Origin of the sequence: Pseudarcicella hirudinis, assembly GCF_900115665.1 — a bacterium.
GTDB lineage: Bacteria > Bacteroidota > Bacteroidia > Cytophagales > Spirosomataceae > Pseudarcicella > Pseudarcicella hirudinis.
Genome location: NZ_FOXH01000002.1, coordinates 376,683 through 492,025 on the forward strand (window position 1 = coordinate 376,683; position 115,343 = coordinate 492,025).

The 115,343-nt window shown below is 38.9% G+C and carries 87 protein-coding genes and 1 tRNA gene (2 of these 88 cut by a window edge); 48 read left to right on the forward strand and 40 right to left on the reverse strand.

Annotated features, from left to right (window positions below; translation table 11 throughout):
- The 5 genes from BM179_RS04685 to BM179_RS04710 all read left to right on the forward strand — a co-directional run.
- Positions 1–191 carry the 3' portion of a hypothetical protein gene (locus BM179_RS04685; protein ID WP_092012953.1) on the forward strand. Its footprint begins 241 nt before the window's first position, so the window shows 191 of its 432 coding nt (coding positions 242–432); the start codon falls outside the window, past its left edge; its stop codon occupies positions 189–191.
- Positions 192–340: 149 nt separating this feature from the next.
- A complete protein-coding gene (locus BM179_RS04690; RefSeq protein ID WP_092012956.1) occupies positions 341–2,032 on the forward strand; it encodes a DNA polymerase/3'-5' exonuclease PolX in 1,692 nt (563 codons plus the stop codon).
- Between the two features lie 864 nt (positions 2,033–2,896).
- Entirely contained in the window at positions 2,897–3,436 is a 540-nt protein-coding gene (locus BM179_RS04700) for a phage tail protein (RefSeq protein ID WP_092012961.1), read from the forward strand.
- Positions 3,437–3,451: 15 nt separating this feature from the next.
- Entirely contained in the window at positions 3,452–3,991 is a 540-nt protein-coding gene (locus BM179_RS04705) for a phage tail protein (protein WP_218159163.1), read from the forward strand.
- A 142-nt stretch (positions 3,992–4,133) separates the two neighbouring features.
- Positions 4,134–14,723, forward strand: a complete 10,590-nt coding sequence (locus BM179_RS04710) for an Ig-like domain-containing protein (RefSeq protein ID WP_092012967.1) — start codon at positions 4,134–4,136, stop codon at positions 14,721–14,723.
- An 80-nt stretch (positions 14,724–14,803) separates the two neighbouring features.
- Here the strand turns inward: BM179_RS04710 and BM179_RS04715 are convergent, their stop codons facing one another.
- The 3 genes from BM179_RS04715 to BM179_RS04725 form a co-directional block, all read right to left on the reverse strand.
- A complete protein-coding gene (locus BM179_RS04715; RefSeq protein ID WP_092012970.1) occupies positions 14,804–15,883 on the reverse strand; it encodes a family 10 glycosylhydrolase in 1,080 nt (359 codons plus the stop codon).
- Positions 15,880–16,971 carry a carbohydrate-binding family 9-like protein gene (locus BM179_RS04720; protein ID WP_092012973.1) on the reverse strand — a complete coding sequence of 364 codons (1,092 nt, stop codon included), beginning with the start codon at positions 16,969–16,971 and terminating at the stop codon, positions 15,880–15,882. Before BM179_RS04720 ends, BM179_RS04715 begins: the two co-directional genes overlap by 4 nt.
- A gap of 107 nt (positions 16,972–17,078) precedes the next feature.
- Positions 17,079–18,080, reverse strand: coding sequence for a LacI family DNA-binding transcriptional regulator (locus tag BM179_RS04725; protein ID WP_092012976.1), 1,002 nt, complete (start codon positions 18,078–18,080; stop codon positions 17,079–17,081).
- Positions 18,081–18,431: 351 nt separating this feature from the next.
- Between BM179_RS04725 and BM179_RS04730 the strand changes: the two genes are divergently transcribed.
- From BM179_RS04730 to BM179_RS04780, 11 genes are all read left to right on the forward strand, one after another.
- On the forward strand, positions 18,432–19,511 hold the full coding sequence (locus BM179_RS04730) for a GHMP family kinase ATP-binding protein (RefSeq protein ID WP_092012979.1): 1,080 nt from the start codon (positions 18,432–18,434) through the stop codon (positions 19,509–19,511).
- Positions 19,512–19,559: 48 nt separating this feature from the next.
- Positions 19,560–20,429 carry a sugar phosphate nucleotidyltransferase gene (locus tag BM179_RS04735; RefSeq protein WP_092012982.1) on the forward strand — a complete coding sequence of 290 codons (870 nt, stop codon included), beginning with the start codon at positions 19,560–19,562 and terminating at the stop codon, positions 20,427–20,429.
- Between the two features lie 75 nt (positions 20,430–20,504).
- On the forward strand, positions 20,505–21,857 hold the full coding sequence (locus tag BM179_RS04740; protein ID WP_092012986.1) for a Gfo/Idh/MocA family protein: 1,353 nt from the start codon (positions 20,505–20,507) through the stop codon (positions 21,855–21,857).
- A 464-nt stretch (positions 21,858–22,321) separates the two neighbouring features.
- Positions 22,322–24,253, forward strand: coding sequence for a glucosamine-6-phosphate deaminase (gene nagB, locus BM179_RS04745; RefSeq protein ID WP_229632897.1), 1,932 nt, complete (start codon positions 22,322–22,324; stop codon positions 24,251–24,253).
- A 210-nt stretch (positions 24,254–24,463) separates the two neighbouring features.
- A complete protein-coding gene (locus BM179_RS04750) occupies positions 24,464–25,747 on the forward strand; it encodes a sugar MFS transporter (protein ID WP_092012989.1) in 1,284 nt (427 codons plus the stop codon).
- Between the two features lie 169 nt (positions 25,748–25,916).
- Entirely contained in the window at positions 25,917–26,201 is a 285-nt protein-coding gene (locus BM179_RS04755; RefSeq protein WP_092012991.1) for an SCP2 sterol-binding domain-containing protein, read from the forward strand.
- Positions 26,202–26,498: 297 nt separating this feature from the next.
- Positions 26,499–27,878, forward strand: a complete 1,380-nt coding sequence (gene mnmE, locus BM179_RS04760; protein WP_092012994.1) for a tRNA uridine-5-carboxymethylaminomethyl(34) synthesis GTPase MnmE — start codon at positions 26,499–26,501, stop codon at positions 27,876–27,878.
- Positions 27,879–28,124: 246 nt separating this feature from the next.
- Positions 28,125–28,730 (forward strand): AbiV family abortive infection protein, encoded by a 606-nt coding sequence (locus BM179_RS04765; RefSeq protein ID WP_092012997.1) that lies wholly within the window; start codon positions 28,125–28,127, stop codon positions 28,728–28,730.
- A 30-nt stretch (positions 28,731–28,760) separates the two neighbouring features.
- On the forward strand, positions 28,761–29,093 hold the full coding sequence (locus BM179_RS04770) for a hypothetical protein (protein WP_092013000.1): 333 nt from the start codon (positions 28,761–28,763) through the stop codon (positions 29,091–29,093).
- Positions 29,094–29,302: 209 nt separating this feature from the next.
- Positions 29,303–30,409, forward strand: a complete 1,107-nt coding sequence (locus BM179_RS04775; RefSeq protein ID WP_092013003.1) for a Fic family protein — start codon at positions 29,303–29,305, stop codon at positions 30,407–30,409.
- Between the two features lie 205 nt (positions 30,410–30,614).
- Positions 30,615–31,190, forward strand: a complete 576-nt coding sequence (locus tag BM179_RS04780) for a uracil-DNA glycosylase family protein (protein ID WP_092013006.1) — start codon at positions 30,615–30,617, stop codon at positions 31,188–31,190.
- Between the two features lie 9 nt (positions 31,191–31,199).
- On the opposite strand, the gene BM179_RS04785 is transcribed toward BM179_RS04780, so the two are convergent.
- From BM179_RS04785 to BM179_RS04825, 8 genes are all read right to left on the reverse strand, one after another.
- The gene (locus tag BM179_RS04785) at positions 31,200–32,525 is read right to left on the reverse strand and encodes an SGNH/GDSL hydrolase family protein (RefSeq protein WP_092013010.1); all 1,326 of its coding nucleotides are present in this window, start codon (positions 32,523–32,525) and stop codon (positions 31,200–31,202) included.
- Between the two features lie 391 nt (positions 32,526–32,916).
- Entirely contained in the window at positions 32,917–34,077 is a 1,161-nt protein-coding gene (locus tag BM179_RS04795) for an alginate lyase family protein (protein ID WP_092013017.1), read from the reverse strand.
- Positions 34,078–34,087: 10 nt separating this feature from the next.
- The gene (locus BM179_RS04800) at positions 34,088–35,275 is read right to left on the reverse strand and encodes a glycoside hydrolase family 88 protein (protein ID WP_092013020.1); all 1,188 of its coding nucleotides are present in this window, start codon (positions 35,273–35,275) and stop codon (positions 34,088–34,090) included.
- Between the two features lie 61 nt (positions 35,276–35,336).
- Positions 35,337–36,530 carry an alginate lyase family protein gene (locus BM179_RS04805; RefSeq protein WP_092013023.1) on the reverse strand — a complete coding sequence of 398 codons (1,194 nt, stop codon included), beginning with the start codon at positions 36,528–36,530 and terminating at the stop codon, positions 35,337–35,339.
- A complete protein-coding gene (locus tag BM179_RS04810; protein WP_092013026.1) occupies positions 36,530–37,954 on the reverse strand; it encodes a RagB/SusD family nutrient uptake outer membrane protein in 1,425 nt (474 codons plus the stop codon). The genes BM179_RS04805 and BM179_RS04810 overlap by 1 nt, the downstream gene beginning before the upstream one ends.
- A 20-nt stretch (positions 37,955–37,974) precedes the next feature.
- Positions 37,975–41,415 (reverse strand): TonB-dependent receptor, encoded by a 3,441-nt coding sequence (locus BM179_RS04815; protein WP_092013029.1) that lies wholly within the window; start codon positions 41,413–41,415, stop codon positions 37,975–37,977.
- Positions 41,416–41,588: 173 nt separating this feature from the next.
- Positions 41,589–42,695: a FecR family protein gene (locus BM179_RS04820; RefSeq protein WP_092013033.1), complete on the reverse strand. Its 1,107-nt coding sequence runs from the start codon at positions 42,693–42,695 to the stop codon at positions 41,589–41,591.
- Between the two features lie 109 nt (positions 42,696–42,804).
- On the reverse strand, positions 42,805–43,407 hold the full coding sequence (locus BM179_RS04825) for an RNA polymerase sigma factor (RefSeq protein ID WP_092013036.1): 603 nt from the start codon (positions 43,405–43,407) through the stop codon (positions 42,805–42,807).
- 260 nt (positions 43,408–43,667) lie between these two features.
- Here BM179_RS04825 and BM179_RS04830 point away from each other — a divergent pair, with 260 nt between their 5' ends.
- Together BM179_RS04830 and BM179_RS04835 are read left to right on the forward strand one after the other, a co-directional pair.
- Positions 43,668–44,303, forward strand: a complete 636-nt coding sequence (locus BM179_RS04830; protein WP_092013039.1) for a SatD family protein — start codon at positions 43,668–43,670, stop codon at positions 44,301–44,303.
- A gap of 4 nt (positions 44,304–44,307) precedes the next feature.
- A complete protein-coding gene (locus tag BM179_RS04835; RefSeq protein ID WP_092013043.1) occupies positions 44,308–44,670 on the forward strand; it encodes a hypothetical protein in 363 nt (120 codons plus the stop codon).
- 82 nt (positions 44,671–44,752) lie between these two features.
- Here the strand turns inward: BM179_RS04835 and BM179_RS04840 are convergent, their stop codons facing one another.
- Positions 44,753–46,168 (reverse strand): amidohydrolase family protein, encoded by a 1,416-nt coding sequence (locus BM179_RS04840; RefSeq protein ID WP_092013667.1) that lies wholly within the window; start codon positions 46,166–46,168, stop codon positions 44,753–44,755.
- Between the two features lie 288 nt (positions 46,169–46,456).
- Between BM179_RS04840 and BM179_RS04845 the strand changes: the two genes are divergently transcribed.
- From BM179_RS04845 to BM179_RS04855, 3 genes are all read left to right on the forward strand, one after another.
- Entirely contained in the window at positions 46,457–47,326 is an 870-nt protein-coding gene (locus tag BM179_RS04845; RefSeq protein WP_092013046.1) for an AraC family transcriptional regulator, read from the forward strand.
- 63 nt (positions 47,327–47,389) lie between these two features.
- A complete protein-coding gene (locus BM179_RS04850; RefSeq protein WP_092013049.1) occupies positions 47,390–47,797 on the forward strand; it encodes a DUF983 domain-containing protein in 408 nt (135 codons plus the stop codon).
- Positions 47,798–48,037: 240 nt separating this feature from the next.
- Positions 48,038–51,034 carry a family 78 glycoside hydrolase catalytic domain gene (locus BM179_RS04855; RefSeq protein ID WP_092013052.1) on the forward strand — a complete coding sequence of 999 codons (2,997 nt, stop codon included), beginning with the start codon at positions 48,038–48,040 and terminating at the stop codon, positions 51,032–51,034.
- 89 nt (positions 51,035–51,123) lie between these two features.
- Here BM179_RS04855 and BM179_RS04860 read toward each other — a convergent pair whose 3' ends face one another.
- Complete coding sequence (locus BM179_RS04860) at positions 51,124–51,558, reverse strand: DUF2059 domain-containing protein (RefSeq protein WP_092013054.1); 435 nt, start codon at positions 51,556–51,558, stop codon at positions 51,124–51,126.
- Between the two features lie 285 nt (positions 51,559–51,843).
- On the opposite strand from BM179_RS04860, the gene BM179_RS04865 reads away from it, so the two are divergent.
- The gene (locus BM179_RS04865) at positions 51,844–52,341 is read left to right on the forward strand and encodes a hypothetical protein (protein WP_143095151.1); all 498 of its coding nucleotides are present in this window, start codon (positions 51,844–51,846) and stop codon (positions 52,339–52,341) included.
- Positions 52,342–52,485: 144 nt separating this feature from the next.
- On the opposite strand, the gene BM179_RS04870 is transcribed toward BM179_RS04865, so the two are convergent.
- The 4 genes from BM179_RS04870 to BM179_RS04885 all read right to left on the reverse strand — a co-directional run bounded on the left by BM179_RS04870 (position 52,486) and on the right by BM179_RS04885 (position 59,222).
- The gene (locus BM179_RS04870) at positions 52,486–54,003 is read right to left on the reverse strand and encodes a glycoside hydrolase family 32 protein (protein ID WP_092013061.1); all 1,518 of its coding nucleotides are present in this window, start codon (positions 54,001–54,003) and stop codon (positions 52,486–52,488) included.
- A complete protein-coding gene (locus BM179_RS04875) occupies positions 53,987–54,895 on the reverse strand; it encodes a carbohydrate kinase family protein (protein ID WP_092013064.1) in 909 nt (302 codons plus the stop codon). Before BM179_RS04875 ends, BM179_RS04870 begins: the two co-directional genes overlap by 17 nt.
- A 5-nt stretch (positions 54,896–54,900) precedes the next feature.
- The gene (locus BM179_RS04880) at positions 54,901–56,232 is read right to left on the reverse strand and encodes a sugar porter family MFS transporter (RefSeq protein ID WP_092013067.1); all 1,332 of its coding nucleotides are present in this window, start codon (positions 56,230–56,232) and stop codon (positions 54,901–54,903) included.
- A 206-nt stretch (positions 56,233–56,438) separates the two neighbouring features.
- On the reverse strand, positions 56,439–59,222 hold the full coding sequence (locus BM179_RS04885; protein ID WP_374754568.1) for a substrate-binding domain-containing protein: 2,784 nt from the start codon (positions 59,220–59,222) through the stop codon (positions 56,439–56,441).
- 367 nt (positions 59,223–59,589) lie between these two features.
- On the opposite strand from BM179_RS04885, the gene BM179_RS04890 reads away from it, so the two are divergent.
- The 5 genes from BM179_RS04890 (at position 59,590) to BM179_RS04910 (ending at position 63,890) form a co-directional block, all read left to right on the forward strand.
- Positions 59,590–60,693: a sensor histidine kinase gene (locus BM179_RS04890; RefSeq protein ID WP_092013070.1), complete on the forward strand. Its 1,104-nt coding sequence runs from the start codon at positions 59,590–59,592 to the stop codon at positions 60,691–60,693.
- Positions 60,694–60,733: 40 nt separating this feature from the next.
- Positions 60,734–61,426 carry a LytR/AlgR family response regulator transcription factor gene (locus BM179_RS04895; protein WP_092013074.1) on the forward strand — a complete coding sequence of 231 codons (693 nt, stop codon included), beginning with the start codon at positions 60,734–60,736 and terminating at the stop codon, positions 61,424–61,426.
- A 109-nt stretch (positions 61,427–61,535) separates the two neighbouring features.
- A complete protein-coding gene (locus BM179_RS04900) occupies positions 61,536–62,267 on the forward strand; it encodes a dioxygenase family protein (RefSeq protein ID WP_092013077.1) in 732 nt (243 codons plus the stop codon).
- Between the two features lie 115 nt (positions 62,268–62,382).
- Positions 62,383–62,889 (forward strand): hypothetical protein, encoded by a 507-nt coding sequence (locus tag BM179_RS04905; RefSeq protein ID WP_092013080.1) that lies wholly within the window; start codon positions 62,383–62,385, stop codon positions 62,887–62,889.
- Between the two features lie 80 nt (positions 62,890–62,969).
- Positions 62,970–63,890 carry a sugar phosphate isomerase/epimerase family protein gene (locus BM179_RS04910; RefSeq protein WP_092013083.1) on the forward strand — a complete coding sequence of 307 codons (921 nt, stop codon included), beginning with the start codon at positions 62,970–62,972 and terminating at the stop codon, positions 63,888–63,890.
- 80 nt (positions 63,891–63,970) lie between these two features.
- On the opposite strand, the gene BM179_RS04915 is transcribed toward BM179_RS04910, so the two are convergent.
- Both BM179_RS04915 and BM179_RS04920 read right to left on the reverse strand, forming a co-directional pair.
- Positions 63,971–64,381: a VapA/VapB family virulence-associated protein gene (locus BM179_RS04915; RefSeq protein ID WP_092013087.1), complete on the reverse strand. Its 411-nt coding sequence runs from the start codon at positions 64,379–64,381 to the stop codon at positions 63,971–63,973.
- A 148-nt stretch (positions 64,382–64,529) separates the two neighbouring features.
- Positions 64,530–64,976 carry a VapA/VapB family virulence-associated protein gene (locus BM179_RS04920; protein ID WP_092013090.1) on the reverse strand — a complete coding sequence of 149 codons (447 nt, stop codon included), beginning with the start codon at positions 64,974–64,976 and terminating at the stop codon, positions 64,530–64,532.
- A gap of 1,135 nt (positions 64,977–66,111) precedes the next feature.
- Between BM179_RS04920 and BM179_RS04925 the strand changes: the two genes are divergently transcribed.
- A complete protein-coding gene (locus tag BM179_RS04925) occupies positions 66,112–66,510 on the forward strand; it encodes a SpoIIAA family protein (protein WP_092013093.1) in 399 nt (132 codons plus the stop codon).
- Positions 66,511–66,647: 137 nt separating this feature from the next.
- Here the strand turns inward: BM179_RS04925 and BM179_RS04930 are convergent.
- From BM179_RS04930 to BM179_RS04950, 4 genes are all read right to left on the reverse strand, one after another.
- Positions 66,648–66,721 (reverse strand) — tRNA-Arg (locus BM179_RS04930).
- A gap of 212 nt (positions 66,722–66,933) precedes the next feature.
- Positions 66,934–68,517 (reverse strand): hypothetical protein, encoded by a 1,584-nt coding sequence (locus BM179_RS04940; RefSeq protein ID WP_092013099.1) that lies wholly within the window; start codon positions 68,515–68,517, stop codon positions 66,934–66,936.
- A gap of 149 nt (positions 68,518–68,666) precedes the next feature.
- A complete protein-coding gene (locus BM179_RS04945; RefSeq protein ID WP_092013102.1) occupies positions 68,667–68,831 on the reverse strand; it encodes a helix-turn-helix domain-containing protein in 165 nt (54 codons plus the stop codon).
- A gap of 265 nt (positions 68,832–69,096) precedes the next feature.
- Positions 69,097–69,543: a hypothetical protein gene (locus tag BM179_RS04950; protein ID WP_143095152.1), complete on the reverse strand. Its 447-nt coding sequence runs from the start codon at positions 69,541–69,543 to the stop codon at positions 69,097–69,099.
- A 730-nt stretch (positions 69,544–70,273) separates the two neighbouring features.
- Here BM179_RS04950 and BM179_RS04955 point away from each other — a divergent pair.
- The 6 genes from BM179_RS04955 to BM179_RS04980 all read left to right on the forward strand — a co-directional run bounded on the left by BM179_RS04955 (position 70,274) and on the right by BM179_RS04980 (position 79,238).
- Entirely contained in the window at positions 70,274–71,467 is a 1,194-nt protein-coding gene (locus tag BM179_RS04955; RefSeq protein WP_092013108.1) for a trans-sulfuration enzyme family protein, read from the forward strand.
- A gap of 174 nt (positions 71,468–71,641) precedes the next feature.
- A complete protein-coding gene (locus BM179_RS04960; protein WP_092013111.1) occupies positions 71,642–72,733 on the forward strand; it encodes a complex I subunit 1/NuoH family protein in 1,092 nt (363 codons plus the stop codon).
- A 429-nt stretch (positions 72,734–73,162) separates the two neighbouring features.
- Complete coding sequence (locus tag BM179_RS04965; protein ID WP_092013115.1) at positions 73,163–75,577, forward strand: TonB-dependent receptor; 2,415 nt, start codon at positions 73,163–73,165, stop codon at positions 75,575–75,577.
- A 69-nt stretch (positions 75,578–75,646) separates the two neighbouring features.
- The gene (locus BM179_RS04970; RefSeq protein ID WP_092013120.1) at positions 75,647–76,765 is read left to right on the forward strand and encodes a DUF4249 domain-containing protein; all 1,119 of its coding nucleotides are present in this window, start codon (positions 75,647–75,649) and stop codon (positions 76,763–76,765) included.
- A gap of 451 nt (positions 76,766–77,216) precedes the next feature.
- The gene (gene hemH, locus BM179_RS04975; protein WP_092013673.1) at positions 77,217–78,269 is read left to right on the forward strand and encodes a ferrochelatase; all 1,053 of its coding nucleotides are present in this window, start codon (positions 77,217–77,219) and stop codon (positions 78,267–78,269) included.
- A gap of 60 nt (positions 78,270–78,329) precedes the next feature.
- A complete protein-coding gene (locus tag BM179_RS04980) occupies positions 78,330–79,238 on the forward strand; it encodes a DMT family transporter (protein ID WP_092013123.1) in 909 nt (302 codons plus the stop codon).
- Positions 79,239–79,343: 105 nt separating this feature from the next.
- Here the strand turns inward: BM179_RS04980 and nudK are convergent, their stop codons facing one another.
- The gene (nudK, locus tag BM179_RS04985; RefSeq protein ID WP_092013126.1) at positions 79,344–79,925 is read right to left on the reverse strand and encodes a GDP-mannose pyrophosphatase NudK; all 582 of its coding nucleotides are present in this window, start codon (positions 79,923–79,925) and stop codon (positions 79,344–79,346) included.
- A 53-nt stretch (positions 79,926–79,978) separates the two neighbouring features.
- On the opposite strand from nudK, the gene BM179_RS04990 reads away from it, so the two are divergent.
- A complete protein-coding gene (locus BM179_RS04990; RefSeq protein WP_092013676.1) occupies positions 79,979–80,731 on the forward strand; it encodes a DeoR/GlpR family DNA-binding transcription regulator in 753 nt (250 codons plus the stop codon).
- Between the two features lie 10 nt (positions 80,732–80,741).
- Here BM179_RS04990 and BM179_RS04995 read toward each other — a convergent pair whose 3' ends face one another.
- From BM179_RS04995 to BM179_RS05020, 6 genes are all read right to left on the reverse strand, one after another.
- Positions 80,742–81,308, reverse strand: a complete 567-nt coding sequence (locus BM179_RS04995) for a DNA-3-methyladenine glycosylase (protein ID WP_092013129.1) — start codon at positions 81,306–81,308, stop codon at positions 80,742–80,744.
- 9 nt (positions 81,309–81,317) lie between these two features.
- Positions 81,318–82,199, reverse strand: a complete 882-nt coding sequence (locus BM179_RS05000; protein WP_092013132.1) for a YicC/YloC family endoribonuclease — start codon at positions 82,197–82,199, stop codon at positions 81,318–81,320.
- A gap of 271 nt (positions 82,200–82,470) precedes the next feature.
- The gene (locus tag BM179_RS05005) at positions 82,471–83,178 is read right to left on the reverse strand and encodes a 3-keto-disaccharide hydrolase (protein WP_092013135.1); all 708 of its coding nucleotides are present in this window, start codon (positions 83,176–83,178) and stop codon (positions 82,471–82,473) included.
- A gap of 212 nt (positions 83,179–83,390) precedes the next feature.
- A complete protein-coding gene (locus BM179_RS05010; protein ID WP_092013138.1) occupies positions 83,391–84,671 on the reverse strand; it encodes a metal-dependent hydrolase family protein in 1,281 nt (426 codons plus the stop codon).
- A 197-nt stretch (positions 84,672–84,868) separates the two neighbouring features.
- Positions 84,869–87,313, reverse strand: a complete 2,445-nt coding sequence (locus BM179_RS05015; RefSeq protein ID WP_092013141.1) for a putative glycosyltransferase family protein — start codon at positions 87,311–87,313, stop codon at positions 84,869–84,871.
- 204 nt (positions 87,314–87,517) lie between these two features.
- The gene (locus BM179_RS05020; RefSeq protein ID WP_092013144.1) at positions 87,518–87,955 is read right to left on the reverse strand and encodes an FKBP-type peptidyl-prolyl cis-trans isomerase; all 438 of its coding nucleotides are present in this window, start codon (positions 87,953–87,955) and stop codon (positions 87,518–87,520) included.
- A gap of 240 nt (positions 87,956–88,195) precedes the next feature.
- Here BM179_RS05020 and BM179_RS05030 point away from each other — a divergent pair, with 240 nt between their 5' ends.
- Complete coding sequence (locus BM179_RS05030) at positions 88,196–89,275, forward strand: sialidase family protein (RefSeq protein ID WP_218159164.1); 1,080 nt, start codon at positions 88,196–88,198, stop codon at positions 89,273–89,275.
- A 22-nt stretch (positions 89,276–89,297) separates the two neighbouring features.
- On the opposite strand, the gene BM179_RS05035 is transcribed toward BM179_RS05030, so the two are convergent.
- From BM179_RS05035 to BM179_RS05045, 3 genes are all read right to left on the reverse strand, one after another.
- Entirely contained in the window at positions 89,298–89,927 is a 630-nt protein-coding gene (locus BM179_RS05035) for a Pr6Pr family membrane protein (protein WP_092013149.1), read from the reverse strand.
- 99 nt (positions 89,928–90,026) lie between these two features.
- Positions 90,027–91,088: a PA0069 family radical SAM protein gene (locus BM179_RS05040; protein ID WP_092013152.1), complete on the reverse strand. Its 1,062-nt coding sequence runs from the start codon at positions 91,086–91,088 to the stop codon at positions 90,027–90,029.
- Positions 91,089–91,228: 140 nt separating this feature from the next.
- Complete coding sequence (locus BM179_RS05045; protein ID WP_092013155.1) at positions 91,229–92,473, reverse strand: hypothetical protein; 1,245 nt, start codon at positions 92,471–92,473, stop codon at positions 91,229–91,231.
- Positions 92,474–92,587: 114 nt separating this feature from the next.
- Between BM179_RS05045 and BM179_RS05050 the strand changes: the two genes are divergently transcribed.
- On the forward strand, positions 92,588–93,736 hold the full coding sequence (locus BM179_RS05050; RefSeq protein ID WP_092013159.1) for a hypothetical protein: 1,149 nt from the start codon (positions 92,588–92,590) through the stop codon (positions 93,734–93,736).
- Positions 93,737–93,797: 61 nt separating this feature from the next.
- A complete protein-coding gene (locus BM179_RS05055; protein ID WP_092013162.1) occupies positions 93,798–94,463 on the forward strand; it encodes a hypothetical protein in 666 nt (221 codons plus the stop codon).
- Positions 94,464–94,556: 93 nt separating this feature from the next.
- Here the strand turns inward: BM179_RS05055 and BM179_RS05060 are convergent, their stop codons facing one another.
- The 4 genes from BM179_RS05060 to pdxA form a co-directional block, all read right to left on the reverse strand.
- Positions 94,557–97,061 (reverse strand): endonuclease MutS2, encoded by a 2,505-nt coding sequence (locus BM179_RS05060; RefSeq protein ID WP_092013165.1) that lies wholly within the window; start codon positions 97,059–97,061, stop codon positions 94,557–94,559.
- Positions 97,039–97,989: an NAD(P)-dependent oxidoreductase gene (locus tag BM179_RS05065; RefSeq protein ID WP_092013682.1), complete on the reverse strand. Its 951-nt coding sequence runs from the start codon at positions 97,987–97,989 to the stop codon at positions 97,039–97,041. Before BM179_RS05065 ends, BM179_RS05060 begins: the two co-directional genes overlap by 23 nt.
- A gap of 209 nt (positions 97,990–98,198) precedes the next feature.
- Positions 98,199–99,080: a sugar phosphate isomerase/epimerase family protein gene (locus tag BM179_RS05070; RefSeq protein WP_092013168.1), complete on the reverse strand. Its 882-nt coding sequence runs from the start codon at positions 99,078–99,080 to the stop codon at positions 98,199–98,201.
- Positions 99,081–99,167: 87 nt separating this feature from the next.
- Positions 99,168–100,187, reverse strand: a complete 1,020-nt coding sequence (gene pdxA, locus BM179_RS05075) for a 4-hydroxythreonine-4-phosphate dehydrogenase PdxA (protein ID WP_092013171.1) — start codon at positions 100,185–100,187, stop codon at positions 99,168–99,170.
- 429 nt (positions 100,188–100,616) lie between these two features.
- Here pdxA and BM179_RS05080 point away from each other — a divergent pair, with 429 nt between their 5' ends.
- Positions 100,617–101,030, forward strand: coding sequence for a DUF1801 domain-containing protein (locus tag BM179_RS05080; RefSeq protein ID WP_092013174.1), 414 nt, complete (start codon positions 100,617–100,619; stop codon positions 101,028–101,030).
- A gap of 324 nt (positions 101,031–101,354) precedes the next feature.
- Positions 101,355–105,215: a pyruvate carboxylase gene (locus BM179_RS05085; RefSeq protein WP_177219302.1), complete on the forward strand. Its 3,861-nt coding sequence runs from the start codon at positions 101,355–101,357 to the stop codon at positions 105,213–105,215.
- Positions 105,216–105,268: 53 nt separating this feature from the next.
- Here the strand turns inward: BM179_RS05085 and BM179_RS05090 are convergent, their stop codons facing one another.
- Together BM179_RS05090 and BM179_RS05095 are read right to left on the reverse strand one after the other, a co-directional pair.
- On the reverse strand, positions 105,269–105,649 hold the full coding sequence (locus BM179_RS05090) for a hypothetical protein (RefSeq protein WP_092013179.1): 381 nt from the start codon (positions 105,647–105,649) through the stop codon (positions 105,269–105,271).
- Positions 105,646–106,482 carry an endonuclease/exonuclease/phosphatase family protein gene (locus tag BM179_RS05095; RefSeq protein WP_092013183.1) on the reverse strand — a complete coding sequence of 279 codons (837 nt, stop codon included), beginning with the start codon at positions 106,480–106,482 and terminating at the stop codon, positions 105,646–105,648. Before BM179_RS05095 ends, BM179_RS05090 begins: the two co-directional genes overlap by 4 nt.
- A gap of 174 nt (positions 106,483–106,656) precedes the next feature.
- Here BM179_RS05095 and BM179_RS05100 point away from each other — a divergent pair, with 174 nt between their 5' ends.
- From BM179_RS05100 to BM179_RS05135, 8 genes are all read left to right on the forward strand, one after another.
- A complete protein-coding gene (locus BM179_RS05100; protein WP_092013186.1) occupies positions 106,657–107,082 on the forward strand; it encodes a VOC family protein in 426 nt (141 codons plus the stop codon).
- Positions 107,083–107,220: 138 nt separating this feature from the next.
- A complete protein-coding gene (locus BM179_RS05105) occupies positions 107,221–107,625 on the forward strand; it encodes a DUF1761 domain-containing protein (RefSeq protein WP_092013190.1) in 405 nt (134 codons plus the stop codon).
- An 81-nt stretch (positions 107,626–107,706) separates the two neighbouring features.
- Positions 107,707–108,543, forward strand: coding sequence for a sterol desaturase family protein (locus BM179_RS05110; RefSeq protein WP_092013193.1), 837 nt, complete (start codon positions 107,707–107,709; stop codon positions 108,541–108,543).
- A gap of 42 nt (positions 108,544–108,585) precedes the next feature.
- On the forward strand, positions 108,586–109,497 hold the full coding sequence (locus BM179_RS05115) for a sugar phosphate isomerase/epimerase family protein (protein ID WP_092013196.1): 912 nt from the start codon (positions 108,586–108,588) through the stop codon (positions 109,495–109,497).
- A gap of 192 nt (positions 109,498–109,689) precedes the next feature.
- The gene (locus BM179_RS05120) at positions 109,690–110,925 is read left to right on the forward strand and encodes a TCR/Tet family MFS transporter (RefSeq protein WP_092013201.1); all 1,236 of its coding nucleotides are present in this window, start codon (positions 109,690–109,692) and stop codon (positions 110,923–110,925) included.
- Between the two features lie 131 nt (positions 110,926–111,056).
- Positions 111,057–111,791 carry a LolA-like protein gene (locus BM179_RS05125; RefSeq protein ID WP_092013205.1) on the forward strand — a complete coding sequence of 245 codons (735 nt, stop codon included), beginning with the start codon at positions 111,057–111,059 and terminating at the stop codon, positions 111,789–111,791.
- Positions 111,792–111,998: 207 nt separating this feature from the next.
- Entirely contained in the window at positions 111,999–112,457 is a 459-nt protein-coding gene (locus tag BM179_RS05130) for a lipocalin family protein (protein WP_143095153.1), read from the forward strand.
- A 176-nt stretch (positions 112,458–112,633) separates the two neighbouring features.
- Positions 112,634–114,769: a tetratricopeptide repeat protein gene (locus tag BM179_RS05135; RefSeq protein ID WP_177219303.1), complete on the forward strand. Its 2,136-nt coding sequence runs from the start codon at positions 112,634–112,636 to the stop codon at positions 114,767–114,769.
- A 5-nt stretch (positions 114,770–114,774) separates the two neighbouring features.
- On the opposite strand, the gene BM179_RS05140 is transcribed toward BM179_RS05135, so the two are convergent.
- Positions 114,775–115,343 carry the 3' end of a GMC oxidoreductase gene (locus tag BM179_RS05140; protein ID WP_092013216.1) on the reverse strand. 1,144 nt of this gene lie beyond the right edge of the window, so 569 of the gene's 1,713 nt are visible here — the last part of the coding sequence; its start codon lies off the right edge, out of view; it ends in the stop codon at positions 114,775–114,777.

Here is a 115,343-nt window from a genome sequence, read left to right on the forward strand (position 1 = left end):
CGTTGACTCAAAATTATAATAGTCTGATTTTTGAATATGAAAAACTTTCAGGCTCCTATAAAACATTAAACGGGACTTATGAAACCAATAAAGATGATGCTTACAAAGTAATTCTGGATTTGGAAAGAAGATATAAGGTTCTGATGAACCAAAGAGTAAAGAGTAAGGCTAAGAGGAGTAAGAGAAATTGACGGTAGGTTGATGCAAAAAGAGAGACAATTGTCTCTCTTTTTCTTTTTTATCCTCAACATTTTCAGTAATTCTGGGCTTGTTCAATAAAATTTCTGAAATTTGCTTCATTACCTTTTATTTCTTCATTAAGAAGAGAACCTTAATCGATATGGAAAACCAAACAATTCTCGATATTCTTGAGCTTACCGGTAAACTTCTTGAACTTCATGGTGAAAATGATTTCAAAGTACGGGCTTATTACAGTGCTGTTTTTAATCTTGATAAGTCAACCGAAGACCTGACGACAATACCAGTTGCACAGCTTTCCGGTCTGCAGGGGGTAGGAAAGAGTATGGCCGCCAAGATTGAAGAAATCAGAACTACCGGAACCTTAAAGGAAATGAACGATCTGCTTCAGGAAACACCTGAAGGAGTACTTGAAATGTTCAGGATAAAAGGCATCGGTCCCAAGAAAGTACGCCAGATCTGGCTGGAACTGAATATTACTGATACACGTGAATTGTTATTGGCTTGCGAAAATGGAGAAGTTGCCAGATTGAAAGGTTTTGGTGAGAAAACCCAGGAGGCTATCAAAACCAATTTACAGTTTTTACAGGCCAATTCCAGTAAACTCCGAATGGAAAAAGGAGAGGAGCTGGCCCAACAATTATTAGATGTTCTTGAAACAAATTTGCCGGATTCTGCCATTCAGATTGTGGGAGATATCCGAAGAAAAAATGAGATTGTTGAAAGTATTCAGTTATTGGTAGGGCATAGCAAACCCTGGGAAGTTCAGCAGGTAATAAACGGACTTCCATTCATGCAGCAGGCCGAAAAGATTTCTTCTCCGTTTGTCTGGAGAGGTAAAATGGAAGGTAAAAGTATTCCGTTTGAAGTTCAGATTTCTTCTCCTGAAAACTTTGTTAATCAGCAATTTATATATTCTGCTTCGCCAAAGCATTTAGCACAGAAAAGTCTGTTGAAAATTGCTCAGAAAGAACCTTTAGCCTCAGAAGAAATAATTTATCAGACTGCCGGAATTCCTTACATTATTCCGGAAATGCGGGAGGGAACTTTTGAATTTGACTGGATTCAGCAGCATTCAAATGATGAATTAGTTACCTGGGATTCTCTTAAAGGCATTCTTCATAACCATTCTACCTATTCGGATGGGAAACATACTTTGGAAGAAATGGCAACATATTGCCGAGATCTGGGTTTTGAATACCTGGGCATTGCCGACCATTCGAAAACGGCCATTTATGCAAGAGGATTGTATGAAGACAGGGTTGACCAGCAGCATGCTGAAATTGACCGCTTAAATCTTAAGTTAAGTACTCCGGAAAAACCTTTTAAAATCCTGAAAGGAATAGAGTCTGATATTTTAGGGGATGGTTCACTGGACTATTCCGAAGAAGTACTTAAATCATTTGATTACATTGTAGCTTCCGTTCACCAAAGTCTTAAAATGACTGAAGAAAAAGCGATGTCACGCTTAATCAAAGCCATTGAAAATCCTTATACAACTATACTGGGTCATCCGACTGGCAGGTTACTGCTTTCAAGAGCAGGGTATCCGGTCAATCACCAGTGGATGATAGACGCATGTGCCGCCAATGGTGTGGTGATTGAAATCAATGCAAGTCCTTACCGCCTGGATCTTGACTGGAGATGGATTCAGTATGCTTTGGAAAAAGGGGTAAAATTATCAATTAATCCTGATGCCCATGAGAAGGATGGCTATTTTGATATGCATTATGGAGTGGCAGTGGCCAGAAAAGGCGGATTGACGAAAGATATGACATTTAACGCTTTATCCTTAACGGAAATGGAAGCCTATCTTATTTCCAGAAAAAAATAGTAATAAATTACATAACAGACCTTCACAGAAAAGCCTCATCTGAATCTTCAGAATGAGGCTTTTCTGTGAATAATCTGGCGCAGAAATTAAAGCAGAATAGTTTTGAATAAAGGATTAAAAAGGGTAAAAGTACCTGTAAAAATGCTGTAAAAGATGAAGTTATTTGTACAATTAAATAGACTGTATAATAATGCAGAATTTATTGAAACGGATAGTTTAACGTTCTTTTTTTATAAAATTATATTTTGCTGTTTTGCCTGGAAGAGTTTTTTTGGAATTTATGCTGATTTTCGGTGTTTAAATGAGGAAATGAATGTTAAGTATTTTATGATCAGTTTGTTTTATTTTTGAAAAGCTGTATTTTTGGATGCATTTTATAAAAAACAGGATTTACTTGTGAAATTCCTTAATATATAGAATACGCCCAGTTAACACACTTAATATTCAATGATCTATGAAAATGAAAATCTACCCAAAACCCAAAATTTCAGAGAGTTCAATAATTGCCTCATTGGATTCACCACATTCTTCAAGACAGGAGATTTAGCGCTTCTTTCGTTCTGATTTATCAGTTCAGCTTGTTTCGGTTTTATGAAAGCCTGATGGCCTTCACATTATTCTATGTTCTAGACATTTAAGATATCCTGAATTTTAACACACCATTAATTATGAAAAACGCTGAAATAATAATCTCTCCATAATCAGGCCTGAAACCTGCATTATGAATTTTCAATGTAACCCATAAAGATTTTTTTTAGACAGAGTGTTTACTGTGTTCGTGTTTTCGCACGCCCATTGGTTCTCTGTATTCTTGCGTGTGCATTTTTTCAAACTATATATAACAATTTAACCTTTTTTAAAACTATGGGAGATCAGTTTTTAGGCGAGATTCGCCTTTTCGCCGGCAACTTTGCGCCAAGAGGATGGGCTTTGTGTCAGGGACAAATTCTTGCAATCAGTACTAACACCGCTTTGTTTTCTATCCTGGGAACAACGTATGGAGGAAATGGGCAGACTACTTTTGCTTTGCCGGACTTAAGAGGTAGAGTAGCAATCTCCCAGGGACAAGGTCCGGGTTTGACTAATTATGTTTTAGGCGAAGCTGCAGGGGTAGAATCTGTTACGCTTACTTTAACTCAGATTCCTGCTCACAATCACCTGATTCAGGCAAGTTCTCTTCCTGCAACTGCCAGCTCAGCACAAGGAAATGTATTAGGTACTGTAAATGGTACAGCAGGTGGTGACCCCATTACTGTAAATTCTTATGGAACTACAGCCGATGGTACCATGAATCCTAATGCATTAAGTCTGACTGGTGGAAGTTTACCACATGAAAACCGTATGCCTTATCTGGCTTTGAATTATATCATTGCTACAACCGGAATTTTCCCTTCAAGAAACTAAAATCGAGCAATAATTATGGAACCATACATTGGAGAAATTCGCCTATTCGCCGGAAATTTTGCTCCGAGGGATTGGGCGTTTTGTGCAGGACAATTATTGCCGATTGCACAAAATACAGCTTTATTCTCAATATTAGGAACTACCTATGGAGGGGATGGAAAGGTTACATTTGGCCTGCCCGATTTGAGAGGAAGAGGTCCCGTTTGTCAGGGTACTTCTACCACAGGCACTATTTACGATTTGGGAGAAGCTTCCGGAGTAGAGAACGTTACTTTATTAAGTTCTGAAATTCCACGTCACAATCACTTAATTGCTGATAAGAATGCTGCTTCTGATGCTTCAACTCCGATCGGAAATTATCCCGGAGAAATTGCGGCAACAGTAGGTGGAGACGCAGCAGTGGTAAGTGAGTACTCAACCGCTCCCAATGGTGCTATTTTAGCCCCTACTGCAGTATCGCTGGCGGGTTCCACATTACCTCATAGTAATATGCAGCCATATTTAGCAGTAAATTATATCATCGCACTTTACGGAGTATATCCTTCAAGGAATTAGTAAAATAGATAGACCGTTTATTCGGTCTGTCTATTTTTTTGACAGACCGAATAAATAAAACCTGACCACCTCTAACCTGAAAGTCATTACGAGTAATAACCTAAATGCAATCATCAGTATTAAAGCTGAAAGGATTAAAATTATGAAACATTTTATACATCAATTATTCAGACTGTTATCGATTATAACTCTCCTTACTACATCAACGATAACATTTGGTCAGATATCCCCGGGGGATATCGCCATCATCGGTATCAATGCCGATGACACTTTCCCGAACCAGCGCTGGGCTTTTGTGGTATTAGCTGACATTCCGGCATCAACCGTTATCCATTTTACAGATGCAGGGATAACCAACACAGGAGTATTCAATGTGAATGCTGTTAATGAAGGACATATGACCTGGACTACCCCTTCTAAAATCACCGCAGGAACAGTCTTTTTTTGTACAAATTCAGGAATCTCAGGGCAAACAGTCACAGGATCTTTGGGTGGTACAACCAATGGTTTCCCCGGAACAGGGGATCAGATTATTGTATATACAGGAACATCCGGAACAACAACAGGCGCTACTTTTATATATGCTTTAAATACAGGACAATCAAGCACAAATTATCCTTCACTAGGGTCATGGCAGACCACTACGACTAATACCGGTGATAATTTGTCCTATGCACCTCCGGGTCTTGCCTCTACTAATGAAGCTGTACTTACTTCCAATTCATCTACAGGTTTCCTCTCATCAGGAACGGGAGCATCAGGAAGTGCCAACTACGGATTTGATAACATGTATTATGCCGGAACAACCTCCGGAACAAAAACCAGTATTCTGGCTGCAATAGCTAACCCTTCCAATTGGCTGGGAGATAACTCAACCGCATGGAATCTTTCTTCAGGCGGAGTATTTCCTGCTACATTTACTTTGCCTTCTGCACCAACAGTAACTACCACTGCGCAATCGGGAGTTAGTACTACTTCTGCAACTTTAGGTGGAAATGTTACAGCAGACGGAGGAGCCAGTGTAACAGATCGTGGAATAGTTTGGTCAACAAGTTCTAATCCGACAACCGCAGATAATAAAGTGGGTAATGGAAGTGGAACGGGAAGTTTTAGTGCAAGTGTACCCGGGCTTCCGCAAGGAGCTACCGTTTATGTTAAAGCCTATGCAATTAACTCAGTTAATACTGGTTACGGAAATCAGATTTCTTTCTCAACAAATACTGTTGTCTCTTCTATTTCAAGAGCCGGTTCGACCCCTACCAATGCAGGCACAGTAAGTTATAATGTAGTTTTTGCCCAGAGTGTGACTGGCGTGGATGTTTCAGATTTCAGTCTGACTACCACAGGCGTTTCATCGACTAGTATTTCAAGTGTTAGCGGATCAGGGACAAACTGGACCATAACTGTTGGTACAGGCACAGGCTCAGGAACGATCAGATTAGATTTTACAGGTACAAGTGGGGTAACTCCCAATGTCAATGCAGCGTTTACTTCAGGAGAGGTTTATACAATAGATAAAACGGCTCCGACTGTTGCTATATCAAGTTCTGCCTCTAATCCGACCAATGCGAGTCCGATTACGGTCAATTTTAATTTCAGCGAAAGTGTTACCGGTTTTGTGATCGGAGATATTACAGTAGCAGGAGGAACAAAATCCAATTTTACAGGTTCCGGTTCATCTTATTCTGTAGATATCACCCCGACAGCAGACGGAACAATAACAGTTGATGTTGCTGCCGCAGTAGCAACAGATGCAGCAGGAAACGGAAATACAGCAGCGACGCAGTTTAGTATTGTTTCTGATAGATCTGTACCAAATGTTACGATTTCAAGTACTTCTGCAAGTCCGACCAATGCGAGTCCGATTACGGTTAATTTTACTTTCAGTAAAAGTGTTACCGGGTTTACCATCGGAGATATTACAGTAGCAGGCGGCACAAAATCTAATTTTACAGGCTCAGGTTCAAGTTATTCTGTAGATGTTACGCCTTCAGCAGACGGTACAATTACGGTGGATGTAGCAGCGGGTGTAGCGGTGGATGTATTTTCAAATCCGAATACAGCAGCGACACAATTCAGTATTGTTTCAGATCGGACAGCACCGACAGTAACGATTACAAGTGTTACATCGAGTCCGACCAATGCGAGTCCGATTACAGTTAATTTTACATTCAATGAAAATGTGACTGGTTTTGTGATTGGAGATATTACAGTAGCCGGAGCGACCAAATCTAATTTCACGGGTTCCGGTTCAAGTTATTCAGTAGATATAACACCAACAGCAGATGGAACAATAACGGTAAATGTTGCTGGAAATGTAGCAAACGATGCAGCAGGAAACGGAAATACGGCAGCAACGCAATTCAGTATTGTATCTGACCGGACAGCACCGACGGTAACAATTACCAGTACCTCGACCAGTCCTACAAGTAATAGTCCCATTACAGTTAATTTCACATTCAGTGAAAATGTTACGGGTTTTGCCATCGGAGATATTACAGTAGCGGGTGGGACCAAATCCAATTTCACAGGTTCGGGTTCAAGCTATTCAGTAGATGTTACTCCGACAGCAGACGGAACGATCACTGTGAATGTAGCTGCAGGTGTAGCTACAGATGCAGTTGGTAACAATAATACAGCAGCAACGCAATTTAGTATAGTATCTGACAGAACAGCACCAACAGTTGTTATCTCAAGTACCTCAACAAGCCCGACAAATGCTAATCCTATCGTAGTTAACTTCACATTTAATGAAAGTGTTACCGGATTTACAATTGGGGATATTACAGTAGCAGGCGGTACAAAAGGGAACTTCACAGGTTCGGGTTCAAGTTATTCAGTAGAAGTTACACCTACAGCAGACGGTACAATTACGGTTGATGTAGCTGCGGGTGTAGCCAATGATTTGGCAGGAAATCCAAATACAGCAGCGACACAATTCAGTATAGTATCAGACAGAACAGCACCGACAGTAACAATTACGAGTGTCACAACAAGTCCGACCAATGCGAGTCCTATTACAGTTAATTTCACATTCAGTAAAAATGTTACGGGTTTTGTAATCGGAGATATTACAGTAGCCGGAGCGACCAAATCTAATTTCACGGGTTCCGGTTCAAGTTATTCAGTAGATATAACGCCAACAGCAGATGGAACAATTACGGTAAATGTTGCCGGAAATGTAGCAAACGATGCAGCAGGAAACGGAAATACGGCAGCAACGCAATTCAGTATAGTATCAGACCGGACAGCACCGACTGTAACAATTACCAGTACCTCGACCAGTCCTACAAGTAATAGCCCTATTACAGTTAATTTCACATTCAGTGAAAATGTTACGGGTTTTGCCATCGGAGATATTACAGTAGCGGGCGGAACCAAATCCAATTTCACAGGTTCAGGTTCAAGTTATTCGGTAGATGTTACTCCAACAGCAGATGGAACGATCACAGTAGATGTAGCCGCAGGTGTAGCTACTGATGCGGTTGGTAACAATAATACCGCCGCAACGCAATTTAGTATAGTATCTGACAAAACATCTCCAACAGTTGTCATCTCAAGTACTTCAACAAGCCCGACTAATGCTAATCCTATCGTAGTTAACTTCACATTTAATGAAAGTGTTACCGGGTTTGCCATCGGAGATATCACGGTAGCGGGCGGTACAAAAGGGAACTTCACAGGTTCGGGTTCAAGTTATTCAGTAGAAGTTACACCTACGGCAGATGGAACGATCACTGTAGATGTAGCTGCGGGTGTAGCCAATGATCTGGCAGGAAATCCGAATACAGCAGCGACACAATTCAGTATAGTATCAGACAGAACAGCACCGACAGTAACAATTACAAGTGTTACAACAAGTCCGACCAATGCGAGTCCTATTACAGTTAATTTCACATTCAGTAAAAATGTGACTGGTTTTGTAATCGGAGATATTACGGTAGCGGGAGCGACCAAATCTAATTTCACGGGTTCCGGTTCAAGTTATTCAGTAGATATAACGCCAACAGCGGATGGAACAATTACAGTAAATGTTGCTGGAAATGTAGCAAACGATGCAGCAGGAAACGGAAATACGGCAGCAACGCAATTCAGTATAGTATCAGACCGTACAGCACCTACGGTAGCAATTACCAGTACCTCGACCAGTCCTACAAGTAATAGCCCTATTACAGTTAATTTCACATTCAGTGAAAATGTTACGGGTTTTGCCATCGGAGATATTACAGTAGCGGGCGGGACCAAATCCAATTTCACAGGTTCCGGTTCAAGTTATTCAGTAGATGTTACTCCAACAGCAGACGGAACGATCACAGTAGATGTAGCCGCAGGTGTAGCTACAGATGCAGTTGGTAACAATAATACCGCAGCGACGCAATTTAGTATAGTATCTGACAGAACAGCACCAACAGTTGTCATCTCAAGTACCTCAACAAGCCCGACAAATGCTAATCCGATTGTTATTAATATTAATTTCAACAAGAATGTTACAGGATTTGTGATCGGAGATATCACGGTAGCGGGCGGTACAAAAGGGAACTTCACAGGTTCGGGTTCAAGTTATTCAGTAGAAGTTACACCTACAGCAGACGGTACAATTACGGTTGATGTAGCTGCGGGTGTAGCCAATGATTTGTCAGGAAATCCGAATACAGCAGCGACGCAATTCAGTATAGTATCAGACAGAACAGCACCGGTAGCGACAATAACCAGTACCTCAACAAGTCCTACAAATGCCAGCCCGATAGTAGTTAATATCAATTTCAGTAAAAATGTTACGGGATTTGTGATTGGAGATATTATTGTAGCGGGAGGGACAAAATCCAATTTTACAGGTTCGGGTTCAAGTTATTCAGTAAATATTACACCATCAGCAGACGGAACAATTACGGTCGATGTTGGGGCAGGAGCAGCCAATGATGCAGCAGGTAATGGAAACCCTGCAGCCACGCAGTTTAGTATAGTCTCGGATAGAACTATTCCAACTGTAACAATTGCAAGTGCCTCAGCTAGTCCGACGAATGCCAGTCCTGTTACGGTTAATTTTACTTTCAGTAAAAGTGTTACCGGATTTGCCATCGGAGATATCACTGTGGCAGGAGGCTCCAAATCTAATTTCACAGGTTCGGGAACATCCTATTCGGTTGACATTACTCCTTCCGGAGACGGAACCATAACCGTTGATGTGGCTGCAGGTGTAGCAACTGATGGTACGGGGAATGGGAATGCTGCGGCAACGCAATTTAGTATTGTGTCGGACAGAACTGCTCCGACAGTCGCCATTTCAAGCACTTCAACGAGTCCTACAAACGCCAGTCCTATCGTGGTAAACTTCACTTTTAGTGAGAGCGTTACCGGATTTACTATCGGAGATATTACAGTAGCAGGCGGGACAAAAGGAAATTTCACAGGTTCCGGGTCAAATTATTCAGTGGAAATCACGCCGGGCGGTGATGGAACGATTACAGTAAATGTAGGTGCAGGTGTTGCTAATGATCTGGCGGGTAATGGCAACACAGCAGCTACTCAGTTCAGCATTGTATCTGACATGACTGCTCCAACAGTAGTAATCTCAAGTACTTCAACGAGTCCTACAAATGCCAGTCCGATTACGGTTAATTTTACATTCAGTGAAAATGTTACCGGATTTGCCGTGGGAGATATCACTGTAGCAGGAGGAACCAAGTCTAATTTTACCGGCTCAGGATCATCTTATTCAGTTGATATAACGCCTGCTGCAGATGGAACAATTACTGTTAACGTAGGAGGAAATGCAGCAAATGATGCGGCAGGTAACGGAAATACTGAGGCTACTCAGTTCAGCATTGTTTCAGAAAGAACTAATCCTTCTGTGTCTGTTTCAAGTACCTCAACGAGTCCTACAAATACCAGTCCGATTACGGTTAATTTTACATTCAGTAAAAATGTTACCGGATTTGTTATCGGAGATATTACTGTAGCCGGAGGTTCTAAGTCTAACTTTACTGGCTCTGGTTCAGGTTATTCAGTAGATGTTACCCCAACAGGAGATGGAACCATAACAGTCGATGTAGCTGCAAATGTGGCAAATGATGGAGCGAATAATGGAAATACGGCAGCGACGCAATTTAGTATTGTATCAGACAGAACCGCTCCGACAGTCGCCATTTCAAGCACTTCAACGAGTCCTACAAACGCCAGTCCTATCGTGGTAAACTTCACTTTTAGTGAGAGCGTTACCGGATTTGCCATCGGAGATATTACTGTAGCCGGCGGGACAAAAGGAAATTTCACAGGTTCCGGGTCAAATTATTCAGTGGAAATCACGCCGGGCGGTGATGGAACGATTACAGTAAATGTAGGTGCAGGTGTTGCTAATGATCTGGCGGGTAATGGCAACACAGCAGCTACTCAGTTCAGTATCGTATCTGACCGTACTAAGCCGGGTGTCACAATTGCCAGCACCTCATCCAATCCGACTTCTACCAGTCCTATTCCTCTTACCTTTGTTTTCAGTAAAAGTGTAAGTGATTTTACCAATGGAGATGTCGTTGTTTCAGGTGGATCACTCAGTAATTTCACAGGTTCCGGAACAAATTATTCAGCTGACCTTTTACCGTCAATTAATGGTACAATCACGGTGGATGTTCCGGCTAATATAGCTGTTGACGGAAGTGGAAATAATAATACTGCAGCTACTCAGTTTTCAATACAGTACGTAAATAATCCTCCTGTACTGATAACCAGCGGAGGACCTACCGCATTTATTCAGGGAACAACTCCATCTGTGGTGATAGATCCCGGTGTTACTGTTTCTGATATAGATGATCTTACTTTGAGAAGCGGGACTGTTTCGATTGCCGTAAATTTCCAGAGTGGAGAAGATGTTTTGTCTTTTGATTATGATGCAGGAACTATGGGGAATATTACCGGGTCTTATTCAGCAGGTGTAATGTCCTTAAGTTCAGCCAGCCCTTATGCAACCGTAGCTCAATGGCAGGCGGCTTTCAGGGCAGTTAAGTACTCAAATACTTCAGCCACCCCTAACACGGGTAGCCGGACAACATCATTTGTCGTTAATGACGGCCAGAACAACAGTACTGCTTATGGCAAAATCATTACAATTACTCCCAAACCAATCATTACAGTAGCGGCAATTCTGGTAGTATCCGGAACAAAAGGAACATTGGAAGCAACAGGATGTACCGGAGGTACCGTTAACTGGTTCGGAAGTTCTAGTACAGCAGACCTTACTGTTTTAGGAACAGGGGTAACATTCCAGTCTCCTGATCCGGTTACAGCAGCAATTTCTTTTTATGCACAATGTACAATCGGCCTGGCAGTAAGTGACAGAACAGAAGGTAAGATTACCCTGAGAGATTGTTCGGGACTTATTGCATCGGCAGGACCGGGAGGAACTTTTACAGGTTTGGAAACCTATAAACTGACCGGCGTTACAACTGCCTCCGGAGGAACAACTCCTTATACCTATGAATGGACAACATCACCTGTGGTCAGCATCGATGATGCAACTATTGCTAATCCTGAAGTGGGTCCTTTTACCCAGAATACTACGGTAAATATTAAAGTTACAGACGACTTTGGCTGTTCTTCAACCAGCTCTGTTGTAGTAAATTACGATGAGTGCCGATTGTCGGCAACGATTACCGGAAACGGGGATTTATGTTCATCCTCACAGGTTACCCTGACAGTAAATGTAACCGGTGCTAAAAATCCTGTCAGCTATTTATGGTGTGATAATTCAACCGGAAGCTCTTTGGTGGTAACCACTCCGAATACTTATTGCCTGAAGGTTACCGATGCCAGCGGTTGTACGCATTTTGAGCAGGTAGTTGTAACTAAAACGGCACTTTCCACGCCGACAATTGCAGTAGTGGGTGGTACCAACCCTTTAATCGGACCAGGATCGGTAATATTAGAAGCTGATTGCGATGGTAATTCTGTTAACTGGTTCGATGCAAATAATAACCTGTTACCAAATGTAAGTCTGAACTCTTTCCGTTATGAAACTGTAATACTAAGTTCAAGTACAACTTTCTATGCGGAATGTAATAAAAGTACCTGTACCAGTTCAAGGGGAAGTATTTATATAACCGTTATCCCATTACCTGACGCTCCGACGCTTGATGCTCCGATTTTATGCGACTGGGGTAAGCCAACTGTTAATGCCACAGGATGTGCCGGAACTGTTAACTGGTATTGGTGGGCTTCAGGAGGCAATCCTATTGCCACAGGAAATGCATTTATGTCTCCGGATGTATTTAAAACTTCTGATTATGTTTATGCAGATTGCGAAGTTGGTGGTATTCATAGTTTAAGAGTGAGAACATTGGTTACCATTTCGCCACTTCCGGAAGCCAGTATCAAGGTTATGAGCGGAAAAGTAGCTTTCTGTGCAGGTGATGCCACAACGCTGATCGGGAATAACGACAGAGAGGTAAAAGGCTATCAATGGAAAAAAGACGGACAAATACTTGGCGGACGTACCAACCGTGAACTGGGAGTCAGTGAATCGGGTCGTTATTCAGTCATTACATTCAGTGACCGTTGTCAGAGAGAATCAGAATCGGTAATGATTACGGCTGTTCCGCTTCCGAGTGCTCCGGTGATTGTGCCAAAATCTTCATTGAGCTTCTGCCAGGGGCTTTCGGTACAACTTGTTGCTCAGACCCAGGGAGATTTTTCTGAATTACGCTGGTATAAGGAAGGAACAAATGTTGGTTATCAGAAGGAATACTGGGCTGAAATATCAGGTCGTTATTCTTTGAGAGCTACCAATTACCTTGGTTGTGTGTCTCCTGAATCCGGCTCTGTTTTTGTAAATGTTTTGCCAAATCCGGCTAAACCTAAAATTTATGCTGATGGAAAAACAACTGTTTGTGAAGATGTGAAAATTAACCTGACAATAAGTACAGATCCTGCTTTCAGATATAGCTGGTCTCGTCAGGATGGAAAAACATATGCTACTCAGTTTATTGCAGGGATAACCGAACGAGGTGTTTATGACCTGGTAGTTACAGACAATAATGGTTGTAATTCACCAAAAGCAACTCTTGAAGTGATCGTTCACAAATTGCCGGATGCTCCGATAATTAAAGCTTCCGGACCTACAGAGTTTTGTGAAGGAAGTAGTGTTGATTTAACCGCCAACGTTATTGAAACGCCAACTTCTCAGATCATCAGTTATGAGTGGAAAACCGGAGAAAAAGGTACTGGTTTTAAAACAATTAAGGCTTTGCAGGGAAGTTCTTCAACGCGAAAATATGCGGTAAGAGCTACTGATCAGGTTGGGTGCGTGTCACTTTATTCTGAAGAAATTCTGATTAAAGTAAATCCGAATCCGGCTAAGCCATCTATTTCAGCAAATGCACCATTAACCTACTGTGATAATAATTTAACTACTTTAACCGCTACAAAAGCAACGAAATATCTGTGGTCCAGCGGAGAAACAACTCAAAGCATTAAACCGGGCATTTCAGGAAATTATGGACTGACCGTTGAAAATGATTTTGGCTGTAAATCTCCGCAATCAGATATTTTGACTGTGAAAGTGAATTTATCTCCGAATATTCCGGCAATAAAAGCAGATGGTTTACTGGAATTTTGCGATGGAAATAAAGTGGAACTTACCGCTTCTTCAGATCCTGCCTATAAATCCTATTTATGGAATACTGCTGGAGGAAGTGCGGTAACGCCTAAAATTGTTGTACAAAAAACAGGTACTTATGTCGTTTCTGTGAAAAATGAGGTAGGTTGCAGTGCAGAGTCAGTACCGGTTTCAGTAAAAGTAAATGCGCTTCCGCAAAAACCTGTTATCTCGGCAAATGGAAATACTACTTTCTGTGATGGTGGTCAGGTAACTTTGAGTGTAGCCAATGCGCAAAAATATACATGGAATACCAATGCTTCTTCTCAAACGCTTTTGGTGAAAAACTCAGGAAAATTTGCTGTAATCGTTACCAATGAATTTGGGTGTAATTCACTTCCTTCAGATACATTGAGCGTTACGGTAAATCCGAATCCGGCCAAGCCTTCTGTTTCTGCACAAAGTTCAACGACTTTCTGTGCCGATAGTAAGGTTACGCTAACATCAAGTACGGAGTTTGGATACAGATGGTCTAACGGAGAAACCTCACAAAGTGTTGATCTTAATAAAACCGGAATGTTTACCGTAAAAGTAATAAACCAGTTCAATTGTATCTCCGTTTCTTCGGATGTTATTGCTACCCGGGCTTTGGATTTACCGGAAACACCGACTGTTTCGAAAACCGGGGTATTCAACCTTGAAGCAAACAGCTTTGGTCTGGGAGATGGTTATGAATGGAAACTTGCAGGAAAATTAATTGCTGATACTGCAAGCATCATAAAAGCAAGCAGTAATGGCAATTACTCAGTAAGAAAGAAAAAGGTTTATGTTGTAAATCAGGCGAATATGGTTTGTTACTCTGCCTCGGTTGAACGTACTTTCAAGGCTGAAGAAGCATATAATGGTCTGGGTGTTTATCCGAATCCGGTTTCCGGGGATAAGTTATTCATTGAAACACAATATAATCTTGAGAATGCAACTGTAACAATTTATGACAGAATGGGTGCTCCGATTTTTACAGGAAATATCACCCTGCTTGATGGTCGTTACTATATCAATATTAATACTTTAAATGATGGGCTTTATCTGTTGAGGGTTTCTTCATCCAATTTCGACAGTAGTAAATGGGTGAGTGTCAAGAGATAGATAAACGGTGTAACTAATAAAAAACCTGGTTTGAGGAAAATTCCCAGCCAGGTTTTTTTTATGATTTTTTGAAAATGAAATTATTTGGTTTTAACAACTTTACTTAAAGCCGCTAACACTTTGTCATCTACATTTCCGAACAAGGAGACACCGGATGCTCCGTTTTTCAGTGCCAAAGTAATGCCTGTTTCCAGTTCTTCCTGGCTTTTGAAATCCGGAAGAAAAAGCCCTGCGTATAATGGAAATTTTCCATGTAAAATTCTTACACCTTCCTCTACAGCATCTCCGATCCATTGTACATCTTCTTCATAAAATCTGTGATAGATCATCGGACAAACGGCGCTTAGATTCCAGTTTGTCCAGTCCTGACGTACAATACGTTTTGCTACTTCAGGTGTTGGGAAAACCGCCGCAGTTATCGGCTTTTTGAAACTTGCTGCGGTAGCTGATAAATGATTTACCAATCTGGTTACATTGTCATATCTGAATTTTCTCCAGGAAAGGTTCTGATCCGGATTTTCGAGACTTAAAATGTCAATGCCTTTTTTCTCTTTAAACTTTTCCTGACAAACTTTGCAATAGCAATAATCATACTGAGGTAATTCCTGATTTTGCTTGATTCCGTAGTTTTTCCAAAGCGCTACCGGAAGAATTACGTCACAATAGCGTACATAATCCAGATGAATCCCGTCCACGTATGGTTTGCTGAGTTCGGTTTTAACGATGTTTTCAAGATAACTATGAACTTCCGGTCTGGATGGACAAAGCCAGCGATAATAATTAACATAAGGAGGTTGTGTTGCACATGATTCTCCTTTTCTGTTGTGCGCGTACCATTCCGGATGAGCCTTTAACAAACTCTCTTCGCCACGGTTGAGTGTCCATATCCAGCGATGTGTACTGAGCCCCTGTTGTTTTGCAATAGTGAAATGCTTTTCATCATCGGCTTCAAAAAAGACGCCTGTAATACCGTTTGCCTTGAATTTTGCGTAACGTTCTTTCAGTACTTCTTCTTTCTCTTTGTGGTCGGGATTAACCCAGACCCAGTTTTTAAGTTTGCTTTCATTTGAATCTGAGGTTTTTGCAACAGATTTTTGCGGGAGTCCTGTTAATGTGATAGCCCCTAATCCCAGGTTTTTAAGGAATGTACGTTTTTTCATGGTTGGGTGAAAGAAGTGTTAATTTTACTGTCGTTGTTTACTGAGACTTTCAGGTTCTTGTCCGGACAATCAAGAGTGATAATAAAGCTGTGTGCAGAGGCTTCCGGCGTAATGATATTGCTGAAAGAATCAATCATAATATCATTTTGTGAAAGGCCTAATTCTTTGATATCCTGTGTGAATCTTTTGTTTTCGTGGAAGAAAGCCTGCTCCTTATAGTACAGATCCCATATAAAAGCTCTCATTTTCTCTTCATAAGGGATCTCAAAAGCAGAAGCTGGTTTTCCTGCTTCATTGGTACTGAAAATCAGATAACCCCAACGCTCAGGTTTGTGCATATCTATTGCTCCCTGTGGAGTCCAGACCCAATTGTTTTCAGGTAAAAGCTGATGATTTTCCGGGTTTTCGAGACGAATATATTTGCCATTGACGACTTTAGTCTGCCATTCAACCCTTGAGAAATTGGCTTTCCAGAAAGATCGGTCTTTAGGAATTTCTCCCGACTTTGTACCCAGAGTAACAGAAGAGAAAGGAATCGCCATTTCGATTGTCCACCGCTTGTCCTTGTCAGAGGGATTATTAACGGTACCTTCAATGGAAACCGCAGATTTTAGTCCTTTTACATCCCAGCTGATCAGGGCAGGGCCTCCGTTTCGGTATGGTTTTGAAAGAAAAAGATCGAAGGTATTGTTCAGTGCATTAATTTCCAGTTCGAAGTAATTGTGAGTATCTCCGTCCGGATCAAGGAAAACCTCAAAATCATTTTCCAGAAAAACGATCTGATCTTTCTTATTTTGATAGGCCCAGATATCTTTTTCCTCCAATACCGCAGCAATGTAAAGATAGTGGTCATCCCATAACATCTTTATTTTGGTATCCTGTGCCGGAGCGGGCTTTTTATCGCCTTCAATGTCTACGAACTTTTCAGTCCATTCAGCATTTTTCCAGGAATTTTCCGATAAATGACCGTCGATTTTAACAGGAGTGGAGGTTCTGTAACAAAGATAATGTTTTGGGAAAGGGGCATTCTGAGCAAAAATTTGCCAGGAACAAAGTAGCCCGATGCCCGTTAATAAGAGTTTTTTCATTGAATTGCTTGCCTGAAAGATTACTGAATTGTTGATGATTTTTTTCAGGATTGCAATTTTTTGCTAATTTTTTTAAAATCTGTCCCCCTTTGTGAGACAAATCGTACTTATCTGATTACCAGTTTTGATTTAATAATTATTTCCTGGCGGATATAATCAGCAGGATGCTCAATGGCTTTTATCAGAATTTTTGCGGCTTTTTCGCCCATTTCATAAGGAAACTGTTCTACTGAAGCAATAGGAGGCTGCTCGAGATAGGAGCAGAATGAAAGATTTGAAAAACTCACAAAGAATATATCCTTGTTAATGGCAAACCCCCTTTCTCTGCAGATCTGCATAGAATCCAGTGCTACGTAATCATGAAATGCCAGCACTGCCTGCGGAGGTTCCTCCAGATTCAGTAATTCATGTGTTTTTCTGATAGTATCCTCTTTCGAAAGGTCAACACTTTTGATGTAATTGATATTGATCTGGGCATCATGCTTTTTAAGCGCTTTGATGTATCCGGTAAGTCTTTCATCTGAGGCAATAAGTGTACTCGGCCCGTTGAGTAATGCAATTTTGGTCATTCCCTGAGAAATCAGGTACTCCACCGCTTCAAAAGCCCCGATAGCAATATCTCCGTAAACACAGCTGTTCGGCAGGATTTTCACAACCCTGTCGAAAAATACAATAGGAATACCATGACTGTTAAGCTCATTGAAATGGCTGTAATTATAGGTTTCAGAGGCTACTGAAACGATAATGCCGTCAACGCCATGCTGAATAAGAGAAGTGATAGATTGTTTTTCACGTTCGTAATCATTTCTTGATTGTACAACCAAAGCCCGATAGCCTTTTTCAAATAAAATATCCTCAATTCCTGTAATTGCCAGAGAGAAGAATTGTTCGGTAAGATAGGGTAATACAATGCCGATGTTATAATTTCTTTTCTTCTTCAGGTGAATGGCTGTTGAATTAGGGACATAATTTAACTTTAATGCCAGTTCTTTTACCCGCTCCTTCATTCTTAATCCAATGCGAGGGTGGTTTTGCAAAGCGCGGGAGACTGTAGAGACAGAAGTACCCAGCTCTTTGGCTATTTCTTTCATCGTTGGATTTGTGCTCATAATAGTATTGTTAATTTGTCCAATGCCTCATAAAGTTAACAGAATTAAATTTTCTTTATCATGTGCAAAATTATATACAAAGAATATAAAATTTGCGCAACCGTTTGTGTTGGCTGTGCAAACGGTTGCGCAAATTCATTCATAAGCTTCTGATTACTTTCAGGTTAGTTCTTGAAAAAAACTCTCTTACATTTGAAAAGATTTTCACCTGTAACTATGAAAAACCGGATAAGGATGTTTTGAAGGAACTATCCTTCAGGATTCTGCCCGGGTTTGAAGTACACATAAGTTCCATTAAACGATAGGTGTTTTAAGCTGAACCGCTTAGGCATAACCTGATTAAAATATCAAATGAAAAATAAATTAATAACGATTTCGACCCCGGGTCGGATCTGCCTTTTCGGAGAACACCAGGATTATCTGGGTTTACCGGTGATTGCGGCTGCAATTTCAAGGAGGATCTGTATCAGCGGACAAACACGACCAGATAATAAGATCATTATTCATTTACCGGATGTGGGAGGGAGAGAAGAGTTTGAGTTGAATGGAAAATTAGCGTATGATAAAGGACGGGACTATTTTAAAAGTGTATTAAACCTTTTAAAGCGAAAAGATAACCTGAGTTTTGAAAATGGTTTTGAAATTACAGTAACCGGAAATATTCCTATAAATTCCGGAACATCCAGCTCCTCTGCACTTGTTGTTTCCTGGACTAAATTTTTGCTGGAAATGTCGGGTTTTCAGCATGAAAACATCAATAAGTATGTAGGAGAACTGGCTTATCTTGCTGAAGTGGAAGAGTTCGGAGAACCCGGAGGAAGAATGGATCAGTATGCCACCGCTATTGGCAATATTATGTATCTTGAATCTTATCCGAAAATTCATATCGGGAAATACAAGCCTACTTTGGGTACTTTCGTATTGGGAGATTCTTTACAGGCCAAAGATACTTTAGGAATCCTGAAGCATGTGAAATACGGCATGCTGGAAGCCATGCGTAAAATCAAAGAATTTGATAACTCTTTTGATTTACACACTTTCCCGCAGGAAAAAGCTGATACTTACCGCAATCTTCTGACAGAAGATGAATTCATTCTTTTCAAAAGTAATTTGTCGGACAGAGATATTTTGCAGGAAGCTAAGAAAATGTTTGAGATGAACAATATCAATGATATTCGTTTAGGACAGCTTTTGAATCAGCATCAGGATAATCTTCGTGACGCCAAGCGTATTTCTACTGAAAAAATAGACAGAATGATTGACGCTTCTCTGAAAGCCGGAGCATTGGGTGCAAAAATCAATGGATCGGGCGGGGGAGGCTGTATGTTTGCCTATGCGCCTGAAAATGCTGAAGCTGTTGTTGAAGCAATTGAGAAAGAGGGTGGAAAAGCACACATTATTGTGGTGGATGAAGGTACTCAGGTGGTTTAAACCCGTACCTGAAAACCATTATAAAGCTGATTAAAACATAAAAATATAATGAAAAAGAGAATCCTGATTTTAGCCGGAGGGGTGGCTTCAAGAATGAAAAAAGCTGCTGAAAATTTGCAGAATATCGACAGCAAATTGATTGAGCAGGCTGATACACTTACTAAAGGTATGATTTCTGTAGGAAAAGCCGGAAAGTCATTGATCGACTATGAACTTTACAATGCTCATCTGGCTTCTTTCGAAGAAATTTTGCTGTTGCTTCACCCTGAAGATAATTTTACGCAGCCCTATTATGAAAAACTAATGGAGGAGGATAAAACCTGGAATATCAAAATTCTTTTTGCCAGACAAACTATTGCGGCTGACAGGGTAAAGCCGGCCGGAACGGCTGATGCAGTTTTACAAGCACTTCAGCAGCATAAGGAATGGCAAAAGGGCCGTTTTATTATTCTGAACAGTGATAATCTTTATTCTGTAAATGCCTTGAATCTGCTTTGGGAATGTAAATATGATAATGCCCTGATTAGCTATGATCAGTCAGCCCTTGAGTTTCCTGAAGAAAGAATTAAAGCTTTTGCCATTATTAAGACGAATGAAAACGGCTTTCTCGAAAACATTATTGAAAAACCGGATGAGGAACAAACCAGCGCTTTGAAACTAAGGGATGGAAGAATTGGCGTGAGTATGAATGCTTTTGTCATGGAAGCCTCAGATTTGATTCCATGTTTGGAAAAGACACCTTTTCACCCGATACGTAATGAAAAAGAATTGCCTTATTCTGTGAGCTTACTGGTAGAAAATGACAAAAATGCCGTATATGTGATACCGTTGTCGGAAAACGTTCCTGATCTTACGAGTAAATATGATATCAGTGTGGTACAGGAATACCTGGCAAAAACGTATCAGGACCTGGTTTAAAGTTTAGAGATATTCAGGAGTAGTTTTTCTGATACGGTTAGACCAAAAGATTTACACAATCAATAAATATAAATTATGGAAAACACATTGCATAGAAGAAACTTTATTAAAAACGGTGCGATTGCACTGGCTTCAACTGCTGTCATGCCAAATGTGATATTTGGCAGACAACCTGATGAAAAAAAGGTACGCATTGCCTTTATTGGTGTTGGTTTAAGAGGAAGAAACCATGTTCAGAATACACTAAACTTTCCTGAAGTTGAAATTACGGCTATTTGTGATGTAGATCCTAATGCGATCGCCATTACACAGAAGATGATCCAGAAAGCGGGAAGAAAAGAACCGGCTGTATATGGCAAAAATGACCATGATTTTGAAAATATGGTCAAAAGAGATGATATCGACGGTGTGGTAATTGCAACGCCATGGGAATGGCACGTTCCGATGGCTATTGCTGCGATGAAAGCCGGAAAATATGCTGGTGTAGAAGTTTCTGCAACGGTAACACTTCAGGAATCCTGGGATCTGGTAAATACATTTGAGAAAACAGGTTCTCATTGCATGATTCTTGAAAACGTATGCTATCGCCGTGATGTAATGGCTGTTCTCAACATGGTTCGTCAGAATCTTTTCGGAGAAATTACCCATTTGCAATGTGGTTATCAGCATGACCTTCGTTTTGTGAAATTCAACGACGGAAAGCAGGCTTACGGAGGAGGAGTTGAATTTGGAGCGAAAGGTTTCAGCGAAGCAAAATGGCGTACACAGCACTCAGTTGACCGCAACGGAGATTTATACCCTACTCATGGTCTTGGTCCGGTTGCTGAAATGATTAATATTAACCGTGGGAATCAGTTTCTTTATCTGACTTCAATGGCTACAAAAGGATTGGGTCTGCACAAATACATTGTGGATAATGGCGGAGAAAATCATCCTAATGCTAAAGTAAAGTTCAAATTAGGGGATATTGTACAGACTATGATCAAATGTGCAAATGGTGAGACGATTCTTATTACCCATGATACCAACTCTCCGAGACCTTATTCCTTAGGCTTCAGAGTGCAGGGAGATAACGGTATCTGGATGGATGATGGTAATCAGATTTATATCGATAAAGTTACTAAAACACATGATCAGTGGGAGCCGGATACAGAGTATATGAAAAAGTATGACCACAAGTTCTGGCAGGAATCCGGCAAAGCAGCGGAAGGTGCAGGACATGGCGGAATGGACTATTTCGTAATCCGGGATTTCATTAATTCAGTTAAAAATAAAACAACACCTCCGATTGACGTGTATGATGCCGCAGCATGGTCGGCAATCAGCCCTCTTTCGGAACAATCTATTGCTAAAGGTTCTATGCCTGTTCAGATTCCGGATTTCACCCGTGGAAAATGGAAGACAAATAAGCCAATATTTGCACTATAGAAAATTAATAAGTTTTGGGATAAATGTTAGGTGGATAGAACAACCAATTACCCCGTCAGTTGAGTCAAATCTCTGGCGGGTGTTAATTTTTTAAGACCTTTTTTGTTTTCAGTAATTTATTGCTGAATCTAATGTAAATGCTTCTCTTATTCTCAGTGCTTCGTTCGATTTATTTTAATAATCGGCATTTTATTGCCTATTAAATTATTTTTAATTTATTAATCAATAATAATTAAAATAATTTGGTTCTATAATTCCATCTTTTGTATGTTTGAATGTTGAAATCATATATTTTTGTTTAAAAATTGAACAATTCATGCCGTTTATGACTGAAAAGTATTAAAAATTACCGTATTTTAAGTTTTTAATCGGCAATATATTTCTTATTTTAATAAAAAATTAATTATTGGGTCAATAAAACGAATATGGTTTTATTTCTTATCCAAACAAAAGATTAACAAATCATGATTGAAATTGCAGAACCAATGGAATTAGAAAAAGAGTCAGTTTCTTTAGAAAGAGTTCCGACCAGTATTTTTAAGGATGCTACAGAAGCTTCCAAAGCTGTAGCCCAGGAAATAGCAGGAATCATTCGTCGTAAAAATGCTGCCGGAAAACCGGCTGTACTTGGACTTGCAACAGGTTCCACTCCGAAAAAGGTATATGCTGAGTTAATCAGAATGTATCAGGAAGGAGATCTTAGTTTTGAAAATGTGATTACTTTTAACCTGGACGAGTATTATCACATCGAACCGGATGCTGTTCAGAGTTATCACCGTTTCATGAAAGAGCAGTTATTCGATCATGTTAATATTTTACCTGAAAACTGCCATATTCCTACCGGAACATTGCCTTTGGAAAAACTTTCAGCTTTTTGCCAGCATTATGAGGCAATGATTGAGGAACTGGGCGGCCTGGATTTTCAGATACTTGGAATAGGTCGTAACGGACACATTGGTTTTAATGAGCCAGGATCACTAATCAATTCCCGTACCAGATTGATGACTTTGGACATTACTACCCGAATAGATGCAAGCGGAGATTTTGGTTCTTTGGCAAAAGTTCCGCGCAGAGCGATAACCATGGGTGTAAAAGCCATTATGGATGCGAAGAGAGTGGTATTGCTGGCTTTTGGAGAACATAAGGCTGAAATTATCAAGAAAGCGATTGAAGGCTCTGTAACAGAAGCTGTTCCGGCTTCATATCTGCAAGGCCATGTCAATGTAAAATTCGTATTGGATGAAGCCAGTGCTGCAGAATTGACTAGCCGCAAAACACCTTGGTTACTGGAAGATGTGGTTTGGGATAAGGTAATGACTAAAAAAGCGGTAACTCATTTGGCTTTGAGTCTGAATAAACCAATTCTGAAACTTACCAATAGAGAATATAATGAAAATGGTCTGAGTGATCTTCTCGCTAATTATGGACAGGCTTACGATATTAATATTCAGGTTTTTCAGGGTTTACAGCATACAATTACAGGCTGGCCAGGTGGAAAATCCTTCGCCAGTGATGTAAACAGACCGGAAAGAGCTGTTCCTGCTCAGAAAAGAGTTTTGATCTTCAGTCCGCATCCGGATGACGATATTATTTCAATGGGTGGAACATTCCAGCGTCTGGTAGATCAGGGACATGAGGTGCATGTTGCTTATCAGACTTCCGGAAACATCGCTGTCGCAGATGATGAGGCCCTTCGGTTTATTGATTTTCTGGTGGATTTCAATGAAAAATTCAACCTTGAGAACGATAAGTACGGAAAGGTTTTTGAAGAGGCAAGAACATTTTTGAAAGATAAAAAGAACAGTGAAATAGATATTCCTTCAGTAAGATATGTGAAAGGCCTGATTCGTCAGGGAGAAGCTAAAGCTACCTGTCGCTTTGTAGGAATTCCTACTGAAAATGCTCACTTTTTGAACATGCCTTTCTATGAAACAGGAGCTGTTCAGAAGAATCCGATCGGTGAAGCAGATGTTCAGATTGTAGCAGATATCATTGCAGAAATCAAACCTCATCAGATTTATGCCGCAGGAGATCTTGCCGATCCGCACGGAACACATAAGGTTTGTCTGGATGCAATATTCGAAGCCTTGGCCAGATTGAAAAAAGAAGAATATATGAATGACTGCTGGGTTTGGTTGTATCGCGGAGCATGGGCAGAATGGAATATTCATGAAATTGAGATGGCAGTTCCGATGAGTCCGACTCAGGTTTTACAAAAACGTTACGGGATATTTAAGCACCAGTCTCAAAAAGACGGAGTGGTATTCCAGGGAAGTGATTCCAGAGAGTTCTGGCAAAGAGCGGAAGACCGTAACCAGGCTACGGCAGAATTATACAACAAATTAGGTCTGGCGGAGTATGCAGCTATAGAGGCCTTTGTAAGATATCATTATTAAAAATGAAGCTTCCGGGTTTTTAGTCTTTGTTAATATCCTGACTGATAACCTGCTTTTATTTCGGAAAATATTCCTTAACCGGAATAAAGACCAATAAAAAGTATATCTTCAATCTTAAGATATCAGGAAAAAGAAGAAAAATCCGGAAGCTGAACTGAAAAACATCACAAGCAAATAGACCACTTAGCAACGAATAACGAAAAAATAACTATGTCAAACACAAAAAATGTCCAGAATTATGGATCAAAACCGTTAGCTATCATTTGTGCCCTGTTTTTTATTTTTGGGTTTGTAACCTGGGCAAATGGTACTTTAATTCCATTCTTTAAACTTTCGTTCGGCCTATCAGATTTACAAGCCTTTTTTGTAACATTTGCTTCGTATATGGCTTATTTCTTTCTGGCCTTACCCTCGTCATGGATATTGAGAAAGGTAGGGTTTAAAAATGGAATAGTTTTAGGTTTGATAGTATTAGGTCTGGGTTCTCTGATTTTTATCCCGGCTGCTCAAACCAGAACATTCGGCTTGTTTTTAACAGGTATTTTTGTTCAGGGATCTGCTTTGGCACTGTTGCAAACGGCCTCGAATCCTTATTTAACCATTATCGGACCCATAGAAAGTGCGGCAAAGCGTATAAGTATGGCGGGTGTCTGCAATAAATTTGCAGGGATGATTGTACCATTAATTATGGGAAGTTTGTTTTTGAAAAATGCTTCTACCGTTGAAAAACAGATTCAGGCTTCTACCGGAGCGGCACATGAACAATTGTTAAATGATGTTTTAGGGCGTGTCAATATGCCTTATATTGTTTTGGCAATCGTTTTCTGTCTTTTTGCTGCGGTTATTAAATTTACAGATTTGCCGGAAGTTGAAGTAGAAGAGGATATTGTTGATGAAACAGAAGGTGTTGTTGTCAGACATCAGAGTATTTTTCAGTTTCCGCATTTGTTTTTAGGGGCGCTTTGCATTTTTGTATATGTAGGAGCTGAAGTAATGGCCGGAGATATTATTGGTGTTTATGCCCGTGAGTTAGGGATTAAACCGGAAATAAGCGGGAAACTGACATCATTGACATTATTCAGTATGCTGATCGGATATGTTTTTGGAATCATTGCTATCCCAAAATACATTTCGCAACAAAAAGCACTCAGAATCTGTGCTGTTTTAGGTATCATTTTTACCATTTTATCTGTTGCCATTTCAAGCTGGTTTGCTGTTATTTTCGTAGCGTTGCTGGGTCTGGCAAATGCACTGATGTGGCCTGCTATTTTTCCATTAGGAATCAGCCATTTAGGTAAGTTTACCAAAATTGGTTCAGCCATCATGATTATGGGTATTGCAGGTGGTGCCTTGATGCCGTTTATATATGCATTTTTGAAAGATACTATTCATTTAAACTTCCAGATTGCATATTTTACAACGGTAATGCCTTGTTATCTATATATTTTATTTTTTGCTATCAAAGGTCATAAAGCCGGATTGCATATCAAATAATTCCTGTAAAAACGGGCTGTTTATCGAAGGCATTAGTTTAAAAGCCGTCAATAAACAGCCCATTTTTGTTGAGAAACTGTTAAAAATCTGAGAAAAATTCCTGAAAGCTATTGTTTGATTAGTATGCTTGCATAACTTTGAGCAGAATTTGTAAAACAACCTTTCTCAAATGACATTCTCAGAACTTACAGACAAAATTACCAATATAGCTTCTCAGAAAGGAGGCTTAGGCTCATCTATCAAATTTGACACAGACGAAGGAAATATTTTTATCTCACAGGATGGTCAGGTTTCAAATACTGATGATACGGCGGATTGCACGATTAAAGTAAGCTTGAAAGACCTTCAGGGCCTTATGACAGGAGATTTAAATCCAATGACTGCCATGATGTTTGGAAAGCTTAAAATCTCAGGCGATATGGGTGTGGCAATGAAATTGCAGTCACTTTTTTAGAAAGAAAACTTCTCCCTGCTTTCAAAAGCAGAAGAAAAATATAATTTGCCGGAATGCAGATCTGAACGATCTGCATTTTTTGTTGGGGAACTGTTTGAACAGCCTTTGCAGTTCTGTTTGCAGTTCGTCCTGTAAGAAAGACGGTTTCTCTCCATGAGGCCTGTTGGAAATATATAAGGCTTTTATCGTATTTTTGCAGAATATTCTGTTTTTCAGAATCATAAGGAGATTAGTTGAATCAGATAAAAACCGGACAGACAAAAATATCATCCTCCGGTAATCAGGAAGCTCATTAATATGAATCAAGATACCATTTGTGCCCTGGCAACCCCTCAGGGCATAGGAGCAATCGCAGTAATCAGAGTATCGGGGCCAGATACTATACAGATCGTCAATAAAATATTCAGGGGGAAAAACCTGGAAAAACAAGCTTCGCATACCATACATTTCGGAACAATCCGGGATAAAATAGGGCAGCCGGATGAAGTTGTGATAGACGAAGTGCTGGTTTCATTATTCAGAGCCCCGACCTCATATACGAAGGAAGATTCGGTAGAAATTTCCTGTCATGCTTCCGACTATATTATCCGGAAAATCATCAAAATACTCCTTCGGGAAGGAGCGAGGCTGGCTCATCCGGGAGAATTTACCCAAAGAGCTTTTTTGAACGGGCAGCTTGATCTTGCTCAGGCAGAAGCGGTTGCAGATTTGATTGCTTCTGATTCTGAGGCTTCGCATCAAACTGCTATCAATCAGGTTCGGGGAGGGTTTTCCAAACAAATAGCTCAATTACGGGAGGCTTTGATTCATTTTGCCTCAATGATTGAGCTGGAACTTGATTTTGGTGAGGAAGATGTGGAGTTTGCTGATCGTGATGATTTACGCCAGCTCATTGATCGCATTCAAAAAGTGCTGGTTCCCTTGATTGAGAGTTTTGAAATGGGAAATGTGATTAAAAACGGTGTACCGACTGTGATTGTCGGGAAACCGAATGCCGGAAAATCAACGTTGCTCAATCGTTTATTGAACGAGGAAAAAGCAATTGTTTCAGACATAGCCGGGACTACCCGTGACGTGATAGAAGATGAGTTGTTTATAGAAGGAATCCGGTTCAGGTTAATTGATACCGCAGGTTTGCGTAAAACTGCTGATACCATTGAAGCGATCGGAGTAGAAAGAACCCTGCAACAGATTGAGAAAGCCAGCATGATCCTTTATCTTTTTGATGCTTCTGAAATAGAAATGAGTCAGATGAAAGAGCAGGAGACAGAATTTATGGCGAGTGGTACGCCTTATTTGCTGATCGGGAATAAACTGGATAAGATTTCGATAGAAAAGAAAGCAGAATTTGAGCAGAATTTTGCCGGAATTTTATGGATTTCAGCGCTTGAAGACCTCAATATTCAGGATTTGAAGGCTGAATTGACCCGTAAGGTAAAAACCAGAGAAGTGAAATCCGGAGATACCGTAGTGACGAATTTAAGACATTATCAGCATCTTTTACAAACGCATGAAGCATTGAATAATGTACTGGAAGGACTGGATCATAGCATTACAGGAGATTTTCTGGCGCAGGATATCAGATTTGCCTTACATCATTTAGGAGAAATCACCGGGCAAATTACCACAGATGATTTACTGGCAAATATCTTTTCGAAGTTTTGTATCGGGAAGTAAGTCACCAAAAATAGTCACAACAAAAGAAAATGAAATTCATTTAAATGGTTTATAATTAATGAAATAGTTTCTTGTTTGGGGGTTATTTGATACTTTTATGTCATAGCTTTTCACACCTCAATTGGCGAAATTATGAGAATACAGATTATTGAGAAGTTGCTAAAAGACAAATAAGAAATATAGCAATTGATGTCCTTTAATTAGTGTATCAGGTATTTTTGTTTAAAAGTTAAAATATTAACAAGTATGGACTTTTCTTTTGAATTAAATTATATTGATAGTTTATCATGTCCAGGTATATTAAAAGCCAGATTAATGAATGAATTAAATGGACAAGATAGTTCTAAATTCGAGTTTTATTTAGAGATATATGTAGCCTCTTTATCTGAAGCTAAAAGTTTATTATCTGAAGCCCAACTACTTTTTAATAATGAATCCTATGAAAGAGCTTATTTCTTAGGAATGGCGGCTCTAGAAGAGATTTCAAAGTCTCAATTAGCTGCGGATACTTTTACCGGATATATAACTGAAAAAGATTTTAAAAGTAGTTACAGAGATCATGAAAAAAAGATTAATCGAGTAAAATGGATACAGCTAGATGGTAATTCAATCCCTGTATATTCCTATCTCATAGATTCAATTGAAATTGAAGATTTTGATTTCAACAAAAAAATGCAGGCTATGTATGTTGATGTAGACTTTCATCTAAAAAAAGTATCCAAGCCAAATGAAAAAATAATTAAAGAGTATGCTCAGTCCATTATAAAAGCTGTTGAAGTTGGACTTCATCGTATACATGAAGTAACGGTACAAGAAGGAGAACAAATAGGGACAAAAGGGTTCATGAAATAATAGTAATAAATAAAATCATTTTAGCTAAAAATGAATCAACGTATAAAAGACTTACAATCTTTCTTCAAGAAAGAATATAATTTAGATTTAAGCGAGCAAGAAGTTTTAAAATTAAAAGATACTATACAAGAAATATTGTCGATAGAGAAATATTATCAGGACGACTTAATTATCCAAAAAGGAGACGAATATTTATGTATAAAAACTTTAAAGATGGCTAATGGTTTAGAATGTTTTATAAAAGGTAAAATTTATATCTCACCGGAAAACGAAAAAATTTTAAACGAAAATGGTGAAGAGCACATTGTCCCAGAAAAATGCATTAAAGAACATTTTCGTAAAACAAAAAATCTTGTTAAGTAAAAGTCTTTTCGTTATCAATTCAAATTTCAAACATAATTTTGTACGTTAAAGTATATAAACAATTGATTTAAAGTGAGTTTGTGTTTTCTGTGTCAGGATGTAGAGATCATCGCACAAAAAACAAAACATTCAGAACCTGAGCCGAATATTTATTTTATTCGGCTCAGGTTTTTGCTATATTTGAGCCAAATATGTAATTTATTCGGCTCATGAGATATAACTGGGAACTAGAGGATTGGCCTGATTTTAATTATTCTTTAAAGAATTTTGAATCATTACTTTATGATTTTTCTCTGGAAACAGGAGAAATTACGGGTATCCTGAAGTCTTTGCCTAAGGATATTCAGGAAGAATCTTTGGTAGAAGTGATGTTGTCTGAAGCCATCAAAACGTCTGAAATAGAAGGAGAGTTTTTAAGCAGAGAAGATGTGATGTCCTCAATCCGAAATAATCTGGGATTAAATGAAATTCTGTTACCCGTTCGGGATCAGAAATCTCTGGGTATCGGACAATTAATGGTTGATGTCAGAAAAACGTATCAGGAGCCACTTACTGTTGAAAAACTGTGGGAGTGGCATAGATTACTTCTGGGTACATCTGTGCGGATCCGGGTTGGACAATGGCGTACAGGAACAGAGCCCATGCAAATTATTTCCGGTAGTATAGGAAAAGAAAAAATACATTTTCAGGCTCCTCCATCTCAGCAGGTTCCGATGGAAATGGAGCGATTTATTAATTGGTTTAATGAAACTGCACCTGATGGAGCGAACCCGATTAATAGTGCTCCGGTCAGGGCGGCTATTGCACATTTATATTTTGAAACGATACATCCTTTTGAAGATGGAAATGGGCGTATTGGTCGGGCAATAGCTGAAAAAACATTGTCTCAGACATTAGAAAGACCTGTTATGATGAGTTTATCCCGAACTGTAGAAGCTGATAGGAAGAAATATTATGCCAAGCTGGAACATGCTCAAAGGAGTAATGAAATTACAGATTGGGTTCAGTATTTTGTTGAAATTGCCTTGAAAGCACAAAAAGAAAGCAGACAGCTGATCGATTTCACCTTACAAAAAACGCATTTTTTTGACCGTCACAAGAATCAATTAAATGATCGCCAGGTAAAAGTCATTCAAAAAATGCTGGAAGCCGGACGCAATGGATTTGAGGGGGGGATGTCTGCCAAAAAATATATGTCAATTGCTAAAACGTCTAAAGCAACTGCAACACGGGATTTACTGACATTAGTAGAAATGGGTGTATTACAACCACATGGAGGAGGAAGAAGTGTTAGGTATGAGTTGTTATTGCTATAATTAATGATAATATTGAATCATTTTGACGAAATTCGGACAAACTTTTATTGCAGACGGAGTGGAGCTTTGCATTATTGTGAATAACCTTAGCTGGAATCATTATGGGAGTTAACCTTCCTCAACAAATCTGAAGAAAAAACAATAATATCTGATCACACAATAGAGCAGTAATCAACTAATTCATCTTCAATCTCTCTTTTTCTAAATGGATCAACTCCTCGAACAAATTAAAAGTTGCAGGGTCTGTGAGAATTACCTTGCCTTGGGGGCAAATCCTGTTGTTACTGCCAGTGCGAAGAGCAGAATTGTTATTATTGGACAAGCACCGGGAAAAATTGTTCACAATACCAGGATTCCCTGGAATGATAAAAGCGGAGATAATCTACGACAATGGCTGGGGATTGATAAATCAGTCTTTTATGACACCGACCTGTTCGCTTTAATGCCGATGGGATTTTGTTATCCGGGAAAAGACAAAACCGGGGATTTACCTCCCAGACCGGAATGTGCTCCTTTGTGGCATGGCAAATTACTGGCATTTATGTCGGACGTAAAACTCATTTTACTAATCGGGCAATATGCCCAGAACTATTATTTAAGAGATAGAACAAAACGTACTCTCACTGAAACTGTTCAGCATTTTCAGCATTATTTACCTGAATATTTTCCCCTTCCTCATCCTTCGCCCAGAAATAATATCTGGCAGGCTAAAAATGAATGGTTTGGGAAAGAGGTTTTGCCTGAATTAAAAATAAAAATAAACCATATTCTGGAAAACTGATTTGTGTTTTTATCTTATAATTTCCTGATAAACAGGGTGTTTTAGCAATGTTTCAGATACAAACTTTTCTCCGTTCTCATTCCAGTGTCCATCGCATGATTGATATAAAGATTCAGGTTCCTGGTTTTTGGCCAGAATCGGGAGAAGATCAATATAGCTAACACCTTTATTTTTAAGAAATGAGGCCATCTTTGGAGCAAGTTCGTTTTTCTGATTTTTTTGATAGATTTTGATTTCTTTCAGAATGGGAATTGTCAAAACAAGTACTTTTTTCTCTTTTGACTCTTCAAGGAGCTTTTCTAAAGAATAGCTGAATTCAGGCCATTTTTCTTTTGGATATTCTTCAAAAATACTTGTTTGGTTATACTTATCCCGAGCCTGCTTACTCACCATTTCTCCGATAAATCCAAAAACATAAGAACTGCTCCGGAGCTCAATCAGTAGCTTTTGACCAAAAGATAAGTTCCGGTAAACAGAATCCTTGGTAGCATAGATCAGAGAAGGTTTGTCATAAATAGCCAGAGATCCATAAGATTGATTGATAGAAGCCAAAGAATATTTCAAGTTGTATTTATTCCCGGATTTCTTCCAGTAAGGCCTGTAAATGGGATAATTGATTAATCCGATTGTACCTTCCTCTGAAAAATCTTCAAAGTCATTTGCAGGAAGTATGCCAATTATGACAACATCATGACTTAATTTTTTAGCTAATGACTTATAAATCAAATAATAATTGATCGGACTTGCTCCGACAATGGCAAAGTTCAGATGTTCATTTCCGGTATTTTTTTCAAGAAGATCAGAAAGACGATCCCGGGTATTTACCATAATCCCTTCAATAAATGAGTCACCAAGCATAATAATTCTCTTTTTTGAGGTATTGTTGTATTGACTTCTTTCTTTATCTCTGGCACCAAAGCTATTTGTTTGATATTTCAATACACTGTTGTCTTCACAGCGCAATTTCTGAATGGAATCGTTAGGAAGTCTCCATCTTCCGAAAACTTCACTAAAATCTCCCCAAAATGGTTTTCGATCGGTTTTTTCGACATTGGCATTTACGGAAAGAAGCACATTGCTCGGGTAATTAATTTTTAAACAACCGGATTTTGCCAAACCCCAGATTGAAAGCTCTATTAAAAACCAGAAAAAAGCAAATATGAGGATCGAAAATGAGATATTTTTCAGAAATGGATACTTCGAGCGGGAGGCAAGTTTAAGGACTGTTAAGGTAAAAATAAATAATGCTATTCTTAGCAAAAGTGCATTCAACGCTATTCCGTGGAAGACTGTGGTAACAAATAACGCAGAGATGATAAAAAGTGTAGTAATCATAATAAGTAAATAGCTTTTGGACTATATTAATTTTAAAGAAGATGCCCTTAAAATTAATATAGTCTGAAATAAATTATGGGTCAGGGATATTTGAGGCTTTTGAATAAGAAGTTTATGAACTTATGTGTATTTTCTGAGGAGGGAAAGTATTTAAATAGGGCAGGATTGATACAATCAGGATAAAATTTCTCATGTCAGGGTTATATTGATTTCTATTGCTTTCAACATAAAGACGAAGTCTGTCTGCTGAAAGGTTGCATGAGATAATTAGATGAATCAGTTTTGTCTGAATACCAGCCTGAATCAAAAAGACTGAAAAATTGAGGTTTTAAAATTAACTGTCTCAGATTGAATAGTTTGGACTGAAAAAAGCTATGAAATCAGAATAATCTCATAGCCAGATCAGAGGATTTCTAATGGGTAAATTTCTTATTACTTCGTCTTCTTCAGGAAAATGCGGTAGCTTTTTCCAGGTTTCCAGCCATTTCTTTTCTCCGAAATTCTGATATCCGAATAGTAAAAAGGGCTGTGCTACCGGCCATTCTTTCCAATACATGACATCCTGTGGATAAGTCCAGAGGTTTTTTTGTGCGACATAGGGAAACATAAATTCGATGGCTTTTTTCATCGTTCTGCCATCTTCCAGCTTGAAATCCCAAAGATTTTCCTGTTTATCTGATAAAATATGACAGATACTTGCCATGGCATCAAGATTGAAAAGTGAATAGCCATAAGGTTTTGTACGTCTCAATTCCAGTGGAAAACTGCCGTTTGGGGCAAGCTGGTTAGGCAGCAAAACTGTTTTGAAGCGGTTTTTGCATGAATCAATAAGGGGCTGATTTCCGGTTAATTTAGCAAAAACAGCTACCTGCATAACCCAGCAGGTTCCATGGTTATTCTTTGCTTCTTTTTCTTCCAAACCATAAGGATGTGTATTAAGCCAGCTCAGATATCGCTCAAACCAGTTTTTGATCTGAGTCAATTCATGTTTATCCATTACTCCGGATTTTTCTATTACCCTGATACCCTGAGCAACTTCCATCAGTTGAATGGTATCAATAATCCCGATTCCTCTGCCAGTTGCTTTGCCCTTTATAGCCTGTGCATATAGCAGCGATGGATTCATCGCCGTGTTTTTGTCAATAAACCAGGCACGGAGGTGTATAATTGCCTGGTTTACATATTTTTCATCTTTAGTTAACAGGTAAGCGGAGCTTAGTGTACCAATGATCTGACTAAAACGGATCATTGCCTTACGATGAGCAGTGAAATTATCAGGATTAGACTGGCCGTCTTTCTGAATATAAGGTCCGCCGGGGTTTTTAGCATCCGGCCACCAATAATCACCTTCTGAATAAAAATCATGTAATCCTCCGGCAGACCTTTCACAACTTGCTGCGGTGATGGTAACAGGTTGCTGCGTCATTGCCAGAGAAGCTTGTTCCAGAATATCTTTTCGCAGAAAACCTCCGACTTCTTTTGAAAGATCTGTTTGCCGGAAACTGCAAAAAGGAAACAATAAAATGCCTAAAAACAGTGTGACTCTGATCATGGCTTTGAGTTTATTTTTTCAGGTTTTTAGCTCTTTTTAAGGCCTCCAGATAATAATAATCGGCATATACAATTGGTACATTTACTTCCAGGTTACTTGGTAAATGTCCGGTGCTTGATGTCAGGAGAAATCCTTTATTAGTACCCGGTTTACAGGTATATTCAGAGGATAAGGATTTCATTATTTTATTGGCTGTCTCAAGGTAAAATGCTGATTTCGGCAAATTCATGGTACTTAATTCATAAAGTGCCGAAGCGGTAACTGCGGCAGCGGAGGCATCTCTCGGAGCATCAGGAATTTTAGGATCATTGTAATCCCAGTAAGGCACTAAATCCCTTGGCATAGAAGGGTGATTCAGAATATAAGCCGCTATTTTTTCGGCGTGATTCAGATAGGCTTTATTTTTAGTTTCCCGGAAACACATGGTAAAGCCATATAATCCCCAGGCCTGACCTCTTGCCCAGGAAGAAGCATCGCTATAACCCTGATGTGTATTTCTCTTTTCTACCTGTCCGGTTTCCGGATTGTACCCGATAACGTGATAAGAACTATTGTCAGGGCGATAATGATTCTGCATCGTTTTATCGGCATGACTGGTCGCAATTTTATAATAGGAGGAGTCTCCGGTTTGTTTGGTTGCCCAGAATAATAATTCAAGATTGAGCATATTGTCAATAATTACCGGAAATTGCCATTTATCCGCATTGTGATCCCATGACCTCAAACATCCTATTTTAGGATTGAACCTTGTGCTTAACGTTTTCGCAGCAGTCAATAAAATCTCTTTGTACTTAGGATCCCCTGTGATGCGGAGGCCGTTTCCATAGCTGCAAAAAAGCTTGAAACCCATATCATGAGTTGTGCCATTGTTTTTTTGCATTTCAAGAGGCTCCGTAAATTCTCTGGCTTTCTCAATCCAGTATTTATCCCCGCTCAGCTCATACATATACCAAAGATTTCCGGCAAAAAAGCCACTGGTCCAGTCTTTGGGAGAGACAAGGAAAATGGTATCTGCTCTCAATGACCTTGGACTGACCAGGGTTTTGTCGTTCGACCTGTTTTTCGCCAGCTTAATTTCTTCAAAGGCTGTCTTAAATTGTCTGCCTGCCTGACTAACGATTTTTTTCTGCTGTGCATGACTCATATTCAGGGCAAGACAGCAATAGAAGAAAGCAATAAATGAGGTAATTCTGGTCATTTTTATCAAATTGATTAGACGAGTTTGTATCTGTAAATAATGAATAATTTCGGGTAAATTCTTAGTATTTAAGCTGCGACAGATCTTCTGAAAATGCTTCAGGAGAAATCTTCCATCCGTAGGCAGCAAAATCTGATGACTGATACGCTTCAGAGGCCATTTTCAGTAAAACATCCATGTGATCCTGTGTCGGACTTTTTAACTGTTTGTAAGGCCAGACCTGCTTTCCTGAAAGAAAGGGAACAAACCAGTCTATGGCTTTTCTGATACTTTTGCCATCTTCTGTCTGATAATTCCAAAGATCTGTATTTAGTTTCTGAGACATAGCTGCCAGCTGAAAAAAGCCTTCCAGGTTCATGCTTGCATAATCATATGGAAGTGTTCGGGCCAGTTCAAATGGCTGGCTGCCATCAGTTTTAAGCTGACTTTGTAAACGTGATTTTGCCGAATCAATCTGATTTTTTGCCAGGGAAGTATTTCCCGTAAATAGGGCATAAGCCATCACCTGTACATTGTAAAAAGTGCCGTGATTATTATGCTCGTCAGCTTCATCTTTTCCGATTTCAGAATTTAATAACCAGTCGGTATAAGCGCTGAACCAATTTCTGAGTTTTTCCTGAGCAGTTTGACTCCAATGTTGAGAGGGAGAAATAAGTATGGCTGCATCACAGATTTTTACCAGATTTCTGGTTTCTATAATACCGATACCCCGTCCATTATTTATACCCGGGATACCCTGACCAAAATTCAGGTTCGGATTCATCCTGGTCTTTTCATCAAAAAACCATATGGTGAGTAATTTTGAAGCTTGCCTGGCATAAGACTCCTTTCCGGTAAAAAAATAGGATAAAGCCAGTATTTCGGTATCATGAATCAGCTTATCAAGCTGATCGTGATCTGTGATTCCTTTTATTTCCGGATTTCTTTCCCCATCTTTCCTGATATAAGGTTTTCCGTCAGGTTTATTCGGATCCGGCCACCAATAGGGAGCCTGCGACATATAGTCATGTTTGTCGCCACTCGGCGGGACAGGTATTTTGTTAATTACAGAATAAACTTCTCCTGCTTTAACAATGCGATCTGCCTCAAGAATCATTTTACGGTAGGCGGGAAGCAAGCTGGTATCTCCGACATAAATTCTTTGCTTTTTACTCCATAAATCCTGAGAATTTATCAATAAAGTTTCAGGAGCCTTTTGGCAGACTCCTGAAATCCCGTTACAAACAATTAATAAAAAAAACAGATATACTTTCATTAGAAACCCGGATTTTGTTTCAGATTTGGATTTAAGTCAAGCTCAGTCTGAGGGATTGGCAACAGCAATTGGTTATCCTGCACCGTAACCCCACGATTTGCCTGCATTACTTGTTTTAGTTTTCCCATGCGGAGCAGATCCCAGCGGCGATGCCCTTCCATACATAACTCCCAGGCTCTTTCGTTGAGTAAAGCATCCACAAAGTTATCTTTTGCAGGCGTATTGCTCAGGTTTAATCCAGCCAGACCGGCTCTTGTTCTTACTTTATTGATTCCGTCAAATTTCTTCGCATCTCCTGCATCTAATTGATTCATAGCCTCTGACTGCATTAACAAAACATCAGCATAACGAAGAATAAGCCAGTTTGTTCTTGAGTTATTAGACTGAGAAGTCCACTGAGAATCACGGTATTTAAAGAAGTAGGGCGATACTGTTGTTGTACCGGATTTATTGGTAACATTCCAGTTTTTCCGGGTGCTGTCGGCCTTGGTATATGAGTTGAACAGAGAAGTTGAAGCACCAAATGAAGCAGATCCGCCACTTTGAGTCGGGTACATCATTCTGATCACGATATTTCCGGTACTTGGCGGCATTTCAAATTGTACGGAGAAAATATGCTCAGCGCCATTCTTTTTATTACAATCAAAGATATCAGCATATACAGGCAATAATTTATACAAACCTGAATTAATCACCTTATTACATTGGTTGAGCGCATCTGCATAATCTCCAGGAGCAGCAGCTGATGTTGATGCACGTGTCAGATACACTTTGGCCAGTAAAGACGACGCCGCACCTGAAGAAACCCGGCCTTTGTTGACTGTCGCAATCTTATTTTCAGGCAAACAATTCGCCTCGGCATATTTCAAATCCTGAATAATCAGTTTGTAAATATCTGCCACAGGAGTTCTGGAAGGAGTAAGATTAGACTGTGCTCCGGTTGGTGCCAGAAAAACAGGCAAATCCCCGAAAGTTCTCATCAATTCAAAATAGGCTAAAGCACGCAAAAATTTAGCATTCCCGACAATGTCATTTCTTCGGGTTGTATCCATACTGATGTTAGGGACATTAACGATCACATCATTGGCCCGGTTAATCATCAGATAGTTTTGATTCCACCAGTTGCTGATCTCTCCGTTTGAGGCCGTAAAAGTATAATTGTTTAAAGTTCCGCGATCCACTGTGGCGTTTCCGAGAGCTAATAGATTATCGCCGGTAAGCTCGGTAATTAACCAGGCTGTTCTGCCGTAGAAAGATTGGGCCTGCATGGGAGTAAAAACACCATTCAGTGCTGCTAAAGCATCATTTTCGTTTTGATAAAAGTTTGAATTACTCAGAAAGCTGTAAGGTTCTTCTTTAAGAAAATCTTTGCAGGAAGAAAAAATAGCTAAGCAACTGGTTATGATTAATAATATCTTTTTCATTTTTGGAAGTTTTTTGAGAATTAGAATCCGATTTTAGCGCCAATGATGAAAGTGCGTGCCAGCGGATAAGAATTATAATCTGTATTCAGACTCATATTATTGGCATTTGAATTATTGCCATAAGAGTTTACTTCCGGGTTATAACCGGAATAATTGGTGAAAGTGAAAAGGTTCTGTGCTGTAACATAAATAGTTGCAGATCTGAAAACCGATGCATTCTTCAGGGCAAGATTATAAGATAAAGTAGCTGTTTTTACCCTCAAATAATCCCCGCTTTCAATTACTTCGCTGGTTATACCTGTTCCTCTTCTCAAAATGCTGCTTACGCTTGGAAGCCTGTTACTCGTTCCGGGTCCGGTCCAGCTTTCGGTGGCTACGTATTTAAGTTTGTTGGTGCCTGGAAAACCGTTTTCAAGTTCATAGAGATTTTCATTCAGTACATTATAACCGGAAACTCCCTGCATAAAGACTGTCAGATTAAATCTGCCATATCTGAATGAGTTGGTGATTCCATAGACAAATTTCGGGAGAGCATTACCGATAATGGTTCTGTCTGTACCGGAAATAATACCATCATTATTCTGGTCAACATATTTAGGATCACCCGGTTTAGGTTTGGTTTTAATACCGCTTGCCGTAATTTCTTCTGCCGTTTGCCAGATTCCGTTGAACTGATATCCATAGAAAGAACCGATCGGCTCACCTACTTTTAAAATAGAAGTAGGGGTTACAGAACCCGGGAAAATACTACCGCTTGAACTTCCTGCCAGAAGATTATCTGTCCCGTTAAGGTCTAATACTTTGTTACGGTTGAATGAAATGTTTCCGCTTACTTCCCAATCAAACTTTTTAGTCGTAACAGCAAGTCCGTTTATGCTGATTTCCAAACCTTTGTTTTCCAGACTTCCTGCATTGATTAATGCTGTTGAAAAACCTGACTCAGTCGGGATATATTTGTTGAATAACAGATTTTGAGTCTTTTTATAATAAATATCTGTCGTGACAGTCAGACGGTTATTAAAAAGCCCGATGTCCAGACCAATGTCTGATGAAGCAGTGGATTCCCAGCTTAAGTTAGGATTGGGAATATTATTAGGAGAAAGTCCGATAACCCTTACCCCGTTTAAAGTATAGCCATTGGAGGTATATTGAGGTAATGACTGGTATGAACCGATTTCCTGGTTTCCAGTAACACCGTAACCGATTCTGAGTTTAAGATCACTGAAAACTTTCAGTTTTTCTATGAAACTCTCATTGATTAAACGCCAGGCAAAGGCTCCTGAAGGAAAATATCCCCATTTATTACCATCTCCGAATCTTGATGAACCATCAGCCCTCATGGTAACGGTGAATAAATATTTGTTCATGAACTGATAATTTACTCTTCCGAAAAAGGAGGCCAGCGTGTTTTTCTGAGAACTGGTATTGTTTGGTAAAGTTGTTCCGGCAATACCCAGGTTATCGGTACCGAGTTGATTGGTAAAGAAATTGTTTGCCGCGGCAGTGAAATTGTTTTGCTTGAATACCTGAACAGAAGCGCCTGCTACAGCATTCAGGAAATTATTCTTATCGAATTGTCTGTCGTAGGTAAGCGTATTTTCATTCACCCAGCTGAAATTGGTATTTGAGGTTTTCTGGGAAGAACCTGATGATGTATTCTGGGTGGTGATATACAAATAAGATGGCGTAAAATAATCACGGGTTGAATAATTGATATCTGTTCCGATGCTCATTCTTAATTTCAAACCGTCAATGATCTCATATTCTCCGAATCCGGTTAAAAGTGTCCGTAAATTGGTTCTGTGATCTGTCACATTTTCGGCATAGGCTACAGGGTTTCCAGCTACATCTACAAAGTGATTGGGATCATCATTTTTGTAGGTATATGCGCCTGTGCTGTCTCTTACTGGCATCACCGGATTAAAACGTAAAGCATCATAAACTGTTCCTCCGGCTGAACCTCCGACGGTATTTACAAGGGCGTCATTCTGACTGGAATAGGCTAACTGAGAAGTATAGCCCATTTTTAACCTCGGACTAATTGTTTTGTCGAAATTAAAGCGGAGTGTTCCTCTTTCAAAACCTGAATTAATGACAATCCCTTCCTGGTTAAAATATCCGGCACTGAAATTATATTTGGTATCGTTTGTTCCGCCACTGATAGAAAACTGATAGTTTGATATCCGGGCGACTCTGAGTACCTGATCCTGCCAGTTTGTACCTTCTCCCATGGCGGCAATTTGAGCAGGAGTGTAGTTCAACGGTGTTTTTGTACCGTTCGCTCTGTTATTTTGTGCCGTCACAGAGTCTAAATGAGTCGCAAATTCCCGGGCATTCATCATGTCGTATTTTTTAGCAACCTGCTGAATACCAGTATATGCTTCGAAATTTATGATCTGTTTTCCGGCTTTTCCTTTTTTAGTGGTTATTAATACTACTCCGTTGGCACCGCGGCTTCCGTAAATAGCTGTTGATGAAGCGTCTTTTAATATTTCAATGGATTCAATATCACTTGGATTAATTGTATTTAAATCGCCTGCACCCGGAAAACCATCTACAACAAACAAAGGCTCATTGCCTGAATTAATAGAGTTTGTTCCTCTGATCCGGATACTTACATTCCCTCCCGGAGCGGCATTGGTTTGTATGACCTGTACACCACTTACACGTCCCTGAATCATCTGATCGGCCCGGCTGACTGGTACTTTGTCAATGTCTTTTACTGGAACCGAACTGACAGATCCGGTAAGGTCTTTTTTCTTCTGTGTTCCATAACCGACAACGACTACTTCTTCAAGACTTTGGGTATCTAATTGTAAGCTGATATTAAGCTGAGTTTTACCACCAATTGTGACTTCCTGCTTTTTGTATCCTACTGAAGTAAATACCAATACGGCATTGCCATCGGCTACTGAGATTTTGAATTGTCCTTTGGCATCTGTCGTTACCCCTTTCTGTGTTCCTTTTACCAGAATATTTACACCGGGCAAAGTTTCGCCTTTTTCATCAGTTACGATACCACTGACGGTTTGCTCTGCCACTTCTATGTTTGGGATGTTTTTCTCCTGCTCCTTTATGGTGTTTTGTGTCGGAAAAGCAGAAATTCTGTTAAGCAGAATTTTGTTACCTACCACTTCGTATTCCAGGTTCAGGGGTTTAAGAAAGGCTTTTAAAATGGTTGAAAGCCGCTCTTCTTTGAAGTTTAAATTTACTCTGCGACTAGCCGAAATCAGCTGAGGACTGTACATAAACCTTACATCAGCGACTTTTTCGATTTTATCCAAAGCTTCTTCAATCTCCTGATTACTAAACTGAATGGTGATTTTTCGGTCGAGTAAAGTCTGTGCTTTTCCATCAAACGCCCGGGCAAACGTTGTGAAAAGAATCAGCATGAATAATTGAAAGATCGTAACTCTCATGAGTTTAAAAATAATCTTGTTGAATTGTCGATTTTTTGACATAATTTTGAAATTGTTAGTTTTAACAGACTTACAAAGAAATCCCCATCAACCCTTACGGGATGAAAAAGCCTGAGAACTTTGGGGAGAAAATCGGTCGGTGATGTTAGCGCATTACCGACTTTTTTATGGGGTATGTTGGGTAGCAGATTTTTTTGTCCGATATTTAATCTGGGTTAGTGACAGCCTTTTCCGGTAATAATAATCTGTGCATCCACTACTTCATAATTAGCCTCAATTACTTTACAGATCAGCTTGATTTTTTCAAAAAGCGGTTCGTCGCCGAGTGAGGCCGTCAATTCGCAGGAAGCCATAATTTCTTCGTCGAATACAATCTTAATTCCATACGATTTTTCCAGAATGCTGAATACCTCAGCAACAGGTGTATGTTTGAATTCAAAGCTTTGCCGGTAAATAGCTGGTAATGAAAGTAAAACTGGGCTCTCAATCAGGGTTTTTACCAGACGGTTTTCTTTTCTTTCGAAAATAACTTCCTGATTCGGAGTAAGAACCATTCCGATTAATTCTTTACGATCCTGGTGTTTTTTAACCATAGGATCGTTTTTGGAAAACACAGAAACTTTTCCGGTTTTTACCAAAACTTCTACATTTTTTTCATTTTCATAGGCTTTTATTTTGAAACTTGTTCCTAAAACTTTGGTAACTAATTCATTGGCAAATACAAAAAATGGCTGATTCGGATTTTTGGCTACTTCAAAAAAGGCTTCTCCAGAAAGAACAACCTCCCTTTTCTCCGGGCCGAACGTAACGGGATAACTTATACGACTTCCGGGCTGTAAAATTACAGAACTTCCATCGCTAAGTGTGACGACCTTTGTTTGCGCAGAATTATTGAAAACTTCAGTCATCTGAGAGGCATTGATTTGAGCTATGCTCGTATTGTAGAGGCTTTCCCGGTTATTTTGCCAGCGGTAGATAAACCAGATTAAAGACGGAATCAATAATAATACTGCCGCCACTTTCATGAATTTAGCCGACCAGATGCTGAATGCCGGTTTATAATAAATTGGCTGATGATGCTCTGCAGTTTCTATCAGTCTTGATATTTCTTCATCTATTTCATTGTCACTGATTTCCTCCTGCGCATTTTTCAATGATAATACCATTTGTTTTGCTTCCAGAATGTCAGATAATTTCTCCGGGTGATTCTGTATCCAGTTTTCCCAAAAGACGATATCTTCTCTGCGATTTTTGAAAACCCATGAGCGGAATGAATTATCCAAAGCAAAAGACCCGGCCTTATATTTTATGTAATTTATCATTGAATTAATTGTATGATTTTACTCTCTATAAGGATTAGCTCACAGAGATAGTTCGATACTCACTAAATCGTAATTTTTTTTTATTTTTTACTGAAATATAGAAAAGGTACTAACGAATCAGCAGAATAAGGAGCAGACGGGCAACTGTAAACCAGTTGACTTTCAAATGGGTAATAGCGCGGTAAAGCAGATTGGCTACAGACTGGCGGTTCATTTCCATAATGTCTGCAATTTCTTCATTACTGAAGCTATTGTAGAATTTAAGAAAAATAATCTCCTGCTGACGCTTGGGCAATTGTGACAGGAGCTTCCTGATATGGTGTTCATTCTCCTGAAATATTTCTCCTTCTATAATGCTTGATTCAATAGAAATACCATCAGAAAATGATAATTCTGTGTCGAAATCCTCATTGTCATTTCTTGATTTTTCTTTACGGATTTTTTTGAGGAGATTATTTCTGATAGATTTTAAAAGATAAATGGTAACGACAGGAGTGGAGGAAAGGTTTTCCCGACGTTCCCATAATTCAAGAAAAAGATCCTGAATACAATCTTTTATCAGTTCCCGGTCTTTGGTGAATTTAGTAGAATAATTGAACAATATCCTATAGTGTTTCCGGGCAATCTGTCCGAATGCCTGGCTGTCACCTTCTTTGAATCTTTGCCAGAGAAGATGTTCCGGAATTTCACTATTTAAGGTTTTTGCCTGCAAAATGGTTAGCTGAGAACTTATTGATTTAAGGATAACTCAGTTATTTGTACAATAAAATCTCTTTTTAACAACAAAGCAGAAATTTGCTTCTTTTTACTCAAAATAGTTGGATGGACTTTATTGTACTGAAAATAAATGTTTTTGCAGCGGATGTCGGATATATGATCGATGACCAAATCTGTTTCACTTTTTGTGAAATTTTATAAGTTGTTTCACTTTTTGTGAAATTTTTTATGTTATTTCACTATTTTTGAAATGATATGGAGCAAAAAGAAAAATTAATATTAATGGCAGATGTAATTGGGAGCCGGAAGGTTGATCAACGACAACTTATGTCAGATTTTCAGGAAGTTGTAAGTGCTGTCAACAAGGAAGAAAAAATGAATTTTCTTTCTCCTATGACAATAACTCTGGGAGATGAGTTTCAAAGTGTACTGAAAGATTTAGGTTCAGCATTATCTGTAATTCTGAAAATAGAGGAAAGGTTAGTTAAAGAAAAAAAGAGTTTTAAGTTGAGATATGTGTTGATTGAAGGGGATATAGATACGAAGTTAAATAGAAAAATAGCTCATGGGATGCTTGGAACTGGGTTGACATTAGCCAGAGAATCTTTAGCAGCTATGAAAACCCATAAGAATAGATTCTATTTTAATATTAAGGATAAAGAGAAAAATCAGGTACTAAATCAACTGTTTTTCATACTAAAAGAGTTGGTAGATTATTGGAATGTGGAGAAGGATTACTATATTGTTTCAAAGTTTCTGGAACATAAGGATTATAAACAAGTTGCATTTGAGTTAGACAAAGAAAGGTCTCTTATCTGGAAAAGAAAGAAGAGTTTGAAGATTGACGAGTATTTTGCATTAAAAGAAGTGATTTTATACCTAGGAAAATAAATTTATGCTGAAATTGGTCATGTTTATCGGTTTGTTTGTTATAAGTGAAATGCTTATAGCTTTTTTATTTGCAATAACAGCTCAGCTATTTTATAAAAGAATAGGATTTGATTTCCGATCAATTATTAAAGGCGTTATTGAAAGATTATTCCTTCTTATTGCTTTAGTAAATGGATATGCGCATGCCCTTACTTTTTTTAGTGCATTAAAACTGGCAACAAGATTAAAGCATGAGGAAAAAGCAGAGAATGTAGATAAATACAATGATTATTACCTTATTGGTAACCTTGTATCCGTAATTTTTGCTATTATTTACGTATATATTTGGCAAAACTCTGATAATATGGTCTATTTAATAAGCAAGTAAATTAATAGAAAAACTAAAAATATATCATGAGAGTCGGAATCTTTGTTCATTGCCGACTCTCATCTGATTTTTTTGCTTAAACCTACTTAGCTTTCGCTTTCACTTCTTCCAGCATTTTTGCGATTTTCTGACGGTCATAGACATTACCTTTACTTATAACTGTGAAGATTTTCTGAGTAGCACTGATATTCAGTACCGGATTTTCATCTAAGATAAGGATATCTGCCTTTTTACCGGCTTCCAGACTTCCATATTCCTTTTTTCCCAGAAATTTGGGAGAGTTAATTACCGAGGCCTGTAGTACTTGCAGAGGAGTAAGTCCGGCTTTTACCATCAGCTCCATTTCTTTATGCAGGGCAATGCCCGGATAGGCATATGAATTTAAATACCCGGCATCTGTTCCGGCCATAATCATGACCCCTGCTTTGTTCAAAAGTGGCAAAAGTGAAGAGGATTTCTCAAAAACCGCCTTTCTGAAGGCAATGGCTTCCGCATCATCTTTTGAAGCCCGTTCTACTCTTCCGACATAGGTTTTCTGTAAACCCTTTCCGATATATTGTAAATAGTCATCCTTTTTATGGTCATCCTGATCGAGATAAGCCAGAATATAAGGCAGAGAAAGCGTAGGTGTAACTGCCACTCCATGTTTTGCCATATTGCGGTAAGTGGCCAGGGCCGTTGTTGAATCAAAAGTTTCCATGATTTTCATGGTAAGAGCTTTTCCTTTTAATGTTCCGGCAGCCGCCTGTTCCGAAATCTCTTTTTCATTTTTCGACCCGGCTTTCAGAATATAAGACATGTGTTCGACAGAACTCAGTCCTGCTTCAGCAACCTGTGCCATTGTCAGCGCGTTAGGAACGTGTCCTGAAATTCTGAAACCTCTTTTTCTTGCCTGACGTATGCTCTCCAGATAGATTTCCGGTTTGATGGTATTATCGGTAATTTTCACAAAATCTACCTTAATTTTCTGCAAAGAATCGAGTGCTTTGGTAACTTCTTCCGGCGTGCCGATTTCAAGATCTCCCAGCCAGACAGACTTATATCCTTCGAGTTTCGGGCCGGAAGTAAAAATGGTAGGCCCTGCTAATGTCCCCTGATTGATTTCGTTTCGCCATTTCAGAACTGAAGGGCTGATATCGGCTGAAGCATCTCTCACAGTTGTAATACCATGAGCCAGGAAAAGCGGCAAAAGATTTTTGTTTTCCTCAATGAGCGAATCTCCGCCTCCAAAGTGCATATGGTTATCCCAAAGACCGGGAATTACAAATTTATGTGCGGCATCAATGGTCTTTTTTGCCTGAAATAAAGCTGCATTTTTAGTATGACTAACACTTAAAATACGCCCGTTCTGAATAGCAAGTAATTGACCGGGAATGACTTTTCCCGTTTTTATGTTGATAATATCAGCGTTTTTTATGAGTAAATCAACCCTTTGTTTTTGAGCGGATAAAACGACGACCTGCATAGACAGCAGGACAGTTATGAGGATTTTTTTCATAATATTGTTATTTAGGATCGCAAATATACATTTTCCACCTGTTAAAATAATACCGTCCTGGTATGACATCTTTTAAAACCTTCAAAAAGAGAATTGAAAGGTAAAAAGTACAATCAACTATTTCTAAAACATCAAATCAGGTTATTCTGTCTGTCAGTTTTCTGACCCGAATGGCATTTTTCAAATAATGACATATTGCAGGGATTTTGGGCCAATCGGTAATTATTACCATACAAAGACTGTAAATTACCATTCCACGGCACTTATGCTACCTAAATTTGTATTGTCATGAAACGAGATATACCAATAGTGGATATTTGCTCTCTTTCTGAATTTAAAGAAGAGGATATTTTAGTAAGCCGTTTTGCTGAATATCTGAAAGAGCACCATAATTTACACCTGGCACACAGGCACAGTTTTTATCACCTGATTCTGTTTACCAAAGGCGGAGGCTCTCATACGATAGACTTTAACAGTTTCGAAGTAAAACCGTTTCAGATTTATTTTATGGTACCGGGGCAGGTGCATTCCTGGGAATTTGAAGGAGAAGTGGATGGTTATGTAGTGAATTTTTCTCCGGCATTTTTTCAGTCATTTTTGTTGAAGCAGGATTACCTTGAATCTTTTTCCTTTTTTAATGGTATCACGGATGACAGTGTAATAAATCTTCCTAAAGACTTGCATGAGGGAATACAGAAGCTTTTTGAAGAAATTATTGCACAGGCTGCTCCTCAGAATGCTTCGCATTGGGATATTATCAGGATTCTGCTTTTGCAGATTTTCATGAAAATTGACCAGAGTGTTTTCAGAAATAAGCAAACGAGTGCACCGAATTATAATTATACTTTGCTGAGAAATTTTCAGAAGCTGATCGAAAAACATTATACACATCTGAAATTGCCGATGGAATATGCAGAGTTATTGTACATTACACCAAACCATCTGAATGCTTTGTGCAAAGATCAGATGGGAATGCAGGCAGGAGAACTTATCAGGAACCGGATTTTACTGGAAGCGAAACGATTACTGGTCAATCAGGATTTGAGTATTTCCGAAATTGCCTATACGCTGAATTTTAAAGACAATTCATATTTTACCAAGTTTTTTAAAAGACAGGCAGGAATTACCCCGGAAGAATTTAGAAGAAAAGCTGGCTGAGCACCAATTTTAGCCTTTTATTAAATATTGAATATTTTGATTTTAACATAAATAGCTTTAGTTATGAGCGAATATAAAAATCTGAAATTTGACGTAGAACGTTCTGAATTTCGGGCAATGATGGGAGAAAAATGTCCGCAATGCCGTCAGGGAAATATGTTTAAATATCCATTATGGAGAGTTGATAAATTCGACAAAATGAATGAAAACTGCCCGGTTTGTAACCTCCGTTTTGAAGTGGAACCCGGATTCTGGTATGGTGCCATGTTTGTAAGTTACGGCTTTTCTATTTTGTTGCTGATTTTGCTGGGTGTCGTGATTTATTGGTTTTTCAACGACCCTCCTGTAATGGGTTATGTAGTACCGATTACCATTATTTCTCTGTTAGCAGTTCCGGTTAATTTCAGAATTTCACGAAGCGTATTTCTCCACCTTTTCGGGTTTGTAAAATACAAAGCCGATTTACGATAAAACACACCGATAGTAAAAGCCGGGCTTTCCCCTCAACGGGAAGTCCGGCTTTCTTTTGTTATATGGTTTTGTGGGTTTTCAAGAAAAGCAATATTAACTATTAGCCCTCAACGCAGGAGAGTATAGGATGGTTCAGGTAGATTAGTTTGCAATATTTGAATATAAAATAGATTTATTCCCAGTGCTATGGCAGTCGGAAAATCTGTTTTTTGAAAATTATTTATCCATACTGAAAAAACTATGACTCTTAACATTACCAAAAGGATTTTTGGCCTTTCGTGCTTATTGATTCTGCTTAGTTTCTACGGAAAAGCACAGGTTTCTCTTCAAAATTTATTACTCGAAAATCAGACTAATCCGATTGGTCTTGATACCAGAGACCCACGTTTTAGCTGGAGTCTTCAGACAGACAAGCGGAATGTAAAACAAACGGCTTATGAGATTCTGGTGAGTACTGCTGCAAATGGCAAGACTCCCGTCTGGCAGACAGGAAAAGTTAATTCTGATCAGTCGGTGCATATTCTTTATGCCGGAAAAAGTCTGGAATCCGGTAAACGGTATTTCTGGAAAGTCAGGGTCTGGGACAATCAGGGAAATGTGTCTGCCTGGAGCGAACCGGCTTTCTGGCAAATGGCTTTATTGAATAAATCAGACTGGAAAGCTCAGTGGATTGAAGCCGGATTTAAGGAAGATACCATAAAACGCCCTGCACACTTACTGAGAAAGGCTTTCTCTGCTGCCAAAAAAATAACTTCCGCTACGGCTTATATTACGGCTCATGGTATGTATGAGGCCCATATCAACGGCCAAAGGGTAGGAGATGCGTATCTTACTCCGGGTTGGACGAGTTATAACAAAAGACTTCAGTATCAGGTATATGATGTCACTAACCTTCTGAAAACCGGGAAAAATGCGATCGGAGTTACTTTGGGTAATGGCTGGTATCGCAGTACAATCGGTTTTGTCGGAAGATCTAACTATTATGGTAAAAAACTGGGTTTGTTGCTCCAGCTGGACATTACTTACAGTGACGGTTCTAAAGAAAGTATAGTGTCTGACGGAACCTGGAAAGCTTCAACCGGCCCGATTCTCAGCTCTGAAATTTATTTCGGGGAGGTTTATGATGCCAGGGCATTTAAATCGGATTGGGCAACGGGCAGCTTCAATGACCAGCAGTGGTCGGGAGTTGAGGTAAAAGATTATGCTAAAGATGTGTTAATTGCTACTTATAATGAACCGGTTCGCAAGCATGAAGTATTCAAGCCGGTAAAGATTTTTTCTACACCAAAAGGTGAAAAAGTAATAGATTTTGGTCAGAATCTGGTGGGATGGGTTGTCCTAAAAGCCAATGGAAAAGCCGGAGATAAAATCGTTTTGTCACATGCGGAGGTGTTGGATAAATTCGGAAATTTTTATACTGATAACCTACGCACCGCTGATTCGAGAAATACTTATATCCTGAGCGGAGGAAAACAGGAAACCTTTGAACCGCATTTTACCTGGCAGGGTTTCAGATACCTGAAAGTAGAAGGAATAGACGGAGACCTTAACCCTGATAATTTTACTGCGGTAACCTTGTATTCGGATATGAAACCGACAGGCACGTTTACTTCTTCCAATGCTTTAATTAATCAGTTACAGAAAAATATCCAATGGGGACAAAAGGGCAATTTTCTTGATGTGCCAACAGATTGTCCGCAAAGAGATGAGCGTTTGGGCTGGACTGGAGACGCACAGGCTTTTTCACGTACAGCTGCATTCAATTTCGGAGCGAATAGTTTTTTTGCCAAATGGTTGAAGGATGTAGCTGCAGATCAATTGCCGAATGGTGCCGTTCCGGCGGTAATTCCTAATATTTTAGGGCCATTTGCCGGAGGTTCCGGCTGGTCGGATGTGGCAACTATTGCTCCCTGGAATATGTACCTGGCTTATGGTGATAAAAGAATTCTGGAAGATCAGTATCCAAGCATGAAAGCCTGGGTGAACTATATTAAGGAGCAAAGTAAAAATGACCTTTGGAACTCAGGGCATCATTTTGGCGACTGGTTGTTCTACAGACCCGGAGATGATAATGACGGAAGATCTGCTGTTACCGATAAGTTTTTAATTGCACAGTGTTTTTATGCCTTTTCCACAGAATTGCTCATAAAAACTGCAAAAGTGCTTAATAAACCGGAGGATGTTGCCCAATATTCTGATTTATTGAAAAAAATAAAGGAAGCTTTTCTGAAAGAATATTTAACCCCGAACGGCCGTCTGGTTTCGAGTTCTCAGACTGCATATGTACTGGCTTTGAATTTTGATATGCTTCCCGAAGGAATGAGAGAACAGGCTGTTCAGCGTCTGGTGGAAAATGTGAAAAGTTATGGAAATCACCTGACTACCGGATTTTTGGGGACACCTTATTTATGTCATGTTCTTACCCGTTTTGGCCGTACAGACATTGCCTATAAATTACTTTTGCAGGAAACCTATCCATCCTGGTTATATCCTGTTAAAATGGGAGCAACAACAATTTGGGAGCGTTGGGATGGTATTAAACCTGACAGCACGTTCCAGAATGTCGGTATGAATTCATTTAACCATTATGCTTATGGTGCAATCGGTGACTGGATGTACAGAGTAATGGCAGGTATTGATACGAAAGAGTCGGGAGTAGGTTATAAGGAAATTGTAATTAAACCACATTTGGGTGGTAATTTCAGTAATGCAGCAGCGGATTTGCAGACTTACTATGGCACAGTTGTTTCTCATTGGAAAGTAGAAAACAAGCAACTGCAATTTGAAACTACGATTCCGCCAAATACTTCAGCGACAATTTATATTCCGGCATCGGGCGTTGAGGATGTGAAGGAAAATGGTAAAAGTCTTGCTGAAGTTGCTGACATAAAGGTGGTTGGAAAAGAAGGAGATTATGTGGTAGTAAATGTCGGATCGGGGAAATACCAGTTCAGTTCAAATGTCAATCAGCTTTTCAAAGAAGTTAAATTAGGAGACTATGCCGGTAAATATGTTACAGCAAGTGCTCAAACCAGAGAAATAGAAGTAAGTGTCCGTAACAACGAGTTGGTTATTAAAGGAGGAATGGTTTCAGGGACGGCAAGTCCGATTGAAGGGAAACCAGATGTTTTTGAAAACGGAGATGCGAAAATTAAATTTATCAGGGATGGACAGGGGAAAGTTTCTAAGATAAATATTGAAGTAATGAGCTTTTTAATTGAAGGAACAAAAGAGTAAGAAGTTTCCTGAATGCTTTCAGCCTTTTCCATTGCCGGAATTTTTTGGATAAAACCATAGATTCCGGTAATGAAAAAGGCTTTTTTGCTTTAGTTTTTCTTCATTCTTTTCATCACTCGTTCACCGATTTCCCTTCCCCAGACAGACCCGGCGGCAATAGACTCGGTCATAAGGGCCGGCGTTTCCCGGATTACTTTTTTCCCGATCGGTGATTCATAGAATTTGTTCAGTTGTTTGATTTCGTTCAATGAGTAGTGCCTGCCGTAAATCGGGGCATACATATTCAATAAATCTTCGTCTTTTATTTCTTTTATAAATTCATCAAAAAAGCCCTCAGGTAAGTTTGGATTGGGTGTTTTCTTCATTTGCTGAATCATTTGATTCATACCGGTTCTTGCCATATCAACTACACCGGTTAATATCATCAGTTTCTTAATTTCCTGATTTTTTTGGGTAGTCGTATCTGCCTGAGAATAACTGAAAAAAGGGGATAAAATAAGGAGTGTTAAAAGGAATTTCTTCATGAATAGTTTCTGTATCTGGTTTACAATTTTGAACGTATAAATGTAATGAAAATTGTAAATAGGTTAGATATGAGATTTAAGACGAAAGATGGATGAGCAAAGAATCTTTGATTTGCAGACATCTGAATATCCATTTACTAAATATCTGTTCTAATAATTGACTCTTTTTCAGTGTTTTAGTATCTTAATACAGGATTCTCTGAATTTCATATAGCAGAATTTGTTTTGGGGGAAATGAATTCAGAATCATTCGGGGGATCTTTTCACTCCTAAACAGATGCTCTCATGAAAAAGATCATGTTTGTTTTGTTATCTCTGCTGCTTGCTTTGTCAATTATTGCCTGGAAATTTAAAGAGGGCGGAGATAAAGCCAACGGAACAATTGTGTATAAATTGAAAGCGAAGACTTTTACCGGAAATCTGAAATATGTGTATCTTTTTGAGGCAAAAGATCAGTTCAATCCTTCAGAAACTTTCAGAAAGCTGGTTTTTTCAGGGAAAGACTTAACGGATAAAATTAAGTCCTGTAAAGATCTGAGTTGTCTGGAAGGGAATCTGGGAGAGGGTTTTTCGCTGGATCTGGTAAAAGGATCAAGATATAATTACTGGATTGTCTTAAACGGACAAATGGTTCAATATTCCGGCTCATGTCATCCTGAAAGCTTGATTACAACGGTTAATTCTTCTTCCAGGATTTCAGGCACTTTCCAGCAGGATGATTCCGCAGCAGGAGGACCTGTAATTAAAGTAAGTTTTGATGCTACGCTTTCTAAGAAATTCTAAAATCCAGACTCGCCGAATGGCTTTTTGAAGGTTGATATATATTGTTGAACCAGAGTTATGAAAAAGTAAGAGGCTAAAATACCTGACATAAAAAAATAGCGGGAGCAAGATTTGTCCCGCTATTTAAAATTTCAAAACTCTATTCTACCAACTATTAATCTTCAGTAAGTTTATAACCGATTCTCCTCCTGAAGAGGAAATACTTAGTTTTCCTTCTTTTTTAAGAGGAAAAACCAGATCCGTCAGCGTTTTTTCTCCATTTTGAGCAAAAACTTCGATGATAGATTTGTCCGCAAGAACTCTCAGTTGAAGTTTACCATCTTTCAAAGGCACTCTCACTTTTTCCACACTGGCAAATTTAGGATTGAAGCTTACATTTCCGGAATGTGTTCTATCCAATGAAAGCGTTTGTTCAGAAACGTCATATCTGAGAACTGTTTCTTCGTCTGTACTCTGAAGTAATTTTAATTCAAAAACCTTTGCCTGCTGCGGTTTTAGGGTTAGTTCCAAATCGAAGATATTTCCACGGAAGGGTACTTCATAATTCGATGTTACTTTCAGATTTTGGGTTGAAAATGCTTCTTTTTGACCTTTTTTCAATTCAGAAACCGGCCACTGAATTAATTCAAATCCTTTGGCAGTTCTTTTAAGAGATAATTCCCGCGGAACAGAGAATGCTCCGCGCCATTCACCTCCTGTTGGAATATCATTGGCATATTCCCAGTCATTTACCCAGCCCAATAAGATTTTTCTGTCGTTTGGAGCATTATTAAATGTTACTCCGGCAAAAAAGTCTTTCCCGAAATCTACATATTCCGGCTCTTCGTAAGCCTGATCAGGTTTGAATGATTTTCCATCAAATTCACCCACAAAATATTGCATCCCCGGATATAATTCCTGCGGATTTCCTGATGAAATGAACAAGACCCATTTTTTGGTTTTTTCTCCCTGTACTGAAACCTCTATCAGATCCGGACATTCCCAAACCCTTGCGGTATTTCCTGCTCTTCCCCAACGGCTCATGAACTTCCAGCTTTTCAAATCGTGCGATTCATAAAAATAAGCCTGCTGACGGTCTGCTTTTGAAACAGTCATGACCCATTTTTGCTGAGGAGCATACCAGAATACTTTCGGATCCCGGAAATCCTTACTTTTCAGATCCAATACAGGATTCTGTTTATAATACTGCCATGTTTTTCCATCGTCTCCGCTGTAAGCCAGGTTCTGGTGCTGGTAAATCGGTGCAAGGTTCCTGTGAACAAAAGCAGTATAGATGGCAACCAGTCCATTGGTTTGACCTTTGGTGAAAAAGCCTGAGGAATTTTGTTTGTCAACCACTGCGCTTCCCGAAAAAATCATAGATTCAGAGCCGTCAGCATTGTTGTACTCAGGCAAAGCTAATGACAAATGATTCCAGTTGATGAGATCGGTACTTGTGGCATGTCCCCAGCTCATATGTCCCCACTGATTGCCAAATGGGTTATATTGATAAAACAAATGGTATTTTCCGTCTGAATAAACCAAACCGTTAGGATCGTTAGTCCAGTTTTTGGGTGGTGTAAAATGATATTGCGGACGATAATCGGGTGTTTCTTTCTGGGCGAATCCTGTAATGGAAAGGCCCAGTAAAAGACTTACTATAAGACTATACCTGAAATTCATGGTTTGGAGCAGATTGTAGGATAAAAGATTGTATTTGTGATTCGGAAATAGCCGGTGTTGCGCCCAGGTAAGTGGCGACTAAAGAGCCGGTTGCACAGGCAAAAAGCAGATTTTCTGAAGGTTCTGTTTTGTTCAGATATCCTTTCAGAAGTGCTGCAAGGAATGAATCTCCGCTTCCGATTGTGTCTTTTACCTCAACCTTAAAACCTTTGCAATCATAAAATTTACCATTCTGCCAGAGTTTTGCACCATTTTCTCCTTTGGTCACACAAAGTGCTTTTAAATCGTATTGTTGGATCAGGTTAGCCATCGCCTGATTTTCGTCGGCATATTCTTCATACCAGCTTGAAATCTCGGCCAGTTCATTATGATTCATTTTAACAAAATCGGCCTGCTTCAGCAAATATTCTACCGTTTCCTGATTGTAATAAGGAGGTCTGAGGTTTACATCAAAAACTTTCAGATTCGCCTTTTTTAGCAAATGATGCAGGGTATTCTGTGAACTTTCACTTCTCGCCGCAAGACTTCCGAAGATGAATACTGCGGCATCTTCTACTGCTCTTTCTGAAGTTTCATCGAGTTGGATATAATCCCAGGCAACAGGATGTACAATTTTATAAGTTACTTCATTTTTATTGTCAACATTTGCCTTTACCACCCCGGTCAGGTGGGTTTGACCTTGCTGAATAAGGGAAGTGTCAATATTCTTTTCAGACAGGAAATCAAGTAGTTCTTTGCCCAGTTCATCATCCCCGACCCGGCTGATGATACTTACCTGAAGTCCTAAGTTTTTAAGGTGTACGGCCACATTCATAGGCGCGCCACCCGGCTGTTTGCCTGAAGGGAGCATATCCCACAGCATTTCGCCAAAGCAAATGATGTTTTCGGTCATGATTTTTAATGAGCGACGAAAGTTCTTTCTATTTTTTCGAGTGAAGTTCCTTTAGTTTCCGGCATAATTTTCCAGACAAAAAGCAATTGTAAGACCATCATGCCTGAGAAGAATAAAAAGGTAATACCGCCACCAAAATATTCAGCAATTGAAGGGAAGCTGAATGCCACAATAGCGGCCATAATCCAGTGCGTAAAACTTCCCAAAGCCTGTCCGTTTGCTCTTACTTCATTAGGGAATATCTCAGAAATAAATACCCAGATTACCGCTCCCTGAGAGAATGCAAAGAAGGCAATGTAAACAAACAGAAGAAGTGGTACAGTCAAGCCGCCGAAATCCTCGGTGAAAAATGCCCTGGCAACAAGTCCAAGTGTAAGAATCAAGCCTACAGAGCCGACAAACATCAGGTTTCTTCTGCCAAATTTGTCGATGATATTAAGCGCAATCAGGGTAAAAGTCAGGTTAATTAATCCTATTCCTGCCGAAGAGAGCAGGGCTGAACTTTTTCCTAAACCTGTCATTTCAAAAATCCTCGGAGCATAATAAATAATGGCATTAATGCCTGAAACCTGGTTAAAAATTGCAAAAAGTACGGCTAAGGTTACAGGAGTTCTGTATTTTGAAGAAAACAATCGTACACTACCTGCGGATACTGTAGTTTTTGATGACTCAATGATGTTGTTGAGGGTATCATCTGCCGATTCTTTATCGATAATCTGAAGAATGCTTCGGGCTTCGTCAACCGCTCCTTTTTTTACCAGCAGCCAACGGGGGCTTTCCGGAATGTTAATAACGGTAAGAATATAAAATAATGCCGGAACAGCCTGAATACCAAGCATCCATCTCCAAGCCTCATGCTCAATGTTTTGTAAAAGAAAGTTGGAGAGATAGGCAATCAATATTCCGAAAACCACATTGAACTGAAACATTGCAACCATTTTTCCTCTTGATTTTGAAGGGGAAATTTCAGTGATATACATAGGGGCAGCTACCGAAGAAGCACCGACGCCTACTCCACCTAAAAATCTGAAGATTAAGAAAAAGCCCCAATCGGGAGCCAGGCCAGTACCAAGAGCGGAAAGGAAATAGGAAACGGCAATCCAGAATAAAGTCTTTTTTCTGCCGAATTTATCGGCCGGAATTCCACCAAACATTGAACCCAGTACTGTTCCTATGAGAGCAATTGAAACGGTAAGTCCATGTTGAAACGGATTTAGGTTCCAGATAGACTGGAGTGTCTGCTCTACTCCTGAAATAACCGCAGTATCGAAACCGAAGAGGAAACCTCCCAATGCTGCGGTAATTGACCAAAGTAAAATCTTCTTTTTGGGATTCATAGGAATAAGTACCAGGTTAATGTTTGTTAATTTAAAAATGGTTAATAGTATCAAAAATTAATTTTGATGTTCAAATTTACGCAGGCATTTCCGTATAGGTATTTCTCTTTTCTTTCAAAAATTATCAAATTTTAAAATACATGTAATTGTTTGTTTATCAGTTACTTAAATGTATAATAAATTATTGCAATTTCAAAAATGTTACATCAGTTTTTAAAAATCGTACCTCCCTTATTTTTACGGTATTCGCTTGGTGTCTGGTTATTCTTTTGTTTAAAGAGCGTAGTAAAATAGGCAGGAGAATTAAACCCTGCTTCAAAGGCAATATCGGCCATAGATTTATCGGTATCGCGCAGCAAAGCTTTCGCTTTGTTGAGCCTGACCTCAGTAATATAGTCGTTGACATTCATTTGCAATAAGGCCTGAACTTTTCTGTAAAGCTGAACCCTTGACATGCCCATTTCCTGACTTAAACGTTCTACACTAAACGTTGAATCGGCAATATGCTTTTCAATAATGGCAGTAAGTTCGTTCAGGAATTTTTTTTCCGATTTATTTTCATTCTTAAACAAAAACTCCGAGCTGAATCTGCGCTGTACCCTGGTTCGGTTATTGAATAAGGTTTTGATGGTTTCAATCAGGTAAGTAGTGTTAAAAGGTTTGGTCAGATAAACATCAGCTCCTGCTTTGATTCCCTCGATCTGATCATCAATATGCCCTTTGGCAGTCAGAAGAATCACCGGAATGTGAGAAGTCCGGAAATCTGTTTTAATCCGGTTGGTTATTTCGAAACCGCCGATTCCGGGAAGCATAACATCCGAGATAATTAAATCCGGTATATTCTCTATGATTTTGTCCCAACCTTCTTCTGCTGATTTACTGGCAATAATATTAAATTCTTTCCGGAGTTTCTCCACCAGAAAGAGTTGTAAATCAGTATTGTCCTCAATTACCAGAATAGTACCATATTCACTTTCCTGGCTTCCATTTAAGGTTGAATCCGGTTTATCTTCCTCTGTAAACTGATGTACTGAAGGTGAGATTACGGGTGCCTGATCAATTTTTTCGTTTTCAGTAAGATGCTGATCTCCCAGAGGCAGCAGAATTGTAAATGTCGTTCCTTCTCCTTTCTGAGAAGAAACCTCAATATCTCCCTGATGCAGGTTAACAAATTCTTTTGACAATGCCAGCCCAAGCCCCGTTCCAAGGCTGTAATGTTTGGAACCGCTGTAGAACAAATCAAATGCCTGATTTTTTTCCTTTTCACTCATGCCTTCTCCATTATCTTTTACTTCAATGAAGACGTTGTTTTGTTTTACCTTTAACTGAACATGTATAAATCCTCCCTTTGGAGTATATTTAAAGGCGTTTGACAATAAATTGAAGATTACTTTGTCCAGTTTCTCTGCATCAAACCAAACCTTCAGGTCATTTTCCTGTGAGAAAAACTGTAAGTCTATGGCATTTTTGATAGCTTTATTTTGAAAATCTTTCACGATTTCCCTGACGAACATTACCAGATCCTGTTCAGCCGCCTGTAAAAGTAGTTTTCCGGCATCTGTTTTTCTCAGATCCAGCAATTGATCAACCAGTCTGAGTAAGCGATAGGCGTTTTTCTGTACCAGCTGTAAATTACTTTTTAAGTCTTTCTGGGAAATGGCTTTTAACGTTAACAGCTCATCTGTCGGAGATATAATGAGACTTAACGGCGTTTTAAATTCATGGGAAATGTATGAATAAAACCGGAGTTTGTCTTCGGTAGCCTGTTTCGCTTTTTCTGAAATATTTTCGATAGCATCCTTTTGCAAGGTAATTTGTTCATTTTGCAGAGCCAGTTGATGATTGGCTGCTTGTTTCTCTTTCACCAGATAGAAAGCCCAGGCACTAATCGACAAGGTAAGGAAGAGACAGGCAATGGTAAAATACAACTTGTTTCTTTCAGAGCTGAAAGTATTTTCTAATGTGTCAATTTCTGTATTTAATTTCTGAATATCTTCCTGCTGATTAAGTAGCTTGTCACTTTGTGCTTTAATGCCTTTCACGTTTGAGGAATCAATCTGGATAGAATTGAGTTTATATTCTCTTTGAGCTGCTTTTCCGGCAAGAATCTGCGAAGCAACCTTAATGGCTTCTTCCCCTCCGGTAGGATAGAGGAAGGTGGCCGTAAGCATTTTATCCTCAAGCATCTGTAAACCATTATGAGGACCTGCCAGCCCGTCGATGCCTACGAAAAGGATGTTTTTGTTTTGGCTATTTTTATGACAAACTTCATAAATTCCCTTGACCATCACATCATTATGTGCAAAAACCAGGTCTGCTTCCTGCAATGCCCCGATATTCTGAGCTGCCACTTTTCTGGCTGTATCTTTTTCCCATTGCCCCTGTAACTCTTTAATTACATTGATTTCAGGATAATTTTTCAATACATCTGAAAAAGCTTTATGACGTTCCTGAGCAGGAGAGGAGCTTTCCAGTCCTAATACTTCTACTACTTTTCCTTTCCCTTTCAGCTTTTTGGCTACAAAATTGCCAACTGCCTTACCAATTTCAATATTGTTTGCGCCGATAAAAGTACTGTAGGCATCGGTATTGATTTTGCGGTCGAGCACAATAACAGGAATACCTTTCCGGAAAATTTCCTGAACGACAGGGGCCAGAGGTGCGGATTCATTCGGTGAAATAATCAGTAAATCAATGTCTTCTTTCATCAGATCATTGATTTGTTTTATTTGAGTTTGGGTACTGTTTACAGCATCTTTGTAAACCAGTTCCAGATCAGGATGAAAAAACAGTTCTCTCTGCATTTCCAAAAGCATAGATCTGCGCCATTCATCTCCACCTGTACACTGCGAAAACCCGATTTTATAATGCTTTTGGTTCGAATTTTCTTTGCAGGAAGGAAAAAGCAGGATTCCTGATATAATCAGGAAAAATATTTGAATAAATTGCTTTTGGCATATAACTGATTTGTTAAGAGAATTCATCTCCATGGACTGGTGCTATTGGTTTGACCGATAAAGATAATTTAATATTGTTTCTGACAATAATCTTATAATGACTATTCCGGAAAAATGTGGAATTTGTGTGATTTTGTGTATCAACCTCAGGATTTGAGGTTTTGTTTCCTGCAGAAAAGCAATAAGTGAAGGTTTAACAAGTTATCTAATCAGTTAAAAGCAGATATTCAAGGTGAAACCTGATAAACGGAGAAGTGCCAGGTGATTGTAAGTTATTGTTTTTTCAGTAGATTACAGCGTATTTCTAATGATATGTTTCGGAATCAGGGGCTGAAATCAGCCCATTTCAGGTATAAAACTGCAGATTCTCATTTAAAATTATTGAAACCTGTTTAAGTTAATGTTCCAGTCTAAAAATGCGGCTTTTTTTACACATTTGGTCGGATGGCTTCTGTTTTTGAGCTTTCCGGTATTGTTTATGTTCCGGCAAACGGAGGAAGTTGACTTTTTAAAAATGTTTTTATCAGTCAATTACTGGTTGTTTTTCGGGGTTTATGCTTTGGTATTTTATCTGAATATCCTTTATCTGATTCCGCAGTTTTACTTTAAGAGAAAATACACCATTTATTTCGGTTCTATTTTTCTGATTTTTTGCTTCGCCAATTTTTTCCAGCCTTTTGAAAACCTTATTTTTCAGGAATTTCATGGAGGAGAAGGACACCATGAAAGATTTCCTCCAGCACATGAATTCGGAGGGCATTTTGACGGGCATACCCCACCACCCATGCCACCTGCACAAAGATCGTCAGTTCCTAAAATGGATGTGATCAGTATTTTTTTGTTCGGAATGCTCTGGGCACTTGGAATGGCCTTGAAAATCTCTGAAGAATGGCGGCTTTCTGAACAAAAAGTAATCAGTGCTGAAAGTGATAAGATCAATGCGGAACTCTCTTTTCTGAAAGCTCAGATTAATCCTCATTTTTTGTTTAACACGTTGAACAATATTTACAGCCTTGCGGTGGAAAATCATCAGAATACTGCGGCAAGTATTATGAAACTTTCTCAGATTATGCGTTATGTTACTGACGAGGTTTCGGAGGATTTTGTGCCTTTAAGCAGTGAAATAGATTGTATTTCAAATTATATTGATTTACAGAAACTCCGGTTAAACAAAAAAACCGTGGTGGATTTTCAGGTATTCGGAAATGCCGGACTAAAGAAAATAACGCCTCTGGTGTTGATGACTTTCGTGGAAAATGCTTTCAAGCATGGTGTAAGCAATCATGAAGCCTCAACTATTGAAATCAAGCTTTATTCCGAAAAAAATGCCATAACTTTTATTTGCAGAAATGCTGTTTTTGCTTCTCAGAGAAAGACTGAAAGAGATGGTATCGGCATTACGAATACTCAGAAACGTTTGAATCATCTTTATCCGGATAAACATTGCCTGAATATCGGAAGAGAGAACGATTTTTATAAGGTAGAATTATTACTTGAGGATTGAAAGAGCCTCACTTCCTTAAATTTACAGAAAATACAATCATATGAAGTGTGTAGCCATAGATGATGAACCACTGGCTTTGAGATTATTGAGTCAGTACATCGCCAAATTCCCCAGCCTGGAATTAGTTCAGACCTTTGATGATGCTATTGAAGGTGCAGATTTCCTGAATAAAAACCAGATAGATTTATTGTTTATTGATATCAATATGCCTGATCTCACCGGATTGGAATTGGTGGCTTTTCTGAAAAATAAACCAATTGTCATATTTACCACAGCACACAAAAAGTTTGCTTTTGAAGGTTTTGAATTAAATGCGATTGATTATTTGTTGAAACCAATTGATTTCGAAAGGTTTAGCAGGGCAGTAGAGAAAGCCTCAGATCATTTTTTAGCAAAAAATATCTCTAAGGAGGAAGTGCCGGAAAGTATTTTTGTCCGGTCCGAATACAAAATCGTAAAAATTGATCTTCCTGAAATAGAGTATATTGAATCGCTGGAAGATTATATCAAAATCCATTTGACGGGTACTAAACCCGTTCTGACCTTAATGTCAATGAAGTCGGTACTGGAAAAATTACCCGCTGCCAGATTCAGCCGGATTCACCGCAGTTACATTGTGCCTCATAATCAGGTAAAATCCGTTGTGAATAAGAAAGTACAGTTGTCTTCCGGAAAGGAATTACCAATAAGTGATTCATATGCAGGTTTTGTTGAGGAATGGATGAAAAGGTGATTTCACCGACACATTTGTCTTGTTTACCGATACATAAGCAGATTCAGACACCTAAATGAATGGGAGTTACGTTGAATAGCCAAATGATTATTTGTTAAAATTTAGACATATGGAACGTAAAGAATTTTTGAAAAAGGCCGGATTCGGACTTTTAGGAACTCAGGCAGCTATTCTGGCTTGTAAAAAAAGTGAAGAAGCCACTACACCAAGTTCAGGAGGGAGTACTACTTCAGGTGGAACAACCAGTGGAAGTTGTAAAGTAGGGGATTCAGAAACGGACGGACCTTATCCTCTGTACAATAGCAGGGGTTCTTCCATTACAAGGATCGATATTACAGATGGTAAAACAGGACTGCCTTTGTCCATTAATATTACCGTCGCAAATGTCAACGATAGTTGTAAGCCGATCGCCAATGCAAGGGTTGACATCTGGCATTGTGATAAAGACGGCTATTATTCAGGATATAGTAATCAGGGGTATCTGGGTACACAAAATAACTCTTCTCTGGTTTTTTGCCGGGGGATTCAATATACTGATACGACAGGTGTAGCTAAGTTTTCAAGTATTTACCCGGGCTGGTACACCGGAAGAGTTACCCACATTCATGCACAGATTTATGTGAACAGTGTATTGAAATTAACAACTCAGATTGCTTTTCCGGAAGATATAAACACTGCTGTTTATAAAACGTCTTTATATTCGGCTCACGGCCAGAATTCCACAAAAAATACCAGTGATAGCATCATTGCAGATTCTTTGGACAATGAACTGGCAACTGTCACAGCAAATGCTTCAACAGGAGGGTATAATCTTGTTCATACAATTTATGTTTCAGCTTAGTCATTGTAACCACATAGTCATATAGGACACATAGATAAGGGTGAAAGGTTGTTGTAGCCGCATAGGCACATTGGGTACATAGGAAAATCAGATTATTCATCAGTTACGAAATAGTATGGAAAAAGCATTGATTAAAATAGCTTTCAGGCAAGTTATTGACCAGTCTGCTCAGGGTAGTTTTGAGAAAGATGTTTTTGAAGACACCTATAATGAGTTTTTAATGCAGGCGCAGGCCTATAATCCTGAGGGCGCATTTTCTACATTGCATGAAATGATTGCCAATAATCCGAAGGCTAATTCATTACAGTATAAAGTAGGTTTCTCCATTGGGTTGTATGTCAGAGCATTACAAAACAAAACTCCCGGCTTGTATGATTCAATGGGTCGTGAAATTACTTTCGGTGAATATAATTTTGAAATGCTGTATTCTGATATCAGTAATAAGTCTGCGCATCGGATATCACTTACTTACACGACGGAAATCCTTACTTTTCTGGGAAATATCGGAGAATATATGCTTTTAGCTAATGGAAATCGGTTGAATGTAACTTCCGGGGAATCAGCAGAAACCTTTCTTCTGAAAATTCAGGATGGGCTGGGTATCACGTATTTTGTAGAATAGCCAGACACAGTCAGGATACTGAAGATTGTTTTTTTCAGAGGTGATGCCTAAGTTTACGTTTTCTTAATCAAACGCAAAATATGTTACATTTAGGATTCGTAAGCGCCATTCTGGCGGATAGTACTTTTGAGCAGGTAGTAGATTTTGTAGCAGAAAATCAATTCAAATGTGTGGAATTGATGTGCTGGCCAACAGGTGGAAGTGATACCCGCAGATATGCAGGTGTGTCGCATGTGGATGTTGATAACCTGACCGACGAAAAAGTTACCCATATCGGAGGGTATCTTTCTGAAAAGGGCGTTTATGCCTCAGCGTTAGGGTATTACCCCAATCCCCTGGATCCTGATACAGCTCAGGCAAAGTATTATGTTGACCATATCAAAAAGGTAATAAAAGGCGCCGCAAAACTGAAAATTCCGGTAGTAAATACTTTCGTTGGCCGTGATCCTGCTAAAAATGTTGCGTACAATCTGGATAAATTTGCAGAAACCTGGGAAGATATTGTAAAACTCGCAGAGGAGGAAGGTGTAAAGATCGGGATTGAAAATTGTCCGATGTTCTTTACGAATGACGAATGGCCAGGAGGAAAAAACCTGGCAACTACTCCTTCAATCTGGGATAAAATGTTTGAGCGAATTCCTTCTGCTACCCTTGGGTTAAACTATGATCCTTCCCATATGGTATGGCAAATGATGGATTACACCAAACCACTTTACGATTATCGTGATCGTCTGCATCATATTCACTTGAAAGATGCGAAGGTTTATAAAGATAAATTAGACAGAGTCGGGATTATGGCAAATCCTTTGGAATATCATTCTCCGAAACTTCCGGGATTAGGAGATATTAATTGGGGTAAGTTTTTCTCAGCACTTACGGATATCAGATACAGAGGCCCGGTTGTTATTGAAGTGGAAGATAAAGCTTTTGAAGGTTCAGAAGAAGATGTAAGAACGGCTATTCTTACAGCCAGAAATCATTTGAAACAGTTTTTAGGATAAATTATTCCAGATTCAGATAAAAAGAAAAGCTATTGGATTCGTTTTCCAATAGCTTTTTGTTGTGTAACGAAAAACTAATCTTAAGACCAGCTGCCTTCTCCGCCACCCGAACCGGACGTTAATGAAATGGCTGCACCTGTAAAGTAACCCAGAAGCTGACTACTGCTATCATAGAAATATAAGGCAATATAAACCGGAGTGGCAACAAATAGGAATGATACCGTATCGGCGTATAATAAATCCAGATTATTGGTGTACACCAAACCATGAGTAGGTAAGATTCCGGAGGTAAATGAACCGGAAGTAAAAGTCTTTCCATCCACAATGGTACAGGTCATTTTGCCTAGTTCACTCGCTAAAACAGCAGGATAACTTCCGCTGGCAGATTCTATAAAACTTACCGTGTTTGAGATAGTACTTTCCGGAAATCTTCCGCTTAATTCCGTACGAAAATCTTCAACAAGGTTTAATGTATTTTGAGCGGTATCCATGGTTAAAGTGTTTAGATTTAATAGTTAAACAGATAAGGGTTCTGTTAATTTTTTAATAAGTATTCTGTATAGCGTCTCAAAAAAAAGGAGAGAACATTCTCTCCTTTTTTAAAATTATGAATCTTGCTTATACATATTTACTGTCGTATTAAGACCAGCTGCCTGATCCGCCTGCAGTGCCACTTACTGTTGATACAGCACCTGCCTGAAAACTACCTAAAGCATTTCCGTGAACATCATTGAAGATGAACGTTGTATAAACCGGAGTTGCTACCAAAGTAAAACTTACCGTGTTTGCATACAGCGCATTAAGATTATCTGTATATACATCACCAAAAAGAGCTCCACCCCCCGGGAAACTAACACCCCAGGCACTACCATTGAATGTTTTGCCACCACTGCCAGTGATTGTGCATTGACATTTCATATAAAAAACCAAACTCGCAATACTTCCGTTTGCACCGTATGCTGTGGTTTGAGCAGCCAATACTTCTGCGGTACTTTTGATTACACTGTCACTTACCTTGCCTTGCAATGCCGAACTTACTTCAGAAACAAGACTAGTTTTGCTGATTGTGTTATTCTCTACGCTCATGATGGATAATTGTTTAGGAGGTTAAATTGAAAAAGATTAGTTAAATAAAGAGTTTATCAATATTGATGAACAAATTTAGATAAAAGAGGATTTTCGGTGATAAGTATAAATACCTGTTTTAAAAATTGCGCAAATTACGGAGTTGAAACTGGTTTTACAGATGAGTAAAAAGCCTTGGAAGAGGGTATTTAAACAGAAACATTTTCAGCTTATGTTTTACCTGTCGGTAAGCCGAGGATCAGGTTCTGCGGAGGCATCTTAAGAACAGAACATTGACCTTACTATCCGGAAAACTGTTGCACGTCAAAGTGGAATTATCAGTACTGCCCGTCATTTCATACTTTAGAATAACCAATCCGGAAGAAAGGGGTTGTACATTGATAAGATGGTGCCTGGAAATTTGTAGAACGACCTCGGGTTGGTAAATAAACAAATCTGAACAAAATTGACAAAGTAGAAAAAGTATTAGCAGAAAAGACTTTTTTCATAACAGAAAAGGCTAATTAGCCACCCGGATCAATAAAATTCCTGTAAAGTAAAGTATGTTTACCAATGAATTCTGTTATGCTTTTCGAGGAGTATAATCAGAGTTTTATTGAGGACGAGGGGGTGAGACTTTACTTGTCCTCTTTTTAATACTATTTGCTGCTGGTTATCTGGTAGAAGTGAGGGTTTAAAGAATATGTTGAGAATACTTGGTTATAACTTTTGTGTAGATCATATAGAAAGCCTTTTTCCATTGGGATCAGGCTTTTTTTATTTTATAGTAAAAACCTGTCCTTAGAGTACTGTAAAACGCCCCGTCCCCGTTTGAATCCTCTCTTGTCTTTAGGTTTGGTTTGGTTATAAGGATTGTTAAATGAATAAGTTGTCTATAACGGGACGATCTGAGGAGAACGATATTTTAAACATAAAAGATAAAATGCACTCTTTCCCGCAGATTATCCATAATCAAAAAAAAGACTACTGATAGGATGGTGAGTTGATTCGTTCTTTTTCATTACATTTATCTGAAGATTCTGTAATCCAAACCATATACTTCGACACACACAAGACTGTGTAAAAGTCGAAAGGATTGAGTAATAAAACAGGCAAAATTCCCTGAAAACGAAAGTCTCATTATTTAATAGCGAAAATGAAAAATATACAAATCCCGGATAATGCAGAAACCTTTAAAAGTGAGTTAGGTACTTATTGGTTTGATGAAACAGGAATTTTAAAGTCCTTGTCTAACAATACCAGAAGAACTCTTGAAAACACCGGCAGGAATTTTGAACTGGTCAGAAAAATTAGCGGAGGACAAAAGGTATGTCATATGGTTTATTTAGTTAACTCGCCTAAACCGGATAAGGCGACACTGAGGTATGTAGCGCAGGAACTTCCGGGAGTTTATAAAGCGATGGCGATAATATCAAAATCAGGCTTGGGGAAGATCGTTATGAATATAATTTTCAGGTTAAATCCTCCGACAATACCAATGAAGACTTTTGCAGATGAAGATGAGGCCATAGAATGGTTGAAAGGGTATTTATGATCGGGCTTGTATGAAGTTCTTTACTCCATTTATTAAGGATACATAAGCGGGATATAGATTTTATAGAAAATTGTAGAAAACTTAAAACGAGAAAAGCCCTTCATACGCGCTGTATGAAGGGCTTTTCTGAAAAATCGTGGTCTCGTAGGGATTCGAACCCCAAACCTCCTGATCCGTAGTCAGGTGCTCTATCCAATTGAGCTACGAAACCATTTCCGTTGTTTCGGACTGCAAAGGTAGGAGCTTTTTTTTAAAAATAAAAACTTCTCACCAATAAAAAATCTATAATTTAAAGATGGAATCTGCCGGTTCTTCTTGTAGGCTCTGATTTTCAAAAAGTTAACAAGTGATTTTTTTTCTAAAGTCTCCATATACTTAAAAGTTACGGAGACTTGAAAGTCGTAATGGATATATTAGGAAGTACTATTTTGCTTGAACAATAAATTCGAGTTGCCCGATTCCTATTGGACTTCTCGCAAAACCAATGTCCTGTCCATAAGTCATTACATACTCACCTAATTGCTGCGAAGCTCTTGTAGTCTTAATTGTAAGCTTTTGGGAGTTAGTACTACTTCCACTAAATCCTACATTGAAAAGATCTTTTATACCTATTCCAAAATTTGCATTAATAGATGTATTTACGGTATATTCTTCTGTAATTTCGGCTCCATCGTCTTTTTCATAAAATACATATTGCATTTGATCACCATATAAAAAAGGAGACCAGTTGAATCCTTCATCAAACCAGTTGATCCATGTTCCTCTTACATCATAAGCAAAAGAATTACTTGTATTAACATCAAATTGGGTGAGAATATTATTGTCGATGAAATTTTGCTTTGTTGTTTGCCCTAAATTTGTATAACCAGCGGCTAATGGAATAGATTTGAATGTTACTTTCTTATCAAAATCTTCACCTGGACGTACCTTTAACATCGCTATTACACATTGTAAATCCAGGTATCCTTCTAACCAACCGTCTGAGGCATACGCTAGCGCTGCATCACTGGTAAATCGTACATACATTAATCTTTCTTTTACATTTTGATTTAGTGTTCCATCTTTCTTATAGTAGACACTTTTTCTAATACTTCCCCTATTTATGGAATTTAATTCAGGAATATAATTCACGAAATATTTTAAAGAATATTCAGGGGCTAATGGCCAGTAACCTGCTGCCAGCGCAATACCGAAATCAGTTGTAGGAAAAGATATATTAGAATAATCAGTAAAAGATAATCCATAAGATGGTAATACCCCATTTACGACGTTGTTAGTTTTCGCTGATTTGGTTTTACTTGAATTATTAATAAACCCTTCTCCTGAAAAATAGAATTGGAGATCTCCTTGAGCGAAATAAGGAACCCATTCTGTATTTGCATTAGTTCTACCTCCTTTGGCATTCGAAGTAATCTCAATTCGCTCATTATTTTTTACAACTAAAGTAACTTCTTCAGGTTCTTTAAATGGATCCAGTTTATACTCAATCCCCTTAGAATTGTAGGCTCTTACAAAATTAATTCCTTTTACTTCCTGTTCAGAATTTGAAACGGCTACTAACGGAATCATTTTCTCTGTATCCCAGGTCTTAGCATTAGCTTTTGAAAGATCTGGTACCAGAATGTTCAATTTTGGTAATTTAGATACTATAGAATTAAACTCTTCAGAATTATCTGCGTAATTTGATAATAACTGATGAAAGGTATGATGGTCATTATCTGCAATTTTGTTCTTAACTCCATGATATAAAACGTCATAGTCATTATCAAACATTTTGAGGGATTCTTTTTTGATGAATGCTCTTACATCTTTATTTTCTAAAGCTTTTGCTAAGATTTTAGCAAATTTTGTTCGTGCAAAATCTTGTTCGCCAATAGATGACTCCTGAAAAGAGATAGAAGATGGAACGGCGTCTTGTATTTCATTTTTACAAGAAAAAATAAACAGAGAGAGACCTATGATTAAAGAATAATAATAACAGGTTTGAATAATACAGAAACGTTTCACTTTAAATTTGGTTTTAGTTCATTAATAGGATTATCTCATTTAGCTGAATCTTCTTAATTTAGCCAGACTAATTTTTCACAAAGATATGTGCTGATTAAAAACAATAACTGCAGAAAAATGGGATTAAATGGTAATTGATGGGACATTTGTTATTTTCCAATAAATCGCTCCTTTATAATCTGATACATCTTAGGAGTAATAAGACATTTTTCTTCTAAAATAATGTCAGACTCTTTCTTAAGCCAACGTCTTAATGTTTTAGGGTGTATTCCAAATTCGTCAGCAATTTCTTTTCTGGTTTTGGCTTTACTCATGATAAAAGTTATAGGATATAGGTTTGTTTAAAGATTATGGTAAGTTTGGAGCATACAAAAAAAATGGATACGGTATAAATAGGGCAGAGTTATTCAGATGTTACTTTAATAACAAAAGGAATCAAACATTGGAAATAAGAGGATTTGATTAAACATTTGCCTTAATACTCTAGAAAAGCCTGATTTAAACAATAATTCTAGACCAGAATATTAAGGCTAAACAAAAGAATTTGGATTTCCTTTCCTTGTTATTTACAGGATTTTATTATGGTATAAGTTTTACAACCCCCGGAATGGCGGTGCCGTTATACGTAATTGTTCCGCTTAAATCAAAATTGCCTTCTACTAGCTGTGTAATATCAAAGGTAACATTATTTAAAATCGAAATTGGGAGAGAGGATAACGTTATTTTGGTTTCGCCACTGGTAAAAACCCATTTTGCAGAGTTGAATGAAATACCATCAGTATCAGTTCCGGTTATAGTTCCATCAGATTTGAAATTAAGAACTACTTTGGAAAAATCACGTTGATTCCCGGTTCCACCTTTTTCATAGACTGACACACCAAAGGCTAAGGCTGTCTTTATTTGCCATGAATGTGCAGAAATTATTTCAGTTTTAGTTTTTGTAGGGGTGGGGGTTGGGTCATCTTTTTTACAACTCATTACGAATGTTATAACAAAAAGAAAAACTAGGATAGAGTACTTTTTCATGGGAATATGAATTTTGAGTTTTATTTATTCAATTTTTCTGAAATTTACGCAATTAATTACTTAACGAGAAAAATAATGTCAAAATTGAGTCTATCCAAAAGATTTGTCGAAAGAATTGGAGTGATGAACGATGAATTTTAATTTTTTCTGTATATTTACTTGCTTTTTTGGATTAAGACACGCATATTGGCTAAGAAATTAGAGAATTGTGCAGGAAGCAGCCCACTAAGCCTTTGTAAAATATAATTCACCTTTTAAGGATTTGAATTAATTTTCTTTTCATTGATTGAATCTCCGCTGATTCAATTTGTATGATTTTCCAAAAGGCTTACTGGTGTGAATTTCTTAAGGTTTTGTGAAAAACCTGAGTTTCGATGTTTTCTGAAAACATTGATCTCGAAATTATGGTTAAATATATATAAGAGTAAATCATATATATTTTTATGGGTTAGGGTTATTGAAAAGGTCGCCGGTTATATCGGTGACTTTTTTTTGTTTGATAATATTTCCTGAATTCTTTTTTAATTCTGACGCTTACTGTCTAAATTTGTGAAGCAATTATAAACAGCGAAGATTTCCAAAGATTTTTTATACATATTTAAAAGCTATCAGGCCACTTCGGCCGGATAGCTTTTTGTATTTTAAGTTAGACTGAAATACTTATACAGTTAAATTTGGAGGCTGAATAGATGCCTGGCATATTTTTTAGTACTTATTAAATGTATTCCGAATGAAAAAACAGACCAAAGCCATTAGAATTCAGGCAGAACGTTCACAAAACCGTGAGCACTCTGTACCTTTATACCTTACCTCAAGTTTTACTTTCGAAAGTGTTGAACAAGGCCGTGCCATTTTTGCCGAGGAAGAAGAAGGAAATATCTACTCACGTTATATGAACCCTAACGTGGATGAGTTTGTAGATAAAATGTGCATGCTTGAAAATACTGAGGACGGCCTGGCTTTTGCAAGTGGTATGGCAGCCAATTTCGCCGCTATTGCCGCTTTATTAAAGTCGGGAGATCATGTGGTTGCTTCGAAAGCGCTATTCGGTTCAGCTATTCAGATTTTAAGCAAAATTACCCCGAAATGGGGCATTACCTGTACTTTCGTGGACGGACATGACATGGATGAGTGGGAAAAGGCTATCCAGCCAAATACCAGATTCCTGTTTTGTGAAAGCCCTTCAAATCCGGGTTTGGATCTGATTGACCTTGAAGCCATCGCCCAGTTAAAAGCAAAGCATAATCTTATCCTTGCTGTAGATAATTGTTTTGCAACTCCGGTGATTCAGACTCCGGCCGACTGGGGCGCAGATTTGATTATCCACTCAGCGACCAAATACATCGACGGACAAGGAAGAGTGCTTGGGGGTGTAGTTTGCGGTCGCGAGGATTTAATCAAAGAAATCAGGTTCTTTGCCCGTCATACCGGACCATCAATGTCTCCGTTTAATGCGTGGGTTTTGTCTAAGAGTTTGGAAACTATCCACTTACGTATGGAAAAGCATTGTGATAATGCTTATAAACTTGCTCAGGCTTTAGAAGGAAATACAGCATTGATCAATGTGAAATATCCGTTTTTGTCTTCACATCCTCAATTTGAATTAGCCAAAAAACAAATGAAAATGGGTGGAGCCATTATGACTATTGATGTAAAAGGAGGTTTTGAAGCCGTTAATGAGCTTTCAAAACACTTAAAAATTGCCTCAATTTCTCCAAATCTGGGTGATACCCGTACCATTATTACACACCCTGCTTCCACAACCCACTCAAAACTGACCTTAGAACAAAGAGCTGAGGTGGGAATTACAGATGGTTTAGTAAGAATTGCAGTAGGACTTGAAGCGCTGGAAGACCTGATTGAAGATTTCGAACAGGCACTTGAGAAAGCTGCTGCTTTCATTAATAAAGAAGAAGTTGTGTAGAAATACCGGATTTTCAGAACGGTTTTTAATATTCATTAGCCCTTTTCGATGAGAGAAGGGCTAAGTTTTTTTACCTAAAAACTATCATAATTTGGTTGAATGGATTCTGGTTTGTTATTTTGCCAAGGGTCTGAAAAGCCCGGTTTTATTGAAATCGACTAAATTTTCTCAAATATGTTTATTGCCCTGATTGTTTGTCTCGGATTAATTTTAACTAACGTGGTGGTTGGAGTATATTCTGAGAGAAAGATTTCAGCATTTATGCAGGACCGGTTAGGGCCAATGGAAGTCGGGAAATATGGACTGCTTCAGATTTTTGCCGATTTATTGAAATTGCTGCAAAAAGAGGATATTGTTCCCAAACTTGCTGACAGAAAATTATTTCTGATTGCTCCCTGTATCATTTTTATTGCCATTTTTGCCGGATTTGCAGTAATTCCTCTAAGCTCCGGAGAATACCTTCAGGGTTCAAAAGCTGAAATCGGAGTGTTTTACTTATTGGCAATAGTTTCTGTAGATATTATCGGACTGCTCATGGCGGGCTGGTCTTCCAATAACAAATATTCACTATTCGGAGCGATGCGTGCTGTGGCACAGATTGTTTCTTATGAAATCCCTCTGGGATTATCCGTTTTATGCGTTGTAATGATCTCACAATCCCTGAATTTACAGGAAATAAGTACCCAGCAGGGGATTTTTTCCTCTGAAGGAAATTATTTGTTTGGCATAAAAAGCCTTGGGATTGACGTAAGTGCTGTAGGAGGAATTTTTACATGGAATGTGTTCCGGATGCCTTTCTTCTTCTTCCTGTATATTATCTTTTTTATCGCTTCTCTGGCCGAATGCAATCGTGCTCCGTTTGATATTCCTGAAGCTGAATCTGAACTGGTAGGAGGGTTTCATACAGAATATTCCGGTTTGCGCTGGGCGTTGATCTTCTTATCTGAATATGGAATGATGCTTTTGGTAAGTTTTTTAGGCGTGATTCTTTTCTGGGGCTCATGGTATTCTCCTTTTCCGAATATTGGCTCGGTCAGACTGGCCGACTGGACTAACGGTGAACCAAATACAATAGCCGGAACACTTGCCGGGTTTTTCTGGCTGATTGCAAAAGCATATTTGTGTGTCTTCCTTCAGATGTGGGTGAGATGGACTTTTCCCCGCTTGCGTGTTGACCAATTGATGTATCTTACCTGGAAAGTGCTTACGCCTGCTTCCATTCTTTTTGTAGTTTTGTCAGGTATCTGGCGAATGCTCATGAATTAGTGGTCAGGACCTTTTCCGAATCTTCCATATATTCTTTAAAATCAAACTGAAACACTGATTTAAGGAGTCAGTTCTGATGATTTTCCCATCTACAATAGTAGGCATTTGGCATATTAATATTGCTATTTTGTCTTAGGATATTGCTGTTTTTGCCAATTAAGCCCCGCTTTAACCTAAACATTTCTATTTTTTACGTAACTTGCTGTTACATAGAACTCCTGGTAAAAGTCAAGAAAAACACTGAAAAAGTAAATTGAAAATCAATGAGAATGAACTCATTGATAGAATTTGCCTTGTATTTGTAGACCTACTGTACAGGTTGTTGAATGGAATCTACATAGGCATATTCACTGCACCTTTCTCTTGAATATAATTTACAATATTTCCTGTGAAACAAGTACCTGACACTATTTAACTCACATCAAAAAAATGCCTGTATCGAAAAAAAGTATACTATCCTTAACCTTTGTTTTATTATTTCTGACAGCCTATCCACTTGCAGCTCAGGACTTTGTTGTTCCTGCTTTTAAAGGTAAAGTTATTGACTCTAATACCGGAATGCCAATTGATGGGGCTTCTGTGGTAATTGATTTTAAAAAATCCGGAACCTTGACGAATAAGGAGGGAGAGTTTCAGGTATTTATTCCCAATGGAGAATATGTTTTTAAAATCAGCCATGTCGGATATAAGCCGTATAGAGGCAGAGTAAGTATTGCCGGAAAAGACAGAGAAATGACGATCAGTATGGAGGATATAACGAAACAGCTTGAAGAAGTAATTGTTTCGAGTGTTTCTACCAGAAAGGATATTCAGACCCCTTCTCTTGGCGTTTCCATTTTAAGTATCAAAGGGATAAAGAGACTTCCTACTATGATGGGAGAAGTCGATATTATGCGGAGTTTACAAACCCTGCCTGGTGTTTCATCGGTTGGCGAAGGAGCTAATGGTTTGAATATCAGAGGAGGAAATGTTGATCAAAACCTGATTTTTATTGATAATACCCCGATTTTTAATCCCACGCATATGTTCGGGCTTTTCTCTGTCTTTGCTTCAGATGCGATCCGGGAACTTGAGTTGTATAAAGGAGGTGTTCCTGCAAGGTTCGGCGGGAGAACGGCTTCTGTTCTTGACATTAAGATGACCGAGCCTAATCTTGAAAAATTTAAAATGCAGGGCGGAATCGGGCTGGTTTCAAACAGAGTCATGGCTGAAATTCCTGTGATTAAAGAAAAACTATCGGTTTTGGTGGCTGGAAGAGCATCATTCAATGACTTCCTGTTCAAATGGTTTGCTCCTGATAATATTAAGTCAACCAGAGCTAATTTTTTTGATTTAGCTACCAAAGTGTTTTACAGACCTGATAAGAAAAACACTTTTTCCTTTTCTTCTTATTTCAGCAGAGATTATTACCGGGTCGATTCCCTTTTCAGCCTGGAGAATGTGATTGCCAAACAAACTTCCTTCGATTACGGGCATACTAACTTTGCTTTATCATGGAACCATTATTTCAATACTAAAACCTCATTGGACGTAGTGGGAGTTGTAAGCGATTATAAATCAAAGACTTCTTCGGTTGATACCGTAAATGCCATTGACCTGAACAACAAAGTTTCCTATAAAAATCTGAAAGCAAGCATTGATTATCAACCTAATGAGGCACACAAAATAAATGTTGGTTTGAGTGCAGTCCGCTATGATATTTCTCCGGGCAGATTAAATGAGGGTGTTGTTTCCCGCATCGCCACCGTGTTGTTACCGGATGAGCAATCATGGGAACTGGCTGTTCATGCAGATGATGAATTCAAAGTAAATAAGGATTTTACCATTCAATATGGTTTAAGATACGCTCAGTTTCTAAGTATCGGCCCAACTGCAATACGAAAATATGCAGAAGGACAACCTCCTTCTGATGCCTCGGTAATTGGAGTAGAAAATGTGGCAAAAGGCTCTGTTGTAAAGAGTTATGGCGGACTGGAGCCGAGACTTACCATGAAATATTCTTTGAGTGAAAGTAGTTCTTTGAAATTTGGTTACAACCGAATGCAGCAATTTCTGCAATTACTTTCAAATAATACTACACCGCTTCCAACGGCACGCTGGACTACTGCAAATGAGTATATTAAACCTCAGATAAGTGATTTCCTGTCATTGGGATATTTTAAAACCTATAATGAAAATGTCTGGGAAACATCTCTGGAAGCATATTACCGGGAATCTAAGAATATTCTTGACTATGTTTCAGGTTCTAATTTACAATTGAATCCGAATATTGAAACCCAGATAATAGAAGGGAAAGGCCGTGCTTACGGTATAGAATTAATGCTTGCCAAAAAGAAAGGTGAACTTACAGGTTGGGTAAGTTATACTTTCGCACGTTCATTACAGCAGACAATCGGGGATTTCCCGCAGTTGCAGCAGATTAACAATGGAAACTGGTTCCCCTCAAATTATGATAAACCTCATAACCTGAATATGGTAATGAATATCCAGCCTTCCAAACACCATAGTTTCTCACTTACTTTTGCTTATAATACCGGCAGACCCTTTTCTTCTCCTTCCGGATTATATGAAGTTGCAGGAAAGAAATATCCGGTTTATACTTCAAGAAATAACGACAGAATCTCAGATTATCATCGGCTGGATTTCTCCTGGACAATTTATAATCCGAGTATGAAAGATAAAAGATGGGAGGGAAGCTGGGTATTTACGATTTACAACCTTTATGGCAGACAAAATGCTTATTCAGTATTTTTTAAGCCATATTACCAGGGGGTCAGGCCATATGAGTTAAGTGTGTTTGCTTCACCGTTTGTCTCTTTGACCTATAATTTTAAATTTTTGTAGAACATAAGCCTTTCCGGTGTATTGAAGATGGGTCGGTTTTGCCGGAAATGTTAATTTAATAATCAGAAAATGAAGAAGTTCCCTATATATTTTGTCCTGTTGATTTTGGCAGTGTTTGCCTGTGTAAATCCGATCAAGGATTTTGTACAGGTAGATGCACAAAGTTTTTTAGATATTGAGGCAGATTTAAATGACCAGCCGGGAGGGTCGGTTGTGAAGCTCAATATGTCTTCAAAAAGTCTGCAGTCCGGAGTAATGGCTCCGGTTGCCAAAGCAGGTGTTTCTGTAACGGATGATCAGGGTGTAAAGGTTTTGTTCTCAGAAACAACCAATGGAAATTATACCTGTCCTAAAGATTTTAAAGGTGTTGCAGGAAGAAGTTACCAGTTAAATATTCAGACCAAAGAAGGAAAGGTTTACCAGTCATCTTTTGAAAAAATGCAGGATGTTCCTGATATTCAACAGGTTGTCAGCCAGTTTGAGATCAAGGACAATTTTGGTAAACAAGATCAGAGAAGAGCAGGTTTTAATATTCTGGTAGATTTTCAGGATTCGCCGAATGAAGTGAATTATTATCAATGGAATTGGAAGCATTATGAAAAAATCACTTATTGTGCTTTTTGTGATGGAGGAAATTATGACTTCGTGAAAAATCAATGTAACTATAATCCGCCATCAGGCCATCTTTACCGTTATGTCTGTGATGGCAATTGCTGGGATATTTCTTTTAATGATGATATTTCTATCTTTTCCGATACTTATGTAAACGGACAGCGGGTTGTAGGCAAACAGGTTGCCCGGGCTCCGTATGATGATAAAACGCCTTATTATTTTGAATTGGAACAGCGTTCAATTACCAAAACAGCCTATACTTTTTTCCTCTCTCTGGCAAACGTGATCCAAAATTCCGGGACTTTCTTCGATATTCCTGCTGAAACCCGTTTTAGTCTTAACATTAAATCAACCAGCAATCCTGATGAAAAGATTTTGGGCGTATTTAATGTTTATTCAGTAAAAAAGAGGATCTTTTACATAGACAGGACAAAAGGTGTTCCCAGCAATGAGTTCCCGCTTTATAAGATTATTCCCGGAGAAACTTTTACCTGTGATTTTCCCTGTAAGAGTACAGTTTCCTGTTTCGAAGGCCCGACGCGTACTAAAATTGCTCCGGTAGGTTGGGTTCAATAAGAATAGCTGATTTTTGTTTCATAGTTAAAATCAATGATTTTATATAAAATATCGATTTGATTTATAGAATTGGTTTCTCTTAATTTTGCAGAAGAATACCGCGGAATAAACAGAAAATTAAACCCGGAATAAACTATCAGTCCGGAAAAGATACGAATGTCTGAATAATAATGGAGACATGATTTGAAATTTTGTCTCCGGATTTGACAATCCGGATAGCTTATAACAAAGAAAAGGGCAGACTAATGGTCTGCTTTTTTCGTACATATGACAGGAAGATCGTTTCCCGGTTTTAAAGGAAATATTGAGCCTTTTCGACAGGATTTAATCAATGAAATCAGAGAAAAACAGCTTTAATTCCGATTTATTCAAAACTTAAACGATTTTTAGTAGTTAACTTTGCAGCAGAAATTACTCAAAAATGATTAATATGGATTCATTGAAAGCCGAAATGGCCATCAGTCAGGATAAGACAAACACTTACAAAGGTCTGAAAACAGGAGTTTTAATTATAAATTTAGGAACCCCGGATAGTCCGGAAACACCTGATGTCAGAAAATATTTGCGTGAATTTCTGATGGATGGAAGGGTTCTGGACATTCCTTTTCTGTCAAGATGGATTTTAGTTAACCTGATTATTGCACCGTTCAGAGCACCGAAATCGGCTAAAATATACAAGGAATTGTGGGAAGAGAGAGGTTCTCCTTTGAAGTTTTACGGAGAAGATGTGGAAAAGATGCTTCAAAATTCTCTTGGAGAAGATTACGAAGTAAAACTGGCTATGCGTTATCAAAGTCCGAGTATGGATTCGGCTTTGGAAGAATTTAAAAATGCCGGATATCAAAAAATTATAGTTGTTCCGTTTTTCCCGCAATACGCCTCTGCCAGCACCGGTTCGGTTTACGAAAAAACAATGGATATTGTGAAAAAATGGCAGGTAATTCCCGAAATTAAGTTCATTAACAACTATTACAATCATCCTAAATTCATAGAACATTTTGCTGCTGCTGCCAGAAAATATATGGCAGAACATAATTTTGATTATTTCCTTTTCAGCTACCACGGTTTGCCGGAAAGACAAATGACCAAAGGAGACTGCACCGGAAAAACCTGTCAGTTCGGTTCTTGCTGTGATACCATTCACAGTATGAATCAATATTGCTACAGAGCGCAATGTTTTGAAACTACAAGGTTATTAGTCAGGGAATTAGGTTTGAAAGAGGGCACTTATTCCACTTCATTCCAGTCAAGGCTAGGTCGTGATCCCTGGATTAAACCATATACTGATGTGGTAATAGAAGAGCTTGCCGCTCAGGGTAAGAAAAGCGTATTGGCTTTTTCTCCGGCTTTTGTAGCAGATTGCCTGGAAACAACGATAGAAGTAGGGGTTGAGTACAAAGAGCTTTTCGAGTCGAAGGGAGGGAAGCACTGGCAATTGGTAGAAAGTTTGAATAATTCTCCGATTTGGGTGGAATTGTTAGAAGATTTAGTAAGAAAAGCTTAAACTTGTACCACAGGTTTTAGCCTGGTTCAACAAATCAGGTTAAAACCTGCGGTACAAAATATGTTGTATTTACTGCTCAGTATTTTCTTTTCGGTTCTTTTACTGGTAAACTTTCGTTTACATCCGCGATTTGGTATTAATACCCTACAATCCATCGTGTTTAATTACCCGATCTGTTTTCTTACAGGGTTAATTCTTCTTCCTGAAAATCAGCATTTTTCTTTTGATTTTGCCCGGGACGGAACGTTTCCGGCTTTGGCAATGGGGGTTGGTTTTATCATTACTTTCCTGCTCTCAGGTGCTTCAACTCAACGTATGGGTATGACGGCCACTTCACTGGCCAATAATATGTCGCTGGTAATTCCTGTGCTTTTTAACCTCTTTGTTTTTAAAACCAGCCAGAACTTCGACTGGCTGAATTATCTTGGTTTGGTTTTTGCCATTGTCGCAGTCTTGCTAAGTACTTTTAAAAAGGAAGAAAATCAGGAAAAACGTAAAAGACAGTTTTCGGACTTTTTATTGCCCATTGCCGTATTTACAATGTATGGTATCACAAATACTTCATTTAGTTACCTCAATATCAAATACGTAACATCCTCAGGAAATACCATTCCTTTTACACTAACTATCTTAATCGGGGCCATTTTTGCCGGATTGTTATTGTTGACTATCAGGGTATTACAAAAGAAAGAAACAGTTCAGCTGAAGAACATTATGGCCGCTATTCCCCTGGGGATTCCTAATTTTCTTTCATTTTATTTTCTTTTAAAAGCACTGGACTCTTTTCAGAACAATGGCGCATATGTGTTGCCTGTTTATAACATTGGTGTCATCATGTCCTCGGCATTAGTAGCACTGTTTTTTTTCAGGGAAAAATTGCAGGTCCTCAATAAAATCGGCTTATTTCTTGCAGTTCTGGCCATTGCTCTTATTTCTTATCAGGCCTTGCAGACGCTGTTTCAGGCTTAAATACATCGGACTTATCTGAATTTCAGCAAAAGAATTTACTCCCCGGAATGATGTGTTGTTTTATTCCGGGGAATTTTTGTTAAACAGATTTGAGGTATTTGAACGTCAGGCCAATAATTGGTGAATCTGGGCATATTGTAATAGCATGATTGTTTTTCCATCACTGATTTCCCCGTTTTCCATCATTTTCAGGGCATTTTTGAATGGAATTTCGTGTACTTCTATGTCTTCCTCTTCTTCCACACCACCACCCTCAGTTACTTTCATATTTTTGGTATATTCTGCTACAAAGAAGTATAATTTCTCAGTAACAGATCCGGGCGACATATAGGCTTCAAATATTTTCCGGACTTCTGATACTTTGTAGCCCGTCTCTTCTTCCGTTTCTCTTCTGATACATTCTTCCGGATTATCCTTGTCGAGCAAACCCGCACAAGCTTCCATTAACATTCCGGTCTGGTTTCCATTGACATAAGTCGGAAGCCTGAATTGACGCGTCAGAATTACGCTGTTAGTCTCCTTGTTGTATAAGAGAATTGTCGCACCATTGCCACGGTCATAAGCTTCTCTGCTTTGTGTTTGCCAGCTTCCGTTCTGTTTAAGATAATCAAATGTGTACTTTTTTAGCACATACCAATTATCTGATAAAAGCTTTTCTTCAGTAATTTTAATTCGTGAATTATTCATTTGATTATTTTTGATTAAAAATGATTAATTTTGAACAAAATTATATAAAACATATGAATTTTCAAGAGCGTAAGCAAAAAATTCTGGATTTAGTTGAAAAAGAAGGCAGTGTAGATGTGAAACGTCTGGCCTTACATCTGGATATTTCTGAAATAACAATTCGCAGGGATCTGGCAATATTGTCTGAAAAAGGCATGATTTACAGAACGCACGGAGGAGCGATGAAACTCAGTCTGGCACATGATCCGATCAGTTTTGTTCAGAAATCTGCGGTAAATGCTGATAAAAAAGACTATATCTGTCAGCTTGCGGCAAAGGGAATACAAGAAGGTGATGTCATTTTTATGGACTGTGGAAGTACAGTTTTCAGGCTTTGCCCATTTATCAGAAACATGCGTATAAAAGTGGTAACAAACTCTCTTCCGGTTATGAGTCAATTGCTGGGTTCTGCTGTGTCTGTTAATTTTGTGGGAGGAGAAATTGATCCTGAGCGGCAGGCTGCGCATGGAATCATCGCAACAGAGCATATCCGAAGGTATAGAGCCAATAAAGCTTTTCTGGGAGTTGACGGTATTTCTCTGGCGAACGGATTGAGTGCTGCTTCAGAGAAAGAGGCAGAAATTACACTTTCTATGTCAGCAAATTCCCATGAAACTTTTTTGCTTTGCGATTCAGGTAAATTTGAAAAAGACCGTTATTTTCCCTTTGCTCCTTTAAGTCTTGCTCAGACGCTTATTACAGATCAGGAAGCTGATGCTGAAATAATTGAAAGTTATAAGAAGGCTGGCCTGAAGGTAGTTAAATAAGAGATGCTGCTTATTTCCGGCTGATAAAAGGATTGTTTTTCAGGTAAAATCTGTAATTAAGATCTTTGGCAAGTGTAATTCCGATTCTGGTAGTGATGTGAACTTCCGGGTTATTCCCGGCAGGGGCAATAAGCTGAATTGGACTTTCATTAACTACCCAGTTGTTCATTGTTTTTTTGATACCCATCGCTTCAACCAACTTTCCGGGGCCGGAGCAAAGGCTTTTAATATCAGTATTTTTCCGGCGTTTTTGCATGATTTCAATGCCTTCTACGGGTTGTAAGGCCCTGAGGAGTACTGCTTCTCCGATACCGGTTTCATTAGTGGTAATATTGGCGCAAAAATGTACCCCGTAAATCTGGTAAACATAAATCGTTCCGGCTTTGTCAAACATAGGCGCTGTGCGGGCTGTCATTTTGCGGAAAGAATGACTGGCAGGATCATCTCTGAGATAGGCTTCTGTTTCAACGATGATACCCGAAGTTAAACCCTCCTCGCTTGCGTGGATCAACCGGCAACCTAAGAGGGCTTTTGCGACTTCAAGTGTAGGTAAGGAAAGAATTTCTTCAACAGACATTGGGAAACCTTATAATACGTTTGCTGTTTGCTCTTTGATTTTTTCCAGTTCTTCCTTCATGTTTACTACCAGACGCTGGATAGATGCATCATTTGCCTTGGAACCGATCGTATTAATTTCCCTTCCGATTTCCTGAGAAAGGAAATTCAGTTTTTTACCATTACCTTCCTTCAATACTTCAATAAAATAGTTGAGATGAGTACGAAGACGTACTTTCTCCTCAGAAATATCATATTTTTCGATATAGTAAATCAATTCCTGTTCGAAGCGGTTTTTGTCGAAATTCTCATCTGTCAGTAAATCAGAAACTGACTTTTTCAAACGCTCGCGAACAGCAGGAATACGGGCTTTATCCTGTTCCTCAATCGCTTTTAATGTTGTTTCTATATTTCCGATGTATTCTTTGAATTTTGCACTTACAATTTCTCCTTCCCGAAGTCTGAATGCATTACATTCTTTCAATGCATTCTGAATGGTCTGTAATACGGTTTGCCATTCCGCTTCGGCTTCATCATCCGGAGTAGCTTCAATATTATATGCATTTGGCATAGCCAAAGCCAGTTTCAGTAATTCAGTATTGTCTGTGCCACCAAAAAGGTCAATAGAAGTTTGCTGTAAATCCTGAAAATATGCTTTAACCAGAGAACGGTTAATCAGTGAATTGGCCGAAACATCTCCTGTACGCTGTGTATTCAGATTTAACTCAATTTTACCTCTTTCTAATGTTTGGGTTAAAAGATTACGGATTTCAATTTCTTTAGAGGAAAGATTTCTAGGCAGTCGGCAATAAATATCGGTGAACTTGGAATTCAAAGATTTAATTTCGACGGTAACAGACAGTCCTTTGACTTCGAGTGTGGCTTTTCCGAAGCCAGTCATGGATTTTAGCATAATGAGAGTAGTTAATGTTAGAGGTAAATGAGCAAAATTTCACTCCTTTAGACCTAAAACCTATTTTAGGTTTGCAAGATAACAAATAAAAAATGTTCAATCATTTAGGCGAAGTCTTTTTATTGATTAAAGTTGAGAAGTAGGATTCCCGGGCAGAAATCTGAAAAAGAAATGACAGAACCTGATCATATCATTTGCTCAGGCAGCGGATAAATTCAAAAAAAAAGAGACGCTTATGAGGCGTCTCTCCGATTCAATAATTTCAGTTTAATTAAAGCTGGCGAATTTTAATGTTTCTGAACCATACTTTGTTACCGTGATCCTGCAAAGCAATATGACCTTTCGTATAAGAACCCCAGTTTTCCATGTTTTTGAACTTACTGGCAGCGATTAGCTTTTTGAATTCTTCACTACCGATTTTGTATGCAATTACATCTCTTCCGTTAAATGTTAACTTCACAAAACCGTTTTTCTGATAAATTTTTGCGGTATTCCATTCTCCTACAGGTTTTACGTTTTCCGGAGTATATTTGATCAGATCGTACAGGTTTCCTGCACGGTGTTTATCAATCTGACCGTCTTTATGGCCTTCGTTGTCCAATACCTGAAACTCAGGACCTGTATTCCATGAATAAGGATGCTTCTGAGCGTCATCTTCCTGTGAATCAAAAATGATCCCTGAGTTTCCGCCGGGAGAGATTTTCCAGTCACAGGTAAATTCAAAATTTTCGTAAACTTCTTTCGTGATAATATCCCCGCCACTGCCTTTTTGCGTATCATCCAGCATGATGGCATCATCATTGATTTTCCAGGCAGCACCTAATTCTTTTTTATTGAAGGTTCTCCATTGAGAGATGGTTTTGCCATCAAAAAGAAGTTTCCAGCCTTGTTTTTTTTCTTCTTTGGTAAGCGTGTTAGGCTTCTGTGCGAAAGCACATACAGAAACCAAAAGCATTGGCGCTAAAAGGTATTTTTTCATGTGGATAAATGATGTTGTTTTCGGTAACGAGTAAATATTAGATAATTGGTTTAAAATAAGCCTCCGTTTTTATAAAATCAGATGTATTCTGAATACCTGATAAAACACAGATTTTTTCGGAGGAATCAAATTTAAAAACTTTCTTCCAATAAAAAAGTCAGGTTTACCCTGACTTTTCTGACCAATATCTGAACAAAGTAGTTTTCGGAATATTATTGTTTGTAAACAGTACCGTCTTTCATCACAAATGATACTTTGCGCATCAGCGTAATATCCGTCAGCGGATTTCCATCTGTTGCGATAATATCGGCAATTTTACCTGATTCAAGGGTTCCCAGTTCTTTTTCCATGCCTAGGAGCTGAGAGGCAGTAACGGTTGCAGATTTAATGGCTTCCATTGCCGGCATGCCTGCTTCTACCATATATTGAAATTCATATGCATTATATCCGTGAATAGAAACGCCTGAGTCGGTACCGAATGCGATTTTAACACCTGCTTTATAAGCTTTGGCAAAAGTCTGCTGAATTAGCGGACCAATTTCCAATGCCTTCGGAACTACCAAAGGATGATAATACCCCGGAACCTTCGCTGAATCTGCTACTGTTTTTCCGGCAAGAATAGTTGGTACATAATAGGTTCCGTATTTTTTGAAAAGCTCAATGGCTTCATCATCCATATAAGTACCGTGCTCAATACTTGTTACTCCTGCTCTTATGGCTCTTTTCATTCCTTCGGTTCCATGCGCATGTGCGGCCACGGTAAAACCATAATCTTTAGCTGTTTCAACAATAGCCTTCATTTCTTCTTCCGTAAACTGAGGGGCTTTCCCGCTTTTTGCAATACTCAACACACCTCCGGTTGCGGTGATTTTGATACAGTCAACACCTTCCTTATAACGCTGGCGAACTGCCTTACGACATTCATCAGGCCCGTTTACAACGCCTTCCAACGGACCGGGATCTCCCATTAAATCTTTGCGGAATCCGTTGGTAGGATCGGCATGTCCTCCGGTTGTTGCAATGGATTTTCCGGCAGTGAAAACTCTCGGGCCAATTGTTGTCCCTTTATTTATGGCATTTCTGAGGGCAATATTAACGCCTGAACCCCCAAGGTCTCTTACACTTGTAAATCCTGATAAAAGTGTGGTTTTAGCAAATTTGGCTGCATCAAATGCCACATCCGCAGGGTTTTGGGTAAAACGCTTTACCGTTCCGTCTTTGCTGGTTTCCATTTCCAGGTGAACATGGGAGTCGATCAGACCCGGTAAAACAGTTTTGCTTTTCAGATCCACCGTTTTGTCTCCTGAACCCGGGCTGGAATATCCTTTTTGTACACCGACAATTTTCTTTCCTTCAACGATGATGGTCATCTGACTTTGAGCTTCATTTTTTACGCCGTCAATCAGTGTTCCGCAGTAAATAAGGGTTTTTTGTGCAAAAGCGGAAGAGCCGATAAAACAAGTTATGGCTAGTGTGAGTAGCTGTTTCTTCATTAGTTTTTAAGGGAAATTAAAAGGTAGTTTGAAAATGAATGACTTTTTAGTAAATATAGTTTTTTTCCTGAGTTTACCGAAAGAAGTGTAAGGGAAAGTGTTGTTTCAGGATGAGGAAGATAAGGAATACAGATGGGGCATAGAAAAGCGCATCTCTCTTTTATCGGGAAATGCGCTTTTTTAAATAATAAGCTGGTTTATGATTTTCGTCTGGCTTCAAAAAACAGGGCAATTCCCAGGAATGCGACCATTAATACAGAGGTGATTAAATCTACCGTATTTCCTTTTTCAACAGCAACAGGATCGAATTTAAAGAGAATAGTATGTTTTCCCGCCGGAACAACCATTGCTCTCAGAAGATAGTCTGCTCTTAAATGCGGAGTATATTTACCGTCTACATAAGCTTTCCAATCCTGATTTCCTTTATAGAATATTTCAGAAAAAACAGCCAGCTGATCTGTTTTGGCATTCGATTCATAGGTAAGCTCATCAGGAAGGTATTTAGTCAGTCTGATCGTATTTGATGAATCAGACTGAATTTTCAGATTTGTAAGCTGACTTTCGAAGCTTTTATCCACAAAAGCAGTCTGTTTCGGATTAAACTGTGTAATCGCTTTAATTTCTGCATCCGCATTTGGAACGATCTTAAATTCTTTCACAAACCAGGCGTTTCCGCATGCATCAGGATTGGTTTGAAGCATTTGTCCGTTTTGTTGATTTGGCACGATGAAATATTTTGTATTCAGCATGTTGAGAACAGACATATTCAAAGGATTCTGAGAAAGATGATGTTCAAGAACCTCCTGAAAACGACGCAGTTTTGCGGCATGATAGCCGCCAAGTGATTTATGGTAATATGAAAGTCTGGCGTCCTGAGTGAAACTGGTGGTAAGATCAATTACCCTGTAATCCGGAGATTTATCCTGTAAGATTTGCTGATCAATAGGGCTTGGTGAAAAAGATTCTTCATAAACAGCTTTATCTTCAAAATTATCCTTATTGAAATATCTTTTATCCACGGCAAAAAAGTCAATAATTACCAGTAAAATCAAAATAGGATAGAAGACAATTTCTTTGAGTTTATTCAAGGTGAATGCCCAGATCAGACCTGCTGCCAGCACAATGAAAATGACCGATCGGAATGCATCTGCACGAAGCAACGAAGCACGGTCGGAAAGGATAGCACGCCAGATCTGAGTATCTACTTCTTTATTTCCGGTTAGCTGCTGAGCCGCCTGGTCTGCCGGGCTGCGGAAATCAAAGAATACCCCTGGAATCAATGCAAAAATTAAGGCTACTCCGGCCGTAAGTCCCAGACTAATCAGGAACGGTTTCTTGAAATCTTCCCATTTAGGTTTATGCTCGGCAAGTTGTTCCAGTGCCAAAACCCCCAGGGCAACCATCGACAATTGTACCAATGACAAAATCATGGTAATTGCCCTGAATTTGTTGAACATCGGGAAATAGCTGAACATGAAGTCGTTGAAGAAAAAGTTCTTTCCCCAGGAGAAAGTAATAAAGACGAATGTTATTCCGGCTAACCACCATTTCAGAGGGCCTTTCACTAAAAAACAGCCTAAAACAAACAGAAAACAAACAATGGCACCAGCATAGGCAGGTCCGCCGGCAATAGGAAGTTCTCCCCAGTACGCGTAACCCCTTTCGGTAAATTGTAAAGCATTTTCATCCGGAATGCCATTATTGTTCATTACCTTATAAGTCTCAGATTTAGATCCACCTAATGTTCCGCCCATGGCTCCGCCATAAAAGTTAGGAATCAAAAGTGTTCCGGTTTCCCACTTCCCATAGCTATAACTGAAAGCATAATCTTTGTCCAGACCTCCGGTAGATTGTTTATTGGAAGTAAGTTCTGATTTACCGCGGATCGTTTCTTTAGAATATTCGTAGTTACTCCATAAACGGGTCGTGTGATTAGCTGCTCCGATCAGACTGGCAATCCCGATCATAATCAGTCCGGTAACCATTTGTTTGGTTTTACCCTGACGAATCAGACTAATACTTTCGATTACAACGTACACCGCAATCATCAAAGCAAAATAATAGGTGATTTGTACGTGATTGGCGTACAGTTCCAAACCGGTAAAAACAGTAGTAAGTACTCCGCCTATCCAGTAACGTCCTCGCATACAAAGGATTATTCCGGCTGCTAAAAACGGGGCATAGGCCAGTGCCAATACTTTGGAAGTATGTCCTGCCGGGATGATAATCATGTTATAAGAGCAGAATGTATAGGCAATTGCTCCCAAAACAGATAGCCAGATATTGGCTCCAAGTACCAGTAGTAAAACATACATGCCTAACATCTCAATCACCAGAAAATTGGCAGGAGAAGGTAAAATGTAGTTAACCGCTGTTCCGATCTGTGTGGTGATACTGTTTGGATACCTGGCACGAATCATATAAGACGGCATACCGCCGAACATAGAGTTCGTCCACCATGAATTAATTTTGGTTGAGTCGGCATAAGCTGTTATTTCATGCGCAGCAGCGGTAGCCTGTGTGATATCATGTTGTTGAAGGTGTTTGCCCTGAAAGGCGGGAGTTACATAAATACCCGCAATAAAAACAAAGGCAACAAGGGCAATCAGATGTGGAATTAACTTTTTGAAATCGAATTTCATGAGTTTGATGTTATGGTTTTGAATGTCTATTCCCTAACGATGTTATTGAAAGTTATTATCAGTTTCAGAGGTAAATATTTGAAATTTTCAGAAAACCGGGATAAATACCTGACCGCCGGATCTGATGAAATCCCACAAATATAAAAGGATTGGCTCGTTTAAAACCAATCCTTTTATATTTCATGAAAGTTTTTAACAATTCTGTTAATTCTGGTTGATACCGATCAACTCAATATCAAAGATTAAGTCTTTTCCGGCCAGTGGATGATTTGCGTCAAGGGTAACACTTGTTTCTGTTAAGTCTGTCACAGTTACCTGAACCACCTGACCAGTTCCGTCCTGGTGCATATTTAGCGTTAACCCTAATTCTAATTCAATTTCCGGAGGAACAGTAGAACGTTCGATGGTTAAGATGTTTTCCTCAATGCTATGACCATAAGCATCTTCAGCAGGAATATGCACAGATTTTTTTTCTCCTAAAGCCATTCCGGTAATGCCATCATCAAATCCTTTGATAACCATTCCTGAACCTAATTCAAATTCAAGTGGTTCACGTCCTTCTGACGAATCGAAAACAGTTCCGTCTGTTAGTTTTCCTGTGTAATACACGGCGACTTTGTCACCAGATTTTGCTTGAGCCATTAATTTTGTAAAGTTTACAGTTGATATAACAGTTTATAGTTGCCTGTAAACCGCTTGTCTCTCACAAAGTTCTGATTTTTTGTCGGGAAACGCATAGCTTTTACTAAAATTGATTGAGTATTTTACCAAAATCATGGACGAACCGACGTTTTTACCCGTTAGAAAAGGAGTCATTTGCAGAAGCTTTGTCGTAAATTGGCATTCTCTAAATGGCTGAACTGCCATAAAATGTTTGAAAATATGAGCCAAAAGATTGTGTTTCAGTGCAGAGTTAAGTTTAATATTTTAATGCTTTCCGGGATTTTTCTTCTCCCTTTTCAGAATTTTGCACAAAAGCTAAGCGAAATAAAAGCACAGGCAGTAAAAAATGAGCTTATGCTCAATAATCCTCCGTTTGCAGCTTGTCATGCTTCCACGTTGACCGAACTTTCTGACAAAAGTATTATGGCTTCCTGGTTTGCCGGAGCTTATGAGGGAAGCAGGGACGTGTGTATCTGGATTTCGGTTTTGCGTAACGGGAAATGGTCGGAACCTCAAAAAGTAGGAGATGGTCAGATCGATGAGAATACCCGATATCCTTGCTGGAACCCGGTTTTATTCAAAACTAAAAAAGGCAGACTTTTTCTCTTTTACAAAATAGGTAAGAACCCGAGAGAGTGGTGGGGAATGAAAATGAGTTCTGATGATGATGGCAAAACCTGGTCAAAACCTGAGAAATTACCCGAAGGTATTCTGGGACCGATCAAAAATAAACCTGTTCAGTTGGCTGATGGAGCCATATTATATCCTTCAAGTACAGAAAGTCTTGATGAAAAACTATGGCATATTCACCTCGAAAAATCTGATGAGGAGGCGGGCAACTGGCGTAAAATACCAATCGCCTGTGATACTTTCGGGGTAATCCAGCCAAGTATTCTTTCTTACGCCGGGCATAAACTGCAATTGCTTTGCAGAAGCCGCCAGAATCGGGTAGTACAGACCTGGTCAACAGACAACGGAAAGCACTGGGAGCCATTGAGCCTTACGGAGCTGCCCAATCCTAATTCAGGTACAGATGCAGTAACTTTAAAAAATGGCTTACAGGTATTGGTTTATAATCCTCTCCAAAAAGGAAAGGAGTGGTTTAACGGCAGGTATAAGTTGAATGTGGCTGTTTCGAAAAACGGGAAAGACTGGAAAGATGTTTATGTTTTGGAAGATAATAAGGAAGGCGAATACAGTTATCCTGCTATTATTCAGAGCAAGGACGGACTTGTTCATATCAGTTATACAGCCGACCGCAAAAATATAAGGTATGTGCAATTGAAAATCGGGCAATAGTATAGTTTCCGGAGGAAAAAGTTTAATCTGCCTTGAAAACATATTTTCCAAGAGCCACAAAACCTAAAGAAATTCCTAAGAATACGAGAAATAAAATACAGCAATTTAATACTACTGCTCCGTATCCAAGGGTATTGACATCGATAAAAGGGTAGGGGTATAATCCTGAAATTGCTCCACGGATGAGAATGTAGATACAATAAATCAGCGGATAAATCAACCATTCAGGAGTATCGCCCCATGACAGGCTTTTTTTTGGTACGGTGATTATCCAGAAAATGATAAAGAATACCGGATTTACAGAATGCAGAAGTTCATCAGCGAGTTTTTGTAAACCTTCCGGATGCCATAATTGACGTAGCACAAGGTTATAAACAGCTCCGACAACGGTGATATAAACCGCTATGGCAGTGAGTGTCCGGGCTTTTGAAAAGAATTTTCCACATTTTGAATCCGGACTTATACTGATAAAGGTGAAACAGACGGAAACAAGGATATTGGTAAGAATTGTAAAATAGCTAAAGAAATTGATTAGTGTAAGCGGAACAGATAATTTCCGGTTTACAATAATCAGATAAAGCTGTAAAAGTACTGCGAACCAGCCAAGCAATGTTCCGATTACTGAGAGGGTTCTGATCTGATTGTTACTCATGGTTTTAAGGTTAGAAGAATGATGGGTATTTGATTGTAAATCAGTGATCTGAACTAAGTGTATTGGAAAAAGATTTAAACAGGCAAAAGGATGGCAGTTTTAATCGAAAAGAGAAAGCTGTCCGTTTGCATTTCTGGTAAATTTTGAAAAATCAAGGTCCGGTAATCTGCGGTCTTTAAAATATTTTCTTCTGGAAACCGTGAAAAGTGTTCTGATACTTTCCGCAATTTTTCCCTCACCCCGCATTCTTACGCCAGCTCTGTGGTCAAACAAATTTCCTCCGTGTGCTTCTCTGATTTGATTAAGTACTTTTTCCGCGCGGTCAGGATAGGCTTTCCGGACCCAATCTGTAAATATTTCACCAATAGTACCGTTTAACCGGACCATTGTAAAACCTGCACTCAATGCTCCTGCTTCTGCGGAAGCTTCCATCACAGCCGGGATTTCGTGATCGTTAATCGACGGAACAATTGGTGCAATCATTACATTTACAGGAATTCCGGCTTTGCTCAACTCCCTTACCACTTCGATTCTTTTGCGATAAGTGGCTGTACGGGGTTCCATAAGCAATCTCAGGCTTTCATTCAGAGAGGTAATGCTGATACTGACATTCACCAGATGCCGTCTGGCCATTTCCTGCAAAATATCAAGATCCCTTAGAACGAGTACATTTTTAGTAATAATATCTACCGGATGTCTGTGTTTCAGTAAAATTTCCAGCATGCCGCGTGTTAATCTCTGCTCTTTTTCAACGGGTTGATAACAATCGGTATTTCCTGAAAGCATAATTGATTTGGGAACATAGTTTTTTGCGCTAAGGGCTTTGTCCAGCAGCTCTACCACGTTCTTTTTAATCATAATTTTACTTTCAAAATCCAGTCCGGCACTAAATCCGAGGTATTCATGCGTGACGCGCGCATAGCAGTATATGCAGCCATGTTCACAACCCTGATAGGCATTCATAGAGTAGGCATCGTAAATATCTTTGCTCTCTACTTTGTTAAGGATGGTTTTGGGATAAACATGAATAAACTGCGTTTTCCGGCCGGAGACAGGTTCTTCGTCCAGGCCTTCAAAATGTTCTTGTACAATCTTATTTTTATCAAAACGGTTTAGACTGTTGTACTGAGCCCCACGTCCTTTTATCCATTCTTCGCTCATGATTTTAGCTGTTTGAAGATTCCGGTAAAACAACTGAAATCTCCCTTTTCTGAAATACTAAGATAAGATAAATCGCAGAGAAAAAATCGCTGAAAGCCAAGAGAATTTTGTGGATAATTCAGGAAAGGAAACAGCGTATTTTAAAGTGGCTCAAGTGTATAATCCTTCATGATTCCGGTACCCATGAAACTATATTGCAGACCGATAACAGGACCGATTTCATGCTTGAAATCTCCTTCAAATGAGAGGGTTTTATTGACAAAAATCCTGACATGTTTCTCTTTTACTTCGCAGAGGACCGAAACCCAGTCGGAGAAGTCGACGCCAAAGCCTGAAAGATTATTGGTTTTTCCCGGATGGCCTTCATTTCCCAGAATAAGTCCTATTTTTCCGATGCAGCCCTTGATGCTGAGTGGGATGGAATGCATGCCATTCTCACAGAGTAAGGTAATGCTGACAAACTGACAAACAGCTTCTCCATGGTTAAAAGTGCTTTTGACCTGCGTCTGAAAACGGAAATTATCACTGGATACCTTGATTTTTTTACTCACATTATACAAACTCACCATTGGGGTATTTGCGTGAAGATCAATCTTTTGAGATGCCAGATCATTTTCCGAAATACCGATACCCTCTTTCTTTGTTATCTGATTGGCAGAGAAATAAACCGGTACTTTGGGAGAATGGGCAATCCCGAGCCAGCCATCAGTTTCAATATAAAGATTATGTTCTTTTACCACCGAATCATTCAGGACAAGTTTCGCTTTGTAAAAACCAGGATAATAATAAGTAGAGGCAAATTCGTGTTTATCTTTATCGACCTTAACCCGAAGACTATGATCCCAGCTCTGCTGAATAAAGACACTGTCGGCATTAGATTGCTGTGCATCGTACTGAAAAATAACGCTGTTGGGTAAACCCAGTGTAACGGGTTTGCTATTGAACTGTATGTGTTCAAAATGTAATTTCTTCAGCGGTTTTGGGGCAAACAGAAAAGCCACAAATGCCAGTAAGACGAGCGGGATAATGAATATAAGTACGTTTTTTGCAGGAAGGTTTTTTTTCCTTTTTTCCGGTATTTCTTCCGGTTCAGTAACGGCGTTTTCTACCTTGCTGAAATGACTTGCTGTAAAATCACGCCAGTTCTCAAATCCTGCATATTTAGCAAGCACATTGAGTGTAGCCAGATTAGGAGTACTTTCATAACGAACTTTTCCCCACACACGTTTAAGCGTACTGACACTCAGGGAGACTTTGGTTTCTTCAAATATCTTTTCACTCAGCACTTCGAAATCCTGATTTTGCCAGGAATCACTATTTCCCCATCCCAGTTTCCGTTCGATAAGTTCACGGCATTTTTCTATAGGAAACAGCTGATTTTGCATGGATAGAGGAAATTATACAATTTGAACAAACTTGAACAAGGCCTGAAAAGCTGTTTTTATGACAATTTTCCAGATTTGAGTGAAATTTTCGTTGCTCAAAAATAAACTTAAAAAATGAAAAAAAGCCTGTTGCCCCTCGTATTATTTATGCTTGCACTCAGTGCATTTGCCCAAAAGGGAAAAACCTCTAAAAACCCAAATGTTATACCAAATGAGATCAGAATTCCATTAACTTCTGAAATGTGGGAATTTCCGGCCGGAAAGGTGGAGTTTATGGAATATAAATCAGCTCCCGCCATGAAACTTCTGACAGGAGCAGGTCAGGTGGTGTTAAAAAACCAGCAATTCTCTGACGGTATCATTGAATTTGACCTGGAACCTATTAATCCTTATTTTACCAGTTTCTATTTCAGAAGAAAAGATGCTCAGGAATCAGAATGTTTTTACCTGAGAGTAGGAAGAGCAAACAATCCGGTGGCAATGGATGCTGTGCAGTATGCTCCCATTATAAAAGGGGTAAATCTCTGGGATTTGCTCGGAAGTTATCAGGGGCCTGCCATGATTAAAGATAAAGACTTTAACCATATAAAACTGGTCATCTCAGGAAAACAACTTGCAGCTTATGTAAACAGTTCTGAGAAACCAACCCTTGAAATCCCGAATATTGAAGGAAATAATGCAGAAGGCGGGCTGGCTTTTGAGGGAGAAGCAATTATCTCCAATCTGGTAGTGCGTCCAAAAGAAGTGGAAGGCCTTCAGGCAAAAGAAGGTTTGGATCCAACCTATAATGATTCCCGATATATCAGGGAATGGTTTGTGGGTCAGCCATTTGCATTACCGATGGGAAAAGAAGTTAATATGTCGGATTTACCAAAAAATGAAGTAACCTGGGAAAAAATTAAGACAGAACGACTGGGTTTGGTGAATCTTACCCGGAATTTTGGAAAAAGTGAAAGCCGGAGAGCAGTATGGCTGAAAGTAAAGCTCAAAACAGAGGCAGCCCGCACACTTACACTGGATTTTGGTTTTAGCGATGAAGTTTGGGCATTTCTGAATGGAAGAATGGCTTTTACAGATAAGAATCTATATGGGCACCCGATAATGAAGAATCCGGAAGGCAGATGTTCTGTAGAAAATACTTCATTTAAACTTCCGCTGAAATCAGGAAGCAATGAATTGCTGATTGCTGTGGCAAATGATTTCTACGGATGGGCCATTATTGCCAGACTTGAAACCATGGAAGGTATTACGATTGAAGAGTAAATTTTAAACTTACTGGAACGGATGGATTGGTATTTCCGTTTCCTAATCTCAAAAATCAAAGATGACTTTAAACCGTTTTTTATCGATTATTATGATTCTGACTTTGCCTTCCTGTTCGTGGGGACAAAGTAAAGGAGTGGCGTATAATCTTTACGACTTAAATAACAAGGGGGAATTGCAGGCGTTTAATCGTACACTTAGTTCTGTAACAGATCAGAACCGAAAAGGGATTCGCTTTTCTGAAAAAGAAGGAGATGGCGTGGCCTGGATTGACGGGATCAATTTTACAAATGGAGTGATTGAACTTGATATTAAGGGGAAGGATGTTCTGCAACAAAGTTTTGTAGGGCTTGCCTTTCATGGAAAGGATGAAAAAACCTTTGATGCTGTTTATTTCCGACCTTTTAATTTCAGAAGTACTGATCCTGTTCGTCGTATTCATGCGGTACAATATATCTCTCATCCCGATTTTCCCTGGGATAAACTGAGAGAAACACAGAACGGGAAATATGAAAAAGCTCTCTCTTCCGCACCTGATCCTAACGAATGGTTTCATGTTAAAATAATAGTAGAGTATCCGCTTGTAAGTGTTTTTGTAAACAACAGCAGTGAATATTCTCTGAGCGTGAACAAGTTAAATGACCGGAAAGGTGGCAAGATAGGTTTGTGGGTTGGCAATAATTCGGGAGGAGATTTTGCTGATCTGGTTATTACAGATAGAAAATAATTCTGCCTGTTGCCGGAGTTTAAACACAGACAATTATGGATAAACACAAAAGACCGGAATTTCCGGTCTTTTGAATCAGATTACATCAGAAATTTAATCTTTCATTTTTACAACAGTCACGCCTGCTCCACCACGGTCGGCATGTTCATCCTGCATATTTCCTACCTGCTTATACCCTCGCAGATGTGTACGGATCAGATTTCTCAGAATACCATCACCTTTGCCATGAACAATCCTGAGTTCGGGATAGCCCAGCATAATGGCATCATTCATGAAGTTGTCCACATCAACCAGCGCTTCTTCACCTCTTTTTCCTCTCAGATCCAGGTTAAACGAGAAATTCATCATTTTCTCATTCAGATCAATGCCGGTCAGTTTAGGTCTTGGTGAGGTTTTCTGTTTAAATTCTTTTCTGGAAATTTTCTCCAGACGATTAAGTTTGATGGTTGTTTTTAAATCACCGATGGCAACTTCCACATCTTTGCCTTTCAGCCCTAATACTTCTCCCAATGCTTCCTGTCCTTTAATTCTCACGAGCGAGCCTACTGATATTTCACCATCAACTACCTCTATCTCTTCCGTTTTTTCAGATGCTTTTTCAGGAACATTTTCGAGTTTAAGTTCTTGTTTTTCGAAAGTTTCCAGTACCTGTCGTACTTCTTTGGTAGCCAGTTTTTCAGCGCCCTGCTCTCTGATTTCACGGATAGTAGCCTCTATTTTCTGATTGGCATCCTTCACCAGCTGCTTAGCCTGAAGCTTAGCGGTATTCATGATGGTTTTCTTTTCCGTTTCGAGATACGTTTTCAGAGAGTCATATTGTTCAAGCAATGCGTCAAGTTTCCTTTGTTTGGTAGCATTTTCCAGATTTTTTTCTGAAAATACTTTCTTTTCAATCTCCAGCTCTTTTAACAGTTTCTCAAAATTTACCTGAGAATTTCCCAGTTTATGCTTCGATTTATCAATGACAGATTTTGGTAAACCGATTTTATAGGCAATTTCAATGGCAAATGAACTGCCTGGTTTCCCGATCTCAAGCTCATACATTGGTTCGAGATGTTCGGCATCATAACGCATCGCACCATTTACCAGGCCATTGGTTTTGTCAGCAAATGCTTTCAGATTGGTATAGTGGGTATTTATTGCTCCATATGCGCCTGATTTGTTGAGGTCTTCCAGGATAGATTCTGCAATGGCTCCTCCCAGGCTAGGCTCAGTTCCTGTTCCGAATTCATCTATCAGAAACAGGGTCTTTTTCTCAGAAAATGTCAGAAAGTATTTCATGTTCGTCAGGTGAGAACTGTAGGTACTCAGATCATTTTCAAGGCTTTGTTCATCACCGATGTCGATAAAGACGTTTTTGAAAATACCAATTGTCGAATCCTCACGCATGGGCACGAGCAATCCGCACTGGTACATGTACTGGATAAGCCCGAGTGTTTTCAGTGTAACAGATTTTCCTCCGGCATTCGGACCGGAAATCAGTAAAATTCTTTGTTCTTTATCCAGTTTAATATTTAGCGGAACAACTTTTTTCCCCTGTTTCTGAAAAGAAAGATAAAGCAAAGGATGAACGGCATTTTTCCAGTCAACCAGTTGCGTATTGGCAGCAAGAGGAGCAAGACCATTCATTGAAATGGCCAGTTTTGCCTTCGCTCTGATAAAATCGACAATACTCAGAAAAGTATAAGCCTTTCTCAGTAAAGGAACCTGAGGTCTGATTCTGGAAGTAAGGTCCATGAGAATTCTGACGATTTCACGTTTTTCAGCCGCTTCAAGTTCTTTGATAACGTTGTTAGACTCAAGCGTTTCGGCAGGTTCCATAAAAACCGTCTTTCCGGTGTCAGATTCGTCATGGATAAAACCTTTGAGTTTTCTCTTATGTTCAGCGGCAATCGGGATAACCATTCTTCCATTCCTGACAGTCAGCGAAAAATCATCTGTAATCCAGCCGTTACTTCTGGCATGTCTGAGAATTGATTCGAGTTTTTTCCTTAAATCATTCTCTTCTGCATTGAGTTTTCTTCTGATATTCTGAAGTTCGGCAGAAGCATTGTCTTTGAGTTTACCCCGATCGTCAATAATTTTATCCAGGGCATCTATCAAACCACGGATTTCCAGCACGGGATTTCGGAAAGGTTCTTTTGAAGCAGAGAGTTCAGTATCTTCCTCTTCCTCCTCTTCAGTTTCAGTATTTTTCCTGATTTTTTCCCGGAAAGCAGAAACCATCAGTTCGCGAAGCTGCGGAAATTGTTCCGGTTCTTTTCCTTCGAAAAAGCGCAGACATTCCTGAATTGTTCTCAGGGAACGTTTGATATCATAAAATTCCTCTTCACTCAAAAAAGCCCCTTCAATGGAAGCTTTGGAAAGCTGGGTATTTACATCGAGATAGTTTTGCGCCGGAAATGAAGAAGCATCAAACTGCATAATTTCCTTCATTTCGGCTACTTGCCTGACCATTTTCTGAATCAGGTCGTAATTATCTGAAAAGCGGATTTTTTCTACAAACGCCTGTCCCAGCGGACTGATACAAGCTTCATTTAAAAGCTCACGGATGCGGTCAAAACCTAATTTTTGTTCAATATTTTTGGGATATAACATTGTAATGATTGAGGATTTTTTTCACCAGTACCTCATTGATTTTGACATAGCTTTCATGTGTCCATCCGGCTACGTGAGGGGTGAAAAGAATGTTTTTCTGTCGGAATAATTCAGCATAAAGGCTTTTTTGTTCTTCCGACAATTTATCTAATTTTTCATTTTCCAGAACGTCCAGGCAAGCTCCCAGAACTTTTCCGGTTTGCATGGCTTCCCATAAATCTTTCAGTTTAACAATTTCGCCACGGGCAGAATTGATTAAAAAGATGTCTTTCTGAAAACGCTGGAAGAAATCAATATCCAGCCATTCTTTCGACTCATCGGTCAGGGGAATATGCAGGCTTAATATATCGGCTTCCTGATAAATTTGTGCTAAAGTTGCTTCCTTTGCGAACTGATCTGAGTAATTATCAAGGTATTTATCATAGGCCAGTACTTTTACACCAAAGCTGCTCAGTCTGGTTGCGAATGCTCTGCCCATATTGCCATATCCGATCAGACCAACGGTTTTACCCATCAGCTCAACGCCACGGTTGGCTTCTCTTTTCCAGATACCGTTTCTTACTTCAGTGTCTGCCCAGTTGATTTTGTTGAAAAGGCAGAGCAGCATTCCGATGCAGTGTTCTCCCAGGGCATCCCGGTTTCCTTCAGGAGCATTTATTAAAACAATATTTCTTTTTTCAACCGCCTCTATATCAATGAGATCTAATCCTGCTCCTGCTCTGGCAATAAATTCAAGTTTTCCGGCTTTCTGCAAAAACTCTTCATCCAATACTGTTTTACTTCTGATAATAATACCTTCAAAATCCCCGATTTTTTCCAGTAATTCCGCACGGGTTATGCCCGGTTGATATTCATGTGCAAAACCCGATTCTTCCAGCATGGTCAGAATCGAAGGATGCATATTATCAGCAATAATAATCTTTTTCATATTTTTAAAATCCACTCTTTTTCTGATGATATTCAAGGAGTGGCCTATTTGTTGTACAATAAAAAAACCTGCCAAAGGTACGGCAGGTTCAATTGTAAAGGAAATATTTTTTATCTGACCTGATTATTAAGGTCTGAGATTTCGGGAAAAAGGCCAAACCTGTGATACAATAGTCTTACACATGACAGTTTGGCCTTTTTTATCAGTTGTTAGAATTTGAGTTTTTTAAGGTTATTGTAACCAATTTCAATTCCCTCCAACGGAGTTCTTTTATATTGCTCTAATTCTACAACGAAATATTTAACTCCTCCTAAATCTTTGTGATTGAAAATTTCCTGGAAATTGATATCTCCCTCACCCACTTCAACGGTTACGTTTTTAACAGGATCATGATCCTTAACGTGTACATGTGTAAAACGACCCGGATGTTTTTTGAAAATATCTACCGGTTTTTTACCTGCTGCAACAACCCAGTATAAGTCCATTTCGAATGTTACAAGATTTTTATCTGTATGATTCAAAAGGGTTTCATATAATGGCTCACCGTTATACTCTTTGAATTCGAAATCATGGTTATGATAACCGAATTTCATGCCATATTTCTTGGTCAGTTCTCCTGCATAATTGAAAAGTTCTGCAAGTTCTTTTCCTTTTGTACGATCCGGATCGATAGTATATGGGCAGATGTAGTATTTCTGACCAACTTTAGCGGCATCTTCCACACTTTTCTTGAAAGAATCAGAGAACTGCTTGGTACTTGCATCAAAATCTTTCAGGAATACCATGCTATGCGCTGAAGGCATTGTAAGACCGTTTCCTTTTAAAACTTTTGAATACTCTTCCGGAGAAAGTCCGAAGAATTTTCCGTCAGCATATCCAAATCCTTCTACTTCTTTGTAACCGATTTTAGCTACTTTTTCAATAGTTCCGACAGCATCTTTTTTGATATCATCTCTTACTGAATAAAGCTGCACGCCAATGTGTCTTGCAGGCTTTTTAGGTGCAGCCAGCAATTCACCTGAAAGTAATGATACTCCTGCTACAGAAAGGAGACCAGTACGAAGAAAATCTCTACGGGAAGATTGTTCCATGATAAATTAGTTAAGTTGGTTTTTATTGGGTAAATTAAATACTATTCTTTGTCAAAACAGGAAAAAAATGGTTAAAAACAGAAAAACTTAAACCAGTTCCTGCTCGTTCTTACGATGCTTAACAATGTCGATTGCTGTAAAAATGGCCTGTAACATTGAACTTTGGTTGGCAATATTTTTACCGGCAATATCATACGCTGTTCCATGATCGGGAGAAGTTCTTACAATGGAAAGACCTGCTGTAAAGTTAACTCCGGTTTCAAAGGCAATGTATTTGAAAGGAATCAGACCCTGATCGTGATACATAGCCAGAACGGCATCGTAATTTTTAAATTGTGCATTGCCAAAAAAACCATCTGCCGGAAAAGGTCCGAATACGAAATCCCCCTTCTTTTTGAACGTTTCTATCACTGGCTGAATTACCTCTTTTTCTTCATTTCCTAATAAACCGTCTTCCCCGGCATGAGGGTTCAGTCCTAATACGGCAATTTTAGGTTTCTGAAGACCAAAATCCTTTTGCAGTGATTCCAGCATCATGTTTAGTTTTGCTGTAATTCTCTCCTGCGTAACATTCGAGCGAACTCTTCCTAAGGGAATATGTCCGGTTACAACCCCGACTCTGATTTCCTCTGCTACCAGAAACATCAGAGAGTCTTTGGCCTCAAAAGAGGTTGCGAAAAATTCCGTATGTCCCGGGAATTTAAATTCCTCTGACTGGATATTATTTTTATTGATAGGAGCTGTAACGATTGCATCCAGATGCCCGGCCTTTAGGTCTTCAGTAGCTTTTTGCAGACAGGCCAGTGCTGCCTGTCCTGCTTCCGGAGTTACTTTAGAAGGTTCAACTTCAGTTTGTTTATCGTCCCAGCAATTAATAATGTTGGTAGTTTTATGATTGATTTGTTGTATGCCAGGTGCCACATTTAAAGTCCAGTCTTTCAGATCAAGTGCTTTTCTGTAGTAACCTAAAACTCTTTGTGAACCATAGATAACCGGGGTACAAAGCTTTAAAATGCGATTGCTCGAAAGAGCTTTTAATATAACTTCCGGGCCTATTCCGTTATAATCTCCTAATGTAATTCCTATGACCGGTTTGTGTTGCTCCATTTGTAATTTTAGATTGGTTTAGGGTATAAAGTTTAACAGATCTGAGATCGTTTTATGACTAAACCCTGATTTTATTGCAAGTTTACTTAAAAGATGACGAAATAAAAAAGGTTCCATGAATTAGTCCGGGAACCCTGATTGATTCAGCAGCCGTATTTGCAATAGTAGAATGTACTGTTGAATTCACAGAAGACAGGTTTGGAAATAGTCAGGAGTTAACAGAACAAATCCCCTGAAATTTACCTGATTAATATCCGGAATTGAAAAATAACCAATGCTGTTAAAAGAATATATCTGTTCAAATAGAGTATAAATTCTGTGAAATTTCCTGTGATTTAAAGTAACTTACTCTCTTAAAACAATTTTGTTTGATTAGGGTATAAAGAGGTTTTAAGGAAGTATGGTAATGTTTTCAATATTTCTGAGTTTATGAATAAACATCTTGGTTTTGATGATTTTATTGAAAGTCAGGAACCGAAATACAGGATCCTGATGAATCATATCCGGAAACTGGCAGCCAGTTCCCATGAGCAGATGCGGGAAAAATCTGCGTTTAATACACTCTTTTTTCATTGCTTTGATTATGTCTTTTACTTTGGCAGGATTGATAAGAAGCAGGGTCTTGAAATAGGATTTGTAAAAGGGTTTTTATTATCAAATGATCATGGTTTGCTTGAAACAAAAAACAGGAAACTGATCCGGGGAATAAGTTTTCTGGATCTTGAGGATTTTATGAATAAAGAAGAAGTTTTCCTGGAAACCTTACAGGAAGCGATTTTGCTTAATGAAATTCAACCTGAAAATACTTTTCAGAAAATGATTTTTGAGAAAAGGAAGAAATAATTCCCCCTTTATACCGGATTCGAAAACGGAATGTTTTTTGAAATCCGGTCCGAAAATGAAAGATATTGCCTTTAGATAATTGATAGAATGTCTGTAAATGTTGATAAAATTGTAACGAACCACAATAAAGTTGTAACTTTTTAATAATTACCAAATTTTATGAGGTTTGTAGCGTAAAATCCCCAATAAATTTTTGATTTTTGTACAATTTACTGGATAATTCTTTCGGGAAAAGACCCTTTTGGTGCTTTTTTCAAATTTGAAAAATTCGGAGATGTTCTGAAAAATATTGTTAATTGTTCATTGTTAACTCTTAACTGACAAATGCCACAACCATACGTCCAAAAAATCAATAGTCTCTTAATCGCCAACCGTGGCGAGATCGCTATCCGTATTATGCGTGCTGCTTCCGAATTGGGAATCAGGACTGTAGCGCTTTATACTTTCGAAGATCGTTATTCACTTCACAGGTACAAGGCCGATGAAGCCTATCAAATTGGTAAGGATGATGAGCCTTTAAAACCTTATCTGGATGTTGAAGGCATCATTAAACTTTGTAAAGAGAAGAAAATTGATGCAATTCATCCGGGATATGGATTTTTGTCGGAAAATGTTACACTGGCTCGCCGATGCAGAGAAGAAGGTATCAAATTCGTAGGTCCTTCTCCTGAAGCAATGGACGCATTAGGGGATAAAGTGGCGGCCAAAAATGCGGCTCGTGAAGCTAAGGTGCCGATGATTGAGGATTCTAAAGAAGATCTGAGTTCTGCGGCTATTGCTCTTGCTGAAGCAAAACGTATCGGCTTTCCCGTAATGGTAAAAGCTGCTGCCGGTGGAGGAGGAAGAGGAATGCGGGTAGTAAGAGATGAAGAGTCTTTAGAGAAATCATTCACTGAAGCAAAGAACGAAGCGAAAAATGCGTTCGGAGATGATACGATTTTCATTGAGAAATTTATCGATCAGCCTAAACATATTGAAGTTCAGTTATTAGGAGATCAGCATGGGAATCTTGTTCACCTTTATGAAAGAGACTGCTCTGTTCAGCGTCGTTTTCAGAAAGTAGTAGAAGTTGCACCATCTTTCGGGTTAAAAGAAGAAACCAAACAGAAGTTATATCAATACGCTCTTTCAATTGGTAAGGCCGTAAATTACTATAATGCCGGAACGGTGGAATTTCTTGTAGATAAAGATGAAAATATCTTCTTTATTGAGGTAAATCCACGTATTCAGGTAGAACATACTATTACTGAGGAGGTTACAGGTGTAGATATCGTAAGAACCCAGATTCTCATTGCAGAAAACTACAAACTTTCTGACAACGGAATTTATATCCATGACCAGAAAGATATTCCTTTGAATGGTTATGCCATCCAATGCCGTATTACTACGGAGGATCCTGCAAATGGTTTTAAACCGGACTTCGGGACAATCATTGCCTATAGAAACGCAGCCGGATTTGGAATTCGTCTGGATGAAGGTTCGTCTTATCCCGGGGTAAAAATTTCACCTTATTTCGATTCGATGCTGGTGAAGGTTTCGGCCAAAGGACGTACTTTGAAAGGCGCTTCTCAGCGTTTATCCAGAGCTTTGACAGAATTCAGGATTCGTGGGGTAAAAACCAATATTCCTTTCCTCCGCAATGTAATTGCCCACCCGATTTTCCAGCAGGGGAAATGCGTGGTACAATTTATTGATTCTCATCCGGAATTATTCAATTTTACACCAACCAGAGACCGTTCTACCAAAGCACTCCGCTATTTGGGAGATGTGATTGTCAATGGAAATCCTGATGTAAAAGTGAAAAATGACCGCAGCTTTAAAACTCCGGTTGTACCTTCTTTTGATCCTTTTGCAGAACATCCGAAGGGAAACAAACAAAAGCTGGACGAATTGGGCGCAGATAAATTTGCTGCCTGGGTTAAGGATCAGAAACAGATACTGTATACAGATACTACTTTCCGTGACGGGCATCAGTCTCTTCTGGCGACACGCGTCAGAAGTAAAGATATGCTTGCTGTTGCAGAAAGTTATTCTAAAAACTTCCCGCAATTGTTCTCAATGGAAGTCTGGGGCGGTGCAACATTTGATGTTGCGATGCGCTTTTTGAATGAATCTCCGTGGAAACGTCTTCAGGCTTTCAGAGAAGCCATGCCGAATATGCTGCTGCAAATGCTTTTCAGAGGCTCTAATGCCGTTGGATACTCTGCATATCCTGATAACCTTATTGAGAAATTCGTGGAGAAATCGGCAGAATCCGGGATTGATGTTTTCCGCATCTTCGACTCTCTGAACTGGGTTGAGGCGATGAAAGTTTCAATTCGTGCAGTTCGTGAGCGTACCAATGCTCTGGCGGAGGCTTCCATTTGTTATACCGGAGATGTATTTACCAACGAAAAATATTCTTTACAATATTACCTTGATATGGCCCGTCAGCTTGAGGACGAGGGAGCGCATATTCTTGCCATCAAAGATATGGCAGGTCTTTTAAGACCATATCAGGCTGAATTGCTGGTAAAAGAATTAAAGAAAGCGATTGATATTCCGATTCATCTTCATACGCATGATACAGCTTCTATTCAGGCGGCTACCTATCTGAAGGCCATTGAAAGCGGAGTTGATATCATAGATTGTTCTTTGGGTGCCATGTCAGGACTTACTGCCCAGCCAAACTTCAACTCTGTAGTGGGTATGATGCAAGGGAATGAGCGTGAATGTCCCATCGATTTACCTTTACTGAATCAATATTCTACTTATTGGGAAGACGTACGTCAGATGTATTATCCTTTTGAGTCGGAACTGAAAGCCGGAACTGCAGAAGTTTATGACAATGAAATTCCGGGCGGTCAATATACAAACCTTCGTGGCCAGGCAACTGCCTTAGGTGTCGGCGACAGATTTGAGTTATTGAAACAGAACTATTTCGAAGCTAATAAATTATTCGGCGATATCGTAAAAGTAACTCCTTCTTCGAAAGTAGTAGGAGATATGGCCATTTTCATGACAGCTAACAGCTTAACTGCTGAAGATGTTTATGCCAAAGGAGCTACTTTATCTTTCCCTGAATCTGTAAAAGATTTCTTCAAAGGAGGCCTGGGGCAGCCTTACGGAGGATTCCCGAAACAACTTCAGGAAATTGTATTGAAAGGAGAGCATCCTTTGACCGGAAGACCAAATGATTCAATTGAGCCGATAGATTTCGAGAAGGATTTTGCGGCATTCAGGGAGAAATTCCCCGAAGGTGAAGAAGGATTCCTGGATTACCTGTCCTACAAAATGTATCCGAAAGTTTATGAAGATTTTTACAAATCTCAGCAAAACTATGGAGAAGTATCAGTGTTACCAACTCCGGCCTTCCTTTATGGCTTGAAACCGGATGAGGAGATCATGATTACTATTGAAGAAGGTAAAACAATTATTGTGAAATATTTGTACCAGTCTGAACCGGATGAGGCAGGATTAAGAAATGTTACTTTCGAACTCAACGGTCAGGCAAGACGTATTAAGGTACTTGACAAAAATATCAAGATTGTTCGTCCTCAGCATGTTAAGGCCAGTGTCAAAGGTGATATAGGCGCTCCGCTTCAGGGACGTTTGAGTCGTATTCTGGTTAAACCGGGAGATGAAGTGAAGAAAAATGCGCCTTTATATGTGATTGAAGCCATGAAAATGGAATCGATTGTGTCGGCGCCATTTGAAGGTCTTGTTTCAAGAATTGTCCTTACTGAAGGAACAGTGGTTGAGCAGGAAGATCTGGTTTTATCAATAGAGGAAGTTGTTTTACCGGAACCGGATCAGGAAGAATTTCTTTTTGTGTACGGAACACTTCGTAAAGACTACGGAAACGAATTACACAAATTGATAGCCCGTAACTCTGAATTTATCGGGATGGCAGATTTTCAGGGAGAAATGTTCAATATCGGAGAATATCCGGGTATCGTTTCTTCAGAAAATGGCGGCTCAGTTGTAAAAGGAGAATTATATAAACTTTCAAATTCGGTAAGGTTAATTCGTATCCTTGATGAATATGAAGAATATTATCCTGAAAATGAAGATGAAAGTATTTTCCTGAGAAAGACCATTAATGTGAAGATTGACGGAAAATCGCAGGAAGCCTATGGCTATTTGTATAATCGCCCGACGGAAGGACTTACCAGAATTACCAGCGGTGATTTCTTAGTTGGTTAAGACCCATAAGTGATTCAAACGACAAAAGCCCGGTATTTGCCGGGCTTTTGTCGTTATACTTCTTTACTTTGAGCTATCAGCGATTGAATAACTTTTTTGGTTGTGTCATTATTAAATATTGATTTGAGTACATCTACTAAGTCCTTCTCATTTAAAATCTTAATTGTTATACCCTCAAATTCTATAGAACATGGATAGAGAACCATAGTATGTCTGATTTCAAACAGTTTATACTTATAATTATTCAATAAAGGGGCAACTATACTGAAACTATTAAAAATAGTATTATTAAAGCTGGAAGTATCTACTTCTCCTGCGAGTATATTTTTAGTGATTTCTCCTAAGAAATTAGCTTGCTCTTTTAAAATTATTTTGGGGCTTCTGATTTCCTCTTCCATGATAATATCAGGCCAAAGGTTTTCTGTATTTGTCATTTTGTCGGAATATTTAAGGTGAAAAATAAGGGAAGGTGATCTGAAAAACACTTATTGTTGGGTATTCCATTAGCTTTCAGAAGACTTTTTTCCCCGTCTGAATCTATAAATTTTAAGGTTTCTTTTTTAAAACTATTGATTAACGAAGGTCTGATTAGAACCTGATCAAAAACATTCCAATGATAATTGACAAGTTCTGCATTTTTATAGAAATAACTGCCGGAGACATTATTTCCAACATCACCATGTAAACTCCACGTTGGATTATAAAAATAATGATATTCCTCTTCAGAAACAACTCTGTGATTGTTCTCTGTAATCTTACTATCCATTATCGCATGGAAACCTTCGGCATCAACCATGCCTCTTTCAAAAGGATTCATGTTGAAGTCACCTACAACGATTGTTCTATCAATATTTCTTTCAACTTCTATTTTCTTTATTTTACGGGCAACTCTACATGCGTAGGATGAAATACTATCAGGTTGATTATTTCTTCGATCAGGAAAGTGAACGCCGAAAATAAGTACTTCCTCTAATAGTGGTAAAGCAATTTTAAAGCAGGAGAATCTGTTATCACTTTCATCCTCAATTGGAATTATAAAATTATTATGAAACTTGGTGAATACTTTAATCTTTTTGTTTTGGAAAAGAGGATTTGGCAAAAAATAGTTAACAACATTGATATTTAATTCTAATAATAAATCTGTTGGTTTGATATTGAATTCAGCAAAAATTAATACATCAATGTTATAATGTTTTGCAATATTTGCTATTTCTTCAACAAGGGGTTTCTGGTTTAAATTCCAGAATAAGAAGTTTAATTCCTGCATAGTTTACATCACGAATTTCATAGAGTGTAGTAGATAAAAAAACAAAAATATACTTTTCAAGGAATAAATGATGAATTATAAGACTTGAAATTTAGAACCATAGAATTTAATTCAATAAAATAATATGATTCGATGGAATAATAAACTTTGTAATGTTACTAAATATACTTTCTAATGAATCCAAGAATTAATATCATCACACTTGCTGTTGAAAATCTGGCAAAATCGCTGGATTTTTATGAAAAAGGTTTAGGCTGGAAAAAGTCAGCTGCAAGTCAGGAAAGCATTGCTTTTTTCCAGTTGGGAGGAATTGTTTTATCCCTTTATCCAGGGACATTATTAGCAGAAGACGCCGGCATTTCAGAAGAAGGTTCCGGCTTTTCCGGAATAACGCTGGCTTATAATGCCAAAAGTGAAAACGAAGTAGATGAGGTGATTGCAAAAGTGGAATCTTTAGGAGCTGTTATTGTAAAAAGACCACAGAAGGTTTTCTGGGGCGGTTACAGCAGCTATTTCAGAGATTTGGACGGGCATTTGTTTGAAGTAGCCTTTAATCCCTTTTTTGAATTTGACGACAGAGATATTTTAAAATTGCCTTAAATTCCATAAATTCATACAAAGGTCGCCAAAGGGCAGATTTTTACCATTTCGGGAGGGGAGAAGAATATTACAAAGTGATTTATTTTTGGGTTTTGTCATTAATTCAATAAGTCCTGTTTCTCAATAAAAACTGAACGTATGGAAAGTCAAAGAACTAATTGGCTGGCAATAATTGCCTGTGTTGTAATAGCTCAGGTAGTGCCAATGATCTGGTATGGCGTTTTTGCTGATCCATGGATGGAAGGAAACCATTTTACCCGGAATGATTTCAAAGATACTTCCCCTTTACCGTATGTGGTCAGCCTGATTTCTTCATTTATTCAGGCCTGGGTACTTGCACAGCTGCTTCAAAAAATCGGGGTAAGAAAAGCCCGGACAGGTTTTCTGACAGGTTTACTGATCGGATTTGCCTTTGTGTTGATGCAAACAGCAACCAGTAATCTCTTTTCTCATCGGGTATTGACATTGACCTTTATTGACGGAGGATACCCGACAATTGTATTTGGTCTGATGGGATTGATTTTAGCAGTTTGGAGGAAATAATTTACAGACATTGTCATGCTGGGAGATAGTTGAAATGAGAAATACTTTCAAACAATTTTAAGTTGATCCGGTTAGGCATTTATGGAAAAAAACGTCTTGCCTTTTGATTTTACAGACCCTTTCACATTTCTGGCGCTTACTGCGCTGATCTTCGGCATTGTGATGATTCGCTATGTTATTTTAGCGGGGCTTTTCCATGTTATTTTTTACTATTGGTTTCCGGAAAAATGGCAGGTCAGAAAACTGAATAAGAAAGACTATCCACCGGATCAGTTCAGAAAAGAGGTATGCTGGTCAGCTCTTACCGGATTGATTTTTTCAATAGTTGGTTCTTTTGCGGTTATAATCTGGCAAACGGGCTATAGCAGAATTTATCTGAAAATTAATGATTATCCAATCCTTTGGTTTCCGCTGAGTATTCTGTTCTCTATGCTGATTCATGAAACCTACTATTATTGGGTTCATAGATGGATGCATTTGCCTAAGGTCTTCAAATGGGTACATAAGGTGCATCACGACAGCAAAATCACTTCGGTCTGGACGGCATTTTCCTTTCATCCGGTTGAGGGAATTCTGGAAGCGTTAATTATGCCTGTGATTGTAATGGTAATCCCGATGCATTATTATGCGATTCTTATCCACCTCACAATCATGACCCTGACCGCTGCGATCAATCACCTTGATATTGAGATTTATCCTAAAAATGCTTTCGGTGATATTTTAGGGAAACATATGATCGGCGCGACGCATCACAGCCACCACCATAAGTTTTACAGATACAACTTTGGTTTGTACTTTACCTTCTGGGATAAAGTTGCTAAAACCGAAAGCCCCGGATTTGAAAGGGAGTTTGAGGGGAGAGAAAATATTTCCGGGGAAAAATATCAAATTAATACAGAGCCGGAAAGTAGATTTTAGCAAATTTGGTCTTTGAATAATAAACCTAAAATTTACTTATCTATGTCTGAAATTTCACGTCGCCGGTTTTTAGCCCAGGCAGGAGTCCTTTCTTGCGCAGCTTTCATACCTTCTGATATTTTTGCCAAAACACCTGACCTTAAGTTAGGCTATTCTGCCATTACCTGGGGAGGAAATGACCTTCAGGCTATGAAGGATATTTCTTCATTAGGTTTCAAAGGTATCCAATTGAGAGGTAATGCCTATGATACCTACAAAACCAGAGTAAGTGAAATTAAGGATCAGATCGCAGCCCATAAACTGGCCTTACCAATGTTCTCGAGTGGAAATGTGGAAGTTGAAACTGCCAAAGAGGCAAGTACAATTGATTACCATGTTGCCCATGCAAGTTTTGTAAAAGCATTAGGCGGATCAGCCATTCAGTTAACAAACAGCGCCCGTCCTAAGGATCGTAAGCCCACAACTGAAGAACTGAAAAGACTTGCTTCGGTAATGAATGAAATTGGAAAACAAACCGCTGATTTGGGAATTCAGGCAGTTTACCACAACCATATGGCTCAATTGGGAGAAACGCCTGAGGAAGTAGATATTATTTTACAGAATACCAATCCTAAATATGTGAAATTATTGCTTGATGTGGCTCATTATCATCAGGGTGGAGGAGATCCTGCCAGGGCGGTAGCTCAATATAAGGATATTTTGTATGCACTCCATATTAAAGATGTTCAGTGCCCTTTACCGGAAAAACCTGAGAATCCTAAAGCCTATAAATTTGTAGAATTAGGAAATGGGAATGTAAATCTGCCAGGCGTTTTTGATGCTTTGGCTAAAATTAAATTCAAAAACTGGGCAATCGTTGAATTGGATGGTGTACCTGATAAATCACGTTCTCCGATTCAGTGTGCTGAAATCAGCAAGGCATTTTTGAAAGATAAAATCGGATTTAAAATTTAGAAGAATTGTGAATTCTTTTAAAACAGATGCCGGATCATAGAAGGTTTTCGGAAACAGGAATGCCTTCTATGATTCATATCTGAGTATCATAACAAATTTTTAATCTTCCTGAAAATCCCGGGCCTGCAATATCTCTTTGTGGCTTAACTACATTTTAGCTAACTTGCGTATGAAATCTACCAGAAGTAAGTTATGTCTGAAAAACGCAGTCCTGCTATTTTTTTTATTTTCATTACCATGCTCATTGATGTTTTGGGTATAGGTTTGATTATTCCGATTCTTCCCACACTTATTCAGAGTTTTACAGGCGGCGATCTGAGCAATGCTTCCCGGTATTCCGGATGGTTAATGGCTTCTTATGCCATCATGCAATTCATTTTTTCCCCCGTTTTAGGAGGACTCAGTGATAAATATGGAAGAAGGCCTATAATTCTGGCTTCTCTTTTTGGTTTTGCAGTTGACTATACCATTTTAGGATTTGCACCTAATATCTTCTGGCTTTTTGCCGGAAGAATGCTTGCCGGAATTACCGGTGCCAGTTTTACAACAGCCAGTGCTTATATTGCCGATGTTTCAAAACCTGAAGACCGGGCAAAAAATTTCGGAATGATCGGAGCAGCCTTTGGTTTGGGATTCGTTATCGGACCGGCAATCGGCGGGCTTTTAGCGCATTTTGGATTAAGAGTGCCATTTTTTGCAGCAGCAGGTCTTACCTTGGTCAACTGGCTTTATGGATATTTCATTTTACCTGAATCATTGAAGAAAGAAAACAGGAGAGAATTTGACTGGAAAAGAGCGAATCCTGTAGGCTCTTTGATGAATCTGACCAAATATCCTGTCATTTTAGGGTTAATAGGGTCATTTTTGTGTATTCAGATTGCTGGTCAGGCACATCCCAGTACCTGGTCTTATTTTACAATGAAGGAATTCGGCTGGAGTCCGGCGGAGGTTGGTTATTCCCTCGCTTTTGTAGGTCTGATGGTAGCTTTGATTCAGGGAGGATTAACCAGAGTTATTACTCCTAAAATCGGTGAACGTAAGGCAGTTATCGTCGGATTGATCTTCTATGGTTTTGGCTTTTTACTTTTTGCCTTTGCTTCTCATGGCTGGATGATGTATGCCTTTATGGTACCATTTGCACTGGGGGGAATTGCAGGCCCTTCATTACAAAGTGTTATTACCCAGCAGGTTGGCCCTTCTGAACAGGGAGAGTTGCAGGGAGGCTTGACAAGCCTGCAAAGTGTAACAACGATTATCGGACCACTACTGGCCTCTAATCTGTTTGCTTATTTTACCTCGAAATCAGCTCCGTTTCAATTCGCCGGAGCAGCGTTTTTCTCAGCCGGACTTTTAGTAATAATCGGGTTATTAATCGCTATTCGTTTCTTCCCGAAAGGGAAACCCAAAGCAGAAACAGTTGAAGTGTAACGATTCATAGTTCCCATTCATCCTGTTTTCCGGCTTTTTATCATGAATTGTCCTGTTAATTTGGATTATCACACAATCTTTTCCAATATTTGGCAAAAAATTAGGCCTTAAACTATTAGACTTTAAAGAAAATGAAAGTAACGAAGTTCTTTGCATCAGCTGCTGTAGCAGTTTTATTATCGGTGTCAGCATTTGCACAAACTGTAGATGAAGTAGTAGCAAAACACATTGAAGCAATGGGAGGCATTGATAAATGGAAGTCTATCAAAGGCGTTGAAATGAATAATAGTATGAGTATGCAGGGTATGGACATCAGTATGAAAAGTGTTGTAATACCCGGCAAAGCAATGAAATCAACTGTTAAAGTGATGGGCCAGGAAATCATCACTGTTATCAATGGGGAGACTGGTTGGTCAATTCGTCCGGCAATGATGGGTGGAACCGGTGAAGCGGAAGATCTTCCGAAAGATCAGTTGAAAATGACCAGAGGTCAGATGGATCTTGGTGGTCTTCTTGTAAATTATAAAGAGAAAGGATCGACTTTGGAACTTGCAGGAAAAGAAAAAATGGATGGAGGAGATGTTTACAAATTGAAATTGACAGATAAGGCCGGAGAGGTGACAAATATCTTTGTTTCAGCTTCCACTTATTACATTTTGAAAACAGCCGGAAAAAGAACCATTAACGGTCAGGACATAGATACTGAAGTTAATTATTCAAATTTCAAACAGGTAGAAGGTCTGACTTTCCCTTTCACTATGGAAACGGCTAGCCCTATGGGAGGACAAATTACGATTGAAACAGAATCAATCAAGTTGAACCCGACTATTGATGAAGCTATTTTCCAGAGACCTGCCAAGAAATAAAGATAATGCTGCGGGAGTGTTTTCAGATACGGTCATTTCTAACCGTAAACTAAATGAAAATATAAATTGTATTTAAAAAGCACGAAAAGTCACCAGAAATAGCTGGTGACTTTTTATTTTTGTACTAAAATAACTTTCCGGGTCGTTATTAGGTCTGGAATTTTATTTAAAAATCAAATCCGGCGATTACTAAAATCGTGAATGCTTATGAAAAAGATTGCATTGGCTCTGAGCCTTATCATGTTAACAGTGCTTTCATCTTGCAAGAAAGATGATTCTCAAACGCCTAAAACGAAGTCTGATATTTTAGTGGCTTCTACCTGGCAGATTGATGAAGTTATTGTAACCGGAGGTACCGTTTATCCGGTAGGACAATTGTACAAAAAAGGAATTGCAGGACAGAATGATTTTTCTAAAGTTCGTTTAACTTTCCGTGCCGACGGTACAGCTACAGCGATTGATAATTCAGGAAACTCTTCTACCAGCGGAAAATGGGCACTGACTAACGGTGATACAAAACTGGTTATTTCGGATACCGGAAACTTCCTTCTTGATGGAAACGGAGATATTGTCTTAATTGATACGGGAACCTTTAATTTTAAAGGCTCACGCTCATTGTCAGGAAAATCAGTAGATGCAACTGTAAAAATGATTCCTGCACAGTAATTTTTGAGACTTCCTGAAAGATTTTGCCAAGTTTAATGCGCTCTTTCAGGAAGTTTTATGATTTGTTTTGTAAATTTGGATGTTGGTCTTACAGGGTTTAAGGATTAGAGAATTTACAATGATAATGTTTTGACAGAATGAGAAGGTATCACATACACATTCTTATAGCTGTTTTTATGTCGCTTCTTTTAGGTGCCTGCCGAACTACTTCGTCTTCAGTTTTTCATGAATTTCAGGATACTTTCCAATATGTTCATCAGGATTTTACGGATGCCCTGAGTGCTCATGAACCCGAGCGGCTTCGTTCAAGAGAATATCAGGCTAATCTGAATGAATTAAGAGAATCTTACCGTCAGAATGCAAGGCTTTTCCGACTGAGAGATACGCTGCGAAAAGCAAATAATGACGCCGTTCTGAGTATTTTAAACGGAGATTACAATGCTGCACAGAGAGCTTTGGAAAGAAGCCCTAAGAATCTCGAAAATTCCCAGATACAGCAGTTACATGCGCTGGCCAGAATCCTGAAGAAAGAACACAGCAGTCAGGATTCACTCCTCAATACCACTACAGCATCTAACTCCAATAAAAATTATAATTCGGGATTGGTTTTCTGGAATCAGAAAAATTTCGGCAATGCGGAAGCCGCACTCTCACTTGCTATTCAGGAAGAACCCAAAAATACCCTTTTCAGAATAACCAGAGGTGATTTTTATTATAGCCAGGGAAAGTTTGAACTGGCACTTCAGGATTTTAAGAAAATCAGAGATGAAAATAATTACTATGGTATTCAGGCTTATCTGAAAACGGGTTCAGTGGCACTGGCCATGAAAAAGTATGAAGAAGCTGAGGAAAATTTCAAATATTATCTTTACATAGAAAAAAAGAAAAATATCTTTGAAGCCCATCTTGGTCTGGCTAACGCACTATACGGCCGTAAAAACTTCAGACTTTCAGAAAAAGAATTCCGGCTTGCTGTTCATTACAAAAACCATTCAGCTTTTGCACATATTGGTTTAGGAAATGCCCTTTGTAGCCAGCAAAACTATAAATTGGCCATGGCTGAGTTTGAAAGAGCTCTGGAGATAGAACCTTCCAACCAGTTTGCGTATTTGGGTAAGGCGATTGTATTGTATAAATCGGGTAATTATCCTGATGCTTATGAAGCGTTTAAAAATGCTAAAACAGCCGTAGATCTGAATAATCCTGAAATGACAGATGTTTTGCTATGCCGGGCAATTACCTGTCAGAACCTGGGTAAAGAACGGGAGTCTAATGCTGATTTTGAAACGATCATGAAGCTGGATCCGGAAAGTGCTGTTCCCTATGCTGCTTTAAGTGCACAGTATATTGCAAAATTACAGTTTGCTAAAGCAGAGGAGCTCCTTAATCAGGCTATTGCAAAGGATCCGGATAATGATAAAATAAGAAGTAACCGAGGGAATCTGAATCTGTATTTCGAGAAATTTGAAAAAGCAAGCGGTGATTTCTATAGAGCGTTGGCGATAAATCCAAGAAATGTAAGCGCCAAAAATGGCCTGGCGATTACTTTACTGGAAAATGATGAAATGGAGAAAGCACTTTCAGCACTCGACAGTTTGATTTACCGGAATCCTTCCAAGGCCTATTTGTACAACAACAGAGGGATTGTAAAAGCTTATCTGGGTGTGAGAAATGACATGGAGCATAATCAGAATGCTGCCGGAAAATTTTATGCGGAATCACTGGCGGATTTTAACAAAGCCCATCAGACGGATGCATCACGTCAGTTCTATTATGTCAATGTGGGAAATGCACATAAAAATATTAATGATTTTCCGGAAGCATTAAAAAACTATCAGATTTATACCAGCAAAAGCGGTGTCAATAACATGAGTGTGATTTATGCTGCCCAGAATAATAAGAAAGATGCCAGAAAATACTTCGATATTGCCCTGCAGCTTGATTCAGGAAGTTCGGTAATCAATTATAACAAGGCAAGGCTTCTGAAGGAGTATTTTGGAGAAATGAGGGCCTCAGGCAAATCTGAAAGTATTCAGCAATCGATTCAGAAAAAGTATAGCAAAGATGGTTTTATTACCATGTATCTGTATGATGGTGAATTTGAAAAATATACCTATGAAAATGCACATTTTTTACCGGTGCATTTTCAGAATGATTTTGAATACCATTATTTACCCAATTACAAAATGAGTTTAATGCCTTTTACAGGTATCTATTTCAAATCCACCAAAAAGAAATCCAAACAAGTTTACAGAGAACCTAAAGTTTATTCACCAAAAAGAAAGGGTAATGTAATCTGTCCGCCGCTTTAACGGTTTTAAAGATTTTTCTTCTTCATTTCGCTTACTGCATGACTCGCTGCTCTGGTGGTTAAAGCCATAAATGTCAGAGAAGGGTTCTGATTCCCTACTGAAGTCATACAAGCTCCATCCGTTACAAATACGTTTTTACACTGGTGTAATTGATTCCAGTTATTCAGTAAAGAAGAGGCGGGGTCTTTTCCCATTCTGACACCTCCCATTTCATGAATGTCAAGTCCTGGAGATTGCCTGGAATCGTATGTATGAATGTCTTTGCAACCTGCCTTATCAAGCATTTCAGAGGCCTGGGTTTTGAAATCTTCCAGCATTTTTAAATCATTCTGGTCATAATCTACAGAAGTGATTAATTGTGGTACTCCCCAATCGTCTTTCAGGTCTTTGCTGAGCCGTACATGATTTTCCAATTTAGGAACGGTTTCTCCCTGCATCATAATGAAAACGCCCCATTCTCCGGGATGAGTTACTTTATCCTTGTATGCTGCCCCGAATTCAGGCATATTCATATCTCTTTGCCAGCCAGCTCTTGAAGCAGTAAACGCCACCATATACCCTCTTAAAAAGTCAG

What these genes read in the sequence shown, in the direction of transcription:
- BM179_RS04900 (WP_092013077.1), top strand. Translation starts at nt 61,536, where the DNA reads ATGGAACGTAAAGAATTTTTGAAAAAGGCCGGATTCGGACTTTTAGGA.
- BM179_RS05120 (WP_092013201.1), top strand. Translation starts at nt 109,690, where the DNA reads ATGTCTGAAAAACGCAGTCCTGCTATTTTTTTTATTTTCATTACCATG.
- pdxA (WP_092013171.1), bottom strand. Translation starts at nt 100,187, where the DNA reads ATGGAGCAACACAAACCGGTCATAGGAATTACATTAGGAGATTATAAC.
- BM179_RS04720 (WP_092012973.1), bottom strand. Translation starts at nt 16,971, where the DNA reads ATGAAAAAACTCTTATTAACGGGCATCGGGCTACTTTGTTCCTGGCAA.
- BM179_RS04920 (WP_092013090.1), bottom strand. Translation starts at nt 64,976, where the DNA reads ATGAGCGTAGAGAATAACACAATCAGCAAAACTAGTCTTGTTTCTGAA.
- BM179_RS04950 (WP_143095152.1), bottom strand. Translation starts at nt 69,543, where the DNA reads ATGAAAAAGTACTCTATCCTAGTTTTTCTTTTTGTTATAACATTCGTA.
- BM179_RS04750 (WP_092012989.1), top strand. Translation starts at nt 24,464, where the DNA reads ATGTCAAACACAAAAAATGTCCAGAATTATGGATCAAAACCGTTAGCT.
- BM179_RS04785 (WP_092013010.1), bottom strand. Translation starts at nt 32,525, where the DNA reads ATGATTACTACACTTTTTATCATCTCTGCGTTATTTGTTACCACAGTC.
- BM179_RS04830 (WP_092013039.1), top strand. Translation starts at nt 43,668, where the DNA reads ATGGAGCAAAAAGAAAAATTAATATTAATGGCAGATGTAATTGGGAGC.
- BM179_RS05020 (WP_092013144.1), bottom strand. Translation starts at nt 87,955, where the DNA reads ATGGCTCAAGCAAAATCTGGTGACAAAGTCGCCGTGTATTACACAGGA.
- BM179_RS04870 (WP_092013061.1), bottom strand. Translation starts at nt 54,003, where the DNA reads ATGAATTTCAGGTATAGTCTTATAGTAAGTCTTTTACTGGGCCTTTCC.
- BM179_RS05085 (WP_177219302.1), top strand. Translation starts at nt 101,355, where the DNA reads ATGCCACAACCATACGTCCAAAAAATCAATAGTCTCTTAATCGCCAAC.
- BM179_RS04735 (WP_092012982.1), top strand. Translation starts at nt 19,560, where the DNA reads ATGAAAAAGAGAATCCTGATTTTAGCCGGAGGGGTGGCTTCAAGAATG.
- BM179_RS04725 (WP_092012976.1), bottom strand. Translation starts at nt 18,080, where the DNA reads ATGAGCACAAATCCAACGATGAAAGAAATAGCCAAAGAGCTGGGTACT.
- BM179_RS04995 (WP_092013129.1), bottom strand. Translation starts at nt 81,308, where the DNA reads ATGTCTGTTGAAGAAATTCTTTCCTTACCTACACTTGAAGTCGCAAAA.
- BM179_RS04770 (WP_092013000.1), top strand. Translation starts at nt 28,761, where the DNA reads ATGAATCAACGTATAAAAGACTTACAATCTTTCTTCAAGAAAGAATAT.
- BM179_RS04705 (WP_218159163.1), top strand. Translation starts at nt 3,452, where the DNA reads ATGGAACCATACATTGGAGAAATTCGCCTATTCGCCGGAAATTTTGCT.
- BM179_RS05040 (WP_092013152.1), bottom strand. Translation starts at nt 91,088, where the DNA reads ATGAGCGAAGAATGGATAAAAGGACGTGGGGCTCAGTACAACAGTCTA.
- BM179_RS04710 (WP_092012967.1), top strand. Translation starts at nt 4,134, where the DNA reads ATGAAACATTTTATACATCAATTATTCAGACTGTTATCGATTATAACT.
- BM179_RS05105 (WP_092013190.1), top strand. Translation starts at nt 107,221, where the DNA reads ATGGAAAGTCAAAGAACTAATTGGCTGGCAATAATTGCCTGTGTTGTA.
- BM179_RS04925 (WP_092013093.1), top strand. Translation starts at nt 66,112, where the DNA reads ATGAAAAATATACAAATCCCGGATAATGCAGAAACCTTTAAAAGTGAG.
- BM179_RS05135 (WP_177219303.1), top strand. Translation starts at nt 112,634, where the DNA reads ATGTCGCTTCTTTTAGGTGCCTGCCGAACTACTTCGTCTTCAGTTTTT.
- BM179_RS04945 (WP_092013102.1), bottom strand. Translation starts at nt 68,831, where the DNA reads ATGAGTAAAGCCAAAACCAGAAAAGAAATTGCTGACGAATTTGGAATA.
- BM179_RS05125 (WP_092013205.1), top strand. Translation starts at nt 111,057, where the DNA reads ATGAAAGTAACGAAGTTCTTTGCATCAGCTGCTGTAGCAGTTTTATTA.
- BM179_RS04795 (WP_092013017.1), bottom strand. Translation starts at nt 34,077, where the DNA reads ATGATCAGAGTCACACTGTTTTTAGGCATTTTATTGTTTCCTTTTTGC.
- BM179_RS04980 (WP_092013123.1), top strand. Translation starts at nt 78,330, where the DNA reads ATGTTGTATTTACTGCTCAGTATTTTCTTTTCGGTTCTTTTACTGGTA.
- BM179_RS04755 (WP_092012991.1), top strand. Translation starts at nt 25,917, where the DNA reads ATGACATTCTCAGAACTTACAGACAAAATTACCAATATAGCTTCTCAG.
- BM179_RS04840 (WP_092013667.1), bottom strand. Translation starts at nt 46,168, where the DNA reads ATGAAAAAAATCCTCATAACTGTCCTGCTGTCTATGCAGGTCGTCGTT.
- BM179_RS04820 (WP_092013033.1), bottom strand. Translation starts at nt 42,695, where the DNA reads ATGATAAATTACATAAAATATAAGGCCGGGTCTTTTGCTTTGGATAAT.
- BM179_RS04895 (WP_092013074.1), top strand. Translation starts at nt 60,734, where the DNA reads ATGAAGTGTGTAGCCATAGATGATGAACCACTGGCTTTGAGATTATTG.
- BM179_RS04805 (WP_092013023.1), bottom strand. Translation starts at nt 36,530, where the DNA reads ATGAAAGTATATCTGTTTTTTTTATTAATTGTTTGTAACGGGATTTCA.
- BM179_RS04810 (WP_092013026.1), bottom strand. Translation starts at nt 37,954, where the DNA reads ATGAAAAAGATATTATTAATCATAACCAGTTGCTTAGCTATTTTTTCT.
- BM179_RS04765 (WP_092012997.1), top strand. Translation starts at nt 28,125, where the DNA reads ATGGACTTTTCTTTTGAATTAAATTATATTGATAGTTTATCATGTCCA.
- BM179_RS05010 (WP_092013138.1), bottom strand. Translation starts at nt 84,671, where the DNA reads ATGAAGAAACAGCTACTCACACTAGCCATAACTTGTTTTATCGGCTCT.
- BM179_RS05090 (WP_092013179.1), bottom strand. Translation starts at nt 105,649, where the DNA reads ATGACAAATACAGAAAACCTTTGGCCTGATATTATCATGGAAGAGGAA.
- BM179_RS04955 (WP_092013108.1), top strand. Translation starts at nt 70,274, where the DNA reads ATGAAAAAACAGACCAAAGCCATTAGAATTCAGGCAGAACGTTCACAA.
- BM179_RS05065 (WP_092013682.1), bottom strand. Translation starts at nt 97,989, where the DNA reads ATGAAAAAGATTATTATTGCTGATAATATGCATCCTTCGATTCTGACC.
- BM179_RS04835 (WP_092013043.1), top strand. Translation starts at nt 44,308, where the DNA reads ATGCTGAAATTGGTCATGTTTATCGGTTTGTTTGTTATAAGTGAAATG.
- BM179_RS05060 (WP_092013165.1), bottom strand. Translation starts at nt 97,061, where the DNA reads ATGTTATATCCCAAAAATATTGAACAAAAATTAGGTTTTGACCGCATC.
- BM179_RS05100 (WP_092013186.1), top strand. Translation starts at nt 106,657, where the DNA reads ATGAATCCAAGAATTAATATCATCACACTTGCTGTTGAAAATCTGGCA.
- BM179_RS04915 (WP_092013087.1), bottom strand. Translation starts at nt 64,381, where the DNA reads ATGGATACCGCTCAAAATACATTAAACCTTGTTGAAGATTTTCGTACG.
- BM179_RS04880 (WP_092013067.1), bottom strand. Translation starts at nt 56,232, where the DNA reads ATGAATCCCAAAAAGAAGATTTTACTTTGGTCAATTACCGCAGCATTG.
- BM179_RS05130 (WP_143095153.1), top strand. Translation starts at nt 111,999, where the DNA reads ATGAAAAAGATTGCATTGGCTCTGAGCCTTATCATGTTAACAGTGCTT.
- BM179_RS05050 (WP_092013159.1), top strand. Translation starts at nt 92,588, where the DNA reads ATGAAAAAAAGCCTGTTGCCCCTCGTATTATTTATGCTTGCACTCAGT.
- BM179_RS05110 (WP_092013193.1), top strand. Translation starts at nt 107,707, where the DNA reads ATGGAAAAAAACGTCTTGCCTTTTGATTTTACAGACCCTTTCACATTT.
- BM179_RS04885 (WP_374754568.1), bottom strand. Translation starts at nt 59,222, where the DNA reads ATGGAGATGAATTCTCTTAACAAATCAGTTATATGCCAAAAGCAATTT.
- BM179_RS04910 (WP_092013083.1), top strand. Translation starts at nt 62,970, where the DNA reads ATGTTACATTTAGGATTCGTAAGCGCCATTCTGGCGGATAGTACTTTT.
- BM179_RS05000 (WP_092013132.1), bottom strand. Translation starts at nt 82,199, where the DNA reads ATGCTAAAATCCATGACTGGCTTCGGAAAAGCCACACTCGAAGTCAAA.
- BM179_RS04965 (WP_092013115.1), top strand. Translation starts at nt 73,163, where the DNA reads ATGCCTGTATCGAAAAAAAGTATACTATCCTTAACCTTTGTTTTATTA.
- BM179_RS04855 (WP_092013052.1), top strand. Translation starts at nt 48,038, where the DNA reads ATGACTCTTAACATTACCAAAAGGATTTTTGGCCTTTCGTGCTTATTG.
- BM179_RS05070 (WP_092013168.1), bottom strand. Translation starts at nt 99,080, where the DNA reads ATGGAACAATCTTCCCGTAGAGATTTTCTTCGTACTGGTCTCCTTTCT.
- hemH (WP_092013673.1), top strand. Translation starts at nt 77,217, where the DNA reads ATGGCCATCAGTCAGGATAAGACAAACACTTACAAAGGTCTGAAAACA.
- BM179_RS04780 (WP_092013006.1), top strand. Translation starts at nt 30,615, where the DNA reads ATGGATCAACTCCTCGAACAAATTAAAAGTTGCAGGGTCTGTGAGAAT.
- nudK (WP_092013126.1), bottom strand. Translation starts at nt 79,925, where the DNA reads ATGAATAATTCACGAATTAAAATTACTGAAGAAAAGCTTTTATCAGAT.
- BM179_RS05055 (WP_092013162.1), top strand. Translation starts at nt 93,798, where the DNA reads ATGACTTTAAACCGTTTTTTATCGATTATTATGATTCTGACTTTGCCT.
- BM179_RS04865 (WP_143095151.1), top strand. Translation starts at nt 51,844, where the DNA reads ATGAAAAAGATCATGTTTGTTTTGTTATCTCTGCTGCTTGCTTTGTCA.
- BM179_RS04690 (WP_092012956.1), top strand. Translation starts at nt 341, where the DNA reads ATGGAAAACCAAACAATTCTCGATATTCTTGAGCTTACCGGTAAACTT.
- BM179_RS04815 (WP_092013029.1), bottom strand. Translation starts at nt 41,415, where the DNA reads ATGTCAAAAAATCGACAATTCAACAAGATTATTTTTAAACTCATGAGA.
- BM179_RS05035 (WP_092013149.1), bottom strand. Translation starts at nt 89,927, where the DNA reads ATGAGTAACAATCAGATCAGAACCCTCTCAGTAATCGGAACATTGCTT.
- BM179_RS04715 (WP_092012970.1), bottom strand. Translation starts at nt 15,883, where the DNA reads ATGAAAAAACGTACATTCCTTAAAAACCTGGGATTAGGGGCTATCACA.
- BM179_RS04905 (WP_092013080.1), top strand. Translation starts at nt 62,383, where the DNA reads ATGGAAAAAGCATTGATTAAAATAGCTTTCAGGCAAGTTATTGACCAG.
- BM179_RS04700 (WP_092012961.1), top strand. Translation starts at nt 2,897, where the DNA reads ATGGGAGATCAGTTTTTAGGCGAGATTCGCCTTTTCGCCGGCAACTTT.
- BM179_RS05030 (WP_218159164.1), top strand. Translation starts at nt 88,196, where the DNA reads ATGAGCCAAAAGATTGTGTTTCAGTGCAGAGTTAAGTTTAATATTTTA.
- BM179_RS04860 (WP_092013054.1), bottom strand. Translation starts at nt 51,558, where the DNA reads ATGAAGAAATTCCTTTTAACACTCCTTATTTTATCCCCTTTTTTCAGT.
- BM179_RS04990 (WP_092013676.1), top strand. Translation starts at nt 79,979, where the DNA reads ATGAATTTTCAAGAGCGTAAGCAAAAAATTCTGGATTTAGTTGAAAAA.
- BM179_RS04960 (WP_092013111.1), top strand. Translation starts at nt 71,642, where the DNA reads ATGTTTATTGCCCTGATTGTTTGTCTCGGATTAATTTTAACTAACGTG.
- BM179_RS05045 (WP_092013155.1), bottom strand. Translation starts at nt 92,473, where the DNA reads ATGCAAAATCAGCTGTTTCCTATAGAAAAATGCCGTGAACTTATCGAA.
- BM179_RS05115 (WP_092013196.1), top strand. Translation starts at nt 108,586, where the DNA reads ATGTCTGAAATTTCACGTCGCCGGTTTTTAGCCCAGGCAGGAGTCCTT.
- BM179_RS04850 (WP_092013049.1), top strand. Translation starts at nt 47,390, where the DNA reads ATGAGCGAATATAAAAATCTGAAATTTGACGTAGAACGTTCTGAATTT.
- BM179_RS04845 (WP_092013046.1), top strand. Translation starts at nt 46,457, where the DNA reads ATGAAACGAGATATACCAATAGTGGATATTTGCTCTCTTTCTGAATTT.
- BM179_RS04740 (WP_092012986.1), top strand. Translation starts at nt 20,505, where the DNA reads ATGGAAAACACATTGCATAGAAGAAACTTTATTAAAAACGGTGCGATT.
- mnmE (WP_092012994.1), top strand. Translation starts at nt 26,499, where the DNA reads ATGAATCAAGATACCATTTGTGCCCTGGCAACCCCTCAGGGCATAGGA.
- BM179_RS05015 (WP_092013141.1), bottom strand. Translation starts at nt 87,313, where the DNA reads ATGAAATTCGATTTCAAAAAGTTAATTCCACATCTGATTGCCCTTGTT.
- BM179_RS04890 (WP_092013070.1), top strand. Translation starts at nt 59,590, where the DNA reads ATGTTCCAGTCTAAAAATGCGGCTTTTTTTACACATTTGGTCGGATGG.
- BM179_RS04875 (WP_092013064.1), bottom strand. Translation starts at nt 54,895, where the DNA reads ATGACCGAAAACATCATTTGCTTTGGCGAAATGCTGTGGGATATGCTC.
- BM179_RS04800 (WP_092013020.1), bottom strand. Translation starts at nt 35,275, where the DNA reads ATGACCAGAATTACCTCATTTATTGCTTTCTTCTATTGCTGTCTTGCC.
- BM179_RS05080 (WP_092013174.1), top strand. Translation starts at nt 100,617, where the DNA reads ATGAATAAACATCTTGGTTTTGATGATTTTATTGAAAGTCAGGAACCG.
- BM179_RS04730 (WP_092012979.1), top strand. Translation starts at nt 18,432, where the DNA reads ATGAAAAATAAATTAATAACGATTTCGACCCCGGGTCGGATCTGCCTT.
- BM179_RS05005 (WP_092013135.1), bottom strand. Translation starts at nt 83,178, where the DNA reads ATGAAAAAATACCTTTTAGCGCCAATGCTTTTGGTTTCTGTATGTGCT.
- BM179_RS05095 (WP_092013183.1), bottom strand. Translation starts at nt 106,482, where the DNA reads ATGCAGGAATTAAACTTCTTATTCTGGAATTTAAACCAGAAACCCCTT.
- nagB (WP_229632897.1), top strand. Translation starts at nt 22,322, where the DNA reads ATGATTGAAATTGCAGAACCAATGGAATTAGAAAAAGAGTCAGTTTCT.
- BM179_RS04775 (WP_092013003.1), top strand. Translation starts at nt 29,303, where the DNA reads ATGAGATATAACTGGGAACTAGAGGATTGGCCTGATTTTAATTATTCT.
- BM179_RS04970 (WP_092013120.1), top strand. Translation starts at nt 75,647, where the DNA reads ATGAAGAAGTTCCCTATATATTTTGTCCTGTTGATTTTGGCAGTGTTT.